Source organism: Lunatibacter salilacus, assembly GCF_009797935.1.
GTDB classification, from domain to species: Bacteria; Bacteroidota; Bacteroidia; order Cytophagales; family Cyclobacteriaceae; genus Lunatibacter; species Lunatibacter salilacus.
The window spans coordinates 1-115,343 of record NZ_VOLC01000015.1; the positions used below are offsets into that span (position 1 = coordinate 1).

General features: G+C 40.4%; 102 protein-coding genes (1 of these 102 running past the window's edge). 60 read left to right on the plus strand and 42 right to left on the minus strand.

The genetic code is table 11. The features are described 5' to 3' along the window. The coding region (locus FQ608_RS27540) for a hypothetical protein (RefSeq protein WP_234364273.1) at positions 1–287 on the minus strand (287 nt) is incomplete at its 3' end. A 703-nt stretch (positions 288–990) separates the two neighbouring features. Between FQ608_RS27540 and FQ608_RS18685 the strand changes: the two genes are divergently transcribed. The 38 genes from FQ608_RS18685 (at position 991) to FQ608_RS18870 (ending at position 41,213) form a co-directional block, all read left to right on the plus strand. Continuing rightward, positions 991–2,136, plus strand: a complete 1,146-nt coding sequence (locus FQ608_RS18685) for a sensor histidine kinase (protein WP_158860015.1) — start codon at positions 991–993, stop codon at positions 2,134–2,136. Positions 2,137–3,116: 980 nt separating this feature from the next. Beyond that, positions 3,117–3,743, plus strand: coding sequence for a Uma2 family endonuclease (locus FQ608_RS18690; RefSeq protein WP_158860016.1), 627 nt, complete (start codon positions 3,117–3,119; stop codon positions 3,741–3,743). A 907-nt stretch (positions 3,744–4,650) separates the two neighbouring features. Beyond that, positions 4,651–5,379 (plus strand): polysaccharide biosynthesis/export family protein, encoded by a 729-nt coding sequence (locus tag FQ608_RS18695; protein WP_158860157.1) that lies wholly within the window; start codon positions 4,651–4,653, stop codon positions 5,377–5,379. A gap of 9 nt (positions 5,380–5,388) precedes the next feature. Beyond that, complete coding sequence (locus FQ608_RS18700) at positions 5,389–7,785, plus strand: GumC family protein (RefSeq protein ID WP_158860017.1); 2,397 nt, start codon at positions 5,389–5,391, stop codon at positions 7,783–7,785. A gap of 148 nt (positions 7,786–7,933) precedes the next feature. Then, entirely contained in the window at positions 7,934–8,962 is a 1,029-nt protein-coding gene (locus tag FQ608_RS18705) for an SDR family oxidoreductase (protein ID WP_158860018.1), read from the plus strand. Positions 8,963–9,085: 123 nt separating this feature from the next. Next, a complete protein-coding gene (locus tag FQ608_RS18710) occupies positions 9,086–10,813 on the plus strand; it encodes an ABC transporter ATP-binding protein (protein WP_158860019.1) in 1,728 nt (575 codons plus the stop codon). Positions 10,814–10,856: 43 nt separating this feature from the next. Further along, entirely contained in the window at positions 10,857–11,891 is a 1,035-nt protein-coding gene (gene pseB, locus FQ608_RS18715; protein ID WP_158860020.1) for a UDP-N-acetylglucosamine 4,6-dehydratase (inverting), read from the plus strand. Next, positions 11,866–13,080 carry a UDP-4-amino-4,6-dideoxy-N-acetyl-beta-L-altrosamine transaminase gene (gene pseC, locus FQ608_RS18720; RefSeq protein WP_199856411.1) on the plus strand — a complete coding sequence of 405 codons (1,215 nt, stop codon included), beginning with the start codon at positions 11,866–11,868 and terminating at the stop codon, positions 13,078–13,080. Before pseB ends, pseC begins: the two co-directional genes overlap by 26 nt. Further along, complete coding sequence (pseF, locus tag FQ608_RS18725; RefSeq protein WP_158860021.1) at positions 13,073–13,768, plus strand: pseudaminic acid cytidylyltransferase; 696 nt, start codon at positions 13,073–13,075, stop codon at positions 13,766–13,768. The genes pseC and pseF overlap by 8 nt, the downstream gene beginning before the upstream one ends. Beyond that, entirely contained in the window at positions 13,743–14,297 is a 555-nt protein-coding gene (locus FQ608_RS18730; protein WP_158860022.1) for a GNAT family N-acetyltransferase, read from the plus strand. The genes pseF and FQ608_RS18730 overlap by 26 nt, the downstream gene beginning before the upstream one ends. Further along, positions 14,298–14,762, plus strand: a complete 465-nt coding sequence (locus tag FQ608_RS18735; protein ID WP_158860023.1) for a GNAT family N-acetyltransferase — start codon at positions 14,298–14,300, stop codon at positions 14,760–14,762. Beyond that, positions 14,746–15,783: a pseudaminic acid synthase gene (gene pseI, locus FQ608_RS18740; RefSeq protein WP_199856412.1), complete on the plus strand. Its 1,038-nt coding sequence runs from the start codon at positions 14,746–14,748 to the stop codon at positions 15,781–15,783. Before FQ608_RS18735 ends, pseI begins: the two co-directional genes overlap by 17 nt. A gap of 2 nt (positions 15,784–15,785) precedes the next feature. Further along, on the plus strand, positions 15,786–16,883 hold the full coding sequence (locus FQ608_RS18745) for a polysaccharide pyruvyl transferase family protein (protein WP_158860024.1): 1,098 nt from the start codon (positions 15,786–15,788) through the stop codon (positions 16,881–16,883). A gap of 161 nt (positions 16,884–17,044) precedes the next feature. Continuing rightward, on the plus strand, positions 17,045–18,241 hold the full coding sequence (locus tag FQ608_RS18750) for a hypothetical protein (RefSeq protein WP_158860025.1): 1,197 nt from the start codon (positions 17,045–17,047) through the stop codon (positions 18,239–18,241). After that, entirely contained in the window at positions 18,242–19,117 is an 876-nt protein-coding gene (locus FQ608_RS18755; protein WP_158860026.1) for a glycosyltransferase, read from the plus strand. Continuing rightward, positions 19,118–20,425: an EpsG family protein gene (locus tag FQ608_RS18760; RefSeq protein WP_158860027.1), complete on the plus strand. Its 1,308-nt coding sequence runs from the start codon at positions 19,118–19,120 to the stop codon at positions 20,423–20,425. A 78-nt stretch (positions 20,426–20,503) separates the two neighbouring features. Then, on the plus strand, positions 20,504–21,961 hold the full coding sequence (locus tag FQ608_RS18765; protein WP_158860028.1) for an MBOAT family O-acyltransferase: 1,458 nt from the start codon (positions 20,504–20,506) through the stop codon (positions 21,959–21,961). Between the two features lie 155 nt (positions 21,962–22,116). Further along, entirely contained in the window at positions 22,117–22,920 is an 804-nt protein-coding gene (locus tag FQ608_RS18770) for a hypothetical protein (RefSeq protein WP_158860029.1), read from the plus strand. 168 nt (positions 22,921–23,088) lie between these two features. After that, positions 23,089–24,240, plus strand: coding sequence for a glycosyltransferase (locus tag FQ608_RS18775; RefSeq protein WP_158860030.1), 1,152 nt, complete (start codon positions 23,089–23,091; stop codon positions 24,238–24,240). Next, positions 24,237–25,355 carry a hypothetical protein gene (locus FQ608_RS18780; protein ID WP_158860031.1) on the plus strand — a complete coding sequence of 373 codons (1,119 nt, stop codon included), beginning with the start codon at positions 24,237–24,239 and terminating at the stop codon, positions 25,353–25,355. The genes FQ608_RS18775 and FQ608_RS18780 overlap by 4 nt, the downstream gene beginning before the upstream one ends. 2 nt (positions 25,356–25,357) lie before the next feature. Next, positions 25,358–27,247, plus strand: a complete 1,890-nt coding sequence (gene asnB, locus FQ608_RS18785) for an asparagine synthase (glutamine-hydrolyzing) (protein ID WP_158860032.1) — start codon at positions 25,358–25,360, stop codon at positions 27,245–27,247. Further along, on the plus strand, positions 27,238–28,335 hold the full coding sequence (locus FQ608_RS18790) for a glycosyltransferase family 4 protein (RefSeq protein WP_158860033.1): 1,098 nt from the start codon (positions 27,238–27,240) through the stop codon (positions 28,333–28,335). Before asnB ends, FQ608_RS18790 begins: the two co-directional genes overlap by 10 nt. Continuing rightward, a complete protein-coding gene (locus tag FQ608_RS18795; RefSeq protein ID WP_158860034.1) occupies positions 28,316–29,524 on the plus strand; it encodes a glycosyltransferase in 1,209 nt (402 codons plus the stop codon). The genes FQ608_RS18790 and FQ608_RS18795 overlap by 20 nt, the downstream gene beginning before the upstream one ends. 25 nt (positions 29,525–29,549) lie before the next feature. Continuing rightward, on the plus strand, positions 29,550–30,692 hold the full coding sequence (locus FQ608_RS18800; RefSeq protein WP_158860035.1) for a polysaccharide (de)acetylase: 1,143 nt from the start codon (positions 29,550–29,552) through the stop codon (positions 30,690–30,692). A 91-nt stretch (positions 30,693–30,783) separates the two neighbouring features. Then, positions 30,784–31,902 carry a glycosyltransferase family 4 protein gene (locus FQ608_RS18805; RefSeq protein ID WP_158860036.1) on the plus strand — a complete coding sequence of 373 codons (1,119 nt, stop codon included), beginning with the start codon at positions 30,784–30,786 and terminating at the stop codon, positions 31,900–31,902. Positions 31,903–32,095: 193 nt separating this feature from the next. Continuing rightward, the gene (locus FQ608_RS18810) at positions 32,096–32,683 is read left to right on the plus strand and encodes a sugar transferase (RefSeq protein ID WP_199856413.1); all 588 of its coding nucleotides are present in this window, start codon (positions 32,096–32,098) and stop codon (positions 32,681–32,683) included. Positions 32,684–32,685: 2 nt separating this feature from the next. Continuing rightward, a complete protein-coding gene (locus tag FQ608_RS18815) occupies positions 32,686–33,381 on the plus strand; it encodes a WbqC family protein (RefSeq protein WP_158860037.1) in 696 nt (231 codons plus the stop codon). Further along, on the plus strand, positions 33,368–34,333 hold the full coding sequence (locus tag FQ608_RS18820; protein WP_158860038.1) for a hypothetical protein: 966 nt from the start codon (positions 33,368–33,370) through the stop codon (positions 34,331–34,333). The genes FQ608_RS18815 and FQ608_RS18820 overlap by 14 nt, the downstream gene beginning before the upstream one ends. A gap of 265 nt (positions 34,334–34,598) precedes the next feature. After that, positions 34,599–34,814: a GNAT family N-acetyltransferase gene (locus tag FQ608_RS28100; RefSeq protein ID WP_394351674.1), complete on the plus strand. Its 216-nt coding sequence runs from the start codon at positions 34,599–34,601 to the stop codon at positions 34,812–34,814. Further along, complete coding sequence (locus FQ608_RS18830) at positions 34,811–35,479, plus strand: PIG-L deacetylase family protein (protein ID WP_158860040.1); 669 nt, start codon at positions 34,811–34,813, stop codon at positions 35,477–35,479. The genes FQ608_RS28100 and FQ608_RS18830 overlap by 4 nt, the downstream gene beginning before the upstream one ends. A 229-nt stretch (positions 35,480–35,708) precedes the next feature. Then, positions 35,709–35,936, plus strand: a complete 228-nt coding sequence (locus FQ608_RS18835) for an acyl carrier protein (RefSeq protein WP_158860041.1) — start codon at positions 35,709–35,711, stop codon at positions 35,934–35,936. A gap of 2 nt (positions 35,937–35,938) precedes the next feature. Continuing rightward, the gene (locus FQ608_RS18840) at positions 35,939–36,997 is read left to right on the plus strand and encodes a 3-oxoacyl-ACP synthase III family protein (RefSeq protein WP_158860042.1); all 1,059 of its coding nucleotides are present in this window, start codon (positions 35,939–35,941) and stop codon (positions 36,995–36,997) included. Between the two features lie 59 nt (positions 36,998–37,056). Next, on the plus strand, positions 37,057–37,311 hold the full coding sequence (locus FQ608_RS18845; protein ID WP_234364275.1) for a four helix bundle protein: 255 nt from the start codon (positions 37,057–37,059) through the stop codon (positions 37,309–37,311). A gap of 262 nt (positions 37,312–37,573) precedes the next feature. Next, a complete protein-coding gene (locus FQ608_RS18850) occupies positions 37,574–38,341 on the plus strand; it encodes an SDR family NAD(P)-dependent oxidoreductase (protein WP_158860043.1) in 768 nt (255 codons plus the stop codon). A gap of 40 nt (positions 38,342–38,381) precedes the next feature. Beyond that, on the plus strand, positions 38,382–39,044 hold the full coding sequence (locus tag FQ608_RS18855; protein WP_158860044.1) for an acetyltransferase: 663 nt from the start codon (positions 38,382–38,384) through the stop codon (positions 39,042–39,044). After that, the gene (locus FQ608_RS18860) at positions 39,041–39,400 is read left to right on the plus strand and encodes a holo-ACP synthase (protein ID WP_158860045.1); all 360 of its coding nucleotides are present in this window, start codon (positions 39,041–39,043) and stop codon (positions 39,398–39,400) included. The genes FQ608_RS18855 and FQ608_RS18860 overlap by 4 nt, the downstream gene beginning before the upstream one ends. Positions 39,401–39,959: 559 nt before the next feature. Further along, positions 39,960–40,688: a YdcF family protein gene (locus tag FQ608_RS18865; protein ID WP_158860046.1), complete on the plus strand. Its 729-nt coding sequence runs from the start codon at positions 39,960–39,962 to the stop codon at positions 40,686–40,688. A 159-nt stretch (positions 40,689–40,847) separates the two neighbouring features. Next, on the plus strand, positions 40,848–41,213 hold the full coding sequence (locus FQ608_RS18870) for a hypothetical protein (protein ID WP_158860047.1): 366 nt from the start codon (positions 40,848–40,850) through the stop codon (positions 41,211–41,213). 319 nt (positions 41,214–41,532) lie between these two features. On the opposite strand, the gene FQ608_RS18875 is transcribed toward FQ608_RS18870, so the two are convergent. Continuing rightward, positions 41,533–41,727, minus strand: a complete 195-nt coding sequence (locus FQ608_RS18875) for a hypothetical protein (RefSeq protein WP_158860048.1) — start codon at positions 41,725–41,727, stop codon at positions 41,533–41,535. A 186-nt stretch (positions 41,728–41,913) separates the two neighbouring features. Between FQ608_RS18875 and FQ608_RS18880 the strand changes: the two genes are divergently transcribed. Genes FQ608_RS18880 through FQ608_RS18890 form a run of 3 tightly spaced genes read left to right on the plus strand, consistent with a single transcriptional unit; the run spans position 41,914 to position 42,826 of the window. After that, positions 41,914–42,246: a hypothetical protein gene (locus FQ608_RS18880; protein ID WP_158860049.1), complete on the plus strand. Its 333-nt coding sequence runs from the start codon at positions 41,914–41,916 to the stop codon at positions 42,244–42,246. Next, complete coding sequence (locus FQ608_RS18885) at positions 42,246–42,494, plus strand: hypothetical protein (protein WP_158860050.1); 249 nt, start codon at positions 42,246–42,248, stop codon at positions 42,492–42,494. Before FQ608_RS18880 ends, FQ608_RS18885 begins: the two co-directional genes overlap by 1 nt. Next, positions 42,491–42,826 (plus strand): type II toxin-antitoxin system PemK/MazF family toxin, encoded by a 336-nt coding sequence (locus FQ608_RS18890; protein ID WP_158860051.1) that lies wholly within the window; start codon positions 42,491–42,493, stop codon positions 42,824–42,826. The genes FQ608_RS18885 and FQ608_RS18890 overlap by 4 nt, the downstream gene beginning before the upstream one ends. A gap of 676 nt (positions 42,827–43,502) precedes the next feature. On the opposite strand, the gene FQ608_RS18895 is transcribed toward FQ608_RS18890, so the two are convergent. Further along, entirely contained in the window at positions 43,503–43,691 is a 189-nt protein-coding gene (locus tag FQ608_RS18895; RefSeq protein ID WP_158860052.1) for a hypothetical protein, read from the minus strand. 118 nt (positions 43,692–43,809) lie between these two features. On the opposite strand from FQ608_RS18895, the gene FQ608_RS18900 reads away from it, so the two are divergent. Then, positions 43,810–44,025 (plus strand): hypothetical protein, encoded by a 216-nt coding sequence (locus FQ608_RS18900; protein ID WP_158860053.1) that lies wholly within the window; start codon positions 43,810–43,812, stop codon positions 44,023–44,025. Between the two features lie 15 nt (positions 44,026–44,040). On the opposite strand, the gene FQ608_RS18905 is transcribed toward FQ608_RS18900, so the two are convergent. Continuing rightward, positions 44,041–45,984, minus strand: coding sequence for a polysaccharide biosynthesis protein (locus FQ608_RS18905; RefSeq protein ID WP_234364276.1), 1,944 nt, complete (start codon positions 45,982–45,984; stop codon positions 44,041–44,043). Between the two features lie 1,390 nt (positions 45,985–47,374). Here FQ608_RS18905 and FQ608_RS18910 point away from each other — a divergent pair. The 5 genes from FQ608_RS18910 to FQ608_RS18930 all read left to right on the plus strand — a co-directional run bounded on the left by FQ608_RS18910 (position 47,375) and on the right by FQ608_RS18930 (position 52,633). Continuing rightward, positions 47,375–48,463 carry a hypothetical protein gene (locus FQ608_RS18910; protein ID WP_158860055.1) on the plus strand — a complete coding sequence of 363 codons (1,089 nt, stop codon included), beginning with the start codon at positions 47,375–47,377 and terminating at the stop codon, positions 48,461–48,463. A gap of 20 nt (positions 48,464–48,483) precedes the next feature. Beyond that, entirely contained in the window at positions 48,484–49,173 is a 690-nt protein-coding gene (locus FQ608_RS18915) for an outer membrane beta-barrel protein (RefSeq protein WP_158860056.1), read from the plus strand. A gap of 64 nt (positions 49,174–49,237) precedes the next feature. Beyond that, the gene (locus FQ608_RS18920; protein ID WP_158860057.1) at positions 49,238–50,080 is read left to right on the plus strand and encodes a hypothetical protein; all 843 of its coding nucleotides are present in this window, start codon (positions 49,238–49,240) and stop codon (positions 50,078–50,080) included. Then, positions 50,070–51,185 carry a YjbH domain-containing protein gene (locus FQ608_RS18925; RefSeq protein WP_158860058.1) on the plus strand — a complete coding sequence of 372 codons (1,116 nt, stop codon included), beginning with the start codon at positions 50,070–50,072 and terminating at the stop codon, positions 51,183–51,185. Before FQ608_RS18920 ends, FQ608_RS18925 begins: the two co-directional genes overlap by 11 nt. 344 nt (positions 51,186–51,529) lie before the next feature. Then, positions 51,530–52,633 (plus strand): hypothetical protein, encoded by a 1,104-nt coding sequence (locus FQ608_RS18930; protein ID WP_158860059.1) that lies wholly within the window; start codon positions 51,530–51,532, stop codon positions 52,631–52,633. Positions 52,634–53,006: 373 nt separating this feature from the next. On the opposite strand, the gene FQ608_RS18935 is transcribed toward FQ608_RS18930, so the two are convergent. The 9 genes from FQ608_RS18935 to proB form a co-directional block, all read right to left on the minus strand. Further along, complete coding sequence (locus FQ608_RS18935; protein WP_158860060.1) at positions 53,007–53,384, minus strand: VOC family protein; 378 nt, start codon at positions 53,382–53,384, stop codon at positions 53,007–53,009. A 146-nt stretch (positions 53,385–53,530) separates the two neighbouring features. Continuing rightward, the gene (locus FQ608_RS18940; protein ID WP_199856414.1) at positions 53,531–53,701 is read right to left on the minus strand and encodes a PD40 domain-containing protein; all 171 of its coding nucleotides are present in this window, start codon (positions 53,699–53,701) and stop codon (positions 53,531–53,533) included. Between the two features lie 16 nt (positions 53,702–53,717). Beyond that, the gene (locus FQ608_RS18945; protein ID WP_158860162.1) at positions 53,718–53,918 is read right to left on the minus strand and encodes a DUF2911 domain-containing protein; all 201 of its coding nucleotides are present in this window, start codon (positions 53,916–53,918) and stop codon (positions 53,718–53,720) included. A 1,431-nt stretch (positions 53,919–55,349) separates the two neighbouring features. Further along, positions 55,350–56,225 (minus strand): SRPBCC domain-containing protein, encoded by an 876-nt coding sequence (locus FQ608_RS27915; protein WP_158860061.1) that lies wholly within the window; start codon positions 56,223–56,225, stop codon positions 55,350–55,352. Positions 56,226–56,528: 303 nt separating this feature from the next. Continuing rightward, on the minus strand, positions 56,529–57,359 hold the full coding sequence (locus FQ608_RS18955) for a sulfurtransferase (protein WP_158860062.1): 831 nt from the start codon (positions 57,357–57,359) through the stop codon (positions 56,529–56,531). Positions 57,360–57,596: 237 nt separating this feature from the next. After that, complete coding sequence (locus FQ608_RS18960) at positions 57,597–57,785, minus strand: hypothetical protein (protein ID WP_158860063.1); 189 nt, start codon at positions 57,783–57,785, stop codon at positions 57,597–57,599. A 258-nt stretch (positions 57,786–58,043) separates the two neighbouring features. Further along, positions 58,044–58,517 (minus strand): DUF1905 domain-containing protein, encoded by a 474-nt coding sequence (locus FQ608_RS18965; protein ID WP_158860064.1) that lies wholly within the window; start codon positions 58,515–58,517, stop codon positions 58,044–58,046. A gap of 46 nt (positions 58,518–58,563) precedes the next feature. Beyond that, the gene (locus tag FQ608_RS18970; RefSeq protein ID WP_158860065.1) at positions 58,564–59,811 is read right to left on the minus strand and encodes a glutamate-5-semialdehyde dehydrogenase; all 1,248 of its coding nucleotides are present in this window, start codon (positions 59,809–59,811) and stop codon (positions 58,564–58,566) included. A gap of 24 nt (positions 59,812–59,835) precedes the next feature. Beyond that, positions 59,836–60,912 (minus strand): glutamate 5-kinase, encoded by a 1,077-nt coding sequence (proB, locus tag FQ608_RS18975; RefSeq protein WP_158860066.1) that lies wholly within the window; start codon positions 60,910–60,912, stop codon positions 59,836–59,838. A gap of 212 nt (positions 60,913–61,124) precedes the next feature. Between proB and FQ608_RS18980 the strand changes: the two genes are divergently transcribed. From FQ608_RS18980 to FQ608_RS19035, 12 genes are all read left to right on the plus strand, one after another. Continuing rightward, positions 61,125–61,316, plus strand: a complete 192-nt coding sequence (locus FQ608_RS18980) for a hypothetical protein (RefSeq protein WP_158860067.1) — start codon at positions 61,125–61,127, stop codon at positions 61,314–61,316. Between the two features lie 435 nt (positions 61,317–61,751). After that, positions 61,752–63,110, plus strand: a complete 1,359-nt coding sequence (locus tag FQ608_RS18985) for an alanine/glycine:cation symporter family protein (protein ID WP_158860068.1) — start codon at positions 61,752–61,754, stop codon at positions 63,108–63,110. Then, positions 63,107–64,201 (plus strand): glycerate kinase family protein, encoded by a 1,095-nt coding sequence (locus FQ608_RS18990; RefSeq protein WP_158860069.1) that lies wholly within the window; start codon positions 63,107–63,109, stop codon positions 64,199–64,201. Before FQ608_RS18985 ends, FQ608_RS18990 begins: the two co-directional genes overlap by 4 nt. A 122-nt stretch (positions 64,202–64,323) precedes the next feature. Beyond that, positions 64,324–66,693 (plus strand): S9 family peptidase, encoded by a 2,370-nt coding sequence (locus tag FQ608_RS18995; RefSeq protein ID WP_158860070.1) that lies wholly within the window; start codon positions 64,324–64,326, stop codon positions 66,691–66,693. 12 nt (positions 66,694–66,705) lie between these two features. Then, positions 66,706–67,284, plus strand: coding sequence for a peptidylprolyl isomerase (locus FQ608_RS19000; protein WP_158860071.1), 579 nt, complete (start codon positions 66,706–66,708; stop codon positions 67,282–67,284). Positions 67,285–67,436: 152 nt separating this feature from the next. Then, complete coding sequence (locus FQ608_RS19005) at positions 67,437–68,012, plus strand: Crp/Fnr family transcriptional regulator (RefSeq protein WP_158860072.1); 576 nt, start codon at positions 67,437–67,439, stop codon at positions 68,010–68,012. A gap of 72 nt (positions 68,013–68,084) precedes the next feature. Beyond that, positions 68,085–69,386, plus strand: coding sequence for a parallel beta-helix domain-containing protein (locus FQ608_RS19010; RefSeq protein ID WP_158860073.1), 1,302 nt, complete (start codon positions 68,085–68,087; stop codon positions 69,384–69,386). A 3-nt stretch (positions 69,387–69,389) separates the two neighbouring features. Further along, complete coding sequence (locus FQ608_RS19015) at positions 69,390–70,544, plus strand: SO2930 family diheme c-type cytochrome (protein ID WP_158860074.1); 1,155 nt, start codon at positions 69,390–69,392, stop codon at positions 70,542–70,544. 337 nt (positions 70,545–70,881) lie between these two features. Further along, positions 70,882–71,442, plus strand: a complete 561-nt coding sequence (locus tag FQ608_RS19020) for a TolB family protein (RefSeq protein WP_158860075.1) — start codon at positions 70,882–70,884, stop codon at positions 71,440–71,442. A gap of 225 nt (positions 71,443–71,667) precedes the next feature. Further along, a complete protein-coding gene (locus FQ608_RS19025) occupies positions 71,668–74,805 on the plus strand; it encodes a sensor histidine kinase (RefSeq protein WP_158860076.1) in 3,138 nt (1,045 codons plus the stop codon). 41 nt (positions 74,806–74,846) lie between these two features. After that, a complete protein-coding gene (locus FQ608_RS19030; RefSeq protein ID WP_158860077.1) occupies positions 74,847–75,491 on the plus strand; it encodes a response regulator transcription factor in 645 nt (214 codons plus the stop codon). Between the two features lie 252 nt (positions 75,492–75,743). Further along, complete coding sequence (locus FQ608_RS19035) at positions 75,744–76,430, plus strand: response regulator transcription factor (protein ID WP_158860078.1); 687 nt, start codon at positions 75,744–75,746, stop codon at positions 76,428–76,430. A gap of 1,112 nt (positions 76,431–77,542) precedes the next feature. Here the strand turns inward: FQ608_RS19035 and FQ608_RS19040 are convergent. The 13 genes from FQ608_RS19040 to FQ608_RS27550 all read right to left on the minus strand — a co-directional run bounded on the left by FQ608_RS19040 (position 77,543) and on the right by FQ608_RS27550 (position 90,783). Continuing rightward, positions 77,543–77,872 carry a transposase gene (locus tag FQ608_RS19040; RefSeq protein ID WP_158860079.1) on the minus strand — a complete coding sequence of 110 codons (330 nt, stop codon included), beginning with the start codon at positions 77,870–77,872 and terminating at the stop codon, positions 77,543–77,545. 798 nt (positions 77,873–78,670) lie between these two features. Beyond that, a complete protein-coding gene (locus FQ608_RS19045) occupies positions 78,671–79,108 on the minus strand; it encodes a hypothetical protein (protein WP_158860080.1) in 438 nt (145 codons plus the stop codon). 67 nt (positions 79,109–79,175) lie between these two features. Beyond that, positions 79,176–79,286, minus strand: a complete 111-nt coding sequence (locus tag FQ608_RS19050; protein WP_158860081.1) for an Ig-like domain-containing protein — start codon at positions 79,284–79,286, stop codon at positions 79,176–79,178. A 182-nt stretch (positions 79,287–79,468) separates the two neighbouring features. Further along, positions 79,469–80,350: a hypothetical protein gene (locus tag FQ608_RS19055; RefSeq protein ID WP_158860082.1), complete on the minus strand. Its 882-nt coding sequence runs from the start codon at positions 80,348–80,350 to the stop codon at positions 79,469–79,471. Positions 80,351–80,638: 288 nt separating this feature from the next. Then, positions 80,639–80,995, minus strand: a complete 357-nt coding sequence (locus FQ608_RS19060) for a hypothetical protein (RefSeq protein WP_158860083.1) — start codon at positions 80,993–80,995, stop codon at positions 80,639–80,641. A 430-nt stretch (positions 80,996–81,425) separates the two neighbouring features. Next, positions 81,426–81,734: a hypothetical protein gene (locus FQ608_RS19065; protein WP_158860084.1), complete on the minus strand. Its 309-nt coding sequence runs from the start codon at positions 81,732–81,734 to the stop codon at positions 81,426–81,428. A gap of 889 nt (positions 81,735–82,623) precedes the next feature. Beyond that, positions 82,624–83,535: a hypothetical protein gene (locus FQ608_RS19070; RefSeq protein WP_158860085.1), complete on the minus strand. Its 912-nt coding sequence runs from the start codon at positions 83,533–83,535 to the stop codon at positions 82,624–82,626. Positions 83,536–84,223: 688 nt separating this feature from the next. Beyond that, on the minus strand, positions 84,224–85,369 hold the full coding sequence (locus tag FQ608_RS19075; protein WP_158860086.1) for a M12 family metallopeptidase: 1,146 nt from the start codon (positions 85,367–85,369) through the stop codon (positions 84,224–84,226). Between the two features lie 660 nt (positions 85,370–86,029). Continuing rightward, complete coding sequence (locus FQ608_RS19080; protein WP_158860087.1) at positions 86,030–86,440, minus strand: hypothetical protein; 411 nt, start codon at positions 86,438–86,440, stop codon at positions 86,030–86,032. A gap of 174 nt (positions 86,441–86,614) precedes the next feature. Further along, positions 86,615–88,447 carry a S8 family peptidase gene (locus FQ608_RS19085; RefSeq protein WP_158860088.1) on the minus strand — a complete coding sequence of 611 codons (1,833 nt, stop codon included), beginning with the start codon at positions 88,445–88,447 and terminating at the stop codon, positions 86,615–86,617. 36 nt (positions 88,448–88,483) lie between these two features. Then, entirely contained in the window at positions 88,484–88,726 is a 243-nt protein-coding gene (locus FQ608_RS19090) for a hypothetical protein (protein ID WP_158860089.1), read from the minus strand. 615 nt (positions 88,727–89,341) lie between these two features. After that, positions 89,342–90,325 carry a phosphodiester glycosidase family protein gene (locus FQ608_RS19095; protein ID WP_158860090.1) on the minus strand — a complete coding sequence of 328 codons (984 nt, stop codon included), beginning with the start codon at positions 90,323–90,325 and terminating at the stop codon, positions 89,342–89,344. A gap of 296 nt (positions 90,326–90,621) precedes the next feature. Then, positions 90,622–90,783: a hypothetical protein gene (locus FQ608_RS27550; RefSeq protein WP_234364277.1), complete on the minus strand. Its 162-nt coding sequence runs from the start codon at positions 90,781–90,783 to the stop codon at positions 90,622–90,624. 321 nt (positions 90,784–91,104) lie between these two features. On the opposite strand from FQ608_RS27550, the gene FQ608_RS19100 reads away from it, so the two are divergent. Beyond that, the gene (locus tag FQ608_RS19100; RefSeq protein WP_158860091.1) at positions 91,105–91,803 is read left to right on the plus strand and encodes a response regulator transcription factor; all 699 of its coding nucleotides are present in this window, start codon (positions 91,105–91,107) and stop codon (positions 91,801–91,803) included. A 152-nt stretch (positions 91,804–91,955) separates the two neighbouring features. Here FQ608_RS19100 and FQ608_RS19105 read toward each other — a convergent pair whose 3' ends face one another. The 16 genes from FQ608_RS19105 to FQ608_RS19180 form a co-directional block, all read right to left on the minus strand. Further along, entirely contained in the window at positions 91,956–93,785 is a 1,830-nt protein-coding gene (locus FQ608_RS19105; RefSeq protein WP_158860092.1) for an eCIS core domain-containing protein, read from the minus strand. 140 nt (positions 93,786–93,925) lie between these two features. Beyond that, positions 93,926–94,537 (minus strand): peptidoglycan DD-metalloendopeptidase family protein, encoded by a 612-nt coding sequence (locus FQ608_RS19110; protein WP_234364278.1) that lies wholly within the window; start codon positions 94,535–94,537, stop codon positions 93,926–93,928. Continuing rightward, positions 94,488–94,868, minus strand: coding sequence for a hypothetical protein (locus FQ608_RS27270; protein WP_199856415.1), 381 nt, complete (start codon positions 94,866–94,868; stop codon positions 94,488–94,490). Before FQ608_RS27270 ends, FQ608_RS19110 begins: the two co-directional genes overlap by 50 nt. Positions 94,869–94,943: 75 nt before the next feature. Further along, the gene (locus FQ608_RS19120; protein ID WP_158860094.1) at positions 94,944–95,273 is read right to left on the minus strand and encodes a hypothetical protein; all 330 of its coding nucleotides are present in this window, start codon (positions 95,271–95,273) and stop codon (positions 94,944–94,946) included. Positions 95,274–95,529: 256 nt separating this feature from the next. Continuing rightward, positions 95,530–99,156: an eCIS core domain-containing protein gene (locus FQ608_RS19125; protein ID WP_158860095.1), complete on the minus strand. Its 3,627-nt coding sequence runs from the start codon at positions 99,154–99,156 to the stop codon at positions 95,530–95,532. 43 nt (positions 99,157–99,199) lie between these two features. Continuing rightward, positions 99,200–102,769, minus strand: a complete 3,570-nt coding sequence (locus tag FQ608_RS19130) for an eCIS core domain-containing protein (protein WP_158860096.1) — start codon at positions 102,767–102,769, stop codon at positions 99,200–99,202. A 189-nt stretch (positions 102,770–102,958) separates the two neighbouring features. Next, entirely contained in the window at positions 102,959–103,135 is a 177-nt protein-coding gene (locus FQ608_RS19135) for a hypothetical protein (RefSeq protein WP_158860097.1), read from the minus strand. A 55-nt stretch (positions 103,136–103,190) separates the two neighbouring features. Continuing rightward, positions 103,191–103,589: a hypothetical protein gene (locus FQ608_RS19140; protein WP_158860098.1), complete on the minus strand. Its 399-nt coding sequence runs from the start codon at positions 103,587–103,589 to the stop codon at positions 103,191–103,193. Positions 103,590–103,606: 17 nt separating this feature from the next. Next, positions 103,607–105,247, minus strand: coding sequence for an eCIS core domain-containing protein (locus FQ608_RS19145; RefSeq protein ID WP_158860099.1), 1,641 nt, complete (start codon positions 105,245–105,247; stop codon positions 103,607–103,609). Positions 105,248–105,429: 182 nt separating this feature from the next. Continuing rightward, entirely contained in the window at positions 105,430–105,990 is a 561-nt protein-coding gene (locus FQ608_RS19150; protein ID WP_158860100.1) for a hypothetical protein, read from the minus strand. An 11-nt stretch (positions 105,991–106,001) separates the two neighbouring features. Further along, entirely contained in the window at positions 106,002–107,162 is a 1,161-nt protein-coding gene (locus tag FQ608_RS19155) for an eCIS core domain-containing protein (protein WP_158860101.1), read from the minus strand. Positions 107,163–107,328: 166 nt separating this feature from the next. Beyond that, positions 107,329–108,627, minus strand: coding sequence for an eCIS core domain-containing protein (locus FQ608_RS19160; protein ID WP_158860102.1), 1,299 nt, complete (start codon positions 108,625–108,627; stop codon positions 107,329–107,331). Between the two features lie 598 nt (positions 108,628–109,225). Continuing rightward, positions 109,226–110,539, minus strand: a complete 1,314-nt coding sequence (locus FQ608_RS19165; protein ID WP_158860103.1) for an ATP-binding protein — start codon at positions 110,537–110,539, stop codon at positions 109,226–109,228. A 200-nt stretch (positions 110,540–110,739) separates the two neighbouring features. Next, complete coding sequence (locus FQ608_RS19170; RefSeq protein WP_158860104.1) at positions 110,740–113,091, minus strand: VWA domain-containing protein; 2,352 nt, start codon at positions 113,089–113,091, stop codon at positions 110,740–110,742. Positions 113,092–113,140: 49 nt separating this feature from the next. Beyond that, entirely contained in the window at positions 113,141–114,775 is a 1,635-nt protein-coding gene (locus FQ608_RS19175) for a contractile injection system tape measure protein (protein WP_158860105.1), read from the minus strand. Then, on the minus strand, positions 114,775–115,343 hold the 3' end of the coding sequence (locus FQ608_RS19180; RefSeq protein ID WP_158860106.1) for a hypothetical protein. 2,791 nt of this gene lie beyond the right edge of the window; 569 of the gene's 3,360 nt are visible here — the last part of the coding sequence; its start codon lies off the right edge, out of view; its stop codon occupies positions 114,775–114,777. The genes FQ608_RS19175 and FQ608_RS19180 overlap by 1 nt, the downstream gene beginning before the upstream one ends.

Sequence of the window (115,343 nt, forward strand, 5' to 3'; positions counted from 1 at the left end):
GTTTTTCGGGATTTGTGCGGATTTTTTTGGTTATGATAATTCCCAGCCCTGTAAGGGTGTAATCTTAGTAGCCTGGGGTATAGCGCAGCGGAGCCCCAGGACAAGGATGAGATGAGTTCGGTTTCGTTTTGGCAGCGGGGATGGGTGTGGTGCCATTCCTCTCCCGCCAAAACCTGATTCTGTCCGGTTCTGCCTTTTCTTTTTCGAAATACCTCATCGCTCCGAGAAAAAGACGGCAGCCCAACCAACAATGGGTTTTGGCGGGAGAGGCAAGGTGAAATTGACATGGTGGCGGCCAAAACTTGGAGACTACGGTTATTCCCAAACCCCGGGCTTCACCCGGGGCTACTAAGATGTCACCCCGCTGGGGCTTTTTGTATCCTGATATTGAGGTAGTTATTTCGATAAAATGGTTGGTTGCAACGGTATAGAACACGGATTAGACAGATCTAGCGGAACTTGTCCCGGTTTTTCGGGAATTAAACGGATTTTTTTTTGGAGTTTAAGCGAAGGGGAATGTTGGTAGGGTTATTGAAGCGTTCGACAGCTTCACTGTCGGTCATTCGATATAAACCTGTTGAGTTGCAAACTACACCTAGCGGGGAAATATTGTAGAAATATAGCCTACTTCCGAGATAATAAGGGAATTTAAATTACTGAGAGGAAATTAGTTGGTGAGACTTGGTGGGAGGGTTTGGCTTTGTGGTTTAGGAAATGGTTTTTTGGTGGATTAGCAAATTAATTTATATGTTATCTGATTTTTGTTTATAATATTATGCGTTTTAATTCCAATTTTAATGCATTCATTATTATATTGCGTCTCATACTGAATAGAAAAATTTGTACTGTGAAATTGGATATTTAATTTAATTATTTGTATAATACCCATTAATTCAAAATTTCAGCTGTATTTAAGAGTTATCTCTGTTTTTGAAATAAATACTATCTTGAGTTAATTTGGAAAATGTGTGAGGGGAAATTGTGAAGAGAATGTGTGAGGAGAACAAACGCCGATTAACGGAAATCAATAACGGGAAAAAAGCGAGCAATTGGAATTTTGGATTAGGAATTGGTGAGACAGTGAATTTCGTGAATAATCAACAGTTTTTTATTTTCAAATGTGATATTTCAGGCAATATATTGTATTTGAATAATTCTTTAGAGCGGCTAATCCCCGAGTCTATACGAAAAGATCGGTTTCCATTCGGGTATTTCCTGGATGAGGAGCAGAAAGGGAAGTTAGTGGAGACCATCCAATCGTGTATCGAGTTTTCGGAGGTGCCAAAAATTGTGAATGTGACCTATACATTACCCAATTCAAGAATAGATACTATGCACTGGGAGGTGCAGCGTGTTAGAAATAAGGAGATGGGCAGTGAAGATGTGTTGGGTGTAGGAGTAAATATCAATACATTTGCCGAAAACATGAGTTTGTTGCGGGCATTAGTACAAGCAATGGGAGACCAATCGACTCAAATTAACAGATTTAATTATATTATTTCACACCATATCCGAAGGCATTCTGTAAATATGTTGGGACTGTTGGATCTGATTTCCCTTTCTCAAGATAGCGCCGCTGACACCGCCGAGTACATTCAGTATCTGAGCTTTTCCGCAACTAAGTTGGACCAGTTAATCAAGGATCTATCGGAGTGTATCAATTTAAAGCTTCCGCAGGCATGCCCCTTGGAAGCCAAGAACCTGAGTAAGTTTGTTGATCGCGTTTTAAAGCTTTTGAACCCAAGTATAGAAAAAGGCGATGTCAATGTTGAGATAGATGTGGATAGGAAACATACAGTTTCGATTTATGCAGAGTACATGTACAACATCCTACTGAATGTGATTGGAAATGCCATTAAATTTGCAGACCAATCCCGCTCTTTGATTCTGCGGATTTCTTCAACACAATCCGGGGAATACGTGGTACTTAGTATATCAGATAACGGGTTGGGAATGGATTTGAAAAAAGTAAGGGAAAAGCTGTTTAGTTTTTATGAGACTTTTCATATCCACCCTGAGGGGCGTGGTATAGGATTGCACCTTTCCAATATCCAGATGGAACAAATGGGAGGCATGATCGAGGTGGATAGTTCGGTAGGAGTGGGATCTGTTTTCAAACTTTATTTTAGAAAGTAAGGATATTTTTGGATTCTTATCGGGGGATATTTGGGGATTGATACTTGTCCTCCTGGATAGTAGATATTTATAGATATTAAAAGATTGGGATATGGTGGATATATAGTTGATATATGTCCTATCGGCCGAAATATGGGGGAATTGATATTAGTGGATATTAGATACTAGTAGATATTGGCTAAAGGGGTGGGGCAGTTACGGAGCGGGGGTGTGAATTACGAATTACGAATTAAAAATTACTGTTGAGTTAGTTATGGGTTATGGGTGATGAGTTATACCTAAAGAATTACGAATTAAAAGTTACGAATTACGTATGGTGTGAATGGTCAAATGTTGAATTCATTATCGAAAATTCCCAGCCCTGTCCGGTTCTGCCATTTCTCGGATGATGACATTCGATTAATTTGTTGGTTCCGACACAGGACTGCAGCCCAACCGTTTAGGGGATTTGGCGGGAGGTTATGGAGGAAATTGACATTTTCTGCGGCCAAAACGGGGCGATGGGATGTTTATTTTTATCCACCGGGTTGAAACCCCTATCGGCCATCCCTACGGGATTTATGATTGTTGGTTATAGTAATATATCCCAGCCCCAAAGGGGTGAAATCAATAACCTAGGGTGTAGCGAAGCGAAGCCCTAGGTTACGTGAAATCATCTCGGTTGAGTTTTGGCAGCGGGAACGGTTGTCGTGCCATTCCCATCCCGCCAAAACCCGGATATGGTTGGTTCTGCCATTTCCTGGGTAACGGCATTCAGACTCAATTATGGGTTATGAATTCGCAATTGATTCCGTCAAGACCACCCCCCAGCCCCCTCCTAAAACAGGAGGGGGAGTTGGACAAATGAGCCAAAAAATTCCCGAACGTCGGGACACGCTCTGCAAAATCGGTCAACTCATCACTCATCACTTTTCAGAATTAACCTGTCGTTCCGAAAAATACCTTCGGTAAATTCAAAAAATAAAGGCTCCGCACCTACAATGGTAAAAAACATAGTGGTTTTTGAATGTGAAAATGGCTATCTTTATAGACATCATACACTGAAGATAATGGGAACTGCGGTAATAAAACGGTTGATCAATGTAGATGAATACTACAAAATGGTAGAGGTTGGGATTTTAAAGCCAGATGACCGTTTGGAACTGATAAATGGTGAAATATTTAAAAAGAGCCCAATTGGATATAAGCATGCGGCAATTGTCGACAGGTTAGCACGAATTTTAAATAACCAGTTTCAAAATAAAGCAGTTACAAGGGTTCAAAACCCGGTTAGATTTGATTTAAATAATGAACCTGAGCCTGATATTTCCATATTGAAATATCAGGCTAATGATTATATTTCCGGATATCCTATCCCAGAAGAAGTGCTGGCCATTATCGAAGTGGCAGGGTCTTCGATTAAGTTTGATAAAGAAGTGAAAGCCCCGCTCTATGCATTGCATAGCATCCCCGAATATTGGATTATAGATCTGGAGAGCAACCGGATTGAAGTCCTATCAAACCCCAATGACGGGACTTACACCAACATTCAAACCTACATGCCGGGTGATGAGGTCATTCTGATGGGCCATAAACTTACCGTAAATGAGTTACTTATTTTAGAATAGACCCATTAACCTATAGACTTATCGAACCATTGACTAGAAATGATATTTGTTGATACTGGATATTAATAAATGAAATATGGTAGAAATATAATATAAATATGGCCTACGGCCGAAATAACTTGTCCCGGCTTTTTTCGGGATTGGATTTCGATAGAACAGACGTTTTAACCCATAGACCATCGACCTATCGACCCATCAACCTATCGACCCATCAACCCATAGACCTATCAACCCATCAACCTATTTTGATATTCGTCTCGTAAAAATAACCACAATGTACATAGAGGCATCACAAAGATCACAGAGTTACTTTTTAAATCGAAAACTTTTAACCCATCAACCCATCAACTCATCAACCTATCAACTTTTCCCTAATCTGCTAGTGGTCAATTTCTTCGGGAGGCCTATATACAGTGAAAATAGGGGCTGGGTTTTGGGTGGGGGGAAGAAAAGGGGGTGAAATGAAAAAAAATCAAATCACAGGTCTTGAACCTAAAAGGATTTTTTATACTTTCGTACTGTTGTTGCTTTACTGTGACTGACGGGGTGAAACTGTGTCCGGCCCGTATTACCGAATTATTATTTAACTGTTTTTTTATTGGGAAATAAAACTCCTAGCCAAATTTTATGGAGATGCATTATAATTTCACAAAAAAAATGTCTTTCCACCATACCTAATTGTATTTCGTCACATATCCCTTAATAATCCTATGCTTTTTGTAACTAATACCATTTTTGGTGAATCGGGATTTCCTTCCCATATTTACGCATTCAATCGAAGAATGTGTTTTTGTATAATTCCGCTTTTCCCCTGTTTCTAAAAATGCCTGCTTTCCGTTTTTTTCTTAGTCTGGGACTTATCGTGGTTCTGGGTGTGTCCTGTGTGTCCAATAAGCGCCTGATTTATATGCAGGAACTTGGCGAGGAGGATCCCCTCTATGAGGAATTACAAACCGTCCCCTATAAAACCGAAAACTACTTTCTCCAATACAACGATGTGGTGGAGATCAATATCCGTACCACCTCACCGGAATTAAATGAACTTTTTGAGGTGAGTGCCTCACAAGGGGGGAATATGGCAGGTCAAGGCTTGATGAACGGAGGCGATATTTTCTTCATGACGGGTTTTACCCTGGATGAGGAAGGCAATGTAGAACTTCCCCTACTGGGAGAAATCAATTTAAAAGGCTTGACGACGCAGGAAGCCAAAGAAGCTATAGAAGACCGGCTGACGGAATACGTAAACCGGGAGGATCTATTTGTACGGGTCCGATTGGGTGGCATACGTTTCTCGGCCCTGGGGGAATTTGGTCGTAACGGTAACTTTACCATCCTACAAAATCAAATTACCATCTTTCAAGCCATCGCCCATGCAGGAGATATGACTACCATTGCCAAGCGGAATCGGGTGATTCTGGTTCGGCAGTATCCTGAAGGTACCAAGACCTACCGGGTCAACCTAAATGATAGGCGCCTTCTCTCTTCCGAGTTTTTCTTTATCCGGCCCAACGATATGCTCTACGCCGAACCCATGAAAATACGTGAGTTTGGAACGGGAGTGACTTTTGTACAGACCTTTCAATTGGCAGTAACCACCCTGTCGGCGGTTCTATTGGTATTAAACGCACTTAATTAACTTTTTAAAATGAATACAGCTCCTCAAAACCCAACAAATAAGCATCAAGAAGATGATGGCTTGGAAATCCGCCAAATTCTTTTTCAGTTACTGCGTATTTGGTACCTGGTGCTGATTTCAATCATCATTGCCCTTGCGGGTGCCTACGTCTATTTGCGGTATACGATCCCTATCTACGAGGTAAAAAGTAAATTTTTTATCAAAGAAAAAGAAACGCCCTTTAGTATTTTTGACGATGCGACGGGGATGAATACCTCGGAGATAGGCTTGGTGAACCAAACGATTATACTTAAATCCCGCCCCATTGCCGCCGCCGCTTTGGCGCAGTTGGATTTTGATGTGGAATATTATTCGCAGGGAGTATTTATCAAAAAGGAACTATATGGAAGTACTCCGATTACGGTAGTGGCGGATTGGGCCAAACCGCAGCTTTGTAACGGGGATATTCGGGTGGTCTGGAGCAATGGAACTTCCTATACGCTGGAATTTATAGAAGAGGCCTATACCCGGGTGGATGGCGGGCAACGGGGACGCATGGAGGCACCGATCCTATCGCCTTCTACCTTTCGCTTTGGAGAACCTGTACGGCTGCCTTACTTAAACCTTACGATCGCACGTACAGGAATGGAAGATTCCGGGGAGATGCTTATTCGATTACGGGATAGAGAGGGCTTAATCAATGAGTACACAGGAAATAATTTGACCATTCAGAGCGTGGAGAAATTATCCTCCATTTTGGAACTCAGTTTGAAAACTCCCACTCCTGAAAAAGGAAGGGAATACTTAAACCGCTTACAACAGGTCTATTTGGAGGATGAACTGTATGAAAAGAATACCATGTCCACCAATACCATCGAGTTTATCGATGCCCAATTGGTGATTTTATCCGATTCCCTGCTTTATGTGGAAAACCGCCTGGAAAACTTCCGCTCCAACAATAAAATCTATAATATTTCCTCCGAGGGATCTGCGGTCTATACGGAATTGGTCACCTTGGAACGTCAATTGGCCCAAGAGCAGTTTAAGCGGGATTATTATGCACAATTGCGGCAATACTTACTGCGTGAGGATTATTCCGAGATTGTAGTTCCTTCGGGATTGGGTATTCAGGACCCAATTCTAAATTCCTTGATTGGAAATCTATTAGAACTTCAAGCTGAAAAATCGATGCATTTGGCGATTCTTACCGAAACGGCACCCATGGTAAGAAATGTAAACCGCAAGATCACCGATATGAACCGCTCCATTCAGGAAGTACTGCAAAATGTGGATGAAAATGCCGGCTTACTGATTCGGGATTTGCAAGATCGGATTCGGGGAATAGAAAGCGATTTTAACCGACTGCCGCAGACAGAACAAAGCCTGCTTCGTATTCAACGGGAATTTGCGTTAAACGAGAATTTATATACATATCTGCTACAAAAGCGGGCAGAGGCCGCAATCACTAGGGCATCCAATACGACAAGTAATAAAATTATCGAAGAAGCCCGAATCGGAGGAGGACCTATTAGCCCGCAGGCATCCCGATTTTATGCTATTGCATTGTCATTGGGTATGTTTTTTCCTGTGGCAGGTGTAGTGGCAAAGGTGTATCTAAACGATAAGCTAAAAGATGGCGCAGAAATCCGCAAAAAATCAGAGGTAACTTTACTAGCACAAATTGGCTTTAGTGAAGACGATGATAATTTATTAGTGTTTAATAGACCCCGTTCCGGGGTATCTGAAGCATTTCGTTCCCTTCGATCCAATATCAATTTTATTTTACCCAAGGATAAGTCTTCCGTGATAATGCTGACCTCCTCCATCTCAGGGGAGGGGAAAACCTTTTGTGGAATAAACTTGGCATCCGTCTATGCCCTAACGGGAAAGAAGACTATTCTTGTAGGCTGTGATATGCGGAAGCCTAAGATTTTCGGGGACTTTGGCTTGGACAATACCAAGGGATTATCCTCCTACCTTAGTGGGATGGAGGAAAAGGCAGCCGTTGTTCAGGCATCTCATTTTGAAAATTTGGATATTATCGCTTCCGGTCCTATTCCCCCCAATCCGGCAGAGCTGTTGGTTTCTGAACGGATGGCTAATCTACTTGCCCAATTGCGAACCGAATATGAGGTAATAATTTTGGATTGTCCGCCGGTAGGATTGGTATCGGAATCATTGGATTTGATGCAGCTTTCGGATCTTTGTCTTTTTATCCTGCGCTACAATTACAGCAAAAAAGCATTTATTGAGCAAATAAACTTGCTTAAGCAACGGCAGCAGCTAAAAAATGCCTATCTGGTTTTTAATGGCTTGGATAAATCAGCTAGTTCCTATGGATATGGATACGGGTACGGGTATGGATACGGGTATGGATATTATGCTGAGGATAAAAAGAACAAAACCTTTTTCTCCTCTAAAAGATAATTAGTAGATTAAAAAAACAAATAGAAATTTTTGATTTTATATGTTATTAAATTTTCTGTTATATTTTTCATTAATTTATTTTTTTACTGCTAGTAATTATTCAGACTCTAAATTTTCCTGATCTGATGGATAGTTTATAATATGTACTATGTTTAACAAAAAACTATACAACACACCTTATCATTCCGTCAATTTATCAAAATATAAATATCTGGTGACGGGTGGTGCGGGTTTTATTGGTTCAAATTTGGTGGAATACCTTTTGCGCTTTGGTGCGGGGCATGTGCGGGTGTTGGATAACCTTTCGAATGGGTATTTTGAGAATATTCAGGAGTTTTTGAATTTGCCGAATTTTGAGTTTATCGAGGGGGATATCCGGGATTTGGACACTTGTAAGCAGGCTGTGGAGGGAATGGATTTTATTTCTCATCAGGCAGCCTTGGGTTCAGTGCCTAGAAGCATTACCGATCCAATTACTTCTAATCAGGTAAATATCAGTGGGTTTTTAAATATGCTGGTAGCGGCTAAAGATTCATTAACATTAATACAAATGGTATATGCTGCAAGTAGCAGTACCTATGGCGATAGTCCTTCTTTACCAAAAGTAGAAGGAAACGAAGGCAATCCACTTTCTCCTTATGCGGTGACAAAGTTAGTGAATGAATTGTATGCCGATGTATTTAGTCGTGTGTATGGATGCCATACCATAGGCTTGCGCTATTTCAACATCTTTGGACCCAAGCAAAACCCCAATAATCCCTATGCGGCTGTGATTCCTATTTTTTGTAAGCATTTTATAGAAGGTACACTGCCCAAGATCCATGGAGATGGAATCACCTCACGAGATTTTACTTTTGTGGAAAATGCTGTACAGGCTAATGTGAAGGCGATGGAGGGAGGTTTGGAAGATCAGCAAACTCCCCAACTGTCCGCTCACCAGGTTTTCAACGTAGCCTGTGGCGACCAAATATCGCTGAATGAGATGGTAGAAATATTGCGGGAAATTAGCGGAAAGGATTTATGCGCTACTTATGGCCCTGAGCGCGCCGGTGATGTAAAGCATTCCAAGGCCAGTATTGCCAAATTGAAAGATTTTTGCGGGTATGTTCCTAAGATTAGGTTTAAGGAAGGGTTGGAAATAACGTATGGATATATTGAGGAAAACCTCCCAATTTAAGTATTACTGATATTAAAATGTGAATACAAATTCAATTTTTCCATTTCTATCCTTTTGATGAAATCACTCTTAAAAAAGTTTCTACCGGATTTATTTTATTTTTATAAGCATCTAGGCTATCGGATGATATTTTTATTGCTGACCAGCATTTTTGTAGGGATATTGGATGGTTTGGGATTGACTATGTTTTTACCCCTCTTGGAATTGGTTGCGGACGAAAATGCTACTGCTTCTTCAGAGAAGTTAGGGCAGTTATCTTTTTTATTGGATGGATTGGAGCTGATTGGGTTTCAGCTTACATTGAATGTTGTACTTCTTACCATGTTTGGTTTTTTTGTTTTTAAAGGTATTGCAACCTTTTTTGAGCGGTATGTACGCGTGGTTTATCAGCAGTATTTTATTGCTAAAATCCGAATGGAAATTATACAAGCTCTGGCCAATTACAATTACAATGCTTTTGTTAGGGCGGATGCCGGGGCTATTCAAAATACGATGAGTGGTGAGGTGGAACGTGTGTTGCAATCTTTTAGAACCTACAGTACGATACTTCAACAGTTTGTAATGATTTTAGCCTATGCCGGTTTAGCCTTTTTGGTGAGTCCAGAGTTTGCTGTACTGATAACAATTGGGGGTGTGTTATCTAATTTTCTGTTTAGCGCACTTTACCGAAAAACTAAAATTCTTTCATCAGAGTTGGTTGGTCGAAACAGTGCGTTTCAAGGTTATCTTATTCAAGTTGTTGCTTTTTTCAAATATTTAAAAGCTACAGCGACCATTCAGAGGTATGTTCGCTTCTTAGAAAAGAAGGTGTTGGATATTGAAGAAACGAACCGAAAAATGGGTGTGCTCAATAGTATAATGATGGGAATGCGGGAGCCCATGATGATAGGGGTTGTAGTAGGTGTTATTTTGATTCAAATTAACGTACTAGGGGGAGGATTGGGAACCATTATTTTAAGTTTACTATTTTTTTATAGAGCCTTAACATCGTTAACTGCTTTGCAGACTTCCTATAATCAGTTTTTGGGATTTTCAGGTTCTCTTGTAAACATGTCAGATTTTGTGAAGGATCTAAAAGCACATCCTACAGTATCCGGGAAAACTCCTTTCCATGGTATTAAAAATGAAATTTCCTTACGCAATATAGGCTTTGGTTACTCTGAAAACAGGCCAATACTGAAGGATATCAACTTGAAAATCGGAAGAAATCAGTCAGTTGCATTTGTTGGAGAAAGTGGTTCGGGAAAAACCACACTAATGAATATCGTTACTGGTTTGATTACTCCCACTTCTGGGGAATGCTGGATAGATGATGTAAAAGTGAGTGATTTGAGTATTCAAAGTCTTCAAAGACGAATAGGGTACATCACCCAAGACCCAGTAATTTTTGATGATTCTGTATTTAATAATGTCACCCTTTGGGAGGAAAAGACCGAAGAGAACCTTGTTCGATTCCATGAAGCTTTGCGCAAAGCCCATATCGACGATTTTGTAAGCGGATTGGAGGGCAAAGAGGATTCCCGGTTAGGCAATAATGGTAATAGCTTGAGTGGAGGGCAAAAACAACGCATCTCCATTGCGAGGGAATTATTTAAAGAAGTTGATTTTTTGTTTATGGATGAGGCCACTTCCGCATTGGATTCGGAAACTGAACGGAGTATTCAACAAAGTATTGATGAATTGAAAGGGCAGTATACGATAATAATTATCGCTCATAGATTGAGCACTATCAAAAATGTGGATCAGGTAGTTTTTATGGACAAAGGGACAATTAAAAATCACGGTACTTTCCAAGACTTAGTCAATAAAGAGATAAAGTTTAAAGAAATGGTAAATCTCCAAGAGGTTTAATTTATTTCAATAATTCAAATATTACATCAATACACAATTTTATATGATGAAAGACAAATCCATTCTCATTACCGGCGGAACGGGTTCGTTGGGTAAAGCGCTCACGTCCCATATTTTTAAGGTATATCCGGATATCAAAAGGTTGGTTATTTTTTCAAGAGATGAACAAAAGCAATTTGAGATGGCTCAAGAATATCCTGAACACAGATTTCCTCAAATTCGCTTTTTCATTGGAGATGTAAGGGATAAAAATCGCCTGATGCGTGCTTTTAAGGGAATTGATTACGTCATCCATGCAGCTGCGATGAAGCATGTGCCAATTGCTGAATACAATCCTGATGAATGCGTAAAGACAAACATCAATGGTGCACAAAATGTTATTGAAGCCTGTTTGGATACACAGGTAGAGAGGGTAGTGGCGCTATCTACGGACAAAGCGGCTGCTCCCATTAACCTTTATGGTGCTACAAAATTGGCATCTGATAAGCTTTTCGTGGCAGCCAATAATATCAAAGGATCAAACCCTATTCGTTTTTCAGTAGTTCGCTATGGAAATGTAATGGGTTCTAATGGGTCGGTTATACCATTCTTTCTTAAAAAACGCAAGGAGGGTGTTTTACCGATTACAGATGTTCAAATGACTAGATTTAATATTTCTTTGCAAGGTGGTGTTGACATGGTCATGCATGCTTTGGAACATGCATGGGGAGGTGAGATATTTGTCCCAAAAATCCCTTCCTATAGAATTACAGATGTGGCGGAAGCAATAGGACCGGAATGTAAAAAGCCGGTAGTAGGCATTCGTCCAGGGGAAAAAGTGCACGAGGACATGATTACTTCTTCCGATTCCTATTATACCTGGGACTTAGGAAAGTATTTTACCATTCTTCCGTCAAGACATAAATGGAAGATTGAGGAGTTTCAGAAGCACTTTAGTGCGGTTAGAGTTCCACAAGGTTTTAAATACAGTTCTGATGAAAATACAGAATGGGAAACATTGGAATCGCTTCGCCGGCATATAAAATTACATGTAGATCCAACTTTTGAAAATCATGAGAACAGTGATTCCTTACGGTAAGCAAGATATTTCAGAGGAGGATATCGCCGCCGTCGTAAAGACACTGCGTTCGGATTTCCTTACTCAAGGTCCTAAAATCAAGGAATTTGAGGAAGCATTTGCTCGGTATGTTGGTGCTCAATACGCCGTTGCCGTTGCAAATGGTACTGCAGCGCTTCATCTAAATGCGTTGGCACTTGGAGTGAAACCCGGAGATAAAGTAATTACCACGCCAATTACTTTTGCAGCTTCTGCAAATTGTGTGAGATATTGTGGAGGGGAGGTTGTTTTTGCAGATATAGATGCTACAACCTATTTGCTGGATATTAATAATGTAAGGGAACTTCTGGAGGCATCGCCAAGAGGAACTTATAAAGGAATAATCCCTGTTGATTTTGCCGGTAGAGCTGTAGATTTGGAAGCCTTTAGAAAGCTAGCAAATGAATACGGTTTATGGATCATAGAAGATTCTTGTCACTCGCCAGGCGGATATTTTATGGATAGTGATGGAAAACAACAGCATTGCGGAAACGGGAATTTGGCAGATTTGGCAATATTTTCTTTTCATCCTGTTAAACATATCGCTTGTGGAGAAGGTGGAATGATTACTACCAATGATGAGAAATTATATGAAAAGCTACTACAGTTAAGGACACACGGTATAGTTAAGGACGAAAATAAATTTATAAACTCCTTGGCATTTGCTAATGGACTGGAAGATTCTCAAATCTCAAATCTCAAATCTCAAATCTACCCTGGCTGGTATATGGAAATGCAGGATTTGGGCTACAATTATAGATTAACAGATTTTCAGGCTGCGTTGGGATTAAGCCAATTGAAAAGGGCAGATGCAGGTTTGGTAAGAAGAAAAGAAATCGCCAAAAGATACCAAGAAGCTTTTCAGGGGATGCCTTTTATCAAAGGACAATCCGGGTTTGTAAAAGGCCATGCCTACCATCTTTATGTGTTGGAAGTGGATAATCGGCTAGGTCTTTACAATCACCTCAGGACAAACAATATTTTTGCTCAGATTCATTACATACCAGTTCATCTGATGCCATATTACAGACAATTTGGATGGAAGGAAGGAGATATGCCAATAGCTGAGGAGTATTATCAAAACTGTATAAGTATGCCGATGTATCCTACATTAACCAATCTAGAACAGGATTTTGTCATAAAAAACATTTATTCTTTTTACAATGTCTGATATCTGTATAATTCTGGCAAGAGGAGGAAGTAAGCGGATTCCCGGGAAAAACATTAAGGACTTCTCTGGAAAACCCATTATTGCGTATAGTATTGAAGCCGCATTGTCTTCTGGAGTATTTGATGAGGTTATGGTGTCTACAGATGCTACTGAAATTGCAAGAATAGCTGAAAATTTTGGTGCAAAGGTACCCTTTTTTCGGACGGATAAAAACGCTGATGATCATGCCACAACCGCTGACGCTATCGAAGAGGTCTTATTAGAATATTGCAAACTTGGAAAGCAGTTTATTAACGCATGCTGCCTTTATCCAACAGCTCCATTTGTTTCCCCTGATTCTTTAAAAGAAGGAAGGAGAATATTGGGAGAGTCAGCTGCAGAGACTGTATTTCCAATCGTAAAGTTCGGTTATCCGGTATGGAGAGGACTTAGCAAGGACCGAGAGGCGGCAGTTGAGATGATTTGGAAGGAACATCTAAACAGCCGATCCCAAGATTTAAAAGAAGTATACCATGATGCCGGTCAATGGTACTGGATCGATGTAAAAAGATTTCTGAAAAGCAAGAAACTTTTTACAGATAATTCCAAGGGAGTTGAGCTTTCGCCGCTTGAAGTTCAGGATATAGATACTTTACATGACTGGCATCTGGCCGAACTGAAATATGGCTACCTACAAAGTCTTAAATAGGCAGGTTTTTTCCTTTGGTAGCTATTCCATTGTCCCCATCAGAACGGAGGATAAATATACCATCATGAAATGGCGTAATGAACAGATTTATCACCTTCGTCAAAATAGACCACTGACAAAAGAGGATCAGGATGGTTATTATGAAAATGTAGTTGCGAAACTTTATTCGCAGGAATACCCCAATCAAATTTTGTTCTCCTACCTAGAAGATAGAAAATGCGTCGGTTACGGAGGACTTGTCCATATCAACTGGATTGATAAGAATGCTGAAATTTCCTTTATAATGGATACAGCTTTAGAAAAAGAATTTTTCGAGTTTCATTGGAAGAATTACCTTAAGCTTATAGAAAAATTAGCGTTTGAGGAATTTAAGTTTCATAAAATATTTACATATGCTTTCGATATTAGGCCAAGGTTATATCGAGCTTTGATTGAATCTGGATTTGATAAAGAGGCAACTTTAAAAGATCATTGCCTATTTGAAGGAAAATATATTGATGTGGTTATTCATTCTAAGATTCACAATTAAATGGAATTAAGAGATGCTACTTCGGATGATTTGAATATTACCTATAAGTGGGCAAATCATCCTGAGACTAGAAAATTTTCTTTTAGGCAAGAATTTATTTCACTTGAAAACCATTCGAAATGGTTCAACGCTAAACTTGCTGATGAAAAATGTATTTATAAGATTTTGGAGATAGATAATTCCCCTGTAGGATCTATTAGACTTGATATCCAAAATGAGGTGGCAACGATCAGTTATTTGGTTTCTCCGGAGTACACAGGAAGAGGCTTCGGTAAAAAAATTATGGAATTGGCTATCATAGCTGTTTTAAAAGAAAATCTGAAGATTGAATCAGTCAGAGGATTGGTTAAAAAAGAGAACGTAGCATCTATCAAGATTTTTGAAAGCTTTCAGTTTGAGAGGAATGAGATGAAAGAAGGTATACTCGAGTTTAAGAAAAAAATAGAACATGCAGATTGGAAATAAAAAAATAAATAACATCTCCCCCGTTTTCATTATCGCAGAACTTTCAGCCAACCATAATGGAAGCTTGGATGTAGCTATTGACACCATCCGAGCGGCAAAGAGGGCAGGAGCTGATTGCATTAAATTGCAAACCTACACAGCAGATACGATTACCATTGATTGCGATAAGGAGGATTTTAAGATTAAAGACACTATATGGGAAGGTAAAAACCTGTATCAACTTTATCAAGATGCATATACGCCCTGGGAATGGCATGAAACACTTTTTAAAGTCGCAAAGGAAGAGGGGCTGGAATGTTTCAGTTCTCCATTTGATAAAACGGCAGTGGATTTATTAGAAAATTTGGACACACCAGCCTATAAAATTGCATCTTTTGAGATCACAGATATTCCCTTGATTGAATACGTAGCTTCCAAAGGAAAACCAGTAATTATATCCACGGGAATTGCTACCCAGGAAGATATTGACTTAGCATTGGATGCTTGCAATCGAATGGGAAACCTCCAAGTAGCCTTGCTCAAATGTACTTCAAGCTATCCCGCACCAATAGAAGAGGCCAATATGGTAATGGTGAAGGATTTAGCCGAAAGGTACGGTTGCATTAGTGGATTATCCGATCATACCATAGGTAATATAGTGCCAATTGTAGCAACTTGCTTTGGAGCCAAAATTATTGAGAAACACTTTATACTTGACCGATCTATAGGGGGACCTGATGCTTCATTTTCGATGAATGAACTGGAATTTACAGATATGGTTAAGGCTATTAGAGAAGCAGAAAAAGCTATAGGGGCTGTGGATTATAGGTTAACAGAAAAGCAGGAAAAAGGGAAGGATTTTTCAAGGTCACTATATGTGGTTAAAGACATCAAAGCAGGAGAAATAATTACGGAGGAAAACGTAAGGAGTATTAGGCCAGGTTTTGGTATGCATCCGAAATTTTTAAAAGGATTGTTAGGTAAACGCGTTATATTAGACTTATTTGCTGGAGATCGTTTAAATATAAATAATTTCGATTAAATATGAAGATAGCAATAATCACAACTTATCCTGAGTCTGGATCAATGAATATTGGAGATAGACTTATTACGGAAGCTACTATTGACTTAATAAAATATTCATTAGGAGACCATAATGTTGAATTTAAAATTATTTGGCGACGTGCTGAATTTAATAGTGTAGAAAATGATTTAAAAAAATGTGATCTTATTGTATTTGCTTGTTTATCTATTAGGAAAAATATGGTAGAGGATATATATCCTTTTTTACCAAATATTCTAGAATTAAATAAAAAAATATTTGTTATAGCTGCTGGTACCCAATTAAATCACTTTCATCATAATAAGGATTGGCTGATTGATATTTCTGATAATTCTCGAATAGCCCTTCTTGAATTAGATAAAAAATCAAGTTTCTTCTCTACAAGAGGACTATTAACTCAGAAATTTTGCAATTTCAATGGCTTGATTAATGCGAAATTTGGCGGGGATATCGCTTTTTTTGATAAAAGATTCCTAAATCGAAAATTTAAATCAATTAATTCAGTAAAAAGAATTGCTATATCGGATCCACATTATTCTAGTTTATTTCTTGAATCCTTACAATATTTAGTCACCTCATTAAATAATCTATTTAGGTCTGCAGAAATTGAAATTCTATTACATGGAAAAAATCAGATTGTTGAAGAATTTAGTTTTAAAAATGGTATAAAATGTAGAAAAATATATTTGGAGCAAGATGGACTAGATGCCTATGATGATTTTGATATACACGTTGGTTACAGAATTCATGGTTGTGTTTCAATGTTAAAAAGAAAGAAAATTTCATATTTGTTGGAACAGGATGGTAGAGGTATTGATTATGGAATCACTTTCCCAATTAAAATTAGTGTCCCTAATACGATCGAATATAGGCCTGGACAAGTCTTCAAAAATTTCATTAAGATAATATCTGGTCGAGATGATATTGGTCAACGTAAAGTAGATCTAAAACCAGTTGATTTATTACTAGCAATTATTGAAAATGATTTAAAAACTAATTTTAGTAGATTTAAACAATTGGATATATTTATAGATACAATTAATTTCACATATATTGAAGCTTTTGGAAGTTTGAACTAAAATAGACTATCTACATTTGATTTTATTAATGGATTTAATTAAGTATTACTTTTTTATTAATAGGTCAAATATATGTATGCGTAAAATTTATTCAGAATCAACAAATGGATATTGTTTTCAATTTAAACATAGGAATTTATTTTAGATAAAACCCTAATTTAGTGAATAATTTATTGCTAATAGCCATTCGTTTAAGTTCAAAAAGGATTCAACCTGCCGTTGATAGGCAGCGTAAAAAAAGACCTATACAAGAAATTTTTTTACAATATTTCCGAATACTTTCCCCCCTTGGAGAGATACCAATAAATGTTAATGAAAGCTTCCAATTTTTCTTAAATGGGTCAATTGTTGCTAACACTAAAACTGGGGACGTTTTTACGGAATTAGTGGAGGCAGGGCATAGTTTGGAATTAATTTGGCACAATGACCTGCATTCTAGAACGCGCTTTATTCATTTTTTTAGAATTTGTTATCGGCTTATTTGGTTTTTTGGGTTGCTCTATAATCAGCGCAAAGCATTCAGAACTTGGGATATAGTTAGTTTACAAATTTTGGTGGGATATGAAGGATATAAAAGTTTTTTTAAGAGACACAATCATCTGATACCGATTATCATCAGTGATGTGAGTCCTACCTTACATATGCAGTGGAGTGGGGCGTTGGCAGTAGGAAACAGGGTTATGTGGTGGCAAGATGATTATCATCATTATAATGGATTTTCGAATGAAAATTATTTGCCTTATCGATGTACTTATGCTGCAGTGCTAAATCAAAAGGGATTGGAAACAATACTTAGTAAAAATTCATTGGCCAAAATATACATAAGAAATCAAATAGAAGTAAAATTTGTTAAATCGATTTCCCAAAATCCCAAAGTTGGTATTGCGACAAATGCTTTTTTTGAAGCAAGAGCTGATCAAATTGAATTGTTAGAAAAAATCAAGAAAAATCTTGGGGTGGAATTTTTGAAATTACGACTTCACCCAAATTCCAGAGTAAAAGCTGGGTCATTTCCTGAAGGAGTTGAAATAGCTGCGATTAATGAAAGTATATCAGATTTTGTGAAAAGTGTTGATTTGGCGGTGGTTGGAAATTCTGCGGTGCAGTTAAAACTATTGTGTGAGGGTATACCAGTAGTGCATATAGCAGGCTTAGATAATTACGGATTCGATCTTTATAAATATTGTCGTAATGGATTTTGTTTTGGAACAAATGATATTGATGGACTTGACTTAACTTTAATTAAAAGATTCTATTCGGAACCGTTAATACTAGAAAAGTTGAAACGCTATGTAAATGTTAAAAGTATAGAACGGTGTCAACCACTTTCCTTATTGAGCCAAATTCATAAAAATTAAATGAGAAGTCTAATAAAACACCTTGTTAAATTAAGAAATTACTCTGTTTTTAAGAAGTATGATTTTTTGGCAAAAATTATAACTAAGAAATTGCCTGTTGATGAAAATGCGAATTTTGTTGTCTCTATAGCCAGTTACCCTAAAAGAGATCATCTTTTACCAGCAGTCTTTCAGGCCCTCACGAAACAGACTGTAGTTCCAAAAAACTGGATTTTGGTTTTATCAAATGAGGATTATCCAAATGGATTACCTACCCATTTAAAAATTCTTCAAAGAAAAGGACTTGAGGTTCTCTGGGTATATGACAACCCTTATGCAGTGAAGAAGTTAATTCCTACAATTGAAAAATATCCCGATCTAGCGGTAATTACATTTGATGATGAATTGATTTATGGTGTTAGGATTATTGAAAAATTAATTGATGCTTCGAGACAAAATAAGGATGCTATCATTGGTCATGTAGGTCAAAAATTTGTGAAAATAAATGGAGTTTTAAATTTCAAGTTCAGATCCAGTAAAGCGGCTGACTTGTCAACACCGAGTGGTCAAGTCTATTTTCTTGGAGGATCAGGCACTTATTATCCCGCATATTCTCTAGATGAAAGAGTTTGTGACATAAAGGCAATACATAGAATAGTACCAGGTAGAGGTTCTGATATCTGGTTTTGGGCTGCAGCAGTTGCAAAGGGAACAAAACAAATTTGCCTAGGAAGTAAGACAAATAGCTCATTGTATTTCCCTATACCAAGTAGTAAGGAAACGAAACCTCTAGATACTCCTGGCGCTGATGTTATGAAATCACGATTTCAATTGGCTATTGATTATTTTGGGATCAGGGAGAAGTTGTTGGAGATTTTACCGGAGAAGGATAAATAAGTGACAGACAGTAAAACTGCCGTTCGTAATTATTTTCTGTTAAGCTTACTTTCACCGGTATTAGGTTTAATAACGTTGTTGCGTAGTGGTAATTCTCGACTTTTATTACCGGTGGGCACTTTTTTAATGACTATCCTCGGAAGTATTTATGTTTATTCACCCGAGTCCGATGGAGAATCGCATCGCAGGACCGTCGAGTCTGCATATTTGGACATGGGAGTTGCTGAATTTTTAACTTCTTTTTTTCAGCTCTTTGTACTGAATAATGAGAATGCGCCAATTGGTATATCAGATCCATATCTTCATTTACTCGGCTTTCTTTCCGGTGGTATTTATGGGATTCCTGAGTTATTGCATGTATTTGCTGCTTTTGTCTATGGTCTTGTATATTTTAGTATTTTAAAAATTTTATTTGAGCGAATTACTTTGCCAAATGGAATTTCTTTAATAGTTGTATTGTTTTCAATTTTTTTTATTTATAGAGGTATCACGGGATTTAATGCAATACGATGGTGGACAGCACTGTGGTTAATGCTTTATGGGTTTTTGGCCTACTGGCATTACGAAAAACGGAAGTACTTAATATTTAGCTTACTGGCTGTATATATTCACTATTCCTTTATTGCTTTTATTTTCCCAGCACTAGTTGCCATTTGGCTTCATAAACGATTAAAGCTGGTTATGGTCATTTGGGTTATAAGTTTTTTTCTAGGAGCTAGTTACGACCTGATCAAGCCCTTCATACCTGCTTTAGAGGTGATAGAGCAAAAACAGCAATACACTTTGGATGAAGAGCAGTTGCAGGGCACCGCGGAAGCGAGAGCCAACGCCCCACAGAAAATCACTAGATTTTACGCAGCATTTGGTGAAGCTAGCTTTCGAGATTATAGCATTCCCCTTTTGATTGTTTTCCTGTTTTGGCTGTTAAGAAGTATCTCGGGTACTAACAGAACTTTGATTATGCAACTATTTACGGCAGGCGTACTATTGTATGCCTTTGGGAACTTTATGGAGTTCTCGCCATCTGTGTCAGGTCGTGCGAAAGCTGGGGCGGCCCCCTTTATTATGTTGGCAGGGTTGTTGAATTTGTCTTCCTTGTACAATAATAATTTCACTTTTTACCGAAGCTATAAGGTGCGAACTGTTATGAATCTATTTTTCATTAGCTCTATACCATTGATTATGTATCACTTATCCTACACGTTGAATATGTTAAGTGCCTTTGCACTGATGTTACCCGGAGCATCGTGGTTTTTGGGGTCTGATGATTTTTCCATTCGGGAATTTTTAGCAATGTTTATCATTTAGAGTATTCACAGGAGTGGTTCCTGGGTTTTAATTTCATACTTAGTTTATTAATTCAAACGTAAACATTAGTATATACAGATGCTTTTTCATACAATAGAATTTCTATATTTCATTGTTGCGTTCTTTGTGCTCTATTGGTTTATCTTTAAAAAGAACCTTAAGGGTCAGAACATTCTAATTCTAATAGCTAGTTATGTCTTTTATGGTTGGTGGGATTGGCGATTTCTATCTCTAATCGCTTTAAGTACGGTTGTTGACTATGTGATCGGGATAAAAATCTCGAAAAGCACTTCGAAACATAACAGTAAAATTCTTTTATGGATAAGTATCATTTTCAATATAGGAATGCTAGGTTTTTTCAAGTATTTCAATTTTTTTATTGAGAATTTTGCTCTCTTACTGGAATCAATAGGATTTGAGGCTCATCAAACCACGCTTAACATAATACTACCTGTAGGGATTAGCTTTTACACTTTTCAAACGTTGAGCTATACCATAGATGTATATCGTGAAAAAATCAAACCAACTTCGGATTTTATTTCATTTGCTGCGTTTGTCAGCTTTTTTCCACAGTTAGTAGCAGGACCTATTGAACGGGCGAGCCATCTGTTACCGCAGTTTTATCGTGAGCGTAAGTTTGATTATTTACTTGCAGTAGATGGAAGTAAACAAATTTTATGGGGCTTATTTAGTAAAGTAGTTATCGCAGATAAAAGCGGTGAAATCGCTAATTTGATTTTTAATAATTCATCGAATTTACATGGGTCTTCATTGATTCTTGGCGCTATTTTTTTCGCATTCCAGATATATGGTGATTTTGCTGGTTACTCGCATATTGCAATAGGTGTTTCCAGACTTCTCGGATTTGATTTAATGCAAAACTTTGCCTTCCCGTATTTCTCAAGAGATATAGCTGAATTCTGGAGGCGCTGGCATATTTCGCTTTCCACCTGGTTTAGAGATTATCTTTATATCCCACTTGGAGGAAGTAAAGGCGGAACTGGACTAAAAGTACGTAATACGTTTGTCATATTTCTGGTTAGCGGATTTTGGCACGGTGCCAATTGGACATTTATTTTTTGGGGGTTTTTAAATGCTTTATACTTTTTACCACTGCTATTAACCAATAAGAATAAAACAAACACAGATACTGTTAGCGCAGAATGGTTTTTCCCAAGTTTTGTTGACTTTAGCAAGATTATCGGTACTTTTTTATTGACCTGCTTTGCGTGGATATTCTTCCGCGCTGAAAATATAGGACATGCATTTCAGTATATCACTGGCATTTTTTATAATACCACTAGTCTTGACCCTTTCTTTAATCCAGGTGTATTAGGAAATATTTATTTTACGCTTGTACTTATTGCATTTTTTTTAATCTCAGAATGGTTTGGTCGCCATGGACAATTTGGTATTCAACGGCTATTTATTGACAACAAAAGAATTGTACGTTGGTCGTATTATTCGGTGCTTGTATTCTTCATCATGATCTACTATCAAATTGATCGTAGTCCATTTATATACTTTCAGTTTTAGGGATGAGACAATATTTTACTACGGTCTTTCAATTTTCCATACTAACCGTGGGGCTTTACATCATTGGAATTTTTATATGGGGATCCATCCCGTATTCTTATATCGGCTCCAACTTTTTATATAGACAGGGATCTTACGGACATTTGAATACCAGGGTGAAAGAGATACTCAAATATGGTGAGGTGGATATTCTTTTCGTTGGAAGTTCAAGGGTTTACAGAGGTTTTGATCCACGTATTTTTGAAAATCATGGGCTTAAAATTTTTGTTTTAGGTTCTAGTGGACAAACACCTTTACAATCCTACGTATTATTAACTCGATATATGGATAATTTAAATCCAAAATTGGTTGTAATAGACCTGCTCCCAAGTTCTTTTGCAATCAAAGGGGTTGAACCAACACTAGATCTTTTAGCAAATGATCGAATAGATAAGTTAAGTTTGGAGATGGCCTTTGAACAAAATGATTTGATGGTGTGGAATACTTTGATTTACGCTTCGATTATGGATGCCATCGGTAAACATGACGACTTTGAGGAATCTATCCATAAACCCTTAAATAACGATACATATATTATGGGTGGGTACGTCCACAAAGATCCCAACTTCCAAAAGGAAGTTGAAATATGTGAGAAAGAAAAGTCGGAAAAATGGCATGAACCGCTTGATGTCCAATTAGCGTATTTCAAAAAGATGATTTCTTTACTAGAGAGAAGCAAAAAGAAATTTGTTTTTATAAATATGCCCATAGCTCATTATAATTGTTTTACCAACAACGATATATTAGAAAGGTATATTCCTGAATCAATTCCTTACTTTGATTTTAATAAACTCTTGGAGTTTAAAGATTCAACAGATTTCTATGATAAATTCCACTTGAATGTAAATGGTGTTCAGAAGCTAGATTCGTTTTTGCTGAATGACTTGTCATTTCTTTCACACATTAAAACTGAAAATTAGACGAGCATGAATATTCTAATCTACATTCATTTTACCTTTCTGGGAATTAAATAAACTTGCATGCTATCAATACAATTTTATGTTTTTTTAAAAATGCCCTTAGAATCCTGGCTATTAGGTGATGATGATTTATTCTAAAGTGATTTCATAACCTATTTTATTTAATATATGAATATAGCACTCGTTTTAGAACAGCCATTTGATGTAAACGGTGGTGGTGTCCAAAAATCTACTTCAAAATTAGCTAAAATTTTCACACAATTTAACCATGATGTAATTATCGTTTCGTTGAGTAAACTTGCAAAAGAAAACAATAGCTTTGAAGGTATGCCGATTTTATATTGCGATAATTTATCAAAAATCAAGCTTGCTTTTAAAAAATATAATACAGAATTGGTAATTAACCAAGCAGGATATTCCTATTCTACCACAAAGATTTTAAGGAAAATTTCGATTAAAATAAAAATAATTAACACCTTACGAATTAATCCTTTAAATTTCTATGACAACCATAAATTTATTCTTTCAAATTTTTTCATAAATAAAGGTTTAAGAATCCTTGATAATATTCTAATTCACAAAATGATATTGTTCTATCACATTTCAAAGCAAAGAATGGAGCTTGGTTATATAATAAAAAATACCGAAGCATTTGTGATGTTATCTGAAAAATTCAGAATAGAGCTTTATCAATTAGCCCCATCAGTAAAAAAATATGATTCAAAAATCTATGGAATAAATAATCCATTTAAAGTTCCGGATTTAATTGTTTCAAAGTTGGAGAAAAAAAATGTGATTCTTCACGTAGGCAGATTGGAAATAGAACAAAAAAGAGTGGATTTATTATTGGAAATCTGGCACAAACTACACCATAAAATATTTGATTGGGAGTTTTGGGTAGTTGGATATGGATCACATGAGGAATACATGAAATCGTACTGCAAGAAACATGGATTAGATAGAGTAAAGTTCTTTGGGAAACAAAATCCAAATGAATATTATAAACAAGCAAAAATATTTCATTTGACGTCCGCATTTGAAGGTTTTGGAAATGTATTAGTTGAAGCTCAATCTTATGGTTGTGTGCCTTTTCTTTTTGATTCTTACGCTGCAGCTTCTGAGATAGTAAATCATAATTCCGATGGTTTTTTGGTTGCAGCCTTTGATATTGAGAATTACGTGAAACAAACGCTGCAATTAATTGGAGATAAAATTAAATTAGACTCCTTAAAGGAACAAGCTCGTAAAAATTCAATGAGATTTTCTTATGAAAAAACATATGAAAAATGGGATATCGTTTTTAATTCTTTATTGGATTGATTCTTTCATCTTTAAAAAATTATACTATAAATTTCTTAGGGAAAAAGATCTCTGAAAAAATTATAGTGATTGAATCTGACGATTGGGGCACTGTCCGAATGTCCTCCATTGAAGCTTTTCAAAATTTAATTAAGAAAGGTTATCATGTAAATCAATGTCCCTACAATACCAACGATGCACTAGAGTGCAATAAAGATTTGGAGACGATGTTTGAATTTTTGGGGAATGTCAAAGGTTGTGATGGTAAACCAGCCATAATAACAGCTAATAACATTGTTGCCAATCCTGATTTTAATAAAATACAAGACTCTGATTTTAAGGAGTATCATTTTGAAACCTTCACAAAAACTTTAAAGCGTTATCCAGAGCATGATCAAGTAATGGATTTATATCGTCAAGGCATAAACAGTGGAGTGGTTATGCCACAATTTCATGGGAGGGAGCACCTGAATGTGACACGTTGGATGAATGCATTAAAAAATAATTCTAAAGCCGAAAAGGATGTTTTTGATTGTAAGGTTTTTAGCCCAAAATTAACTCAATCCAAAGGCTATACAAATGAATACATGGATGCTCTTGATTTTGATAATCAAAATGAGCTTCAATTTCAGAAAAAAGTAATTAAAGAAGGACTTGACTTATTTGAAAAGATATGGGGATTTAGGTCTGAAAGCTTTATTGCACCTTGCTATATTTGGCATACAGAATTAGAAAAGACATTAGCAACTCATGGGGTTAAATACCTTCAAGGCCTTGTTAATCAATTACAGCCCAAAGACGTACAGGGTTTCAAGTATAGGAAAATCTACCACTATCAAGGACAGAAAAATAATCAGGGGCAAAGATACTTTATTAGAAATGCTTTTTTTGAACCTACAATCAAACCTAATTATGACTGGGAAAGTGATTGTATGAAAAGGATTGAGACAGCATTTTTATTCAAAAAACCTGCAATTATCTCTTCTCATCGCTTGAATTACATTGGTTTTTTAAATCCTTCAAATAGAGGAGTTAATTTAAAAAGACTTAAAAATTTACTCCTAGGGATTAAAAAGAAATGGCCTGAGGTACAGTTTATGAGTACTGATCAGCTTGGACGCTTATATGACGCTTAATTATGTGTGGAATTACTGGATTTTTAGATTATAAAAAGGAAACTTCGAGGGAGACGCTTCAAGGTATGGTAGCATCAATGTCTCATAGAGGCCCTGATGATTCAGGAATGGAATTTATCGAGGAAGAAAATTGTCTTCTAGGCTTTGGGCAGGCAAGATTGAGTATTATTGACCTAAGCTCAGCAGGTCATCAGCCCATGCATTTTAAACACTTTACTATAGTTTTTAACGGTGAGATATATAACTATAAAGAAATCCGCATTTTATTAGAGGATAAAGGTCATGTTTTTTCTACTGAAACAGATACAGAAGTTATTTTACAGAGCTTTGAGGAATGGGGAGTAAATTGTGTTGAACGATTTATAGGGATGTTTGCTTTTGTGATCTATGATAGCCTAGTTAAAAAAGTTTATGCGTATAGAGACAGAGCAGGTGTAAAGCCCTTTTATTACTATCAGAAACACGACCTTTTTATATTTGGGTCTGAGTTAAAAGCATTAATGGCTCATCCAAAATTTGATAAGGAAATTGATCTAACTGTTTTACCCAATTACTTCCATTACGGTTATATAGCTGCACCCTATACCATTTTTAAAAATACCCAAAAGATGATGCCAGGTCATTTGTTGGAAGTGGATATCAGTTCCCAAAGACTAAAACAAACAAAATATTGGGATTTAAGAGAATATTATCTTAAACCGAAGTTGACACTCAATTATTCAGATATAAAGCAGGAAGTAAAATCCTTGATGCAGTCCGCATTTGAATATAGAATGGTGGCAGATGTTCCTGTTGGAGTATTTTTAAGCGGAGGATATGACAGTACGACAGTTACGGCAATGTTGCAATCCAAAAGTGGGAGAGCATTGAAAACCTTTACCATCGGCTTTGAAGAAGGGAATAACGAAGTTCCATTTGCCAAGGAAACAGCCAACTATCTCGGGACTGATCATACGGAGTATATCTGTACCACCAAAGAAGCTCAAGAGATTATTCCCACTCTGCCATTTTATTATGATGAGCCATTTGGAGACAGTTCCGCAATCCCCACTATTTTGGTCAGTAAATTGGCAAAAAAGGAAGTAACAGTAGCTTTGTCCGCGGATGGTGGTGATGAAATATTCTGTGGTTATGATTCCTATTTTTTATTGAATAAATATTTAAATCAGATAAATAATTTTCCGACTTTTCTTGGTAAGGCTGCATTGAGTCTCAGTCAATTTGTTAAAGGAAATCAGATACTAAGTGCAAATCCAAAATTCTACCAATTGTCTAGTGCATTAGGAATTTTAGGTAAAGAACACCATCATAAAGCAGCATTATTATTCCAAGCTATGGCAGAGAAACCAGCAGCGTATATTCAGAATATTTTTGCTGCTAAGGTCGATTCCATCCCTTCTTGTTTTATGATAGAAACTTCCGGTTTTCATAATTCTTCGGAAATTGCCATGTGCATTGATTTCAATTCTTATCTGCCAAATGACATCTTAACCAAGGTGGACAGGGCTACAATGTCGGTATCCCTGGAAGGTAGGGAGCCCTTGCTTGACCATCGATTGGCAGCCTATGCTGCACAAATTCCTTTGGAATTTAAAACCGATGGGAATTCTGGTAAAAAGATACTAAAAGATATAGTCCACGATTATATTCCAAAAGAAATGATGGACAGACCAAAAGCCGGCTTTAGCTTGCCTATCTATTCTTGGTTAAGAGGGGATTTAGCTTATTTGATAGAAGAATACTTGTCAAAAGAAGCTTTAGCAGCGTCGGGATTATTTGATGTTGAGTTTTTATTTGGTGAGGTTGAAAAGTTCAAAAAAAGGAAACTTCACTATAGTCCAATGATTTGGTATTTACTCATGTTCCAGATGTGGTATAAAAAATGGATGTAAAAACAATCTGCCTCGTCATTCCCTCCCTTCAATCCGGAGGTATGGAGCGAGTAATGTCGGAGTTGGCAAATTATTTTTGTGGAAAGAGAGAGTACGAGATTCATCTGATCCTTTATGGACTAAAACGAGAAATTTTTTATCAAGTGCCTGAAAATATTCACATTCATATACCAGACTTTGACTTTGATAATAACAAGAGAACTTGGAATACAATTAAAACTCTCTGGTTTTTAAGACAAAAAATTAAAGCAATCCAACCGGATACTGTTTTGAGCTTTGGTGAGCTATGGAATAATTTTGTCTTGTTGGCCAACCTTGGTTTAAAGAATCCTGTATTTGTTTCCGATCGCTGTCAGCCGAATAAAAGCTTAGGAAAATTACATGATGCCTTGCGCAAATGGCTATACCCAAAAGCAGCAGGTGTTATTTGTCAAACTGAATTAGCTAGAGGTATTTACAGCAAGATGTTTAGTCATACTAATTTGGTTGTTATTGGAAATCCAATACGATCGATTGAAAAGAATCCGTTAATTAATAAAGAAAACATTATTCTATCGGTAGGACGCTTAATCAAAAGCAAACATCACGACGAATTAATTCGGATATTTTCTAAAATTGAAGCAGGCGATTGGAAATTAATCATTGTGGGAGATGATGCACTGAAGGAAAAAAATAAAGAAAAATTAGCATCCTTAATTCAAGAGTTAGGACTTAAGGAACGAGTTGAATTAGCGGGTAAACGATTAGACGTTGAGGACTTTTATAACAAAGCAAAAATATTTGCTTTTACGTCCAGCTCCGAAGGTTTTCCAAACGTGGTAGGTGAGGCAATGTCAGCTGGCTTACCCGTGGTGGCTTACGATTGCGTAGCAGGTCCTAGTGATTTGATCGAACATCAAAAAACAGGCTATTTGATAAAGATTAACGAAGTTAATAGTTTTAAAGATGCCTTGGAGAAATTAATAAAAAACGAAAGCTTAAGAGGAACATTTGGCTATGAAGGCAAGATAAAAATACAAGAATTTTCTGTAACCAATATTGCCAAACAGTTTGAAAAAATAATTTTGAATGCGCATACTTCAAATTAATTCCGTGGCCAATAGCGGTTCTACTGGTCGAATTGCAGAAGAAATAGGAAATGTGTTGATGGCACATGGTCATGAAAGCTTTATTGCTTATGGTCGGGGAGATCGACCCAGTCAATCAAATTTAATCAAGATTGGAAATAAGGTTGATACCTATTTCCATGGAATTAAGACCGCTGTGTTTGATCGCCATGGATTTGGATCAAAAGAGGCTACCCACAAGTTGATACTTGAAATAGAAAAAATAAAACCTGATGCGATTGGCTTACATAATCTCCATGGATATTATTTAAATATCGAGATTCTGTTTGATTATTTAAAATCCAGTAAAACTCCTGTTTTATGGACTTTATTTGATTGTTGGGCATTTACAGGTCATTGTACCTATTTTGATAATATTCAATGCGAAAAGTGGAAAGAACATTGCGAAATATGCCCTAAAACGAAATTTTATCCCAGTTCCTATGTCTTGGATAATTCCTTTAAAAATTTTGAGGATAAAAATAGACTTTTTTCATCTCCAGCTAACATGGAATTGTTGGTCCATTCTCAATGGCTAAAGACCTTGGTAGAGCAATCTTTTTTATCCAATAGGAAAATACATTTGACACCAAGTGGAATTGATCTGGAACAATTCAGTCCGTCTTTAAGTCTTTTGAAAGAAAAATATTCTATTTTGGACATAAAAGTTATTTTAGGTTGTGCTAGCATATGGGACAAAAGAAAAGGCCTTGATGATTTTATACAGCTTCATTCCCATTTAACTAATAAATATAAAATTGTGTTGATCGGGCTCAACAAGGATCAAATAGCAAAATTACCTGATGGGATGTTGGGGATTACTAGAACAGAAAGTATCCAGGAATTGGCAGAGTGGTATAGTTTGGCAGATGTCTTTGTCAATCCCACTTATCAGGATAATTTCCCCACGACAAACTTGGAAGCATTGGGCTGTGGTACTCCTGTTATTACTTATAATACAGGAGGCAGTCCAGAAGCCATCGATGAATTTACGGGTTTGGTGGTTCCGAAAGGGGATATTCAAGGTTTGAAAGATGCTGTAGAAAAAATTTCGTCAAAGGGAAAGGCACATTTTCAAAAAGCCTGTAGAATAAGAGCAGAAAAGTATTTTAACAAAAATGACAGGTACTTGGATTATCTGCATTTGTATGAGTCGCTGGTTAATAGATAAAGTGTATGGTTGAGTAGAAATCATTATGTCAATACTTTCTAGGTTAAGGCCTCACCTCAAGAATATCATCGGTAAATCCGTTTCAAAAAAATACTTAATTATTGAGTCAGATGACTGGGGTTCCATCCGTATGCCTTCCAATGGAGCTTTTAATAAGTTAAAATCCGCAAACGTCAGCGTAGGATCTGGTGAAAGCGCAAGGTACAATCTCACAGACACCTTAGCTTCGGCAGACGATTTCGATGCCTTGTTTCATGTTTTGAAAAAATTCAAGGACATTAAAGGTAAACATCCTGTTTTTACGGCAGTTTCGGTAGTCGCTAATCCAGATTTTGAGAAAATAAAATCTGATCGTTTCACTACATATTATTTCGAGTCCTTTACAGAAACCCTGAAAAAGTACAAGAGAGAAAGTGCCATTGGATATTGGGGACAGGGAATTAGCGAAAAATTGTTTATTCCTGAATTCCATGCGCGGGAGCATTTAAATGTACCCGTTTGGATGCGGATGTTGCAAAACGGGGACAAGCATACATTACTAGGTTTTGACGAGGGTTGTTGGGGATTTGGGGCAAATATTCCATATCATATAAGTTTCCAGGCAAGTTTTGATCTGGAAACCAAAAAGGATTTAATTTCGCATCAGGAATCCATTGAGTCAGGGTTAGATTTGTTTAAAGAATTGCATGGGTATCAAGCATCTTTTTTTGTTCCTCCAAACGGGCCTTTCAACAATTCATTGGAAAAAGTTGCTGCCGCAAAAGGAATTAAATATATAGGATCTGCTAAAGTTCAATTGGAACCACAAGGAGAAGGGAAGTTTAAGAAGCGATACCATTGGTTGGGACAGCGGAATAAACATCAGCAAATGTATTTAACCCGAAATGCTTTTTTCGAACCTAATGCACCAGGTAAGGATTGGGTTTCGTCTTGTCTGGAAGACATTCATTATGCCTTTTTATGGAAAAAACCCGCTGTAATCAGTAGTCATCGAACGAATTATATTGGCAGCCTAGACGAAAAAAATAGAAAATTAGGTCTGGAAAAATTGAAGCAGCTTTTATCGAAAGTTTTGAAAAGGTGGCCTGACGTGGAGTTTATTACGTCTACCGAATTGGGAAATGTGATTGCTCTAGGAAAAACTGACGAAATATTTATTGAAGATTAAGCACTTTTTTTATAGCCCGTCCCCTAATTATTATTATCATTCAATCGTTTTTGATTTATTTTAATGTCTCCTTCTTGAATTTAAAAAGTCAATGCGTAAAATTTTAATTGTCAATCAAAATGCCGGGTATTTGACCATCGATGTTGCCAATGTATTTTTTCAGTCTTACGATGAGGTAGTCTTGATGTATGGGAAAATTCGAATAACAGACAGAACCTTAGATCCCCGTATAAAAATACAATCCACCATAGGCTACGATCGCAGCAGTACTTTAAAACGATTATGGACTTGGGGCTTGTGTACCATTCATCTTTTGTTTTTGGTAGTTTTAAAATACCGAAATCATCATATTTTGTATTATAGTAATCCTCCGATATCTCATTTGGTTAGTTTATTTGTAAATAATACCTTTAGTGTGGTGGTATTTGATGTCTTTCCAGATGCTTTAAGACTTGTTCAAATTAAGGAATCAAATTTTTTTTACCGCATATGGGCGGCTGTCAATTCGAGCGTATATCCGAACGCAACGCAAATAATTACTCTGAGTGAAGGGATGAAGAAGCAATTAATGCGATATGTACCAGAAGAAAAAATCAAGGTAGTTTCCATTTGGCCTGCTTCTGAAAATTTCAAACCTATCCCCAAAAGGGAGAATCCTTTTTTAAAAACCCATGGATGGGAACATAAGTTTATTGTACTCTATTCGGGTAATATGGGCATTGGTCATAAGTTGGAGGTCTTGATCGAAGTAGCGGAGGAACTGAAAGAACAAGAAAATATCTTATTTTTGTTTATTGGAGAAGGCGCAAAAAAGAAAACCTTACAAAAGCTTACGATTGAGAAAAGTTTGAAAAATGTATCATTTCTTACTTGGCAGGATTCATCAATTTTACCTTATTCGTTAGCCGCAGGGGATGTATCTGTAGTTTCTTTAGAGCCTAATGCTACTCATGCTGGTGTTCCAAGTAAAACGTTTAATTATTTAGCAGTAGGTTCACCAATAATTGGTATTGGGAACGATGGTTCAGCATTAGACCAACTAATTAAATCAAATGAAGTTGGATTTTATTTAAATGGAAAGAATTTAAATGAGTTAATTGATTGCATAATTCATTTGAAAGATAAAAGAGAAATTTTAAATAATTTGAGTAAGAAATCGTTAGAGGTTTCAAGACTTTATAATTATTCTCTTTCGAGAAATTACATATAAGAAATGATATAAAAGGTATTCCAGTCAAAGAAATGTTTGAGTTAGAAATGTGTTATGTTCATTCCATTGTATTTATTTAAATTTTAAAATAATGTTTCAAACAATATTTAGAATATAAAACGAAAATCGTAATTAATAAAGATAGAAAAAAATTAATTTTATTATGATTTGAATTATTTTAAAAAAATAAAAAATGATTTATAAAAATTTAGGGAAGCCAGTAGGTGATTTTTTAATTGCCCTGATAGCTTTATTAATATTGATACCAATATTTATTCTTGTTGCAATTGCGATAAAATTAGAATCCAAGGGTCCTGTATTTTTTTTACAAAAAAGACTCGGAAGAAACGGGTCTGAATTTATAATATTTAAATTTAGGTCCATGAGAACAGATTTAAATATTGAAGTTTCGGGAGTTTATGAAAATGATCCGAGAATTACAAAGGTAGGGAGATTCATAAGAAAGACTAGTATAGATGAATTACCACAAATAATTAACATTTTACTCGGAGATATGAGCTTTATTGGACCTAGACCTCCTCTTTCACATTACCCAAAAGTGTATGATGAGTACTCGGAATTTGAAAAAAAGCGTTTTTTCGTTAAGCCGGGAATAAGCGGACTTGCCCAAGTTAGATGTAGAGAAGTGCATGATTGGGGCATTAATATACCAATTGATGTTGAATATGTAGAAAATTTTGGATTTAAAACCGATTTTAAATTGTTTTTATCATCCGTATTTATGTTCTTTAAAACAGATAATATCTATAGTAAAAGCTAATTATGGTTATTTCAATTCATCAGCCGAATTATTTTCCCTGGCTAGGGTATTTTTATAAAATTCATGAATCTGACTATTTTGTAATATTAGATGATGTTCAGTTTAATAATGAAGGTTTACAAAATTACCATTATATAAAAACACCTCAAGGAAGTTTGAGACTTAAAGTTCCCGTTAAATACAATCATGGTGACGTAATTAAAGATGTATCTATAAATAATTCCATAGATTGGCGGAAAAAGCATCTTAAAACAATTGAAATGAATTATAAAAAATCGGATTATTTCGATTTAATTTTTAAAGATTACTCAGATATAATTTACTCTGTTGATGACTCAATTGCTGATTTATGCACAGCGTCAATTAAATTCATTTGCGATAAATTTAACTTTAAAACAAAGATTATTTCATCATCTACATTGGGCATTGATTCGGCGAAAACACAGAGGGTTGTTGATATTTGTTTGGCTTTAAAAGGTACTCAATATTTGTCAGGGCATGGTGCTAAAGTATATCAAGATGAATCACTTTTTGAAAGGAGCTCCTTAGGTCTTTCATATTCGAAATTTTCGCCAATTCACTATAAACAATTATGGAATGAAGAATTTCAATCTAATGTTTCAATATTAGACTATTTAATGAACATGGGATATAATTGGGATTTTATAATAGAAAATACGGAAAATGGAAATAGGTAGTTTTCTTGAACTTGATTTGGTTGATTTTGGTGAATATTATAATCAGTCAAATATTGTAAGATTAAATTCAGCAAGAGCTGGAATTTACCATGCAATTGTATCATTTGGACTGGATGAGATACATATTCCTTACTATATGTGTTCATCTGTTTCTAATTTTTTAAACTTTAAAGGAATAAGAGTAAACTATTATAATATTGATAATCAATTGTTACCTCTAGTTGAGAAAAATCAAGAATCATCTTGTTTTTTACTCGTAAACTATTTTGGATTGTTTTCTGATAAAAAACTATTAACTGTCGGAAAAAGATTCAATAATGTTATTGTAGATAACTCACAAGCTTTTTTTACCAAGCCCATTAATAATTCAAATTTTTTAAATGTATATTCAACCCGGAAATTCTTTGGTGTGCCTGACGGGTGCTATGTAATTGGTGAAAATAATATTGATATAAAGTACGAAGAGGATAAATCATCAGAAACATCCCTTTTTTTGTTTAAAAGAATTGAGGTTGGTTCCTCATATTCTTATGAAACTAGGATGTTAAATGAAAAAAGAATTGATAATTCTGACATAATGAGCATGTCAAAACTTACACATAAATTATTGCAATCTATAGATTATAAATCAATTAAAAACAAAAGAAAAAATAATTTCAATCTAGCAAATAATCTTTTTAGTTATTTTAATGAATTTGATTTTTCGGTATTAAAAAGCGATGAGGCTATTCCTATGGTTTATCCTTTGGTTATTCGTGACGAATCTTTAATGGTGAAACTTCAAAATAAAAATATTTATACTGGTCGTTGGTGGAATCATGTATTGAGGCATAATGGTTCTAATGAATTTGAAGGATTTTTATCCCGTTTTATGCTTCCTATTCCAATTGACCAAAGATATGGAAATCACGAATTTGAATATATATTGAAGCAATTGAATGATTTACGCTAATTTAAAACTTTATAAATTTACAGAGTCTAGAAATAATAACTTTTCTATACCTGAAAAGATAGATGACTTTGAAGTTTGTCTTCAAACTTTATCATTTTATGATGTTCTTAGTGAAAAAGATAATAGAATACAAAACCTTTTCCTTACAATTTTTTCTAGATGTCCTTTTTTTATTTTGAAATTTTTTAAAAACTCAAGTTTAGCACATTATTCATACATCTCATACAAAAGCTTTAGGTTCCCTTTTATGGAAACTGAAGATATCATGATCGGCCCTTGTTTTACATTTGACAATTTTCGTAGACAGGGACTTTATTTTGAGGCATTAAGGTTAATTATGAAATTATATTCAAAAAATCAAATATGGATTTTTGCTCATGAAAGTAATCTTCCCTCATTAAAGGTCATTGAGAAAGCTGGTTTTACTTTTGTTTCAGACGTTAAATTAAATAGAATAACTAAATGCTTAACTCTAAAATGAAAAAAATTCTTGTCATAGCGCCCCACCCAGACGATGAAGTTCTTGGTTGCGCTGGAATAATGAAAAAGTTTTCTTTACAGGGACACGAAGTTTACGTTTTGGTGGTCACACGGGGAACTCCCAAGTTATATGCTGACCACAAAATCGATAATGTCAGAAAGGAAGCTAGAGATGCCCATCAGATTCTTGGTGTTAAGGAAACAAAGTTTTTTGATTTTCATGCGCCGGAGCTAGATACGACTTCCAGAGCAGCAATTTCTATTGAGATCAATAAAGTAATAAAGGAATGGCGTATTGAAGAGCTATACCTGCCGCATCGGGGGGATATTCATCATGACCATGGCGTTGTTTTTCATTCCGCATTGGTAGCTGCCCGCCCAGTTGGAGATTATACAGTAAAGAATATCTACACCTACGAGACCCTATCAGAAACAGAATGGGCCGCTCCATTTGGCGATGATGCCTTTATTCCCAATCATTTTGTCGAAATCACAAAAGAGATGGAATTCAAAAAAGAGGCCATGAGCTGTTTTAAAAGTCAAGTCCGTGCTTTCCCAAGCACCCGTTCATTGGAAACCATAGAGTCGCTAGCGAAATTTAGAGGGGCTACTGTTGGGTTTCATCGGGCTGAGGCATTTATGTGTATACGGACGATTTTGGGGTGAATTTGTGGAAAAAGTTGGCAGTGGGCAGTAGGCAGTGTTGCAATCGGATAAATTAAGTAGGCAGTACGCAGTACTGCGGTTGGCAGTATGTCGTAAGAGATAAATTTAGTAGAGTAACGAAATTCCTCCTGCCAACTGCCAACCGGTAACTGCCAACTTAAAACTAGCGAGGAAATTACCCAATCATACATATATTCGTATATTGGTAAAATAATAAACTAAAAAAAACATGGATCAGAAATTTTTAGATTTGATAAAAGAGGCGTTGGAGATTGAAGATCGGGAGCCGCAGATGGAAGATGCTTTTAAGGAGTATAATGAGTGGGATTCGTTGTCGCAATTGACGCTAATCGCTGAGTTGGATGATCAGTTTGGGGTGACGGTAACCTCTGATGAATTAAAGGGAATTATCACCTTGCAGGAACTGCTGGATCAGGTGAAAAAGGCGCAGGGATAGTTATGGCATTGCTGTCTTTTGATCAGGTAGGAATATTGGGAATGGCGGCGGCCGTTCCGGCTCAGACTATCCGAAATCGGGAATATACCGAGTTTTTCGCTGCGGAAGATGTAGCGGAGATCGTGGATAAGACGGGGATTGAGGAAAGACGCTTTGCTCCTGCTGGCATGTGTGCCTCCGACCTGGTATTTGCGGCGGCGGAAAAGTTGATTGCAGACCTAACTATTGATAAAGAGGAGATAGATCTGTTGGTCTTTGTTTCTCAGACGCCCGATTATCGCATGCCGGCTACTTCGGTGCTGTTGCAGGATCGGTTGGGTTTGTCTAAGCAGACCATGGCCTTTGACCTTAGTCTCGGTTGTTCGGCTTTTGTGTATGCCCTTTCTGTGGTCTATTCGTTGGTACATTCCGGTCAGATTAGAAAGGCGTTGTTGTTGGACGGAGAGACTCGTTCAAGGGTCTACCATCCCAAAGATAGAAGGGTTGCCTTTCTTTTTGGAGATGGGGGAGTTGCTGCGTTGATAGAAAAAAATCCCAAGTTTGGAAAATCTTACTTTTCGCTGAATTCCGATGGAAGCAGGGGGGATTTGATTAAGATAAAAGCAGGTGGATATCGATATCCCAGTTCGGCGGAAACGGTGCAGGAACGGGTGGTGGATGAGCATGGGAATATCTCTACGGATGAACATGGAGCCATGAATGGGGCTGATGTGTTTAATTTTGTTATTCAGGAGATACCGTCGGACATTAAGCGAATTCTTACCGCTGCGGAAACTGAAAAAGATGCCATCGATTACTTTGTTTTTCATCAGGCCAACGCCTTTATGAACGGGTATTTGGCGAAGAAGTTGAAGTTGCCTTTGGAAAAAGTTCCTAGTTGCATTCGGGAGTTTGGGAATACTTCTTCGGTGTCGATACCATTGACCATCGTCAGTCAGTTGCAGGGACAGATGGATGGGTCCACGAAAATGCTGCTTTCTGGTTTTGGAGTTGGGATGTCGTGGGCGAGTTGTGTGATGGATTTTGAGGGTTGCTGGATTAGTGATTTGGTGGAAGTATAGAGGAGTTGGCAGTGGGGCAGGTTGCAGTTGGCAGTAGTCGCACGAAAATAATTAGGTAGATGGATTATAGGGATTTGGTGGTTTATAAGAAGTCTTTTGCTTTGGCGATGGATGTTTTTGAACAGACCAAAGGTTTTCCCAAATCTGAATTGTTTGCGCTTACGGATCAGTTAAGGCGGTCTTCGAGGTCGGTTTGTAGGGCGATTGCTGAGGGATATAGAAAGCGTCAATATCCCAATCATTTTTCCAGTAAAATGAGTGACGCAGATATGGAAAATACAGAAACAATCGTTTCATTGGATTTTGCATTGTAACTATATCAATCCAGAAAAACACAAGCAGGTTGTTCAAGATGCCGAAGAAGTTGGGAGGATGTTGGGGCATATGATGAAGAATCCGGGGAAGTTTGTTCCCAGAGGTTAGTACTTAGTTGGAAGTATGCGAAAAAGTTGGCAGTGGGTGAAAAGTTGGCAGTGGGGCAGTTTGCAGTTGGCAGGATTACCTCGAATGGAGCCTGCCAACTGCCAACTGCATATTGCCAACTCCACAACTAACTATAAATAAACAAGGAAATCAATGCATCAAACAAGCCCTTTTTCATTAACAGGAAAGACTATCCTCATTACAGGAGCATCATCGGGAATCGGTCGGGCTTGTGCTGTTGCGTGCGCAAAGCAGGGAGCTAGGGTTCTGGCTTTGGGGAGGGATAGAGAGCGGTTGCAAGAGACCCTTGATCTTTGTGGATCTGATCAGGTTCATGGAGCACTATCGCTGGATTTGGGGGATGGGGAGGCTATTGGGGAGGTTTTGATATTTTTGAAGGAACATGCGCCTATTCATGGGTTTGTCCATGCGGCGGGAGTGTCACCGACTATTCCATTTAAAGTAATGAAACCCAAGCAATGGGAAGAAGCTTTTCAGCTTAATGTTTTTTCAGCGGTGCAAATTATGCAGTTGCTAACTAAAGTTGGAATTAAATCTGCTGATGGAATGAGTATGGTGTTGATTTCTTCAGTGATGAGTGAGGTGGGTGAGAAAGGGAAATCGCTTTACGCAATGACAAAATCAGCCTTGATTGGATTGGTGAAAAGTTTGGCATTGGAGTATGCCGATAAGCAAATCCGCTTTAATGCCATTTCTCCATCCGTAGTCAATTCACCCCTTTCCGAAAAATCCCTGTACCGTAACAATGAGGCTGCATTGCAGCAAGTTTTAGATCAGCATCCATTGGGATTGGGAGAGGGTTCGGATGTTGCCCATGCGGCAGTTTATTTATTATCAAATGCCAGTCGGTGGGTGACAGGGACGAATATGGTCGTGGACGGAGGATATTTGGCGAGGTAAAAGTAGGGTAAAGTTAAATTTGGAAGAAATAAATAGCAGTATGAAAAAATCGATATCGCTAATTATCATCGGTGCCGGAGGGCATGCGGCGGAGTTGGACGATTATATCTATGTTGCCAATCAGTCGGTAAGTGGAGAGGTGAACTATTCCATTTTGGGCTATTTAGATGATGATGCGGAGAGTTATTCCCGCTATGCCTTTTCGGCCCCCTATCTTGGTTCTATTCAGGAACACCAAGTACAATCAGACACCGCTTACCTAATGGGTATAGCCAATCTGAAACATCGGAAAAATATTACATTGGATTTTTTGGCCAGGGGAGGACATTTTTTATCCTTTATCCATCCCTCAGCCAATATCTCACGGACTACGGTCATTGGAGAAGGTGTGGTAATTGCTCCGCATGTAAATTTAGGGCCTAATACATGTATTGGAGATCATACTATCATCAATAGCCGATGTAGCATAGGACATGATACCGTGGTGGGTGCGTTTAACTTTTTGACACCCAATGTATGCCTGTCCGGCTTTACGGTAGTTGGAGATGAAAATCTGTTTGGTATCAATTCCGCTACTATTCCCAATATCCAAGTAGGTTCCCGCAATAAGATTATGGCTGGCATGACACTAGACAAAAATGTAGGGGATGACGAGGTGGTTTTTTACCGGTTTAAGGAAAAAGTTATTGCCACTGTGAAATGAGGTGTCTGGTAGGGACCGATTTAGAAGATGTTGTCCGATTTCGTAGAATTCTGGACCGAAAACCCCGGCTATTGTCGGGGTTATTTTTTGCCCAAGAACTTGATGTCGCAAAAACCGCTCCCCATATAGATCAGACCCTTTCGGGGTATTGGTGTGCCAAGGAAGCTGTTATCAAGGCTTTTGCGCCGGTTTTGGGGTTGGATATATGGAACATTGAAATTACAAAAGATCTACGGGGGTTTCCCAAGGTTGTTATTCATCACCCAGAGGTCGATTTGATTTCCTTTCAGCTTTCAATCAGTATTTCCCACACAAAAAACTATGCGACAGCGACAGCATTATTAACCATATTGTAAATGCGATTTATAGCCCATTGCATGCTTTTAAACCCTGCATTCTGGGTAGTAATGTTTCTAGGAATCATTGTTTACCGGGAATGGCATAAAAGACGTTGGATCAGCTTGGTGGGAACCGGGTTGATCTTTCTTTTTTTTACGGAGCCACCGAAACAGATTATTTACTATTGGAAATGAAATATAGGGGAATTGATATTAATTGATACTGGATATTTGTAGATATTAAAAAGGTGAAATAATATAGAAATATCCTTGAATGTCAAGAATTACTCGATATTAAAAAATTATAGAATTACATCGATCAAAAAATTTTCATTTGAAGATGAGCGTGGGCCTGCCAGAAAACGATGGGGGGCAAGACGTTAAGAAAATGTCCCTAAGGACATTTTTAGTCTTGAGCCAGGCTGCAGGGTAGGTTTGTGGTGTTGGCCTCGTGGGGGGAAGTTTTTTCTGGCTTGATCTTTTGGTACTTTTGGATCAAGCCAAAAGTACGAAAGGTAAAAACAGTCATACAGGTTGATTCTAATTTCTAAGCTAAACACTGCCATAAAAAAACTCTATGCGATTTATAGCCCATAGTATGCTTTTAAACCCTGCATTCTGGGTAGTTTTGTTTTTAGGAATCACAGTATTCCGGGAATGGAAAAAAAGACGTTGGATCAGTTTGGTAGGTGCCGGGCTGATCTTTCTTTTTTTTACGGGTCCTCCGAAACAAATCATCTTCTACTGGGAGCGTGCGTTTCCTTCGCTGGAGGTGGATGATTCTCTGCAGGGTCTCCCTATTTTGGTATTGGGTGCGGGAGGTACGCCGGAGGAAGGGATCCATCCCGTCCATCAGCTTGGAAAAAGTGCGACCTTCCGGGTGTTGGAAGGGATTCGGGTTTGGCAGCGGAGTCCCGGCTCCACCCTGATAATGTCGAGTGCGGGGCGTGACGGGTACCTGTCCCAGGCCGAGGTCTATGTGGCCGCGGCTAGGGAACTGGGTGTTCCCGCCACCCACCTGGATATAGTACCCACGCCTAAGACTACCCATGAGGAGGCGGTGCATTTTAAGGAGAAGTTTCCGCAGTATAGTAAGGTTATTTTGGTGACGTCTGCGATGCATATGCGCCGCGCGAAGCGCCTTTTCGAAGCGCAGGGAATTGAGGTGGTACCCGCGCCATGTAATTTTTTTACTCTACGCCATCCTGATAATTCCTTTAGGATGCCGTGGCCGAGTTCGGAAGGGTTGGTGCTTTGGGGGATGGTTTTTCATGAAGTGGTTGGGATGGTTTTATTGGGGTATTGAATTTTTGGTTAAAGAATACTAGTCTGGATTTAGCAGAGTTAAACGTGGTTTTCAGGTTTTGGTGGTGATAGCTTTTATTAACTTTGTCACTTTTTTTGCTGCAGGCCTGCCCTGACGTAGTCAGTGGTCAAAAAAAGTAACCAAAAAAACCCCGCCGCTGTGCATCTTTTGGCTAAAATTCGGGCCCTTCCCGCGCATAGGCCAACTCCTCGGAGTTTCCAGTGGATATATCAGCCTAAAAACTTCCGCCTGAAACTCCTCGTCAAACATGCCTCTGCTTTTGCCACCGCACCGCCCGGATTTCTTAACGCCAAAATCTGCAAGGCGGAAGATATTGTTACGATACATGTATTCTATCATGAATTATCTCCGGTGACGTCGGCGATGCATATGCGTGGAACAAAGAGGCTCTTCGAGGCACAGGGAAATGAGGTGGTTCCCGCTCCGTGTAATTTTACAGATCTCGTTCATCCGGATGATTCGTTTCGGTTGCAGTGGCCGGGTTCGGAATCTTTAGGGCTTTAGAAGATGGTTTTTCATGAGGTGGTAGGGATGGTTGTTTTTTGGGTTATGAGTGATGAGTTATGGGTTCAACTCTGACCATGCCTAAAAAACGTTGACCGTTTACTACTACTTTTGACCCATCATGTTGCAGAGATTTGGCTTTGTTGTTTTTCGCTGCAGAGCCTGTCCCGAACAGCGTAGCGTATCGGGATCAAAAAAGAGTAACCAAAAAAACCCGCCGCTGTGCATCTTCAAATCCGTGCGCACCCCGCGCATAGGCCAACTCCTCGGAGTTTTAAGTTGATACATCGTACTAAGAATTGCCGTCTGAAACTCCTCGTCAAATTGCCTTTGCCACCGCACCGCCCGGATTTCTTGAATCTGCAAGGCGGAGGATTAATGAATCCGATAGATATTGTTCAAGATAAATTTTTCCGTGACCTACTCGATACGCATCCGTCGTGTGAATTAGCTCTTCGAAGCCCATGGGGTTGTGGTCGTTCCCGCTCCGTGTAATTTTACGGTTCTCGTTCATCCGGATGATTCATTTCGGTTGCCGTGGCAGGGTTCGGAGGGGTTGGTTTATAATGAGATTGACTCGAACAAATCAGCATCATCCACGTTCCATAATGGTCAGTTTGAAAAGGAATTTCCTGCATGATGAAAAAAATTTTGATCTCCGATTTGAATTGCTTTTCTTTGTCTAGAAAGGCTGAATTTCATGGCAAAGAAAAGAGAAATAACCATACATAATCTAAAAAGCAATCAATACAGAGAGGTTTTTTCGGACGGAGCAAGTCTTGGTATAACCCCTAGTGGGTATTTCTATTTGAATTTTTTTGCTCAGAGGAACGCTATTCCGAAAGGAATGGTTTTTGAAGCGGCCGACAACGGTGATTTAGGCGAAATGAAATCCCTTACCCCGGATTCCAAAGTAGGAATTGTAAGAGAATATGAATTTGGATTATATATTGATATTAAAACCTGTGAAAGCCTAAAGGAATTATTGGATCAAAAAATCCAGGAATATCAAAAAATCATGAACAATAAGTAATGGAAAATACAACTGTTATAGCATACACCAAATTAACTTTAGATAAGAGTTATTCCGCTTCATTCCAACAAGGTCAATGGAAACGTTACGCATCTACGTCTACGCAAATTAATGTCGAAAATCCTGAAATGGAATTTGATGGAGATGTTCAATTAACGCAGCATGCCTTACGCCTTGCTGAGCCGTCGTTGGTTGAAGGCTGGGAAAATGAAGATGACACCTATTGGGAATCTTTTTTAAATAAATGACTCTTAGGCAGGGAGACATAGTATTGGTTCCGTTTCCATTTTCCGATGGGATTCAGTCAAAAGTTCGTCCAGCAATCGTAATTTCTTCTGAACTTGTGAACCAAACCCAAGATGTAATTCTTGCCCAGATTTCTTCATCAATTCGGAATGATGAGTTTTCTTTTGGACTGGAATTAGGAATGCTAGACGTTCCGCTACATAAAGATAGTCAGGTCCTATTTCATAAAATTTTTGTTGTGGAGAAAAGATTGGTAGTAAAAGTGATTTCACGACTTCAGGAACACTACCGTAAAGCCCTAATAGATAATATCAAACGCTTATTTGATCAATAATTTTCGAACGTTGTGGAAATATGGGGTGCTTCTGAAGATCGGACGGGAGCGTAGACCCTGAGGAGCGTATTAACCTATTGAAATATGGTGGAAATAAGGCAGAAACCTGCCTGCCGGACAGGCAAGTATGGCCTACGGCCGAAATATGAAAAATGATATTGGTGGATATTAGATATTAGTTGATATTGGATATTTGTGGATATTAAAATAACTCCATGCGATTTATAGCCCATAGTATGCTTTTAAACCCGGCATTCTGGGTGGTTTTGTTTTTAGGAATCACAGTTTTCCGGGAATGGAAAAAAAGACGTTGGATCAGCTTGGTAGGTGCCGGGCTGATCTTTCTTTTTTTTACGGAGCCATCGAAACAAATAATTTTCTACTGGAAATGAAATATAGGGGAATTGATATTAATTGATACTGGATATTTGTAGATATTAAAAAGGTGAAATAATATAGAAATATCCTTGAATGTCAAGAATTACTCGATATTAAAAAATTATAGAATTACATCGATCAAAAAATTTTCATTTGAAGATGAGCGTGGGCCTGCCAGAAAACGATGGGGGGCAAGACGTTAAGAAAATGTCCCTAAGGACATTTTTAGTCTTGAGCCAGGCTGCAGGGTAGGTTTGTGGACGCTGGCCTCGTGGGGGGACGGAGCGGGGACTTCTGACTACGACAAATTCCCTGCGAAACCGGGATCGCAAATGACGACGAACGGGGTTGGTTCCGAGGCAAAGATGGCATCCCAACCATCTATGGGTTTTGGCGGGAATATATGGGGGGATTGACATTCCTGCGGCCAAAACGGGGCAACGGGATGTTTATTTTTATCCACCGGGTTGAAACCCCTATCGGTCATCCCTACGGGATTTATGATTGTTGATTATAGTAATATATCCCAGCCCCAGGGGGGTGTAATCTTAGTAGCCTAGGGTGTAGCGGAGCGAAGCCCTAGGTTAAGTGAAATCATCTCGGTTGTGTTTTGGCCGCTGGAAGTGTTGAAGAAGCCAGTCCTTCCCGCCAAAACCCGTGCACGTATATCTCTGCCTACCTATCGTTTGGCAAAAATCACCTTATTTGACGTCATCGATCGCCCTCCCCTTAAGTTGCATACTACGCCTAGTCGGGGAGTGGAGTGTCTAAGGGATCAGGTTTACTTCCAAGAGTTTGATAAGACCTATCAGCGCATTTGAAATTTAACGGCTATGTTAGGAGAAATTTTTTTCCTTAATTTCTTTATCCAGACTAACGAAACGGGAGGCATTGCTGATAAATTCCGGTACCAGTTTTTTGATACGGCTTACCAAATCCCATTCGGAGCAGTTTTCTATATCTGCCATGCAGTCTTGGATTCCGGCATTGATTTCCGGATAGTAACCGTTTGAAAAATCGGCAATTTTGATTTTCTCATGGTGGGTTGCTTTTACAGTTTCTGTGTTGTTAAGCAATTCTTCAACCATCTTTTCACCTTCCCTTAGGCCGGTAAACTCAATAAAGATTTCCTCGTTCAGCTTTTTCCCGCTTAGCTGAATCATTTTTTTCGCAAGGTCATAGATTTTAACGGGTTGACCCATGTCAAATACGTATATTTCCCCGCCTTTCCCCATGATTCCTGCTTCCAATACCAACTCACAGGCTTCGGGAATAGTCATGAAATAGCGGGTAATGTCTGGGTGGGTGACTGTCACAGGCCCTCCCATTTTAATCTGTTCCTTGAAAAGAGGAATAACAGATCCGTTGGACCCCAGCACATTTCCAAACCTGGTAGTAATGAATAAAGTATGGTTGGAATTACGTAGTTGTTTATCGTGGTATTGGTGAAGCGACTGAATATATTTTTCCGCCAGTCGCTTAGATGCCCCCATTACATTTGTTGGATTTACGGCTTTATCTGTGGAAACAAAAACAAACTTGTTTGCATTATACGTTAACGCTGCATCCGCCATGTTTTTCGTTCCCCACACATTGCACTTCAACGCTTCCTTGGGGTACTTTTCCATCATGGGAACATGCTTATAGGCGGCAGCGTGGAAAACATACTCCGGCCTAAAAGTTTCAAAGATTTCAAAGATCGTCTCTCTCTCTTTTACATCCGCCAAAATCACTTCAGTTGCTACCTTATACCCTAAGTTTCCAAGTTGATTTTCAATATCATACAAAGCGGATTCTGACTTATCCAAAAGCAATAGTTTTGCCGGTTTGGCGCGTGCTATTTGTATAGCAAGTTCACTCCCAATGGATCCTGCAGCACCAGATACCAGTACCACGCTACCCCTCATTTCCTGGTTTACTTTTTCATTCCTGAGTTTGATACTTTTTCTTCCAAGCAGATCCTCAATGTTGACTTCGCGGATTTCATCGGATTTTAATACCCCACTTGCCCATTGGTTAACGGGTGGAATCGTAAATACGTGAAGTTGCTTTTCAATACACGCTTCAATTACCTCTTTCCTACGTTCTTGGCTGATGCTGAAGGTGGAGATAATGAGGTCGGTAGGACTGTTGCGGGCGATAATCGTTTCGATTTTATCCAACGAACCAAAAACCTTTATCCCGTCAATATATTTACCTTTTTTGCTTGGGTCATCATCTAAAAAGCCACATACAATATAATTGATTTGGCTATCTTTCCGAATGGTTTTGTAGGTAAGAACTCCGGCCTCTCCAGCACCAAAAATTATAATGCGTTTTACTATTTTGTCTTTTTGAGAATTGTTAAACCGGTATAACAAATCCTTTACAACTAACCGGTATATAATCAAAATCCCCAAGGATGTGTATGAGGATATGATAATAACAGAAAGGGGCATAATCTCCCGCATTCCTAAATACGATGTCAATATACCGTTGGCCAAATAAATAAAAACGCCCAAAATTAATGTACTGATTATCAGTTTGATTCCGTCTTTCATGGCCGTATACCTGACGATACCCTCATAGGTCTTGGTAAAATACATGACAATCAATCCCAGAAATGAATAGATCAAACTCGCATGCCAAATTTCCTGTCTCTCCAGATAACCAAGGTCAAAGTTGGACGTAATAAAAAACGCAGCTATGCCGGAAACGGCCAGAATTGCGCCATCAATAAAAAAAATAACCCATTTTGGAATTATCTTAATTTTGTTAACTAGTTTACTTGCTGTAGACACCAATAAAAGTTATTTATTTGAGTTTAAACACTATAATTTACACTAAACTAAAAGAATTAGTTTTTCAAAGTTTAGGACCTAGGTTTATGAAGGCTGTTACTTTCATAAAGACTACTATGGGAGCTATGAAATAAATAAAAACACTACGTGAATGACTTTGCGCTTTTACATAACAAGACAAATATAGGGATTAGTTGTGATTTTACTGTTTATGCTATGCAAAAAGTTTTAAAAATACGCTAAAGTAAATTCTTTATATTGTTTTTAATACTCTTGGGTTGGTTATGGGTTGAAAGAATTACGGTTGATTAGTTATGGGTTGACCAAGTCTCTAAATCCCTAGGTATGTTGATAGGTCGATTGGTTTTTAGGTTTTATGATATTTATTGATACTGGATATTCATTGATATTAAAAAGGTGGGTATGTGGCGGCCAAAACTGAGAGCCTGCCTGTCATTTATTAACCGTGGCTAAAGCCACGGGCAATTGAATCTGGCACTTCTGGAATTTTTGTTCCTTGATTATCCCTGGTTTTTTGATTTAAATTGTGTCCCAGCCCCACCGGGGTGTAATCTTGGTTGCCTGTTGATTACAAAAGCTAGGTTTTGTTTTGGCAGCGGGGATGGTTGAAGAAGCCAATCTTTTCCGCCAAAACCCGAATCTGTCCGGTTTTGCCTTTTCTCGGATGACGGAATACTGACTCGATGGATTATAAATTGAAAATAATTAAGAATTGCGAGGCTAGTGAGGGGTGAGCGTAGTCGAACCCCGGATGACGGCATCCATGTAGTTGGTTAAATCCGACACAGGACGGTAGCCCAACCAGCAATTGGTTTTGGCGGGAATTTGTGGACAAGATTAACATGGTGGCGGCCAAAACGGGGCTATGGGATGTTGTTTCTTGACCCTGGTTTGAAACCCTAATCGGCCATCCCTACGGGGTTTGTCTGATATTCAGACGACCAGCATGCAAAATCCCTTTATCCGAAATCGCAGCCGCAAACTACCACGAGCTGCACGAGCTGATTCCCTATTGCCCATTGCCCATTCCCCTTACACCTGCTATAAAATGTACTTCTAACTCAATTAAAAGGTTTTCAACCAATTATTTTTTTTAAAATGTAGGGAAAATTTGGTAATTGTTTCATTTTATTTTTAACTTCGGTATTCAAATACTGTTTTTGACCTAATAGGCTTTTTTTATCATGAGTTTATGGGTTTCAGTGTTTTTACAGACATATTAATAAGAATAGTTCCCGAAAATAGTGTCGTAATTAGCATAAAAAGAGGAGAGCAGGTCGTAGCAGTGGCTTTTTAAATAGTGGAGAGGCGGTGAATTATTTAGCAACACGTCGATAAAAACCATACATTTTATAACGTCTAGCCTGCAATGAAAAAGCTCTACATTTTACCTGCAAAAAAAGGGAATCTTTTGATCTTCTCCCTTTCTCTCCTGCTCCTGATGGTGCGTTGCGCTCCGGAGGAGTTGGACCTTATCCCTCCCTACGATCAGATGATCGACGACTTTGATGAGGTAGGCGATCTTCCTGGCTTGGATGACCCCGACCCGGATATTGACGATCCGGACTACGAACCGATAGACACACCGGCGGTGCTTGGAAATTTGCTTCAGGAAATCATCGCTTTTTCCGACGACGGCAAGCCGATTTCCGAAGCCTCGAAAAAGCAACTGGAGGATTTTAACAATAAATTAAAAGAGAAGGGTTTAGATCCGGATATTTTCTCACTTATTGATATGGATTTTTTAACGAATCTGATGAATCCGGAGAATGCCATTGATCCCCAGTTGGAGGCAATTCTGAACGATATGTTTGAACATCCCGATCTTGAAATGCCGCTCCCAGAAGTACCCGAATACGGAGAGCTGACCACCATCGAAGACATATTGGCCCGCATAGAGTCTTCTAAAAATGGCACGGGTCAGGAAGGGTTACGGCGGATGGACTCGGATCTGTACACCATATGTGCCGATAGGGCGTATAGCGCTTTTCAGGACAGGCTTGCCGAACTTACCCATCAGCTGCGGGAGCAGGAGGATGCAATCAACGCCAACTACCTGCGTAGAGCCTATGAAGCCGAAGAAAGGTTGGTCGAGCGAAATGTACTCGTACATATGCTGCTAATGGAACAGCTGGTCGAGCACCAGGAAATGATCAATAGAATCCTAAATGCGGCAAGACTGGCCGTATTGGCCGGGGATACCGAACTACAGGAAAATCTGTTGACTTTTGCGTTGATTTATGCCACCTATATCCGTAGGCAAATGGCAGGCTGGTATCTAAGCAGCCTTGCATATAACTATGTCTTCTTTGAAATTGAAATACAAAGTATAACCAAATTGAGAGATGACCGAATAGCCGCTGTCAAGCAACATTATGACGAAGCCGTTATGCTGGCGGAAGAAATTCTGGAAAAAGCCATTCAGGTGTACTGCCACAATCAGGGATCCGGTGGTTAACCCGTTGATAGATAATCTGCATGACGAATAAATGTATTTGTTGGGGACTGCTTCTTTTTTTTGGATGCAGTCCCCTTTTTGCTCAATTAGAGATGAATCAGGTAAGTATGGGACTGTCTTACTGGCAACGAACCTACTCGGGAGCAGACGAGCGTGCTTTTCTTTTCAACTATCCGGGCGCGGGCAATTTTCAATATGGCGGGTTGTTGCCTTCTATTTCAGCCGAAGTCAGTATATATAAGGGATTTGCAGTCGATTCCCGGTTGGGTTATTGGCGGGGGAATGTTGAGTCCCACGGCACGCTGGGGGAGAATTTCCGGATTGCAGAGCGAATAGATCAAATTATCATTCCTGTCTATGGCGGGATAGTTTATAATTTCCGGGACCTTATCCCCAAATACCTGAATGGATATGTAGGGGCAGGTATCAGCAGGTATTTCCTGGATAGCCGCTTTACCAGGAAGGTGGAAGACGGGATTGGTAACATAGAAGGAGAACATCTCCGTGGGAACAACTACGGCGGAAACATAAAGGTAGGACTTGAATACCTCTTTCCCGAATACATCAGCATGGCCTTGGAAGCCCGGTATCATGCAGCTTCTTATAGTCAGTCGTGGCAAGCAGTCGGGACAAATACGCCGGTACTACAGAAAATAGATTTAAAGGGGCTTGAAACGGGCCTATTTATACGGTATAACTTCAGTTATTGACGATTATGCTTTTGGGTTTTTGGGTGCGTATTTGAATAGGTACAGGGAATGAACTTACTTTTATATGGCTAGATTCTTTTGGGGTTTACATCTGGTTTTTAAGCCGTGGCAGCCGCCGGGATATTCCGCCTACCTGTTGTTTTTACTGGCCACGATGATTTTTGGCCAGCTTGCTGCCCAGGTAAATGTGCTTGGCAAACCGGGCTACATCATGACCCCGAACGCCCGCTGGGAACAGGAAAATCAATTGGCCCTCAGTTTTTCCTATGTGCCCCAAGCCTATGCCATCAACCATTTTATGGGGGCCTATCATACTGAAAATATCTATGGGGTAGGCGTGGGCCTGACCGATTTTATGGAAGTTTACCTCAATATCACACGGGTGCGCGCAAGGGCCAGTGATATCGGCGTCGGAGACAGGCATCTGGGTTTTCGGTTTCGACTCCTTGCGGAGGAAAAACACGGGGTCAGCGCCGTGCTAATCGTATCCGCCCCCATTGGAACTAACCAACACCTCAACCACGATGCGCTGATTGTCGAGAAAACGGCAGAATTATCTTCCACCCTTCGTCTTCGGGCCACATTGGGCTATGCCCTTCCCGTGATTTTTGTGATACCCACCAAAGAGGGTAACCGGTCATTGTCTCTGTTGCTGAAGTCGAAGAAACAAGAAAATATCCGGTATCTTTCGGGAGTTTTTGGAGGATTTTCCCTGGATTGGAATGAAAAAGTAGGGCTGTCCATGGAGCACGACGGGCATAGCGTTAACGCGGGGGTTTTTGTCCGGCCCCTACCTTGGCTCTTGCTTCAGGGTCATACCTTCGAAGCCAAAGAACTTGGATTTAGCTTTTCCCTGAGTTTTCCCCTATCTGTTCCACCCAAAGAAATGCGTGCGGATGAAAGGTAGCTATTTTTGCCTAGTAGGTGTTTTCTATTTGGGGTTGTCCATGGGGTACGGACAGGTGGCTAAGTTATCACTCGAAAAAGCCGGATTTGAGCAGGTTCATAGGATGCCTGCCGATAGCGGCAAGCTGGTGATTTGGGAGCACCGGAATTTCAGAAATCCCCACCACAGCCTGCTCTGGGCAGACCGTAAGGTAGGGGATAGCAGCGTGACTGGGTTTATACCGCTCTACATGAACCGCCCCATGGGAGTGTATGACCGGCAGACGCTGTCCTTCAGGCCTGTAACCGCAGGGGAAAGGGCTTTTTTTCGAAAGAAAAACCGCCTTCCTACGGGCTACCGATGGAACTTTCGCGTTAGTCCGGACTTTTCCGCCCGGTTTGGGGACCGGAAGACCCCATTCCGCTCCCGCACCAACCTGATCCTCGATACACGGGTGTATCTGTTGCCCGGACTAAGTGTTCAGACGGGGGTATTGGTTCCGATACAGAACAACTTGGGGCTTTGGGGAACCCATTGGCGCCTAGCACCTTCCCACCTACATTATTTCGCCATCCCCTTGCCCCACCATTTTGTGGGAATCACCGCGGGCACCTTCTTTCAGGACCGCTATGGGGTACATTTCCAGTACAGATATGATGATTTTGACAAACGTTGGCGCATGGGGTTGGAGACGGCATATACGGGCTACTATTTTATTCCGGGGCGAAAATTATATACAGATCCGCTGAGTGATGTGATCCTGTTGCTGGATGTGGAATACCGGTTGAACAAAATGGACCTGACGTTTAGGATCAGCGGTGGTCAGTTTATCGGACGGGACCGGGGTGTACGCGGGGATTTGATCCGGCAATTCGGGGGGGTGGATGTAGGACTTTTTTCGGCCATAACGGTTAACGGAACGTCCGGCGGTTTTCAGTTTGCCTTTCCTCTTTTTCCGGGGAAGATCGCCCGGGGCCGACGCTGGGAGCTCCGCACCACGGAGGAGTTCCGTTGGGAGTACAACTATTCCCACGCGGCACCCATTGGCCGCACCTTCCGTATTGGGATGCCGAAGTTATCGGATCAGTTGAGGCAGTATAATTCTTTTTTTATTGGAAATCAGTAGTTTATGTGTATTTACGGATACCCTAGATTATTAATCACGAATTATTAATCACGAATTACGAGTTGCAAACTACGGATTTCTCATAGCCTCAATGGGGTGAAATCAAATAGCTTTGGGTTAAGCGTAGCGGGGATTCGACTACGCTCACCATTGATTACAAAAGCTAGGTTTCGTTTTGGCAGCGGGGGTGGTTGAGGTGAAATAGAAATAAAACCGGAGCGTAGCGCAGATCCCGCGGAAACGTGTAGTTCGGGCAAAAAAACTAATTCAATAATTTTAACCGAAATTTCATATATTTGAAAAATTATTGTTCAAAGGTTTTTTTTTAAATAATTAGTATAACCATGTATAATATTGTTACTTGTATTAGTGTTGATCAGGATAAAACGGGGGGAAAAGTAAAATACCCAAATATTGGGACTGAAAATAAAAACAGAAAACATGTTTACTGGAGATGTGCCTACACATTTTGTGCTGCTTCAGTTAAAGTAAATCCTGAAAAAAAACATATAGTGGTAACCAATGATTTGGAAGAAATAATCATTGACAATATCAATGTTAAGGATGAACTTGCTGGTTTAGGAGTAACTATTATTTATTTAGACTTTGACAGGTTTGATCCAGGTAAGCATTCTATGAGATTTAGAAATGCATTTTACAAATTACAAGTAATTGAAAGACTAGCCCAGGAAACCTTACCTTCTCTACTATTAGACTCTGATATACTTTGGCATAAAAAGGATGTCGTTTTAGATGACATCATGTCAAGCGGAGAATATTTAGTACTGCAAGATACTTACCAAAGAAGTAATAAACCCTTAGAAAAACTCCATAATATTAGTATGAAAGATATGGGAGATCTCTATCGTTTAATAGGTATTCAGGGATATAACCAACCATATCCAATCTGGTATGGGGGGGAACTAATTGGTGGCTCTCCACAGACATTAGGTAAAGTAGCCAAAAATATTTTAGAATTATTGAATTATTGTAAAGAAGAAGATAATAAAGGAAACAAATTTTTGTTTCCTAATGGAAATTCAATATTTGATGGTGATGAGTTTATTTCTTCCTATGTTTACAACTCTATGGATGTTAAAATTTATGACTCATACAATCGTCATATCAAGAGATTGTGGACAGCTGAGGTTTACAATAATGTGTCGGAAGGCGATGAAAATATCCCAATATGGCATCTTATTAGTGAAAAGGGGACTGGTTTGAAACAGCTATTTTATGAATCTGTAAATCCCGACTCAGAATTCTGGAACTGCACAGATTTCACTGAGTATCTAGGTAAATATGTAGGTATTCCCAAGCGAAACTTCAAGGATAAAAGCTCAACAGTTAAATCCGGAGACCTAATTTATGACCAATTGCGATTTTTAAATTCGCGTAGAAAGCGATTAAAATGGTGGTATTATATGCGGTTTAAGAAAAGAAGATAAAACTGGAGAGGCATAGGGACGCAGGGACTTGGGGACGGGAGACGGGAGACGAAGGGACGGAGAGAATGAAGGGACATAGAGACGGAAGAGACTAAGAGATGGGGGACGGAGGGACAGACTCATCGACCTATCGACATATCAACAATGACTCAGCTCGTAATTCTCAATTCGTAATTCATACCCCATCAACTTACCTCGAGACGGAGAGACTTAGAGACGGAGGGACGGAGTCTATCAACTTATCAACCTATCTTGAGACTGAGAGATATAGGACATTGGAAATCTATACATATGTGGATGGATATATTGCTGATGTAGGGGAAGACCCACTTTCAGGAAACGACGCCCTTGAGCTTGACTTCACGCCTTGGGATCAATGCCTTGAATGCAGCGCGATTCTATTTCCTTCAGAATCCACAAATAAACCCATAAACCCAACATCCTCTGAGATAAGTGTTTTTGCCTGAAGAATCTTTCCCCCTTCTTCCAGCACTTTTTTAAGCTGGGTAGAAATATCCGTTGAGGAAAAATAGATCAACACCCCTTTTTCTTCACTGGGGGAATAGGCTTTGTTTTTTATCAACGAACCTGCTGCCCCCGGTTTACTCTCGGAAAAGGGAAACCATCCCATCTCTGTTCCGTGAAAATCCTGTACTTGGATTTCGATATCAAAAACAATTTCGTAAAATTTCTTAGCCCGATTCATGTCAATTACAGGGATCTCAAACCAGCCGATCATATTTTGTTCCATGGTGAGTTATTTGGTTAATAGGTTATTAAGTTATTGGGTTACGCGGTTTGGGTAGGGTGGGGTGCTGGGTTTTGCGGGGGGATTTTCGTCCAGATGTTTTAGGATAACTTCGATAGCTTTTTCCAACTGTGGATCTTTCCCCTGAATTACCTCTGCAGGCCATTGAATGCAATCAATTTCCCGTCCGGTGAGAAGACAGGATTGGATTCTATGCCATAATCCATGGTCAACCTCCGTGGATGGCTTCCGTCCTTTTCAGCTATCCAGAGGTCTTCGGCATAGATAGAGGCGATGTGGTTTTGACTGATTGCAGGCAACGGTTAGGGTATACAGTTATTGCAGGGCTATCGGTACGGTAAATAGGATTTCGTCCCAGCTAAAGGTAATCGTAGCACCGGTGTTTGAGGAGTTAATATTAATGGTAAATGTCTCTTGTATTGAAGCGGTTTGTTGAACCGGTGCCTGAACGGTCACTACATCCAATTCATGATCCGGTTCAAAAACGTTAATATAGTGGAAATATTGTGGAAATATGGCCTACGGCCGAAATATTAAGGAATTGATATTAGATATTGATTGATATTAGGAAGGAACTGAAATATGGTTGAAATATAGTTGAAATCGGAGGGTATCGGTTCAGGGAATAGTTGTGATATGGCCTGTTGGCCGAAATATTGGGAAAGTGATATTTGTAGATATTAGATATTGATTGATATTAAAAAGGTTAATATAGTGGAAATATTGTGGAAATATGGCCTACGGCCGAAATATTGGGGAATTGAAATTATTTTAGATTTCAAAAATCGGTATGCTAAAATGGGATATATGTAAATGATTTTTCTCTCAATAGCCAGGGCTTCAGCCCTTGGACAAGGAGAAACTAGTAGGTTATGTTTTGGCAGGGGGGATGGTTATTATGGCCATTATTTCCCGCCAAAACCCGAATCTGTCAATTCTAGCTTTTTTTCGAAAAAATCGTCCCTCCGAATCAAAGATACCAGCCCAACCGTCTACGGGTTTTGGCGATATAGGAATGGCGGAATTGATAGTTTTGGCGGCCAAAACGGGGAAAACAGGGTTGTCTTTTTGACCCTGGGTTGAAACCCAGGGCTATTAAATCGGCCATCCCTACGGGATTTTTAGCGATTCCCCCGACTGGGTGTAGTTTCCACTACACCCTAATATCTCCGGTTTTATTCAAAAAGGGCAATCTTCATAAAGCCATTTGCAATGGCTTAACGAGGACATGTCTTGGAAAACTTCAAAATAAAGTTGCGGATCAGGTCCTCGTAAAACCGAATATGTCAAATCCTATCAATTTCTTTCACAAATCTCCTTTAGTTTCGCCAACGCCTCCCCCGACTGGGTGTAGTTTCCACTACACCCTAATATCTCCGGTTTTCTTCAAAAAGGGCAATCTTCATAAGGCCATTTGCAATGGCCATACGAGGCAATGTCTTGGAAAACTTCAAAATAAATTTGCGGATCAGGTCCCCGACTGGGTGTAGTTTCCACTACACCCTAATATCTTGGGTTTTCTTCAAAAAGGGCAATCTTCATAAGGCCATTTGCAATGGCCATACGAGGCAATGTCTTGGAAAACTTCAAAATAAATTTGCGGATCAGGTCCCCGACTGGGTGTAGTTTCCACTACACCCTAATATCTTGGGTTTTCTTCAAAAAGGGCAATCTTCATAAGGCCATTTGCAATGGCCATACGAGGCAATGTCTTGGAAAACTTCAAAATAAATTTGCGGATCAGGTCCTCGTAAAACCGAATATGTCAAATCCTATCAATTTCCCCGACTGGGTGTAGTTTCCACTACACCCTAATATCTCCGGTTTTCTTCAAAAAGGGCAATCTTCATAAGGCCATTTGCAATGGCCATACGAGGCAATGTCTTGGAAAACTTCAAAATAAATTTGCGGATCAGGTCCTCGTAAAACCGAATATGTCAAATCCTATCAATTTCTTTCACAAATCTCCTTTAATTTCACCAACGCTTCCGGGTATGTTTTGTTGAAATAATCAACGTACGAATCAGTAGTGTCCTGGGTGACGGTTACCAGGGTTCCCTGCTCTGTTTCCTTAAACGAATAATTTTCCAGCGCACCTTTCCAAACTTCTGCCGCAGGCCCTTCTGTCAACTCTTTTCCGTTCTCTACTACACCGACATGTTGTATGGAGATTAATTTTCCAGGTAGGTGCTCTTTGATTTGGCTAACCATGCCCACTAAGGAACCCTTTTCATCTTTGGTTAGAAAACGGATTGCCGCACCCTTTTCCCAACTTCCTACATAATATGAATTCGGTGAAAACACAGCCGTCCATTCACTGAACTTTTCCAGCATGGCTGAATAAACCGTATTTACCGGAGCGTTGATCAAAATTGTAAAATACAGGAGAGAAAAGTGTGATTGTGATTCGGTGTATTTTTTAAAATTATCCAATATAGCCTGCCATCCCTTTTGTTGCATTTCATGAGGGAATTCTCCCTCCGCTTCAAAACGCTCCTCCACGTAGGTGCCATCAGGTCTACTTTCAAAAGTAACCGTGGTCTCCCGTCCATCTCCAAGCGTGTATCGGATAAGTTTATACGGAATTATTTCATCATATTTCCCCTCAAAATCAAACCCTTGGCTGCCGTCCTTCGCTTCCATGCGATAAGAAAACGTGCTACCTTCTATAAGTGGATTGGTAGCAGCGGGCGAATGCCAGTCATCGGAGGCGAAATTCCAGTTAACAATATGCAAAGGGTCAGTCCAGCATTCCCATACTTTGTTGATAGCCGCATCTACAGTAGCAGACACACTGATGATTGTTTTTTCTTCCTTGGACATAGTCGGTTAAATTTGGTTTGTCCAGCAAAATTACAAACCATCATCTTAATACACCTCACCAATATCCGACAAAAATAGGGGGGATTGCGACTACTTAAATTATGAATTACGAATTAAAAATTACGAAATGGGCAACTACGAGTTACGAATGAAAAATTACGAAGAATTAATTGCTTTCCACTTTTCACTTATCCCTTACGCCTGATTACTTACCCCTTATCTTCCAAACCTGACCCACGTAATTTGTCATTCGTAATTTGTAATTAAAAATGACCCGTAATTCGTCATTTGTAATTAGTTTTTTCAAGCTATGGTTTTCCCATTCCTCGACCATTCACTCCAAGAACCAACGTATAATTTCGGGATTTCCATCCCGGCATGGGCTAAGGCGAGTAATGTATGGCAGGCAGTGACGCCAGAACCACAATGCACGATGATGTTTTCTGATGAAGTGTCACCAAAAGCCTTTTGATATTTTTCTTTTAGCTCATCAGGGGATTTGAACTGCCCGTCCGTCTCAAGGTTTTCAGAAAAGGGGATATTGATCGCTCCGGGAATGTGTCCCGCTATTAAATCAATAGGCTCTACCTTTCCCAAATAACGGTCTGTTTCCCTAACATCCACGACGATATGACTTTCTTTTTGGGATAGGGCTTCCACTTCGGCTATGTTGGAAAGCGGTAGTTTCCATCCCTCAATGGGGTAAGGAGAAGCGGGAGTTGGGTTAACGGATTCATTACTTGTCTGAAACCCTGCGGCGATTGCCGCATTCAAGCCTCCATTTATCACCTGAATTTTCTTATGACCTATGGCCTTCATCATCCACCAAAACCGAGCGGCCGACATGCCGCCGTTTTTGTTGTCATAGACAATAACATGGCTATCAGGGGTTATGCCTAAATCTCCCAATCGTTCGGAAAACTGCTGTGGGGTGGGTAAGGGATGCCTGCCGCCGTCTGCCGCATCTGATTTGATATCGGAAAGCTGCGTGTTTAAATCCACATAGACGGCTCCCTTCAAATGCTTTTCCTCATAATTGGCTTTGCCAAAGGAGGTATCAACAAGGATATAGGAGGAAGGGTTCAAGCCAATTAATTCTTCGGCTTGTATCAGTGGAGTTAGTGGTTGGTCCATTTAGTTGGAGTCTTTTTTGATTTTAAAATAATAAATTTAGTTAGCGAAATTACAAACCATTTACTTGTTTTCCTACCCTGCTATTACCTTCCAAAAGCTCAAACCACCAAGAATTAGGGTGATTAACCAAATTAAAAAGGCAATAGAATTTTGACCGGGGCCATTTACCTCAGAATTCATCAGGTCCTTCCTATCATAAAAAGCAGGATGTAGTTCTTTTGGCCCCTTTAAGAAAGATTAATCCGCAAGGGTTTGGTTCAGTTTGTTGGGATATTCCACATGCATGCAGCTAAGTGGAAGTTCGGCTAAGCGGTTGGCTTCAGAGAGCGTAAGCCGAATGGGTTCTTCATGAATTTCGTTCGTTGGAGAATTACATCCCCAAAACAATAAAATTAATAGGAAAATTGTTGGTGAATTTTTAGTCATAACAAAGTACAGGTCTAAAAATAAAAGTATGAAATTTACTTATATTCCTCAAAACAGCAATGTAGTTGCTACGAATTTGGCATTATTGGACTGTGAACGAGCAATTCTTTTTATTTTTCACCTCACTTTGAATAAAGTACGGCATCAAACTTTTTTCGTAGCAACTAAAATGGCCCCGTCTGCTCAGTAGAGCTAGTTTTGCGGAACTTTAGTTAACAGGGAAATATAAAAAAACGCAGGGTGCTTAAATATTCTTTGTCATTTGTTGAGCGCAAGTTTGTTAATTAAATCTACAATGAGGTCTGCCTGCTTTTCCGGTTTTTTGGCATCCATTATCCGGTCTATATCTAGTCGCTGTTCCCAGGCAGGGAGCTGCTGGAACTGATGGAGTGCCCCCGGAGCGTCATTTAGGCATTCCAATATCACCTCAGGGATACCTTCACTTTGCTCCTCTTCATACAATAAGACCGACACCCATTCCCCGGCTTCTTTTTTGAGTTGCTTGCGGAGCGAAGCGTTAACTGGAAGGAAAAGGATTCCTTTCCCAAATGGCATAAGCTTGCATTTTTCCAGCTTGATTTCATCGATCGATCCATATACCCGCATCCAGCCAAAGGGAAAGCGCTTGGCGGGAGGTATTTCAGGCAGGAGCACATAGGTCCAGCCTCCCTTGCCGGGAAATTTTTCCAGCAGATATTTTTTGTTTACTAGCGGATTTTTCTTCGAGTCCATTTGATTGCAAGAAGAAAGGTGTCAGTTCTTTAATCGTTTTCAAGTTTTAATCCCTGATGTGACCGTTTCCCCGCACCACCCATTTGTAAGAGGTAAGTTCCTCCAACGCCATTGGGCCTCTGGCATGCAATTTCTGCGTACTTATACCGATTTCAGCTCCCATTCCAAATTGGGCACCGTCGGTAAAAGCTGTGGAGGCATTCGCATAGACAGCGGCGGAATCCACCGCACGCAGAAAATAATCTATGGTATCGGCATCTTCCGCAATAATGGCCTCACTGTGCTTGGAACTGTATTGGGCAATATGGTCTATCGCTTCACTTAGGTTCGAAACAGTTTTAATCGACATTGTGAGAGAAAGAAACTCCGTCCCAAAATGTTCCTCCTCGGCTTTGGCCAACAGTTTATCCGGATAAGTTCCCTTTAAGACGGCATAGGAAGGTTCGTCCGCAAAGATTTTAACCTGTTTCGCTGCCAATCCTACTCCAATCGCAGGTAGATCATCCAATCGGTCTGCATGGATTACCAAGCAATCCAGGGCATTGCAAACACTGACCCTCCGGGTTTTTGCGTTAAGGATGATGGCCTTTCCTTTTTCCAGATCGGCAGAGATGTCGTAATAGGTATGTACAATTCCTGCACCTGTTTCAATGACAGGTACCTTCGAATTTTCCCGCACAAAATTGATCAAACCCTGGCTTCCACGTGGGATAATGACATCTATATACCCGACGGCCTGTAGCATTTCTTGGGTTGCCGCCCGGTCCGCAGGGAGCAAGGTGACGATATCAGTTGTCACGTCGTTTTTCCTCAGTACCCCATGGATGATTTCCAAGATCGCTGTATTGGAATCATGTGCGTCAGAGCCTCCCTTGAGTACCAGTGCATTGCCTGTCTTCAGGCAAAGGCTAAACACATCGAAGGTGACATTTGGGCGGGATTCATAGATAATGCCGATTACACCTAGCGGCACCCGGACCTTTTGCAAGTCTAGGCCGTTGGGTAGAACCTTTGCCTGCAACACTTCTCCCAAAGGACCTTTAAGTAATGCCACGTTTCGAATGTCCGCAGCGATTCCTTTTATCCGGTCTTTGGTAAGTTTCAAGCGGTCATATTTGGGATCTTGGGGATCCATCCGGGAAAGATCAGACGCATTGGCAGATAAAATTTCTGGTATTCGGTTAATGGCTGCCTCCGCAAGGTCTGTTAGTATATGGTTTATCTTTTCTTCCGATAACAGGGATAATTGTCGGCTTGCAGCCTGAACCCGCTTAAAGGTTTCTTCTAATGCCATGATAGGTTGATTCGTTCGTTGCGTTTAATTGTGTTCGTAAAGGTACAGGTAATCGTAGTGGATAATGGGGCGTTGGTTGGTGACTCCGATTTTTTCTGAAGCCGCTTTAGCACCGTACTCGGCTTTCCCAAGACCAAGTTTATGACCCTGTTCATCCAAGATACGGATGATATCACCCTTTAGAAATTCACCTTTGACTTCCAGCACCCCAATGGGTAGTAGACTGCTTATGTTCTGCGAACTTAAAGCCCTTTTTGCACCCTCGTTGATGATGACTTCCCCTTTGGAGTAGTTCTCGCTGTGGGCAATCCATTTTTTCTGGTTGTGTTTGGACTTGCCGGGTTGAAAGTAAGTACATACCAATTCTTTCCGGTAGTATTCCTTCAAGACATCTTCCCTTTTTCCGTTGGCAATCAACACCTCAATGCCCAGGTCGGCGGACTTTTTGGCCATGCTCATTTTGGTAAGCATCCCCCCACGGCCAAAGGAAGACTTGCTTGAGGATACATACTGAGTTAGATCCGGCATATCCTGACCCACATTAAGAATCAATTCCGACGTAGGGTCGGCTGGATGCCCTTTGTAAATGCCGTCTACGTTGGTCAATAGAATAAGGGTATTCGCATCTATCATGGCAGCCACCAAACCAGCCAATTCATCATTGTCCGTAAACATCAATTCCGTTACGGCAACAGCGTCATTTTCGTTGATCACCGGGATAACTTGGTTTTTCAAAAGGCCATCCAGGCAGTTTTTCATATTGAGGTAATGCACCCGGTCCCGGAAATCTTCTTTCGTTACCATCAACTGGGCGATTTGATGGCCTTTTTCCAGAAAGAGGTTTTTGTACGAGCGGATCAGTTCGATTTGTCCGATGGAGGCCCAAACCTGTTTTTTAGTGACTGCGTCGGTTTTGGCGTTTAGGGTTAAGGCCTTTCGGCCAAAAGCTACCGCTCCTGAGGTCACCAACACCACCTGCAATCCATTTTCTTTTAGAAAAACCATTTGGTTAACCAAGGAAGCCATCCGGTTATGGTCGGGAGTACCATCGTCCTGCGTCAATACATTTGATCCTATTTTGATGACAACCGTTTTGGCCATTGGGAGGTGGTTTCTAAATGTGTAACCTGTTTTGATTTGCGAACAAAAATAGGAAGCTTTGGGGAATAAGGCTATTTTTTAAGAAAGGAAGGCGCATTATGGCCAATTTTTTTGTGGAGCTACTTAAAAACGCGACGGAAAAAAAGAGAACCACGAAGAACACAAAGGTAGCACGGAGGACACAGAGAATTATTAAAAAAAAACCGCTCGTCGTGGTTTGTAACCACGACGGACAGATAGGAGGAATTTGCAATTCCGGTAAGGAGGGAATGTCATTACTCGGAGGGGTGAGCGGAGTCGAACCCCCGCACCGAAACTGTCCCACCCAAACCTTTCCCGCCAAAACCCGATTCTGCTATATCTTGGATGACGGAATTCAGGTATTGGTTAGTTCCGACACATGACGGCAGCCCAACCATTCACTTGTTTTGGCGGAAATGGGTACGGGGAATTGACACATCCGCGGCCAAAACTGGGACGCTGCGTGTCATTTTTAACCCGTGGTTGAAACCACGGGCTACTATATCGGTCATCCCTCTGGGATTTTTGTCCTTTGATTCACACTGTATTTCTACAGAATTTTATTTCAACTAATTAATATCCAGTATCCAATACCTACCAATATCAATTTTTATATTTCGGCCGTAGGCCATATTTCTACCATATTTCAGCCGTAGGCTATACCCTGAACCGCTACGCTTCTCAGGGTCTCCGCTTCGCTCCGATTTCCACAACATTTCTATCCATAATATCCATGAATATCAAATATCCATGAATATCTTTTCAATAAAACCCTTACTTTGTAAACCGAATAAAATCAATAACCAAAACCAACAACCGTGGGAGACTTGATCATCGACTTTAGCAACTGGATATGGGGCACGCCGCTGCTCGTGTTATTGATTGGCGGCGGATTTTATATGTTCGTCTATTCTGGTTTTATTCCCTTTGTCGGTTTTCGGCATGCGATGAAAGTGGTAGGTGGGAAATACGATGACCCCAACGCAGCCGGGGACATTACTTCCTTGCAGGCACTTTCTTCCGCTGTAGCCGCTACTGTTGGACTTGGAAATATTTCCGGAGTGGCATTGGCCATCGGGATGGGTGGTCCGGGGGCTATTTTCTGGATGTGGGTGTCCGCATTTGTAGGGATGGCTACCAAATTTTTTACCTGTACCCTAGCCATAATGTATCGGGGCAAGGATTCCTCCGGGCATGTTCAGGGTGGTCCCATGTATGTGATCGAAGAGGGCATGGGCAAAAAATGGAAATTCTTGTCCGTGATCTTTTGTGTCGCCGGGATTTTGGGGCTCCTTGTCATCTTTCAGGCCAATCAGTTGACGGCAGTTTTGCGGGAGGTCATGCTGGCACCCAACGGGCTGGACTACGGAATGCCCACCCGATGGGCAATTGGAATTGTGCTTATGCTTTTAGTGGCATTGGTAATTTTGGGGGGAATTCAACGGATAGCCAAAGTGGCTTCGAGACTAGTACCTTTTATGGTGACGGTGTATTTTATCAGTGTGTTAATTATTATTTCCAAATATTTTGGCGATGTCCCGGAAATGGTCTGGTTGATTCTCTCCGATGCCTTTACCGGAGATGCAGTTCTGGGAGGAGCTGTAGGACAAATTATTATTATTGGGGCCCGTCGTGCGGCATTTTCTAACGAGGCAGGCATTGGTACGGCACCCATGGTACACGGTGCTTCCAAAACCAGCGAGCCGGTGCGGGAAGGCTTGATTGCCATGTTGGGGCCATTTATCGATACCATTGTAGTTTGTACGTTAACGGCTTTGGCAATTCTCCTAACCGGTGTTTGGAAGTCTGGAGAGCAGGACGGGGTATTGCTTACCCTTTCTGCCTTTGAACAGGGGTTACCGGGGATTGGGAAATACTTACTTATGATATCCGTTTTGGTATTTGCCCTTTCCACCATGTTTACCTATTCCTATTACGGCCATAAATGCTTCAACTACCTCTTTGGTGCCGACAAGGCCAACTATTACAATTACTTTTATTTGGCAACTCTTGTAGGAGGGGCAGTAACCTCCCTGAGCGTGGTGATGAGTTTTGTGGATGCGATGTATGCAATTATGGCATTTCCGACCATGATTTCCGCGATCTATCTGTCGCCGAAAGTGAAGGCCGCAATGAAGGATTATTTTAAACGCATGGAACAATTGGATAAGCTATGAAGTGGTTAGTAGCTCCCAATGCATTTAAAGGAACTATCGAGGCGGATCGAGCGGCTGAACTGATCAAAAGTGCGATCATTGCATCCAATCCAATCCACGAAGTTTCTGTCTGTCCGATAGCGGATGGTGGGGATGGAACCTGCCATTTGCTCAGTGAAATCCTTGCGCTGGAAAAAATCAGTGCCATGGCTTGCGGCCCTTTAGGCAGCCCCATGGAAGGTTTCTTCAGCCTTGATGCAACTACCAATACAGCATTTTTGGATGTATCCACGGTTTCAGGAATCAAATGGCTGAAGGAATTTCAAAAAGACCCATGGACATGCAGCTCGTATGGTACAGGAGAACTGGTGGTCAAAGCCATTGAGTTGGGGGCGAAGGAAATTGTAATGGGACTGGGTGGGAGTGCTACGGTAGATATGGGTACCGGTATTCTGCGGGCCTTGGGGTTTTTGTTTTTGGATAAAAATGGTAGGGAAATACCTGTGTTTTCACCCGGGTTTATAACTCAGGTAGCCCATATTCAACAGACAAAAAAAATCAGTGATATAAAATTCATCATTCTTTGTGATGTGGAAAACACCTATTTTGGGGATAGGGGAGCCATTCCTGTATTTGGACCCCAGAAAGGGTTGAAGGAGACTGATTTTGGAAAATTCGAACAGGCCTCCCAAAATGTCTTTGAATTACTTCAGAAAAAAAGCAAGTTAAATTTGACTGACAAAAAGGGCTTTGGTGCTGCGGGTGGAATAGCGTTGGGGTTGAGTGCTTTTTTTGAAACCCGCTTGGTCTCTGGGGCACAATACTTCTTTGAAAAAGTAAAAATAGCTGATCGAATCCGGGGTGCAGACATCGTAATTACAGGTGAGGGTAAATATGACAAGCAGTCTGACGAGGGAAAAGGAAGTCATGAACTGCTGAAGTTGTCCCATTCATTAGGTAAGGAAATCTGGTTGATCACTTCGGGAAAGGATGCCAGAGGCAGTGACTTCGACCGGGTTTTGGAGCTTCCGGATTTGGATTTTGGATCGCCGGATCTGATATCGCTGGCAGAAAATAGTTTGGTAGGAACGGTTAGAGAAGCACTTGACTAAAATTGTCACTATGTTTTAATAACGTGTATGAGGCCAGATGGGAAATGTTAAAACAATACTACTCACATTCCAATAGCGTTTAGCCAGTATAAAATTTATATTAGAAAGCGAAAAAAAATCTTATGAGTACAAGTTATACCAAAGCCATTTTCAAGATGGCACTTTTCCTGTTCCTGTTATCGTTTCAATCCACAGCCCAAGAAAGCCCCTTATCCGTGGAATCCATTATGCAGGATCCCAAATGGATGGGTACTTTTCCTTCCCAAGTAAGATGGGATGAACATGGCGAATATATTTATTTCAACTACAATAAAGATAAAGATCCGGAGGACTCCCTGTACCGAATAGCAATAAAATCAAAGAATTTGGAGAAAGTTTCATGGAGCGATGAACGGGATCTTCCTTCCTTTTCCGGCGTCTACAATGTGGATAAAAGTCGAAAGGCCTATGTTAAAGACAATGTATTAACCGTCTATGATATTTCTGCAAAAGAACAACATAAACTTTTGGAGTTGGACGGCAGAATTAGCGATCTGCATTTTTTGGGAAAAGGGGATAGACTGGCTTTCCGGTATGGAAATGACGCATATACGCTGGACTTGGAGAATAAAAATTTAAAACGACTTACCCAGATCAAATCCGGCGAGAAAGAAAAGGAGGAAGAACCTACCAAGCAAAACGAATGGCTGGAAGCAGACAATTTGGATCTTCTTCAGGTAGTCAGGGAACGCAAAATAAAAAAAGATAGTACGGAATCAATAGCAAAACTGAAAAAAGGCGGTGAACCCTTCACTTTTTATATGGGGAAACGGCAGGTGTCCGGTATACAGGTCGCTGCGGATGGGGATTTCGTTGCTCTTTTGCTACATACACCCGCAAAACCTACCGCTACCAAGGTTCCGGATTTCATTGCGGCAGAAGGATACACTTCGGATTTGAATACCCGACCAAAAGTTGGTACGGAAACCGCAAAATCGGAATTGGCGATTTTTGACATAAAAAAAGACACTGTCTACTTGGTAAATGCTGAAAACCTACCTGGCATCAAAGACCTTCCTGACTACGTATCCGATTATCCCGAGAGAGAATGGGAGGAAAAGGTACGGGAGGTTGTGTTTTCCCAGGTAGTATTTTCCCACGATGGAAAACAGGCGGTAACCCAAATCCGCTCCAAGGACAACAAGGACCGATGGATTGTGCTGGTGGATTTGAGTGACGGAGAACTGAAGGTATTGGACCGACAGCGGGACGAGGCATGGGTGGCCGGACCGGGGATTGGATGGGCGTCTGGAGGGGGTACGCTGGGCTGGCTTCCCGATGATTCGCGGATTTATTTTCAGTCGGAGGAAAGCGGCTATTCACATCTCTATTTGCTTCGGATCTCGGATGGTTCTAAGCAGGAGTTAACGAAGGGCGAATTCGAGGTGTTCGATCCTTTTATTTCCAAGGATAAAAAATCATGGTATTTAACCACGTCGGAAGTTCATCCTGGCGAACGGCATTTTTACCGTATGCCGCTGTTAGGAGGCAAAATGGAGCAGTTGACTAGTATGGAAGGCAATAACGAAGTGAAGCTGTCGCCGGATGAGAAATGGTTGGCCATACGTCATTCCTACAGCAATACACCTTGGGAGCTTTATCTCCAAGCAAACAATGCCAAATCCGAAGCAGTTGTCCTAACCTCAGGTCAGTCGGAGGAGTTTCAGGCCTATTCGTGGAGGGATCCGGAATTAATCAGTTTTAAAGCAACCGATGGAATTTCGGTTCCTGCCAGACTCTACTTGCCCAAGCCGGAAGCCAAGAATGGTGCGGCCATAGTATTTGTACACGGTGCCGGCTACCTTCAAAATGTGCATAAATGGTGGTCTTCCTATTTTCGGGAATATATGTTTCACAACCTGCTGACAGACCTGGGATACACTGTTCTGGATATCGATTACCGGGGAAGTGCTGGCTATGGTAGGGATTGGCGGACTGGAATCTATCGGCATATGGGGGGAAAGGATCTGTCAGACCAGGTGGATGGCGTCAGGTATTTGGTAGAAAATCACGGGGTTGATGCTGGAAGAATCGGGATATATGGGGGAAGTTATGGAGGTTTTATGACGTTGATGGCGCTGTTTAATGAGGGAGATACTTTTAAAAGCGGTGCGGCATTGCGTTCCGTGACCGACTGGGCCCACTACAACCATCCCTACACAGCCAATATACTAAACGAACCAGCGGATGATCCCCTAGCTTATCGGCGTTCTTCGCCGATCTATTTTGCGGAGGGATTCAAGGGACACCTACTGATGGCCCATGGCATGGTGGATGTAAATGTGCATTTTCAGGATGTAGTGCGGCTTTCCCAACGGCTGATTGAGCTGGGGAAAGATAACTGGGAGCTAGCCGTTTACCCCGCAGAAGACCATGGATTCGTAGAGCCCAGCAGTTGGACGGACGAATACAAGCGGATATTGAAGTTGTTTAATCAAACACTACTAGATTAATAAGTTGGTCATATGAACAAATCTAAAATCCTTTTCCTACCCTTTCTTGTCTGCCTGTTTTCCTGCCAGGAGGAAACCATACATTGTCTGATATCCACTGAGCTTGGAGAAATCGCGGTGGAATTGTATCCGGAAAGGGCGCCTATCACGGTGGAGAACTTTCTGGCCTATGTGGAACATGGTGCCTATACCGGTTCCAGTTTCTTTCGTGTTTGTACTCCGGAGAATGAAGCTGACAGGGAAATCAAAATCGAGGTGATTCAGGGAGGAAATATTCCGGAGGAATTTGAACTACCGCCCATTACCCTTGAGACTACCGAAATGACTGGATTGAGCCATACAGACGGAGTACTTTCCATGGCGCGTGCGGAGCCAAATTCCGCGCAGAGTAATTTTTTTATTTGCATAGGCGACCAGCCTGAGTTGGATTTCGGTGGAAAACGTAATCCGGATGGGCAGGGTTTTGCGGCATTCGGAAAGGTGACTTCCGGGATGGAGGTCGTTCGGGATATTCAGCGGCAGAAGGAGGTGGGGCAATATTTGGTGGATTCGGTAAGGATAGGGAGGATTGTAGTGAGGGGTGAGGATTGAGGGGTGAGGATTGAGGGGTGAGGGGTGAGGATTGAGGGGTATATTATATATTAATCTCTGAACGAATAGTATTAAACAATTAAGTTTAAATTGAAATAGAAAATGGGGCGTGGTAGATTGAAACTTTAAAACATTAACTCAAGTCTTGGTGCATGCGAAAGGATCTCAATATGTTAGTGAAGATTTTCGTTAAGTTTGATGGACTCGATGAAGATTCAATCGACCAGTTTTTGGATATAGCCATTTTGAAGGATTTCAAAAAAGGAGAATTGTTGGTCAGGGAAGGGGAAGTTTGTGATAAGTTGTTTTTTGTCGAGCAAGGCCTAGTACGAAGCTTCTATCACAAGGAAGTGAAGGATGTTACCATTAGTTTTAGTCTGGCAGGTGAATTTATTACCTCCATGTCGGGTTTTATCACGCAAAAACCCACCTATGAAAATATTGAAGCTTTGGAGGATTGTGTGGTATTGGAGTTTGGCAAGGAAAAACTCAACGAACTTTTTGTCAGAGAGCCAAATTGGGTAAATATTTATAGGCAGATACTGGAAGAGTATTATGTCAAATTGGAGGAACATCTGATATTTTCGAAATTCAAAACCGCCAAAGAGCGTTATTACGAGCTAATAAACAAAAAGCCCCAGATTATTAAAACGGCTTCTATTGGCCAAATTGCTTCATACTTGGGAATCAACATTGAAACGTTAAGCAGGATTAGGGCTGGGCGGTGAATTTTTTGACATTTGTCAAATGACTTTTATCAGGTTTTCAGGTAAATTTGAAATAATCAATTACCCCTTCCGATGAAAAGCGTCTATACTTCTGTAATTCTTCTGGGATTGTTTGTTCTGGGCAGTTTTCTATATAGCTGTCAAAGTTCCAGTTCCGAGGTTTCTTTTGATTCCAGTAAGCTGCCCCGAGCTAGCCAAGATGAAGTAGAAAGAGTCATTGAGTCTTTTATCCTTGCCGAGGATGGAGATATCGTAGAGATACCTGCCGGCTTTTATAATATAAAGACCCAATTGATTCTGGACAACAAAAAAGACGTCACTATAAGAGGGGCGGGTATGGCAGAGACTGTTCTGTCTTTCAGGGAGCTGAAATCAGGAGGAGAGGGAGTTAAACTTGTAGGCCAAAATATAAAAATTGAGGACCTTAGTATAGAAGACGCACCTGGGGACGGCATCAAAAGCCAGCATTGCGACGGAATCACATTTAGAAGGATTAACGTCACATGGACAAACGGTGACAAGTCAAAAAACGGAACCTATGCCATCTACCCCGTTCAGTGTAAAAATGTGATGATTGATGAATGTATCGCCTCCCATTCAAAAGATGCGGGAATATATGTGGGTCAATCGGAGAATATCATTGTGAAAAACTCACTGGCGTTTGGCAATGTGGCAGGCATCGAAATTGAAAACTCCGACAACGCCGAAGTATTTGGCAACACGGCAAGGGATAATACCGGGGGTATTCTGGTATTCAACCTTCCCGGATTACCCAAGGCCGAGGGTAGGGGAACCAAAATTTACGACAATGATATTATTTCCAACAACCATATAAACTTCGCCACAGCACTGAATGAAGAACCCAATGGCAATACCGTAACCCTGATTCCACCAGGGTCTGGTTTGATTCTGCTGGCAGCAAAGGATGTGGAAATCTTCAATAACCGCATCCACGACAACAAGACCGTGGGTATTGCCATTTCGAATTACCAGATCACAGGATTTCCAGCCGAAGCTCCAAATTGGTCACCCTTCACCTCCAATATTTTTATACATGACAATGAATACAAAAGGTCACTTAAGCTGCCAGATTTAAGCAAAGAATTTGGTCAGTTGATCTCGGTTTACAATGCCCATGGGAAAGGAAAGACCCAGGATATCATCTATGATGGTTTTTGGGATAAGAGTCTTAGTCAAGACATCAAAACCAACCCGATGAACGTATGTATACAAGAAGAGAACATGGCAGATCTTCACTTCACCTTGTTCGATCTTTGGGAGGGTGAAGAAAACATCAAATCCTACAAGGATTATTCGCCATTCGAATGTCAGACCAACATCAAATCAGATGTAAGTGCAAGCTTAAATAGGTAGACCATGAATATTTGTTGGGTTCATAGCTTTATTGCAGCCATTGTAATATTCTTTGCTTGTAATTCTCCCAATCAAAAAGAAGAATCGATACAGCTTACCGTTTACGGAGATTGGGAGGCACCCGATGTAGAGACAAGTGCTGTCAGTTTTGATCAGATTCCATTTAAAAACCTTTCCGAATATGGGTTTTTCAGGGGTAAAATGAGGGAGTTCAACGCTGGGAATGGAGTGCTCCTGTATGAACCCGCATCCTCTCTGTTTACCGATTACGCCTTGAAATCCAGGTATGTCTGGATGCCCGAAGGAGTTAGTGCCACCATTCATGATGATGTTGAGGGAACATTCGAATTTCCCGATCAGACTATACTTATTAAAAATTTCTTTTATCCGGCCGATTTTAGAGAGCCTGCCGAAAATATCCGGGTTATTGAGACCAGATTGATGGTTAAGAGAAACGGGGTTTGGGATGCATTTCCCTATATCTGGAATGAAGACCAAACGGATGCTTCTTACAAAGTAGTGGGGGCCGAAATTCCGGTAAATTGGATTGATGATCAAGGCGAGGCCCAATTGGCAAACTACATCGTCCCCAACAAAGCCCAATGTAAAAGCTGCCACAATAAGGATGAAATTATGGTTCCGCTTGGAGTGAAAGCAAAACACCTTAATCATGAGCTGCAGGAAAAGGATGGATCGAAAAACCAATTGATAAGGTGGGAGGAAGTTGGATATATTCATGGGTTGAGAGCGTTAGAGAATTACCCTAGAATGGTCAGTTACAATGACACTTCATCCTCGTTGGATCTCAGGGCAAAGGCTTACTTGGATATAAACTGCGCCCATTGTCACAGTGCCGAAGGTCCGGCAAGCACTTCGGGACTGTTTTTGAACTATGAAGAAACCGAACCGGCGAAACTGGGCGTATTCAAAACACCGGTAGCGGCGGGGTTCGGCGCCGGGTCTTTTAAATATTCCATTTGGCCGGGCAAATCCGATGAATCCATTATGACCTTTAGGATGGGTACTAATCAGGTAGGTGCAGCTATGCCCGAGATCGGTAGGGTTACTGTGCATAAAGAAGGCTTGGAACTGATCAAGGTTTGGATTGATGGGATGTCGGAGGAGTCTTTGGCAGGTTTAGGAGAGGTTCAGAATTAATATTGATTGCTTGAATATTCCGAATCCAAGTTCTTTTCTGAATTTGTTTCAATATGTCGAATTGACTAAAATCAACCACAAAGTGCCGTCAGGCACGGCCGATATAATTTCAATTGGGCGGTCCAGAAAGCCTTTACCAAAAAGTCCCGTAGGGACGGCCGATATAATAGCCCCCGGTTTCAACCGGGGGATCCAGAAACGCCCCCATCAAAAAGTCCCATATAGTTATGATATCAAGTAAAATGTCAAATCGGAAAGTATTGCGAATACAATTAAATTTTGGGGCTTATTAGTCCTTTACTGCTTGCCATTTTATTAATGATGGGAGCCTGCAGCGATGATGAAGAAACCTCGCAACCGCAATCTCCCAACCCTGGGAACCCAAGCATTAAATCAAATCACAAATGACCCTGACCTAACCTTTATAGGTCCCAGTTGGAACACTGACGGTACTAAAATAGTAGTAACAATACAAGATTCATCTGGAGAGAACACTGTAAGCATTTGGGAGATGAATGTAGATGGCTCCGAACTGGTTCAAATTCTGGGAGATGATGATTATTGGTTGTCAAATGCCCGATTGTCACCTAAGGATGATGAAAGAATTGTTTTTGTATCAAATTCTCGCGTCGAAGTTCCGAGTCAAAATGAAATTCATTTGGTAGACAGGGATTTAAGCTCCCGAACAAATATTTCCGCTTTAGTTGACGAACCAGTAAGGGGTAACTCCGCTCCTCAATGGTCTTCCGATGCCAATCATATTTTGTTTCTCTCCCAATTTCAACTACACAATTACCAGGTTTTCTCGTACGATATTGAAAGAGAAGAGATTACCCAACTTACCTCCGAAGAGGCAATGCACCATAACGCTATTTTTAGTCCCGTGATGCGGCCTTAAATGTATGTTTACTATTCAGTGGTCCAAACTCAAAACGGGTTTGGATCACGTTTTAGTAAAATTTCTCTCCCTACAAATAAAATGGTATAATATTGGGATTAAATAATCTTATTACAAACAAAAACAATTAATTCCCTCACTTAACCTAGTATTTAAACGGCTTTTACTTGCATATTAAATAATATATTTTATATTTGAAATAAGATAAATTATTTTGTCCATCAAATGATGAGAGTTCTAGCTATTCTTTTTTATCTGTTTGCAATGTTGACTTTGCCCCTAGTTGCACAGCAAAGGGATTTTGTGTTTAGAAATGTTACTATCCATCAGGGCCTCTCACAAAACAGCGTGGTAGATATAGAAGAGGATCCCGCCGGATTTATGTGGTTTGCCACGCAGGATGGCCTTAATCGCTTTGACGGCAGAGAATTTCAATCTTTCCCCAAATATTTTGATGATATTACCACTAGTAAACAATTACAGTTGGGGAAAATTGCAGCATCAGGCCATGATCTTTGGTTTGTGTCAAAAGGTGGAATACTGGAAGTGTTGGATTTACTTTCCAATACGTTCAGAAAGGTTACACATCTCGGTGAGGAACAAGTACCAATTCCATTTGTAAGTGATTTGTTTTTTGACAAAGAGGGTAATTTGTGGATTGGGACATTGAATGATGGCGTTTTTTACTATGATAGGAAAGCGAATACAGTTTCCCGTTTTGGTACCAATGACGTTGATAATGCTGGACTTTCTAGTAATCAGATACGATCGATATACCAAGATCGCCAGGAAAATATTTGGATATTGACTCCATCAGGCTTGAATAGAATCGAAAATGGACGGATAAAGCAATATTTGGAAGAAACAGATACGAATGTTGCAACCGAAGACAATACGGGTAGGTTGTGGGTAGGCACGTTGAGGAGTGGACTGTTTTTTAAAGAGGCTGGAGCTAACGAATTTAGACAGTTCGAGGGGTTTGAGAATTATCCAATTGCAAAGGATCTGATTGTGGAAGCAATTCACGCCGATCAGGAGAATAACCTTTGGGTTGGCACCTACGGTAAGGGGCTCTACGTCATTCAACTGAATTATACTTCTTTTGTTAACCTGATGCCTGACATTCGTAATCCCTACTCAATCGGTTTTCAGGATATTCTCACCATCCATGAGGATTCAAACGGAGGGATTTGGGTAGGAACAGATGGAGGTGGAGTTAGTTATTACAGAAAGCAATTCAATAATTTCCGTAGGATAACCGATCAGAATGTCTCAAGTGGCATTTCGATCGAACAGATTCGTGCCATTACTACGGACGCAGATGGACAAGTTTGGATTGGTACTTCAGGTCAAGGGTTGACTTTGTATCAGCCGGCTTCGAGAACCTTTGAAACTGTCCGTTTTCCACCGCTTCATTCCAATATTGGTAATCCCGATAGGGTAGTTTCCTTGTTAACAGACAAAGATGGAGATTTATGGGTTGGAACTCAGGAGAATGGTTTGGTAATCCGCAATCGGGTTACCAAGGAAATTGCCAGGTGGTTTTCTTTGGAATCGCCACGTAAGCAGGACCGAATTCCAGATAACACTATTTGGTGTATGATGGAGAACGAAGCCGGGCAGATTTGGGTGGGAACTAGAAATGCCGGGCTACTTCTGTTGGATAAAGATAAGGGGTTATTAAAGAGTTATATGCCGTCCCTGAATCAGCCCATGCAAGATGAAAACAGTATACGCAGCATCCTACAGATAAATGACAGTACCCTTGCGATAGGGTTTGAAAAAGTGCACGGAGTTCAAATGTTTCACATCGGGACGGGTGAATTTTCCCCGTTGAAGTTTTCTTCTTCGGAGGAGATGATCCCTGATGGGGCCGGAATCAAAGATTTGTATTATGAAGACGGCTGGTTATGGATCGCAACTGCCGGAAACGGATTGGTCTGCGTGCAATTAGACGGAAATGGTGCAATTTCTCTTAAGGAGGAAAATGGATTGCCAAATAATACAGTTTACGGAATATTGCCGGAAAATGACAGTACTATTTGGGCAAGTGGCAACCGGGGTCTTTTTAGATTGACATATACCCTTGGGGAAGAAAATATTGAAATTTCACAAATCTCAATTTATTCAATAGCCGACGGATTGCAAAGTACGGAATTCAACACAGGGGCATTCCATATGTCAAAAACCGGTACCATGTACTTTGGAGGGATTAGTGGTTTAAATTATTTCGACCCGAAAGAGTTGGTTTTTTCAGATGACTCGTTGAACGTAGTGCTGACTGGGGTTATGGTAGGGAACAGACCCGTGGAGAGTGATACCATAATTACATACAATAATCACCTTTCACTGAATTATTTTGAAAATTCACTCTCCTTTAACTATACGGGGTTGGACTTTGTAGCACCTGACAAGAGAAGGTTTTTTTATCAATTAAAGGGGTATGATAGAGATTGGGTTGATGCCGGGAGCAGGAGATACACCGCATATACCAACCTGTTACCCGGAGACTATGAGTTTATGGTAAAATCATCAATGAGTCCGGATGAGAACGCTCCAATAACCTCCCTGTCTGTTTCCATTGCTTTTCCTTTTTGGTTAGAATGGTGGTTTACCTCCACATTAATCGTGGTCATTATTTTATTCATCTACGGAGTGTACAGGTACAGGATAAATCAACTGCTGTATGTTCAGCAGGTCAAAAACAATATATCTGCGGATCTTCATGATGAGATAGGTTCCAGATTGACCAGCATTCAGCTTATTGCGGCCATTTTCAAAAACAATATGAATGGAAAGCAGCCCAAAGTGTACCTTGAAAAAATAGAAAATGAAGTACAAATGTCCGCCGAAGCGCTGGACGAAATTGTGTGGAACATCAATATCACGGACGAAAGCCTGGCCGAGATTGTCGCCCGGATGAGACGTTACGCCAGTGAAGTTTTGGAGAGTGATGAAATATCCTATAAGGTGGAAATTTCAGCGGATTTTGCAAAAAAGAAAATGTCTATGCAAAAGCGACGAGAACTGTTTTTGATTTTTAAAGAGTTGCTCAATAATATCCGAAAGCATGCTCAAGCCAAACAGGTCCACATCCAAATTTACACAAAGGATCAAGGGTTATGTTTAGCTGTAACTGACCATGGAGTTGGGTTTGATCCTTCGGAAGAGTCAGATAGAAACGGACTACGGAATATCCGGTATAGATTGGGAAAATGGGGCGGGAAAATGGACATCAGTTCAGAAATCAACAAAGGAACCACGGTCTGTGTTTGGGTGCCTTTTGAGCGAAGCAGTATTACACGCTTTTTAAATTATAAAAAGACCTTTTCAAGGAAAGGCTTCGGTAGGAACTCACCCTAAAAGGGGATTGATTGTAAAAATAATCTTGATTAAATTTAGCAATGGCAATTAGGCTGGTGATATTTGAGGATAATGAGATTTTGAGGAGTTCACTTTGTACCTTGTTGGGTAGTAGTGGCGACTACCAAATTGTTGGAATGTACGGTGACGTTATGGAGGCAGAGCAAATCATTCGATCTACCAGACCTGATGTAGTTGTCTTGGATATAGATATGCCAGTGCGGGATGGTATATCCGCTATACCAATAATTAAGCAGGTGGACAACGCTATTTCCGTTGTGATGTATACCCAGTTTGAAGATGACGACAGGCTATTTAGGAGTCTGTGTGCGGGTGCCGATGGGTATGTGTTAAAGAAGACTACCCCCTTAAAACTTTTTGAGGCAATAGCCGAAGTTCATAAAGGAGGAGTTCCCATGTCCCCCGCAATTGCCCAAAAAGTGTTGAATTCTTTTAGGGAAAAAGCCAAGCCAAAACAGGAAGAATATTTTTTGACGGTTAGGGAAACAGAAGTTTTAAAGCTGTTGGTAAAGGGCTATACGGTGAAATATATAGCGGCTGATCTTCATATGGCCTATGAAACCTGCAGGTCCCATTTGAGGAATATCTACAAAAAACTTCATGTGCGATGTGGAAAGGAAGCAATAGCCAAGATTCTTAAGGATCGGATCAACTTAAACAGGTAAAATATCACCCTTAAAGGGGATTGACAGGAAGATGTATAGATATTAATTTTATGAAAGAACAGAAAATTTCTGTTTGACTATTTGATGAGGTTGTATTTTGGCAATTAACAGGCTATTCTTTGAAAGATATCAACCAGATAACGTTAGGTAATAGTTTTTAATAAAGGCTGATTCAACTCATTTAACGAATAGGCTATTCGATTAGAGGGGAGGGGAGATTAAATTATTCTTTAATTATAACCGATATAGATTATGGAAACGCTGGCCTCCATGCTAAACCGGCAACAGCAATTGATAAACTACGAACGGATGATGCTGGAAGGGGAGGAATCCCTGGAAGATGTGGGAGGAATGAGTTCGGAGATTTTGCAGTTTAGTGACAAAGATTTTCGCTTTCTTTACCTCAATTCCGAAGGCAGAAAATGGTTTGGGGTGGACCCCGAGAAATTGAGTGCGATAAAGAACGGGAGTTTGGATGCTTTTTTTCATCCAGATACGCTGGAATATGAGCTTCCCAAATTAAAACGCTACTATAAAGTAGGTAATAGCGACAAGATTTATTCCAACTACCAACAGTTGTACCATTCCAGGAATCAATGCTATACCATTTGTATGGTGCTTACCAAGAAAATCCGGAAAGGCTTTTTATCCTTTATTTTCCCGTTGGAAAAAATGATGGGTAATTCTGCCAAGATAAAAAGAATAATTAGAGAGGAAATCTTTAAAAGGAACCATAAGAGGCAATATGAATCCCTTACTAGTAGGGAAATGGAAGTGCTGAGGCTGTTGGCTACTGGGGTGAACAATCCCTGCATTGCGGAAGAGCTCTTTATCAGCCGCCGTACCGTTGAGGAACACCGAAAGAACATCAACCGAAAACTGGAAATCCGCAGCTTAAGGGATATTTTGGAATATGCGTATGCCTTTGATTTGGTGTAGGGGCGAATTTGAAATTACGAATTACGAATTACGGATGGGGCAATCAAAAGTTATGGATAAATTGCTGGTGGGTTTCACCCATGGTTATTGAGGAGTTTGACCCTTTCAGGGTCGGTTTGGCCCATGGGTGTCTTGTCTTGAATTTAACCAGTGATGGTTTGGCGTTTGATCGGTGGTTAGAACGGTGTTTATTTCGGGATTATCCATTCGTTTAATCGACAGTGAAGCTGTCAAACTCCTCAATAGCCCCAGGTGCAACCTGGGGATTTTAAATAGCGCCAACGGTGCGTTGAGCAATAGCCTAGCCTGCAAGGGCTAGGGAATCATTATGTCCCAATGTTCACGAGGACCGAAGGTGCGAACTAATCTCTATTGATTTTACGCCATTGGCCCTAATCAACTTCTATTTCTAGGTTTTTGATGACGCGCCGTTGGTGCTTTGGGGTTTATCGTATAATTAATACCTAGGGCTTCACCCTAGGCTAGTGATTTTGCGCCTTTGGCGCTGATCTTTGAAATAGCGCCAACGGTGCGTTGAGCAATAGCCTAGCCTGCAAGGGCTAGGGAAACATGTGGCCAAAAGTTTACTAGCACCGAAGGTGTGAAATTAATCTCCGTTGGTGCTCGGATTATTGGTATTTTATAATGGTTTGCGGTATTCCCCAGGTTTTTGATGACGCGCCGTTGGTGCTTTGGGGTTTATCGTATAATTAATACCTAGGGCTTCACCCTAGGCTAGTGATTTTGCGCCTTTGGCGCTGGTCTTTGAAATAGCGCCAAAGGTGCGTTAATCAATAGCCTAGCCTGCAAGGGCTAGGGAGTCATTTGACCAAACGTTTACGAGCACCGAAAGTGTGAAATTAACCTACGCAGGTGCTCGGATTATTGGTATTTTATAATGGTTTGCGGTATTCCCCAGGTTTTTGATGACGCACCGTTGGTGCTTGGGATTTATCGTATAATTAATACCTAGGGCTTCACCCTAGGCTAGTGATTTTGCGCCTTTGGCGCTGGTCTTTGAAATAGCGCCAAAGGTGCGTTAATCAATAGCCTAGCCTGCAAGGGCTAGGGAGTCATTTGACCGAGCGATCACGAGCACCGAAGGTGCGAAATTAATCCCACAAATATCGCTCATCATATTCTATCTTGTATTTTTTTAAAAATGCAAGATACTCCTCCTGAAACGTTTTGGATTTGTGGTGTTCTGCCTGATTTTCAATATACTTCTCTACAATATCAATTTCTGTAGGATTGACGGAGAAACTGCCATATCCCCTTTGCCAATAAAATTTTTGATATTTCGCTCCTTTGGTCTTTATCCAAATTGATGAATGAGATTTGACTTCTTCAATAAATTTCATCAATGCAACTTTCCGCGACAATACACAAAGAATGTGTATGTGGTCTTTGTAACCCCCAATTTTTACAGGTTTAAAATCCATATTTTACAAATACCCCCGATATATTGAAATAGCTCATCTTGAACACTTTCATCAATAAATGGGTACCGGTCTTTCGTACTAAAAATAATGTGGCTGTAATTATAAGCTATGGACTGTGGCATATTTTTAGATTAAAACATATTTTAAAATAACACCGTTCTGCCCCAAAGTTCGTAAATGTGATCATTTACTACCGAGTTGGTGATGTTCAAATCGACGATCTCCAATTTTATCATTTAGATACCGATTTAGCTTTCGTTTTCCGAGAGTTGCGTATTTTTTTCAACTGCTGTAAATCTGCATCATATTTTACGTTTATCAAGGCATTATAATCTGACTTTCCTTTTTTAAAGATAAAACTTTCTTTTTCCAGAAAAATACCTAAATCCTAGTATTTTCTATCCGCTCCTTTGATAGGTTTATAATTTGTATGGTTAGCCTACTATTGTTTTGTTTGCCATCGGAATTTTGATGGCGCACCGTTGGTGCTTGGGGATTATCGTATAATTTAATACCTAGGGCTTCACCCTAGGCTAATGATTTTGCGCCTTTGGCGCTGATCTTTGAAATAGCACCAACGGTGTGTTGAGCAATCGCCTAGTCTGGTAGGGCTGGGGAACTATGGGTTTTAAACCATGGATTTGGAACCAAACCAACTACATTGAGGAAGGGCCGATACATACGGAAATCTTTGAGGCTCAGGGTCGCCGATTAAAATAAAGCTTTTTTGAAGATCTTTTGCCCTTACAACAGAACGTAAAAGTTGTCGGACAATTCGAAATGGTTGAAAGTTTGGGCTCACAAACCTGTTTCTCCTGTTTCATTATTCTTTTCAGTCGGGTTTGGAATTGGTCCTGACCATAGGAAGTAGTCAAATTCGGGCTCCATAAAATCCTTGGGTTCGCCCCAGTGGAGGGTAGTGAGCATGGAACCCATCAGATTTTTTGCTAGTCCCATCAAGACCCTGTCGTTAAATAGATCATCCAAAAACTCCATAGTTTCAGTGGTCACCGACTGATCTATCTTTTCCTGATCATCCTTGGGATTGAAATAAACGTGGTCATGGGTTACATTTTCGATGACATAGGTGAGGTATTCGATGTCCTCGTAGATCATCAAGCTACCCACCTTTTCGTGTTTGGCGGGAAAAAGAGCAATGAATTCAGTAGGTTCACCAATCGTAAAGGTGTCACCGTATTTGACTTTTAGTGCTTGGAGCAGGTGTTCACGGATCATGTTTTTGGTGGTTATGAGTAGTAATATATGCTTAATGGTCTACCGTTGGGAAATACATAACTCCCTTTTAGAAGAAATTCATTACTGTGGCACTGATAGTGGCTTCTCCATCCTTCAAGCCAATGACCAGGATTTCCTCGTCCACCTTGGCTACCGCCTCATCCGAACTACTCCACACGGCGGTACTGCTTTCAAACTACTAAATATTAACTCAAAGTTGATTTCTCAATATATTTCAAAAATTCTAATTTCTCAAATAGACAAAGAAATAAAATGATGGAATTTTAGAGCTATAATTTTAGAAATATCCATACATGAGCTCCTTTATCAATCTTTTATTAATTGAAATTTGATGTTTTATCATTTAAATTGGATTAAAATCTTTTCTGTTTCTGGGTTCGCTATAATTTGAATATCATTTTGTCCAGGATAAGAAAACTTTAAATTCTGACTTTTTTGTATTAATACGGAGAATTCCCCTTCATTAGTTGTCGTCATAGGCGTCAGTCTGTTCTGTACAAAAATTTCAACACCACCAAGCCCAATACCCCGGCTGTCTAGAACTATACCCTCTAAGATAAACCAGGGATCACCAATAACTAAAGGTTCAAGCCAACGTTGATCACGTGGTTTACATTCGCCATCTTCACAATACCAACCTAATGGACAAGTTTTTGGAAAACAGGCATCAGTGTCATCAGGCTTTTCATCTATATCAAAATTATAACAAATACCATTGTAACAGTATTCACCCTCCTGGCATTCTATGCCAGCACATGGATTATGCTCAGTTCTCAGTTCGAAGCATTCACCCTGAAAACAAAGAGATCCTTCTGGACATTCGATATCGTTACAAATCGGGTATCGAGAACAAACACCTTCGTAACAGGCCATGCCTTCCGGACAAGTAATATCGGTACATGGATCTTCAGCACATAGGCCACTTTCTGCATAACAAATCGTTCCGGCAGGACAGCCATCTTCTTCACAATCAAAATAAAAAAAGCAAGATCCATAATAGCAAACCTGTCCTTCGTGACATTGGATCCCTTCGCATGGTTCTTCCCATGGATCAACACAGAAATTTTCATAACAGGTAAGTCCTTCGGGACATTCATCCCAAAATTCACAAGAGATTTTCTCAATCGATGGTTCGACACAAGAAAAGTGGACCGAAATCAAACTAATAATGATTAAAATATTTAAAAAAGAAATCCGATGATAGTGAGATAGTTTTTTCATAATGTTAATTTTATATTATAAAAAGAATGACAATTTCAAAAATTATAAAATTGATAAGTTATTTTTAAATTAAAATACCTTATTATATGATTTCTGATTAAAATTTTGTAAGGGTAATAGTGCTGCATTATTATAGAGGAGGAAAACCTAAGGATAGGGATTATTTATAAGGCTCCGTATCCATATATGTAGCATATTTATTAAATAAATACTAAATATGCGAGGAGTTGACTTTTTAATTAACTTGGATTGGAAACACCCAAGGTATAACCCTTATCGTTATTGGATTTACAATATACCTTCCTGCTCACCCACAGGTTCTTTTTCTGATGTCGCAAGGTATCCAGACCCTTGTGTAGAGGCCCCGTTACCTCTGTTTACGCTAATGTAAAGAATTAGCGGTTTTTCGTACCTGACTGTATTTATGACAGATTCAAAACGGCTCATGGGCATGTGCAGGACAATATATTCGCCGAATGGATTCGGATGCCATAAATAATCTTTCGTTAAGGTCGTTCCTTCAGGAAAAAAATCAATTCTTCCCACAAATGAATTGTCAATATAACATGATAATAAAGCCACACGACCATCATTTCCTCCTGAAATTTTTACCACATATTTGTTAAAAATTTTTGTTGTAGGCATCGTTATGTTATTTTATGGTTGTTATTTAATAATATTTTAAAAGCTTACCTAATTTCATTAAAACAGAAAATATCTTCCTCATATTCTTTAGTTTTATGGTTATCAGGCCCATGTATTGTTAGTACAGCTTCGCTCCTTCACCCCATATTGGCAACTAACATACTTTCAAGCAAGTTACTTCCCATGACATATCCATACAATACCAAAGCTTTGGTATATTAGTGTATAAGAAAAAGAAATTTGAGATTGTGAAATTGAGATTGGAGTTGTGGAATATTAAAAAAATAATCCAATTTGTTATTTAAAAAAGAGGCTTGTAAGAAAATTTCAATCCCAACTCTATAACGAAAAGGTCCGAAATCATGCTTTTAGTGTGGGGATTTCAAATCCCCAATATCTGGGTTCGCCATTGCAAATGTCGACAAGCTTTCTAAAAAAAGCCAAACGTAACTTGACTCCGATAAAAACTGGCGATTTTTGGATAAAGGGTGAACCGACTAATTTGCGCATTAAGCCATCGTAATAGTCCGCGTTTCTTCTTATCACCAAACCAATTATTCAACACCTTTGATTCATCTTTGGTAACAGGATTTGTTAGGTCTGTTTCAAGTCCTTTCAAGATGGCAGCTACCCTTTTGGTTATGGCGTTTTCGAGGGGTTTTTGATTGCGTAATGGATCATCATCATTAGTGGATGGATGATTTAGTTTAAAGTGCATAAAATCCTGATGGGACGTCATTTTATGTATTCTTTTGTTTTGATCCTTATTAAAGGTAATTCCGAATCGCTTACCAGGAAGATCCTGTGATCACGTCAATCACCACGTCATGATCTGGCGTGTTCGGATAGGCTGGATCATTAGCATTAGCCACCTTATTGGCATCTTTACGATTCTGCCATAGTTTCAGGGTTTTGAAGAGATAATCCAATACCCCGCTGTGTAGGCTCCCACGGTCACGGCACTGCCAGACATAGGCCCAGGTGGAATTTATTGGTGGAATCACTCATGGTTTTTTATTGAAGTGGAAATATATTTTAATTTTTTTCACTGTTAAAGTCTCCTTTTGAAATTCTGTATTTAATTTCGGAAGGACATTTTTTCGAAATTCCCTATCCATTCAAAATGAAACATTTATAATTAGATTGGGAAAAAGGAGAATTGTTACCATGGACAGTTAAGCGAAAGCCGATTTATTTTTTTGATTTGTAGGTCTGTGGTATTTTAACTCTCATACTTCATAAGTAAAAGACAGGATACCTCTATCCGAATTTAATTTCAGAAATAGATATTCTGTGAAGAGAAGGTCCACATCAAAAATTGGCATAACTTTGTTTGAAAGAAGTTGTTTGATGGAAACCATGAATTTAAAAAATGCTTGAATAGAAAATAAATTCAACTGACTTTCAAGGTTCTAAATACCCGCACTTTATCCCCCCAACTTCCAATACTCTTGTCCTCAATTAAAAGGCATTTCTACTACTAGGCTTTCATCATTATGAATTATTTGTACAATTAGTCGAAACATTATCTAGAGAGCTTTAATCAAACAAATAATAAAGTCATCTCCAGCATTGAAAATAAGCATGCCGGACTAGTGTTGTGCGAAATTATGATCTATTCTCCTGCTTTATGTTGATTCATTAATATAAAATGCATATTCTCTATACCTAGAGTTAGTCCACCAATGGTTGTTCATATATTTATCATTAGTACTTCCTGCGTGGCTTTGGAGTGGCCTGGTAATCGTTCCGTTTACTTTAATTGCTCCATAATTTGAGAATTCAGGTGTAACAACAGTTATATGTCCTGATCGATTTTCATTATCTCGTTGGCCTATAATTAATCCAATATTCCCATTATTCGCAGTATTTTGTAGTTGATCTAAACTAAAAATTCTTTTCCAACCAAATGTTTCCCCCCATTCTCTTAGCCAAACAAATATACTATTTACATTCAACTCTCTTAGTGTTTCCCCATACCTTGGTATGACATTATTGCCTCTGGAAAGGTTTATTAGTGCATTTTCCATCCACCAGACCCTAGGCAAATAAACATTTGCTAAGTAGCAAAAATCGTGTGCATATATATTGCAGAAGGTTTTGTTATCAAAAGGCAAATATCTTACACTATTTTCAACATCTAGCCAATCAATTATTTTTATCAATGCTGATTTTTTGTTTTCTAAACTTTCTGATTTTATTCTAAAAGGCATATTTTCTTCTTTAAGTGGGTATGCTCGACCGCCGTTAAAATTCCTTCTTGAAATAGTTCTCCTATTAGGTTGTAGGTGAACCGATTCTATTTTTTTAATTCTTTCAGGTTCTTCAAAATCAACCTCTGGGATCAGATATCTTATATTTAAATATCCTGTTAAACTTAAATTGTTTATGCTGGTTTTAGCCCTAGCCCAATTTTCTCTCACCTGTGTGCCTTCCAATTCCACTAGATGGCCATATGTTAAAATTGCCATTTTTGTATTAGCCCTTGCATAGGGCGCTGATCTTAGATGAAGTGCATTAACTGTTACACGATGTTTCATGTTTTAATTTTCTAATTGATTGAATATATTAATTATGTATTTAGATTTAGGAATCATAATCTATTATAGTTAGGAATCATCTCATAAACTGTTAAAGAAGCGATTGGATTTGTAATCCTGAGCTAAGTCTTACCGGTTTTCAAGTAGAAGATAATGAAGATGCTGAATATCAATCAAATTTTTCTAAATCGGGGGAAGTAGAAGTAGACGAATCCTTTGTGGGCGAGCAAGATTACTTGATCAGACGAAGTCTAAAATAAAATCAAGATGGTAGACATAGAAAACGGTGCAAAAGGTGTTTCTTCTGTAATGGTAAAATAGTGGAAACCACCTCCAATGCCAATTTTGATATGTTTATCAAAAATTACATCAACAGCGATGCTTGAGCCAAAAATGAATTTTTAACCGCATGGAGGCCATAATTCAAAAAAGACTCGTTAAAAGTCGGGAGAAAATTGTGAATATCTCAAATAGATGTGCCAACCGACCACGATGTTCAAAGTATGACTTAGTGGTAACCACCCTTTGGTCATGAACCTACAATTTTTCAACGAATGAGACTGTACGTTCAAATGCTACAAAATGAAAGAAGCAATCTTTGAAAATTTGAGGATAATGATAACCACTGGACCACCTGACCCTTATAGAAATTATTATTATTAGGTGCCTAATTCAAATAAAACACTTCTCACCACATCATGACAGCGGTCTCACCAGCACTGTCTTCAAAATACATCCTAATCCTCAAGACATATTTCCTGTCTTTCCTAAGTCTGCATCTAATTTTGGCGTTCTCGTCCATTCCGCTGTCATCACTGCCTTCAAGGAATAACAATTCGCCATTGGCTTCTTCAAAAAGGACCATTACCGTATCCGAATTACCAAAAGTCCTTATATTATACCTTCTAGATGCATTGGGTTTAATAGCAAAATTTTGTTGCTCGCCTGGAAATAAAACCAATTTCGCCGATTCAAATGCTTTCAATTCTGGGTATGATTCTTCCAAAGGAGGATAAAAAGTCCGTACCCAAATTTTATCCCTTTCAGATAATCCCCCACTGGGGGTAATCCCATTTATATTATATTCCGAAGGCTCCAAAATTAAACCAGGGTGAAAAGGATAATGCATTACAGATTCAGGATCCCAACTAGATCCTTGAATAGAATCAGGATCGATTTTTCGGATAATATTATGATAGGTTTTTTCTCTGTTCCAATTATTGGGAGGATTCGATAGTGCCCTGTAAACTGCTTCTTCATCCCAGATGATTCCGGAATTCGGATTCTGGTGTTCATGAGGAAATCCAAGCGTATGGCCAATTTCGTGAATTGCAGTATCTAATCCATTTGTATTTCGGGTAAGGTCCCATCCAAAGTTCATGGTGCGTTCATCTCTTCCTATCCCAATATCAATTATATCCCGTCCCAAGTAGGACCAAGATCCATCCCCACGCATAAACCCGATTCTTATTTCAGCCTCCTCCCTGGTATCCACTTCTTTGAAATCAATACCGATACTTTGATTTTTCCAAGTATCAAAAGCATTTCTAACTATTTCTTTCTCCCTTTCATTAGTGGTCCATGTTATCCATTCACTACTTCCGTTTGACAACCTTCGTTCTCTTCCATCAGAATCTTTATCAAAGAAATAATAATGTAATATTGTGCCATTTACCCATTTTTTGTCAAGAATTAGGATTAATTGGATTCTATGTGGATCCATGTTGGGATTAAGCGTCCTTTCAGGTACGTCTGGTAAATCGCAAAAATTACTTGAAGAAGTTTCACTTTTTGAAGTAATTTTTTCTTTTATAGAGGTTTGTATTATTGACATTGTTTTATATAATTTTATAATTAGAAAATATTCGGATCAATCAATTACTTTTTTTTTGATAAGAATTATCAGGTAAAACATGTTTTATTATTACCAATCAATCCCTAGCTTGTAAAATCGGAATAATCAGATAATTTAAAGTTTAATTTATAAAGTGTATAGATCATTGACAATACCAAAACTTTGGTATTTTGGGTTAAAAAGGGAAAAAGTGATGATTGAAAAACGAAGTCAACTGCAGGGGATAGGATAAACATGTATCCCTTTTTAAGCACCTGGCCAATGTCCAACATTTCATCGGACTACTTTTGAAGTGTTAGTTGGCCATTGCCCTTACCGAAAAAATGGCTTTACCGGCGCTCAGAAAACTTTCTTGGAGGGGACACAGCCAACGGTACCTCCTCAGGATCACACAGCGCGTTGAGCTGGCCCCTAAAAAATAACCTGTGTCAATTTCTAGGTTCCTGTTAACAGGAGCTCGAATGGCCTTCCCAATGCAGTACTTCTACATTGGTAGTGATTAAAAAGAGAAACCAAAATTGCTACTTTGATACACTTGAAAATGTTATATCCAACTTAGAGGTAAAATTGCAATAGCGGAGTTGGCAAGCCTTTCATAGACAAGGTTTGTCAACTCCTAATTGCGTTTTTCCTCCCTTCCTACCCTTCGGTACTTGGCGAACTGCCAGCGTCCGTGTCCATACCATCACCGTCGGTACTGGGTTGCGATTCTGTTCCACCGACAGCTTCTAAAAGCCATCCAGCTGGGGCGCCGCCATCTGTTTCTTCACTCTCTGTTGATTCGAGTCGTGCCTCTGCAATGGCTTTGACAAGTGTTTCTGCCGGTGCGCCAACATCGGCGGTCTCGACATTGTCGGATGCCATTGGCTCGTAATTGGTTTGTACTACACTTGTTTGTTCTGTTGTTTCGATAATAATACGCATTTTTACCTCCTTTAGTTTAATACAACATACCGTCCTTCTATATTTACCGGATCCGATGTAAGGTTCTTGACAATAATCCAGTATGTGAAGTGGGTGCTCGAGGCCCGTTCCACTTGGACGTTCCACTCGATCTGCGGGGCACCCCTTTGCGGTGAAGTAGGTACGACATACCACATCACATGCCATGCTTCCGGCCAACTGTGCGTAAAATAGCGTCTCGATGCTCCAGCGGGGATTGATCTTGAAAATTGGACTCCGACTCTCATAATATCTTTTTAGTTTAGTTTATAAAATGTTTAGTTACCAGCCTAGTACGGCGTAGCGTCCTTCAATATTTACGGGAATTTGCGTAAGGTTAGTGATACTGATAAAGTAGGTGATGTGTTGATCGGATGCACGCTCCACTTGGACGTTCCACTCTATCTGGGGTGCCCCCCGCTGTGGGCTAGTTGGTACGACTGTCCACACCACATGCCAATGCGCCGGCCAACTGTGCGTAAAATACCGGCGTGTTGTTCCGGCAGGGATTGATCTTGAGAATTGGACTCCTACCCAAGTCCGCGTCTCTAATGCTCTGGAAATCAGTTGCCGTAAATTGGGGCGGTTGCCGATGCGTTGGGTGCGTGGCCTAGCAGGATGGTTCTGTGGGTATCCGGTACCTGCCATATCAGGGATGAATGTGAACGCTGGGCCGTCCTGCTGTGGGGAACCAGTGGACCGAAGCAACTGGATGGCTCTGGCAGGACTCAGTGGAATTCGCCTTTGGGCTCGCAAGACTCCCTGCACGCAGGCCAACGCACCAACGATGATGGGAGAGGCGCTGGAAGTGCCGCTGAATTGGTCGGTGTACCATTCGTTTCGATCCGACCCGCCTTGGAGATCCCCGTAGCCGGTCGTGGTAACCTCCCATCCCCAGCCCTGCGCGTCAATTCTGGCACCATAGTTGGAAAAATAGCATCGCCCTCTGTCTGCGTACACGTCTCCCCAGCCTGGTTGACGATTTCTTCCATGGGTACCTGCGGGAGGCATGCCTGCTCCAACGACAACAGCGCCGGAACTGGGATTGGCAGGATTGAAAGGGTTTTTCCAACTAGCCGGAAACGTTCCCATTCTAGGATGATTAATAGGTCTGGTGTCGTACACACCGTCATCGAAATTCTGACCGCCATTGCCGGCTGCCTCTACAACGATGACCCCTTTACTGATCGCGTAACGTATTGCGTCGAAGTCGTCGGGCCACCATTCTATGGCAATAAAGCCAAATCTGGTCCTGTCACCGGGGTTAAATTGAGGACCTCCTCGATGCACTTCTAGTAGGATGATATCACCCCGCTTCAACCGGTCAGCTGCTATTCGGATAGCTTGGGAAGTGTTATTCCCAACTAGGGACACTGCCATTGCATTAGAATCCGGACTAATTCCCGCCACGCCAAAGGAATTGCGATCACCACTGTACTCACCAAGTACTGCAGTACCATGGTTGTCATCGGTACTATTGGTTCCGGAAACTACCCCTCCCTGGTTATGCAGCAAGTCTTCATGATTAAAGTTCCAACCCCACTCAATGTCAATGATATTGAACCCCGCTCCCCTTCCCCCCGGCACTGTCCATGCATACCGTGCATCAATTCCGATTGGGGCCGCGTTCAGGTATTCCTGACGAGCTGTGAAATCGGGCGTATGAGTTGGTGGTTCATCTGTCCTGGGAGCAATATCATTGAGTTTCATCTGTGCTGGTTCCGCGGGGGGCTTCACGTACGCCGCTTCGATCCCCTCCATCTGTTGTAGGCGGTTCGCCAGGTCGTCCAGAAGCTCATCTGGGGCTTCAACATGGTAGTAGACGGACAGGTCAGGAACCTCTGCACCTGTCTCCAAGGCCAACGTAGCTGCTTGTGCTTGGAGTCGTTCCTCGCTGACACCGAAGAGAGGCTCCAACGTCACTTCTTCTGAGGCCAGTAGGTCATTTAGTGGCTTGACGTTGGCTCCGGTGACAGAGGAAACAGCTTCCTTTTTTGCACGGAGCCCAAGGTCACGCTTCCCTATGACGATTAGCTGGCGTTTTGCCGGGAAGTTCTCTTCGCCCTGTGGATCTTCTGATGATTGATTTTTTTTTGATTTTGATTGTTTTGCCATAATACTAATCTTTATAAGTCATTTGAAAATAAAAATTTAAGGTAATTCATCAGGGGGCTTAATGTAGGCCCCCTCAATTGCTTCGGACTGTAGGAGACGGTCGATCACCTGTTGTGCAGTTTCACGGTCCGGCACCTCCACTATGAAATAGCGCTGGAGGTTTGGATCATCTGTATTTTTGTGCATTGACTCCAGTGTGAGGCCAAATGACTCGATCATCTTTAACAGCCCTTCCGATTCGGCAGTGGGGGCCTCTTTTTGGTGGAGTGGGCGTGCCACATCTGCTAAAACTTGAACTGTAATTTGCATTTTATAATCTCCTTTTGTTTATCTGTGAGTTCTGTAATAGCCGGTAGTTGCGTTGAGCTTCTATTGCAGGATGCAGAAGCAAAGACTACCATAAAAGAGAAAAACCCATGAACTACTTTTTTCATTTCTTTTCTCTCGGGACATGGTATTAAGTTAATTTATTGTATTATCCATCAGTGGTTTAACTTTTTTTTTATTCAGTTTTTGCTTGTATTCTCTCTTTATATATACGAATTGCTTGACCAACTTTAATTAAGCTGTCCACAGCTTTGCCCCCTCGCTCCCATTTATGGAAACTAATATATTGTTAGCAAGGTACCCCCCATACCAAAGCCATACAATACCGAAGCTTTGGTATATTAGGGTAAAAAGGAAATGAAATTTGAGGTTGTGAAGTGAGAGTGAGGTTGTGGGAAGTTAAAAAAATAACCCACATTGATATTTAAAAGAGAAGCTGGAAAGTAAATTTCATTCCCACCTCTATTACGAAAAGGTCCGAAATCATGCTTTTAGTGTGGGGATTACAAATCCCCATTATCTGGGTTCGACATTGCAAATGCCGAACAGCTTACTAAAAAAAATAGTCTAATGTAACTTGACGCCAATAAAAACCGGTGATTTCTGGATAAAGGGTGATCTGAACTTTCTCATAAAATAATCATCAATTCTTTTACCCAGGGAAAATGAATTGTTGAAAGCGGCAAAGGTCATCTTGAAATCGGGATGGTCAATCTTGTACTGCAGCGCTTTGCCTCCGTCAAATAAAGCGGCGGTATCCACTCCGTAAACTTTGGCGATTATAGAGATTTCCTTTATGGATAGAAAACCCCTTTGGTTGGATAAGATAAATACGATGTTGCCATTCTTTTTTCTGCCCACCAGGTTGCGGTAGGTTTTTTTCTTCCACAAGGGTTTGGATGGACTTTTCTCCGATAATATATAGGAGAAAATCTGACCATCGTTCATAACGGAGGGAAAGGCCTGGCAGGAGTATTGGATTTCCCCCGGTATAGAATTGATATAGGAGCGGGGGCCTACATGTGGAATGTTTTCGATGACCCTGAAAAATCCGCTGTTGCTGGTTTCTTTTTTGTATTTCCGGCCGTCCAGTATCAATTCCCCCATTATCTGATTTTTTGTTCCATAAAAATTGGCGTTTAGTACAAAGTTGGCCGGGGAGTTTTTAAGGGCTTCCCCAGTATTCATTGATTGAAACCCTGTATGGGGATTAGAAACAATCATGAAATCATTTTCTGGCGATATTTCTACGATCTTTATTTTACCCGGGAATATTTTTAAAAACTGTCGTTGAAAAAAGTCCGGATGGTTCCGCCTAAAAGTCAGCTCTTTGACGGTAAATGCACTGGAGTGGAATTCTGTTTTGGTAGCATAGCTTTTCTGATTGGTTTGTAAAATTCTCCAGCCGTTTTCATTTACCATCACCGCCCCCTCAGGAGGAAACAGCAGAAAAAGATTTGAGGATAGGTTAAGACAATAGTTGAGGATTACAATAAATAAAATGGCAAGTATGAATAGTAATCTTTTCTTTCCCATCTTAAAAAATCTCATAATATAGCTTAATGATGATTTTAAAGCGTTTTAGGTCCCCAGCAGAAATTCTAATGCATATTCCGGGTTAAACACCCATCAAAGCTAAATAGAATCCTTTTCCCGAACAACATCATCTTGAAAATCGGAATGAAATGAGTTTCTACTCCTCCCGTTTGACTAAAGCTTTTCTTACAGCATATATTTTTGTGTTAGACTAGTCTTTTTAGGATTTCTCATCCTGTTAAAAAAATGTTCACTTAAAGCGTAACAAATAAGACAGGTTTCTGATATACCATTGTAACCGGTTCACTTAGTTACTCAAAGGGGTTTTTACTTTGGATTACGGGAACCAAGTTTACAATGGAGGATTTAACGACACTGGCTAAGAAGAGACTGCTGGCCCTATCCAGAGGTAATAAAATTGGATGTATAAGATAGGGAAAACAGATATTCGGAGTAAGGACTTTGATACGCATTAATAGTTAGTTTATATCTTTAATTAACAGAAAATGAATAATTCTATTAAAAAAATTGCATTTGTCAGACATTATTTTGAAATTTATAATATGCGCTTTCCGATAAGTAATTGCAAAAGGGTCCTGTTTCAGGTAGAATTTAAAATTTTGTTTCGCGGAACGAGAGCTTTAAAAATTTTCGACGTTTTAAAGGCCTCTAATAATACTAAACCAATAATTAATTAAGTATTATTTTCAATTCTTGGATATCCAGTGATACCCATAGATAATAGGGATATAAATTTCTTTTAAGATTATTACTTGTACTTAATTATTTTAGCTATGGAAACGTTAACCTCCGTTTTGAACCAGCAGTATGAAAATTTAAAAGTTTATGAGGATTTGCTGCAAACCAACCAACTAACTTTTGAGCAGGTGGGTGAATTGAGCGGGGAAGTCTTGTTTTATACCGATGAAGATTTTAATCTTAGGTATCTGAATAGGGAAGGGCGGGACTGGATTGGGCTGTCTTCAGGAAATTCAAAAAATATAGAGCTCGATTTCAACGAAAAATTTTATCATCCTGACACGCTGCAATATGAGTTGCCTAAAGTCAGGAATTTCTTTGAAAATCAACAGCTGGGTTCCATCTACTCTAACTACCAACAAGTGTTCAATTCAAAGATCAATGCCTATTGTATTTGTTTGGTAATTTTCAAGAAATTAAAATCTGTGTGTTATGGCTATCTTACCATGACCATCCCAATTTCGAAATTCGTCGGTTTAAATAAGAAAATGTTACGGATTATTTCTGAAGAGATGTTCCGAGACAGTCACCGATGTCAATTTAATCAATTGACCGAGAGGGAGTCAGAAATTCTGAAATTGCTGGCAGTAGGAAGAAACAACCCGGAAATTTCTGATGATCTATTTATTAGCAGGCATACGGTGGAAAAACACCGGAAAAACATCAATAGAAAGCTTGGCATACATGGTTTCAAGGATATTTTGGACTATGCCTATGCATTTGATTTGGTTTAGAGGTTTTTTGCGCTGCTGTATTTTCATTTATCCATTTGCGGCTCCCATGGATACAACCATCTTAAATTTCATCAGTCACTTCTCCTATTTTAACCTTAAGTTCAACGCTCACAATTTCATTTGAAATAATTAAAAAAGCTTTGAATTAGTTCTTAATTTCCGACACTTTCCCGATCCGGCACGGCGTCTGTTCCTGCCGCCGGAACAGGTGCAGGGGTATGATATGGTGCAGTCATGTCAAAATGATGGATATCTCCATTTGCTCTTCTACTAAATTCACAGGCTCCCCAGCGCAAATTGCCCTGATCCATCATTGCCACAACAAAATGTTCTGGCATGTGTAAAAAACCAAGGGCAGGATTCCTTGTATCGGATGGCTGGGTACTAGGTGACCCTCTAAGCATTGGCTTTCGTACTACCTCATAATCTCTAAGAATCCTGAAAAATTGCTCACGGGCAGATAACGGATAAGATGGGTGTTCACGTATCCAGCCAGGATCAGCCATGAAAGTAGTAATATCTGCAACAGCAGAAGCTTCATCTTTACGTTCCGTTGTTGGAATTGAAAGTAATACTGTTTCAGAAGCCGTTTCAGGATTTACAATTGGCCGACGTGTCACTCTCTCATAATTTGTATGAAATACCAAACCAAAATAGACCCGCAAAGCCTCAGATACAGTATGAAACCGCCGATAAGCCTCGGTGGCAGTTTCGCCTGTCCTCCTATTTCCCACATCCGCCATACTTAAAGCGGTCGGTTGAATTCGAACAAAGTTCATCGCTCTGTCATAGACCTCAACTGCTGGCTGACGAAATCCTGTAATTGTTCTTACCCGGGAGCGTTCTGCTCTTATTTCGGCATCTGTTGCAGTATCAGGCAATTTTCTTTCCGCCCGCTCACCTCCATATGTGGTTCTGCCGCCTTCCGTAGTTCTGGTTGCAATGTAGGGTTGATTATAGTAGTTTACATCCACAGCATTTCCGGTACCGTGGGATCCCGATCTGTCCTGCCAGCCACTAATCGTGGATAATCCGGCGTATTCTTGAAGCGATGCAGGCCTTCCCTGAACGGGCAGCGCGTTATATTGTCTTTGAAGTTCACCTTGCACAAGATTTAATCGGGTAACCATTCTTCGGTCAACCCCACCGGACACACCGACTCCAAGGAATGTGTGAGGAACCACATTACTTGGCGCCAATTGGATAAACAGTTCATTGGTTTGCTTTCTCTGTAGAAACTGAGTGATATTAGGCCCAATTTTTTGTCTGCTTAATTGACCGGCACATTCGGGGCAGCCACAACCCCGATCATGGCCTTTTCTTTGTAGCATGAAAGGTCGATCAGGTTCTTTGCTTTTCAACAGGGAGGTCTTTCCCGTGCAGGTCGAACACCCACAATCTTGTTCATGTCCCTTTTTTTGGACATTGGCCGGTATTTTAGTTGAAGTTGGAGTCACTTCTTTCGACTGAAGGGTCTTACCTCTTATTTCGTCCGCATCTTTTTTCAAGTTGATCGCATGGCCCTGCTGCACGACATGCGTCAACTCATGACCAAGCAACCGCTGCCCCTCCATTCTCCCCGGGTTGTACTTCCCCGAATTAAAATAAATATTGCTTCCATGCGTAAACGCCTGCGCCCCCAATTCCTGGTTCATCCTTACCGCACCGCTATTGGTATGCACCCGTACCCCGCTGAAATCAGAGCCGAAGGCCGATTCCATCGAAGTACGGGTTTTTTCGGGCAGGGGCGATCCGCCGCCTCGGGAGGAATTCAGGCGGCTTTCCAAGTCTGAAGATGCCTGAATGTTAGGAATATCGCTTTTGGGCTGCACAGCATTTCCTCTTCTGGCAGAAAAAAACGGCGGGCTGCCCCTTTTAAAAGTGCTGTCCGCTTTTTCCGCCTGGAAAAAGAGCTGCTGTTTCTCACCTTTGGCTTGAATGGTATGGAATGCGGCAGCTGTTTTGATCTCAGAAACTTTCATATATGGTAAACAAATAAATTCTTCAAAGAATCCGATAAAAATGTTTATCCAACTCGTTGAATAGCTCTTGGTCAGGAATACTTCGTTTTTACCTCCGAAACTACCTTCCTATCTCATAAAAGACCAAGTCAAATATAATTTTACATGGCGCAGGGATTACAATTTTCAGCTTCGGAAAAATTGATATTCGTTATAGCGAAAGGATTGAAAGCAGCCCTCACCATGTTTGGAGTGGCGAACGTCCCTGCAGGATCAATAGCCCTGTTATTTTGCTGAACCTCTAAATGCAGATGTGGTCGATCTGCCACCGCATTCCCAGTTACCCCCGTTTGACCAATCGTAGACCCTGCACTATACTGGCCGGCCGGTTGGCGGGCGGATAAATGCGCATATCGATATCTACGGGCACCTGCAGTTAGGAATATAACCGCTTGATTTTCAGGTTGAACGGGTGCTGTGGCACTGTTGGGACAACGCGGAGAACTGCGATTATTTCCGAAGACAGGTAAGCTTCTATTGAGATCTACCAATTGACGATTGCAACGACGATCATATGAAGTTACTCCGCTTAAATGATCCTCAATGGCACCCCGGTTCAATCTCGGTATGATCAAAGTGTGAAAGGCCAATTCTGTATTGGCAGGCCCGGTGCCGTTCCGGAGTTCATTGACCAAACCGTCGACCATTTCATAGCCCGGTTGCTCATCGCCGTGAAAACCTCCTATGATCAAGGCTTTTTGGTCCATTGCCATCTTCCTCCTGTGCGCATTCTGAGCACATACTCTGTACAATAGAGAGAGGACCATCTGCAGCCTGTTTTTGAACTACCTGGTCCGGCATAGCATCCGCCTCCCGCTCGTACTTATCCCCCGGCTGGCCAATGGTTAGTTTTGTCTGTATAAAAGGCTTGGTGAAAAATGGCTTGGACTGCACCGCATTTCCGCTGGTGGAAGAAAAGAAGCCCGGGCTGCCTCCTTCAAAAATATTGCCCGCTCTTTCTGCCTGGAAAAAGCGCTGCTGTCCCTCGACCTTTACCTGTATGGCTTGGGAGATGGTATCGGTTTTGGGTTTGGCGGATTTCACTTTTGGCTTTCGTTTCTAAATGAAAAAGTATGGAAACTCCCTTTATAAGGGAGTCGTTTATTTGCCATTATAAGCTTATAAGACTACCCAAAGTAATGGTCTAAAAGTATATATCCATGATGCCCCCAGTAACGCAAATGGATCGGGGCCAAACCCCAATCCTGTCCGGATGCGAAATTCCCCAATATCCGTAGGAGGATTCGTGACATTTTCGGGACGGGAGACCACTTCGTCAGCCTGTGATTCACGGATCTGTTGCATTCCGATGAGCTGTACCGGAAGTCTCAAAATCCTGCGCACAAAACCTGAGTATCCACCTGCAAGAGGCACATCTGAAAGACTTATCACCCTAGAACCGCTCTCTGCCTGAGTGATGGTAAGCTGTAAACCGGGGTCAGGTATCATTATGCCGATTGTCTCCTGATCCCGGGTTGCAGTAATATTATTAGCCGAAAAACTCTCAGTCCCGAATAGAATTTGAGCATCGAAAAATTTAAACCGGCTTGAAGTGACAGCGCAAATTTTAATCCTGAGATTTGGGCATTTAAAAGGCAAACCCGAATTTTTCGAATTAATTGAAGATTTAATCTTCCATATTCTATTGAAAAGTTTTGTTCAAAACCCCAGTTCTATATGCAACTACCCTCTACTTAGCCGCATCTTATTTGTCATACCTCCAAATTAATTGCTTGAAGATTGCCTCTTCTCCCTCAACAAACAGTTGAAAACCATCAACTAACGTAATAATAATCAATGGAATGTTTGTCGGCGTAGCCAATAACTCAGAAAATTGTACATTTTTCAAAGCCACATTTTGTATTCGGTAGGCATGTACGCCGTGTACATATAAATCTATTGAAATTATCGCGGGAGTCTGCCGTTGCAACACAATTTCCTCGTATAGTTCATAAGGCAGTTTGGGTCTTACGAATTTGGGATAGGATTGAAATTTCCCGGATTGAATCGGATAATCAGCAGCATTTAAAACCTTGTACGTAGGCGAAGACGGTTTTTCCTCCGGTGTTTTTTCTTTTTCAGCTGCTTTCTCTTTTTCTGCTATTTTATTTTCATACTGCCTGAGAGCCTCCTTATAAATCGCGTCTTTTTTAAGGTTGTTTCGTTGGTAAAACCGTACAACTGATTCTTCTCCCAACATTCCGTCGGGTTTCAGGCCCAAGGCTATTTGCATGTCATAAACGGCTTCGGCAAATTCAGTTGAGTCAGCCTTAATGCCAGGTTTTTTTATAAATTGAAGTGGATCCCATCCAATGAGTTGTTGAAAAACAACATTGTTGCGCACGGCTTTTTCAAGATCAATTTTCCGCTCTTTGTCTATTGCTTCGGGAACCATCCCACTCTTTACCGTTGCGGAAGCTAGATCCAGGTTAAGTTTGCCTGAAGCCGGATTCCTGGCACTCATCAGCATTTCCTTTATCTCTGCAGGTGTTTTGCCACTTGCGTTCATTGATTCTACCAACTTCAATAGGTCCTCCTGTGTAACTTTTTTCCCCTTGCCTTTTTCAAAAACCGCCTGGAGGTCTCGCAGAATTTCTCCCTGATACTCCTGCTCCCATTCCGCACGGGCCTTCACGTTCTTTGGGTCGTTCGGATCAAGCTTATCGATGTTGCCACCAATTGTTTGATTACCTAATGATGAATTACGTCTTGCGCAGGTCTTAGCCTCCAGCACAAACGGCTGTAAGGGGGTACTCTCAAGTACATCGATGAGAAAATTATGCAGCGAATCACCAACAACGGCGTCAAGTAAGCTTCTTGCCGCAGGTTTGGCTATCTCTTCCTCAAAATAGTCTGTACGTGCCAATAGGCTCAAACCCGAAGAAATACCCAACTGGGCAACCAGTCCCCATAGGCATCCGAGTGCGGGGGGAGTGCCGCACGATACTATCTGAACGCCTATCCTGACGGAAGCTTCCACGACGTCAAGAATCTTCCTCCACTCCCGAATAGTTTCGACCGTTTCAGTGAAAGAAGCCATTAGTTTATCATGTTTTTCAAACTCTCTTTCCAGATTGCCTTTGAACTCCATTATTTCACAGCATACCGGTTCGATTTTTTCTAGGGCTTCATCTTTGGACTCGTCAATTACAGCGGTTAAACGGCTACTAATTGCGTTGATAATACCATTTATACAATCAATGAATCCTTTAAAGGCAAGAACGACCATGTCTTTGAAGATTGCCACGCCTAACCTAATAATTGCTTTAGTTGCAACTTTTTTCCATCCATCGAATATGCCGTTCTTTTCGTTAAGTTTGGTCGAGTTGGCATGGTGTTTCTTGAATTTCTCCTTGATTTTTTCAAAGAGTTCTTCTACTTTGTCGAAAGCACTCCCAAAGCGGAAACGTAATGCGCCGAGAAAACGCCCTTTTAGGCTACTCCAAAAACGTATTTGACCTACTGATTTTATTTGTTGCCTAATAAGTGAATCACTTGAAGTCACACCAAGCTTTTCATCAATTTTATTTTTTTTCACCACCCCTCGTGCCTGCTGCTTTAAAAAATCCTTAGGCTTTTCAGTACTTGTCCCAGTACCTTTCACCCAATTTTTACGTTCAACCTCCCAGGTTTTAGCCAGTTCATTCCAATTTTCACCTTTGGCCTGAATAGATGGATTTGGCAGGGTCAGCAAACCAGAATTCTTTTTGGGTTTTGCCCCCGTTGCATTCGGATAACCCTCGTCCCGTTTAAGTCCCAGTGTATTGTTCATGGCAGGACGTTTCTTCCGCAACCGATCAATTAATGGGTTAAGTTTTTTAAGCTGGTCCTCCAGGTGCTTAGGGAATGCATCCGATGTATAGGGATGCGGTAACAGAAAATAAACATAGATACCGTCTTTGAATTTCAATATCCAAATACGTTCATGATGCGCCTTATCTCTTTTATAAATCCCATCCGCACCACCCTTGAGTCGTTCCTGTTCAAATTTTCTATAATTAATAGCATCAGGAATATTGGTGTCAGGTATGTTTATTGGTCTGCCGGTAATGGTGGCCGGCAATTGTGGTTCTTGGGGATTATCAGTGTGTACCCGTTTTGCAAACTCTTGAAAACCCTCAATATAATTACCCACTTGGAGACGACCAAGTCCATGATAAGCAAGAGATTGCCGAAATTCCGTGGGAAATAGTGGCTTTATTTCGCCGATATGAAAGTTGCCAGGGAAGTTGCCGGCGAACTTCCTGGTTCTTTTGTGAATGGTTGGACCAAAATTTATCCCCGATTTAGACTTGGCTCTATTCTTAAAATTGGAAGCCATATTTACGAATTTGAAAAACTTGGATCCTTCGGGCAAATCTTTGGATTCTTGGGGTTCCTGGCCGCTAATCCCTGAAACAGTTTGATTTTCTGCCTTGTAAAGATCTGCAAAACCAACAGTGTTAATGGCTTTGATATCTCTCGTGCCGCCGGGAATAGGTGCTTCAGTGATGAGTTTTGCATCCTTTTCACGTAAGCGTTGTTGGATCTGCGCATGGGCCCAGTTACCTATTTTGGGCTCAAAACTGCGTTGTAGGCTCGGTTGAAATTCACGACCACCAGTTTGCTGAACTACATGTGTGAGTTCGTGAGCCAACAAATGTTGCCCCTGTTTGGAGCCCGGATTGAAATTTCCGGAGTTAAAAAAAATGTTGTTTTGATATGTGAAAGCTTTTGCCTGAATTTGCCTGTTGAGAGAGGTAGCATCTGAACCAACATGAATGCGGACGTGACTAAAATCCTGACCAAAACTACTCTCCATAATGTTTCGTGTTGCTTCGGCAAGCGGTACACCGGAGTTTTGTGAGCGTTGCAACGTATTCTGAAAATTAGCCGGAATGTCCATGGTTCCCGAATTTCCGTTCAAATTTTCTGATTTAGGACTAATTGATTGATCGGCGGTTTCCTCTTCCTCTTCTTCTTCTATTTCGCTTGGTTCAGGTGGCTGTATTGAACATTCGTCGCAAGTGCGTTGCAGTTTCGGTGGCTGCAGGTCATATTCCATTTCGATATACCCCTGTTTTCTTTGTAAATGCTCTTGCTCATCCTCACAATTTGCACACTTTCCTTGTACGAGTGAAATTGACGGTTTAAAAAAAGGCTGATGCATAATATGATTATCAGGCATCTGCATCACTTTGTCCGCCATGGCATCCGCTTCCTGTTCATAACTATCATTGGGTTGATTTAGGGTGAGTTTGGGTTGAATTTTTTGGGCAAAAAACGATCCCTGCTCATTGTGGGAAGCTATTTTATGAGAATGATTCCGATGCTGTTTCCTCGCCTCCAACATGTGATCCTTTCTTAAAATCCGTTGATATAGTTTTCAGGATTTTTCATTCTGTCCCCGGCTGTCCTGAGTTATTTGCCGGGTTCGCATTGGCTGCATTATTATTTAAAATCCTGTTCCTATCAATATATTCTTTAAAATCCCTTGGCGTTTCCGGATGATAACCAACAAACAAATTATTTTCACCAGTCATGCTGCCCACATAACGTTCTCTTAATGTCAACCCTTTAATAGGTGTACCCCCGAAGCTTCCTGATGTATCAAAAGTTATTACTTTGTTTTCATCTGGTAATACAAATGCAACGGTTGCCTGGTGTTTCCAAACTAACCATTGTTTTAGTAATTTACGATCTGGTTTATCATCAAAATTCAGAGGGCAGCTTTTTTCTCCATCCGGACAATCACCGACATTCGGACTAGGTCTTACACGCATTACACTTCCAAAATTTAATGTCTTTTGATTATTACCTCTGCCAACTTGTCGCGTTACTCTTGTATCATTGATTGAATACGTCCAGCCGTTATGTTTAAGTCCATCTGATATTTCAAATTTTTCTTCTTTATAAGTAGCAATATCCTGTCCGCCGGCTTTTACTTCGTAAAAGGTTGTTTCGGTGTCAAAATACTGTAGTTCTTTTTCGGGAAATGCTGGTGCTATATTTGATATATCGGGCAAAAATCTCTTATCATACTGTTTTAGATCAAATAAAGCCATGCCTGCTCTTTCCTCAAGTATTCTCTTTCTCAGTGCATTTTGTTCAGCAAGTGCTTTTTCAACTTTTGGTAATTTTTTGTTAGGATCTTTTTCAAGTAATTTTTTTCTTTCATCGGAAAGTCTTTTTATTTTATCCAATACAGGCTTTTCCTTTACTTTATAAAATGATCCGTATTTTCTTGTTGTTTCCACATTAGACCAGCCTGTCCAGAATATACTGGCTCCACATGGAAAATCTTCAATCTTTTTTGGCCGTTTGAAGAAAGGTATCCCGGGGTCTTCCGGGCAAAGCGATTTTTTATCTCTGGGCATTGATGTCACGGCAGTTTCTCTACCTTTTGATATGTCATAATAGAACATCGCATTATTACGCAATCCCCCCGGACCGCCATACGGATTTGTTTTGCCGAAATTTATTCCCCTGCTGTGTTGTGTAACGCTACCTATCTGGTCGCAAACAAGTGAAGTCATCACAGCTTCTGACAGTGTTTTTTGATTTTGATCGCGCCACGCAGTGCCTGAACTATGCCATGCTTTCAAAACGCCCTTCCATTTTGTGAATTCCGCTAATGCATCAGCATCTGCCTCAACCGTAACATTCTTTAAACCTCTCGCATCTCTCTCAACAAGATTAGCGGGATCTGTTATTTCTAATTTGAGTTCTGTAAAGCTGGTTATTTCTTTCCATGCATAATCGGGAATCTGGCCTTTATCGCGCATTTGTTTTAAAATAGCAAGGGCTCTTGGTCTGTTGATTTTTAAAAGTTTTGCTTTTGCTTTTCTTCTGTAAATACCCATCAATTTATCTGTTTCCGCTTTGCGTGTAGCAACAAGCAATTTCCAACCCTTCGCGGAAAATTCAGATTGCAAAGTTTCAATATCGGTTTCTGATGAAGCAATGTTTGCTATGATTTCCTTATAAAAATTTGAATCTTTTTGAGCACCAGCCAGTTTTGCATAAGCCTGCATTAATACTTCATGCAAAGGCTCAAATTTTTCAAATACAAGTTTATCATTTTTTGATAGTTTTCTCTTTAACCCAGGCCATAAACCTTTTACCGACGTTTTTTCTTTTGCTGTAAGGTCCACCATGGCTTCACTTTGCCATCCCTTGCGCGTATCTTCATCCGCCGTATTGATTTCTTCGTCTTTCAAACTTGAAAGCAAACTCTGCGGACTTTTATCCCAGGTTCCATGCGCATTAGCATAACGCATCCCTGAAAAATGTACAACAGTATATAAGAGCCATCTTGGAAAATATCCGCTCGCAGCATTACGTTCAAAAGCATCCACAACATCTTTCAACAATGCATCATGGCCCATTTTATTTAAGGCTTCGCGATATTTTTTCAGTCGCCAATTTGTTATAGTTCCTGTATCCTCCTTTATTATGCCCGATTGCAGTTTGGAGATCATTTGATTGATTATCCTAATATCACCGTTAACCTCGCTTATTAATCTGGTTAATTTTCTTATGCGTGCTTTATCCTGTTTGATTTTCTGTTCTTTTTCAAGAATATATTTTTTAAGAGATTCAAATTGTTTTTCAGCGGGTGCAATCAATTGTTCATACTGTTCATTTACCGGTGCCAGTTCTTCTTCCAGCCTTTTCGTTTCAGTTAAAGCAGCATTACGTCTACCTTCATGGTATGCTTTTTTCCTTTCATAACCTGTCTGACTAAAATTTCTTTTAGTTAATTCTAAGGAATTAAGTTTTTTCTGTTCAGATTCGGTGTTTTTTACCAGACGCCGAATACGTTGTTGCATGCTTGTTCTTGCAGCGGATATTTTTCTTTCAGGATCTTTTCTTATTAATGATAAATAATCTTTTTGTGCCTGTGTTTTTTGGAATCGCATTTTATTCAGTTCTTTCTGGTCACCAGGTAAAGTTGCCTGCAACTTGTCCTTTTTATCGGTATTTGCCCTCATGCACTCTTCTTTCAATTTTTTGTCTATTTCAAGAATCGAAACAAGATCATCGTTTGAAGTTTTATCAGGATTTTGCAGGTATCCTTTTAATTCAAATTTTTTTACCAATTCCAGGAAAACTCTCAGGCTTTGTTCCCGTTCAGGATAAATAATTTTCCTCAAAGCTTCATTCTTCCATTGAAATTCCGCATTGGCAGGCGGATTCCAATCTTCCACTGCATCAGGTGCCGGAATCTCAATTGCAGTAGGCTTTCTTTGTATTCTTTTAGTTTGATTTATAGCGCTGTTTTGCTGCACTACATGCGTTAACTCATGCGCCAATAACTTTTTCCCCTCATAATTATGCGGTTGATATTGCCCCGAATTAAAAACGATAGCATTACCATGTGTAAAAGCAAGTGCCTTTACATTTTTTGCTGATTGATTTGCTCTACTATCATTATAAATTTTTACACCAGAAAAATCATAACCCATTCTTGATTCGAAGAAATTCTTGTCACCTGGATTCAATGGTTTGCCACCTGATAAATTACGGAAAAAACTCTCGTTTTTTGATGAAGTAGTTGATGGTTGATCCTTGTTTCCCTTAAGGTTCCACTTTTCTTCTTCACCAAAATGACCACATTTTTTTTGTATGTCAAATTCTTTAGCAGGTTTCAATTGCAGGGTTACTTCCTCTTCTTCCCTATGCTGCAATTTTTCTTCCAGCTCACAGACCATGCATTTTCTTTGTACAGGAGCAAACGGCCTAGGTTTTGGCTGGAAAAATAAAGGTGCTTTTTCGGATGGAGCCGGCATATACAATACCTTACCAACTACAGCATATGCTTCCTGTTCATCCCGAAAGCTATCTGGATCATTGGGCTGGTTAATTGTGAGTTTTGCTTGAATAATGGGTTTAAAAAAAGCAGGTTGCTGGTCCTGAACTAAGCGAGGGGAGGATTTTTGAATAGACGATTCTTTAGATATCAAGGTAGTATCTGCAAAATTTACCGTTTAGGGAAATACTATTGCGACAAAAGGAAGCCACCGGACCTAAAATTCTCCCCGAATCATTTATGCCTGACCTGAAGGTGTTGGGAACTGCCGGTGGTTTTGGAAAGGACTGATTTCAATGGACTAATGACTATATCGCAAAACATTCAACAATACCTTTCTAAATTAACCCCTTGGCCACCTTATCAATACAGAAAACATAGGATTCGAATTGACTTCCAGAAAATGATAATTTCCATTTTCAGCAGACTTTTTGAAATCGGCGGTGCCCCAGTCCAGTCCGAGAATGTCCATCATTTTTTCAAGCTTGTCCGAGACCCCGGATGGTATCTCGGGCATCATTTTTATTGAGTAGTTTTACGTCATTCTGTAATCGATTGCCATGGCAGTCAATAAACTACCTTATTACTCCATCAGGTGAGATTCGATAATTATGCAGTTCTCGATTTTCTTTAAGTATATTCAGGTTCCATTTTACAACTTTGTCCTTTGAAATTCTCTCAAAGACTCTTCTTTTGCCATTACCAATGTCAACAAAATGATTATTATCGAAACTGGCGAGTTTAGCCCAGTTCCCAAATGGAGGCAAGTAGTAAAGTGTGTTTTTTTCGAATTTTGCCTTTAATTTGTAAAAATCATCTTCCGATTTCCATATACCGGGATGCATGGTCACCAACCTGAGAGTAACCGTTCCATCTTTGTATAAAAAAGTGAAATGTTCATTGAGTTGCATATCTTTTTCACCATCAAAATCTTCCTGATAAGCAAATTGCCATATACCTTCTTTCGTTTCCATGTCAATGCTTTATGAAATTAAAGTACTCCGTTACCGGGATATCTTGCGTCTATTGCCGCTCTGTGGCCCGCTGTTAACCTCCTTATAGGCCCGCCACCAGGGATTCTATAGCGTATTACGGACTCGGTCCCTGCTGTAATATTATACGTATAATGGGCTCTCCATCTTACATGATATACAGGCGTTGTTCCATTTGCTACAGCGTAAGAATCAAAATTAAAAACGGCGGTAACGGTTGTGGGTGCGGGAGCCAATGAAGCCGCAAAAGCTTGGCCCTGTGGTAAAAATCCTTGGGGTTGATCTGCAACAACAATCGAACGCCCCGGCGTTCTCACATTGATATGGGCCGGATCATAAAACGGAACTGCTGCATCACAGGAGTCTACATTCCAATTTGGGGCGGCAAGCGTTGACCAGGTATGATTATTGCCACAAACATTTACAGTACCTGTTCTATTTGTTGGCGCAGCATTGCCGGGTTGCGTAGCACTCATGTGAATGCTGGTAAACTGAAGCCATCTTACATTATCTGCATTTCTTCCAGTATAATCTAGAGAAATGGCCCTAGTAGCAAGTGGGCTCATCCCAGTTTCATTTCCTCCGATTCTTACACTTATTATACCCTCAGGATTTGCGTCGGGTCCTGTAAAACCCTGATGTACTAAAGTTCCGCTCCTGACTCTGACCATTGATCGCAAAGTGAATCTCCTTGCCAACCTCCTTAATGGTGTCCCTACCGGAGGATCTCCCATGAAATCCGCTTCAGCAGTTATTTCCCGCGCCAATCTGCCGGAGGTTCTTGGTCCCAATATCCCATCAGATCCCAAGCCAAAACTACCTTGGTAGCGCACTACTGCGTTTACGAATTCTTCATCTACTACTGCAGGCTGCTTCGAAATCCCTAAAATATCTCTTACTATTTCTATTTCGGTTGCATCCGTAAACATAACAGTGTCAAGACGTATTGCGTCCTGCATTTGCCTACGTGTCAATACAACTTCCGGTGGGTTTTCAACAGTAGGCTCTATCGCTAAATCTCTTTGAATTACTTTTGGTTGAACAGAATGAATTGCACGCTGCTGCACTACATGCGTCAACTCATGCCCCAACAATCTTTTGCCACTTTCTGTATCGGGTGCATACTGGCCATTATTGAATACTACGTTATTACCATTAGTATATGCCAGTGCATTGATTGATTGGGCGGACTTTGCAGCAACAGTATCAGTATGCACTCTAACCTGGCTGAAGTCATATCCAAAGCGGGGTTCATAAAAATCACGTACTTCATCCGACAAAGCCTGGCCTCCGTTATTTAGGTGGCCCACATAGCTTTCCAAAGAATGATTTGTTGTAGTCTCTTTTCCATCCACTTCTTTGCGATGCGCCATCTTTTCTTCCTCTTCACAGTCGGTACACATACGCTGTAGAGAGGTAATACTGGGCTTAAAAAAGGGCTGCTCCGTGTTTTCTTGATCGGGCATACGCATCACCCTGTCGGCCATTGCATCCGCCTCCTGTTCGTACAAATCATTGGGCTGGTTGATGGTGAGCTTCGGTTGGAAAAAATACGGTGAAGGATCTTTTTTTCGGAAAAAGGTTTCCTGGTTTGGCAGGATGGTTTTTGATTGGTTTACGGGTTGGATCAAGCGTTCCATATCAAGTTAATTTAACGGGTTAAGGGGAATCTAAGTTGCACACTGCTCTTTATCCGGGGTGTTGGGTTTTTCGCATTGCTTTTAAAAAAATGAGGGCTCCATAATAATCAATGCAAACTTCCCGGAATGGCAAACCGCATTGATTGCGTAAATTACCCTATATGCTGGAATTTCCAAATCTATCACCAGTTGTTTAATTTATAGATGCCAAAGACTCTAAACGGGGCATGTTCAGGAATTCTTTCGTCCGAATAGGTCTTGAACTTTATAGCCGCATCCCTTGAAGTGAACAAATGGTATTCGTTAATCTGACTGGCCCAATCCATCTTTTCTTCTGATTCGGTATAGCCGCAATTCATTAGCCCACTTGTCAGGGCGTCATCAGCAACATCATAGCCCAGAAAATCAGTAGATAGATTTTGCATGTTTTCCGGATTAGTTAATACTGATTCTATCAGGGGTTCTCTGCTTTGGTTTCGATCTGATAATATGGTGACAGCTGTACGCAAAAAATCAAAATCAATTTTTTGCGTTTTCATATTCAGCAGCGCCAGATCTTTCCACAAACCATAGATATTTGGATTTTCTACTTCAATTGCATTTTCCCATACGCTGTTATCAACGGAAAGAGGTTTTCTGATTTTGTCACTCAGAAGATATAATTTCCTTCTCTGTAGATCCCAGGTTTCGAGAAAGTCTTTTTCCATTTCTCCACATTTAAATCCGATTAGTTTTTCAGTCATAGCTTTTAATTTTAACAGGGGGCTCCCGGAATGCCGCAGCATCCTCCAAATAACCTACCCGAAAGAAAACACTCGCAAGTAGTTGGGTTTTGGTTGTAAACTCGGTAGTGCCAATGAGAACCAGGACAAGGCCAGTGTGGTGTGGATGGGGGAACAATATCAATTTCGGGCGCAGGATTAGTAGGGCAGGGGGGACAGGTTCGTGTAGTAGCAGTTGCTATTATAACTCCCGCAGCAACCAGTCCTACCGCCAATATGCCTAATGCCACCAAATCTCCGGGACCAGGAAGTGGTGAATCAAGCTGAGAGACAATGCCAGCAGCTACCGCAAATGGTGTATAGACTTCCGCAAATGTTTGCCGTTGAATTGTTGGGGCTTCCCCACCTGAATTCTGTCCATAAATGTCCTCCTGCAGGGGTAAAAAACCGTGTTCCTTTGATTTTTGAATCAAATTCTCATAGCCAATACTTTCCAATACATCTGCTCCAATCGTTTCATAATCGCTATAATGAGCTATGATCTCTGAATGGGGATTTTCCTCAAAACCATCTTCATCTACCTTTCGATAAAGCATTTTTTTTGCTGCTTGTTGCTGTACAACATGTGTCAGCTCATGTGCCAGCAATTTTTTCCCACTATCTGTACCAGGCGAATATTGATTGTTGTTAAAAACAATATGATTACCCGAAGTATATGCCAGTGAATTGATAGATTGTGCAGACTTGGCCGCAACGTTATCGGTATGTATTTTTACGTCGCTGAAGTCATAGGCAAACCGAGGCTCATAAAAATTTCTTACCTCATTGGACAACGGCTTCCCACCGCTGTTTAGTTGGCTTACATAACTATCCAATCCATTATTTTGGGGAGTTTTCTCATTATTCACTTCTTTTCGCTGAAGATTATTTTCTTCCTCTTCACAATGGGCACACTTTCGCTGTAGAGAGGATACACGGGGTCTGAAAAAGGGTTGGCTCATGTTTTCATGGTCAGTCATCCGCATCACTTTGTCCGCCATGGAATCTGCCTCCTGCTCGTAAATGTCATTGGGCTGGTTAATGGTGAGTTTGGGTTGAATAAAGAAAGGCGCAGGATCCTTTTTCCGAAAAAAGCTTCCCTGTTTTGGTGGATTGGTTTTTGACAGGACTGCATGTTTGGTCAAATATTCCATAAAATTAACGTGATCATTTATGTCAATGTGTTTATAACAAGTAACTATATGTATACTTACAGTTGCCCTACACTTTGCTATGAATACCTAAAAATAAATGCAGGATAAATCTTACCATCTGCAGGAATCCGGATAGCTTTGGGAGTAGGTTATTGCTCAAACCATTTCAAAGGTCGTTCCCTGTACTTGGCGCAACAGTACTGTTAAACAAACTAAGAGGAACTGTCGCCTCTCCTTTCATCCAGTAATCTTTTGCTACGCCGCCAGCCTTCAATTCCACCAATGCCGCATGAACACAATTTGTTTCCCGCGCCACGTCATCTGGAAAGGCTGTATATAACCCTGGGTAAACAGGATGCCATTCGTATCGGTCCTGAAACCAGGCATGCAATGTGCCCGCAGTAAAATCTGCTTCGAAATCAAGTCGGTCAATCGCCCCAAAAGCATAACGGAAATCCTGATCCCGGTAGTGGAATTGCTCGACTTTAACATGGCCCCTAAATCTCCCTCCCACAGGAGCACTGGTCGGTATACGCCCAGAAAGGAAAGTCTGGATCCCGGCATCAGTTCTAAGCATTCTGTCAAGATATCCATCCTCCACAAAATCTGCACCCGCACCGGTTGAAAGATACCAGTTAAGATGTTCCAGTGCTATTGGTTTATCTGAGAACTCCCGTGATATTGCAATTCCTACTACAGTATTGGGTGAAAACCTTGAACAAACCTGGCTTATTAAAAAACCGCTGTTGGGATTAGCCTGAACATCTGACCATCTGCCGCTCGGGGTATGGCCGTGGTTAACTCCTGGATGATAAATAGTGGTCGAAGCTGGTGCAGGCACTGCTACTGAGCTCTGCATTTGCACTATATTCTTTTGTTTTGGCATTACCATTTGCTGCGCTACATGCGTCAATTCATGGCCAAGCAATCTCTTTCCACTATCCGTACCAGGCGAATATTGATTGTTGTTAAAAACAATATGATTACCCGAAGTATATGCCAGTGAATTGATAGATTGTGCAGACTTGGCCGCAACGTTATCGGTATGTATTTTTACGTCGCTGAAGTCATAGGCAAACCGAGGCTCATAAAAATTTCTTACCTCATTGGACAACGGCTTCCCACCGCTGTTTAGTTGGCTTACATAACTATCCAATCCATTATTTTGGGGAGTTTTCTCATTATTCACTTCTTTTCGCTGAAGATTATTTTCTTCCTCTTCACAATGGGCACACTTTCGCTGTAGAGAGGATACACGGGGTCTGAAAAAGGGTTGGCTCATGTTTTCATGGTCAGTCATCCGCATCACTTTGTCCGCCATGGAATCTGCCTCCTGCTCGTAAATGTCATTGGGCTGGTTGATGCTGAGTTTGGGTTGCAGTTTCCGGCCAAAAAACAATCTCTGCACATTTTGGTGAGCGATTTTATTAGATTGATGTGTATGCTGTTTACTTATCCCCAACATGTAAAAGTTTTTTAAAATGCATCAATATACTATCTATGATGTTTATTCTTTTTTCCTTAAGTATCAAACGTTACTACGTTATTTTCATCTGTTTATAATTTGATTTTTAACGGTCAGATGGAATCTCGCAACGATAATCATCCCACTGTGTGACGTTTTCGTCATGCTCGATTTCATGTGTCTATAATTTTTTTTCAGCGGTCACATGGAATCTCGCATGGTTGATAGTCATCCCAGTGTGTGACGGCTACGTCATGCTCGATTTCATGTGTTTATAATTTTTTTTTAATGGCCACATGGAATCTCGCAATTATAATCATCCCTCCGTGCGTCGCCTGCGTCATGCTCGATTTCATCTGTTTATTTTTTGTTTTTTAATGGTCAGATAGCCTGTCCCGAATTTATTCGGGAGAATCTCGCTATGATAATCAACCCACTGTGTGACGGTCTCGTCATGCTCGATTTCATTTGTAATTTCTAAAGCAACGTTTGCGCGTGTTTCCAAATCAACTATTGTATTTAAAGACGAAGCTGATTAATGGTAATTTCGAAATCTTTACTTTTATTTCAAAAAGGTTTAAGAATCCAACTGATTGCCTCATTTACCCTCTTTTTCCAACTCCCGTTTTATTCCTTTTAGCATCAGTTCTTTGGATATTACAAAATTTCTGCTTTCCAAGGAAACTAGGGAGATATACTGTACAATGTTCATGATATGAGAACCCGTCAGTTCATATTGACCCGATATTTCTTTCAATTTGACATCCTTTCCTAATTGGATTTGATCCGGCAAAGATTTTTCCCAAAGCAGTAATCTGTCTTCCGCTTTGGGAAGTGGGAAATACACAATGGAATTGAACCTTCGAATGAAAGCAGCATCAATGTTATTTCTGAAATTGGAGGCCAAAATCACCAATCCATTATAAGCCTCAATTCTTTGAAGAAGGTAGGAAACCTCCTGGTTTGCATATTTATCATGGGCATCTCTTACCCCAGTACGTTTTCCGAAAATAGCGTCTGCTTCATCAAAGAACAGTATCCAATCTTTATTTTCTGCTTTGTCAAAAAGATTGGCCAGGTTTTTTTCTGTCTCTCCGATGTATTTCGACACCACCATAGAAAGGTCAATCCTAAAGACATCCTTTCCGGTATATTTCCCAAGTAGGGTTGCGGTAACCGTTTTTCCCGTACCTGGCGGACCATAAAAAAGGGCCCTGTACCCCGGTTTCAATTTTCTTCCAATGGCCCATTCCTCCATTAGCGTTTTTTTATGCCTTAACCAGATTTGCAGCTCTTTAATGCTATTCCAAACCTGCTCCGACAAAACCAAATCCTCCCAAACCAATTCCGATAAAAGATGTTCTGCGGGAAAATCGATGCTTAAAGTAGGAAGGATCACTTGCCCGGTTGTAAACACTTCCACATATTCTGGATTTAAAATCAATTTTCCGCTCATTTTGGGCTCTCCGCTTTTAACGGATTCCAAACTCAAAATCTTGAATTTAAATAGGGGAGAAGCCTGGTCAAAAAGACCAAGAAAATACAACCGCTCTTTAATATTATTACCAGCCAAAATGAATAATACGGTTTCTCCGGTAGGAAGCGTACCTCTGTGATTAAGCCCTTTTACGCCTCCAAATTCCGGAAAATCACCACCTTGGGGCAAAAAATTTTGAAGGATTTGGTCAAAAAAACCCGGTACCACATGGGATACCATAGCGCAGGAAAATAAAATAATGTCTTCATCCCTCAATGCATAATGGCTTAGAAAAATTAAAAATGGAGATAATTCCTGTTCCACATTAATATGGAAAGTATTTTCCGGAATGGTTTTATGGTGAAAAAAGTTTTCCAACCTGGACTCAATTCTTTCCTTTAGAAAACCAAATAACTCTTCAAATTGATTATTCATGCCACTTTTGATCAAATTTAAAACTCACCTTGGAAGTAATTGGTTAAAATGTTGCATTTGGGATGAAAAAAAAATTCCTTTCATTCCATACTAGGAATGAAAGGAATTTTCTGTAACTATTTTAATTGACATGTTAATTTATCAACAGATTTACCACTTTATTTGAATCTTAAAATTTCCCACCTGTCCGGATTATTTTTTTAACTTTCAGAAAACCGTCTCCACAGAAAGTACAGAATGAGAATTATCAACAACATGATAATCCAAATGGTCCAGGCTGGAAGTCCTAATCCCCATAACCAGCATTCAATTTTCTTGAAAAAAGAAGCGTTGGCCGCATAACAGGAAAGCTGGTTTAAATTCCCTTCAAAGACGGGCAAATCGCTAACATATATGCTTCCAGGACCGCTTAGATTGCCATCAATGGCCAACACATAACTTCCATCCAGATTTTCTTGTATGGATCGGATATTGGCCCCGGATGCAGTAAGGTGAAAGTTCAGACCAAGACCCAATCTTCGTCCCCTTTTGTCGGTAGGTGTAATGGAAAGAAGAAGCTGATTGTCCACTTCATTCACCTCTAAATTGGATTGATTTAGATCCATATCGTCAGGCCGTACCAACAGGGAAAGCCGCTTCTGACGGCGGATGGTATCCCCATCCGCAATATGCTCAATCAAAAATATTAGATTGTGGACACCTGATAGGGTTAGTTCATCTTGGAATTCGCCTGAGTAGGTTCCATCGTTCCCAGCTTCGGAAAGTGAGATTGTATTTGTGGGATTATTGTCGGTGAATTTATCCAGGTAGTCTGGGTTGCTTTGCAATAACTTGCCTAATTTTTGGGTATAAAGTGAACCGGCATCCGGATCTTGGGATGGTTCGAAGGCTTTAATTTCTTCAAGGGCGATAATATCGGCGACATCGTCAGTGGGTCCTATTAGCTGGGCAGTTATTTTTGCACCCGAAAGGGCCTTTCCGAACTTGGTGATTTTTACGGAAGGTTGTACCTTATCGCCGGGTTTAAATTTGTCAGCACCGGAATTAAATTGCATGTCGAGTGAATGGTCATCCGCTGTGGCACTGAAGGTATAGTTGTTCTGAAGGTCGGAGATCTGAATGTTGGAGAGAGGATCCTGATGTATTCCCCTTAGTTCCCAAGTCCCAGGAATTTTAAGACCCGTTCTGTCCAGATTATCCTGGTCAAAGATATAGATAGCCGCTGAACCCAGCATTCTGATTTTCTTGGCAAACTGTGTAACGTCCTGCCCGTCATGCCAGACCGAAAATCTATAAAGCCTGCCTATTTCCCGATCAAACTGAACCTCAAGATAAATTTTTTTGATGTCGTTGTTTATGGTTACCTTTTCGCTGAATCCCTTGGCTGCATTGCCATGGCGCTCCGTTACATTTTGAGGGGAGTTATGGGAAAAAACCTCATTAACAAATCCGGTACTGATAAAGGTGCCAAAAGTTCCGTCATTCCCCGTTGTAGTGGAAAAATAGTTGGTGAGGGGATTGGATGCCATGTTGAGCAATAAGGTATTATAGGCATACGGTAGCGTACCAAATCCAACTGTAAAGATATTTATGGTATAGGGATCTGTTCCGTTGTTAAGAAAGAACGGACCCCCATCTTCCACATATTTCCCAAGGTCTGGATTAAAATCACGCACATTGGGAGGGCGGTTTTGCTCCCCGTCTGTAAATAACATAATTACCCTTAATTTGTTATCATCTACCGGCAATCTGTTGACAGCATCCTTCATAGATGTTCCTATCGCAGTTCCATTTCTCCCCAGGGGCTGCACCTGGTCATCCATAAGTGCCGAAACCTTGGCTTCAAATGCCGCATCCGTGGATGCGACAAATCCGGTTAACATGGCTGCGTCTACCCCGACAGAAGCGGAGGTTTTTATAGCGCCGTCAAAAAGCACTATGGATAATCTGTCACCTGGAATGGCTTCCTCAACCATTTTGGTAGCGACCAAATTAATAGCCGTTTTTAATTTTGACCAGCGGCTGTCGTTGAAGTTTGCGGCTATGCAGGCGGCCCAGTTGTAATCTCCCGGGGGACATTCCATACTTCCAGACCGGTCAAGAACCATGACAAGATCCAATGGCTTCCGAGCAATTGGCAATGAATAAATGGTTTGGCAAATATCTCCGCCAGATTGGGCCTGGATAGTGAATTGCAAATTGTCCATCTCCGGAGCGGGAGTTCCACTTACCGTTACTGTGCTTCCGGAGGCATTGATGTTTATGCCTAAAACTGTTTCATTACTACTGCAGCTGGAGCAAAATTCAAATTCCACACCATTGGCAGTATAGGTAATATTTTCAATGGTCATGGTAGGAGATGCCCCTGTTGCCGTGATATTGATGTTTCCCATTACCGCTTCTTTTAATATTGCGGGGAATTCATGGTTTGCTATTCCACCAACACAGGAAGGGAAATTAAAATCCTGAGCCTGAACCGGACTTTTAACCAGAAGGACCAATAGAATCAATCCATACAGGCCTTTCTCTTGCATAAATGAGAATGTTCGCATCTTTTTTGAATTTAATTTTTACCAATTGTTAACGATTTGTTTTATTTTATTAAGTCCAATCCACGAATATGGCTTTCCTGTTTAACCAAGGTAGACTGACCATTGAAATGCCCCAGGGCAATTTATTTAAAAGAATGTCCTGGGCTTTTTTTTCAACGGCTAGTTTCCAGCCTTCTTTCCTGTAGGTGATTTTCCCTTCCCTGTGAAAAAAACCTTCCCGAAGCCCATCTATGGAGGTATTTCCTAAAATTTCCCAGTGGCGGATTATGGATTCCAACAATTCTCTGGCACTATCCAAAACCGAATCCTTCAAAACAAGTGATTCAAGAGGGTGGTAAATTGGCATCCCACATAGAATTTTTGGAAGTACCATGTCATACTCGGGAATTTGTGCATTGCCGAAGCCCAACCATGTCAATAGGTGAACAGCTTCATCCTGTGAAGTATTACTTTTCCATTGCTCTTCCTCCCAAAATCCAGCCGACTTGAATAATTCCTTTAAAAAGGGATGGACAATCACCAAACCCGCATCCCTGCAAAAAATTGGTTCAGATCCTGCAAAAAGTTCAGGGTCTTCGGTTTTTTTACCGGGTATGCCATTTTCTTTTAGGTAAAAATCAGATAGAAAACTATTTTTATCCAAATCCATTTTTTGATCACTGTTTTCCGTGTTTTTGGAAAAAGTAATTTCGGATGGTTTGGTCCGGGGATGCTTTTTTTCGGGAATATTTGAATCTTTCCAATCGAGGCCACCAAGTTCTTTTGAACCTCGGTTACTCTGCCTGACAGCATAGACCTTCCAAGATTTCTTTAGAATATTTTCCAGCATTCCCACAGCTTTCCGGTCTTTGCCAATTTTGAGGATTTTGTCCATAGACAATACTCCCGATTTGCTTTCTGGCCTGATTGTTTCCCTGAGGGGGCGACTAAATAGTATTAATCTAGACAGTTCGTCGACCAGCCTTGATTCATATTCACCGCGGCTATGGCCCACTGCTAGTGAAATCCAAAATCCCCAATATATTTTATGAAGGTTCCTAAATCCAACGCCTGCTTCAACTGCGGTTTTTTCCAGGATATCCCAAAAAACCTGAATGTCCTTGGAGCCCAATGGGTAGAAATTGGCAATGAATCCGGTCAAAAAATGTTTGTCAAACCAATTGGTTAACCTTGGAATGGCATGTGCATGACTGGAAATCAGTTCAGCAATAAACCCAACTTCCTTTTCGCTTAATTCATTCACCCATTCCCCCTTTAATTTGTTGTTTTGATTTTCTGCCCACCAAGGCAATTGGCCATGGATCAGGTAATGGGCAAATAGGTAACATGTGGTATTTAAGAAAGCTGCGGGTTTTTCTGATTTTTCCGATACATAGGTCTCATATTTGTTTTTGAGACTTGTCATTTGAACCTGCTCTTTCTCCTTTTTCAGTCTTTCACCCAACAAAGCCTTAATTTTTGACTTTATTGCCTCATTACTGAGTCCGTTGATAACTCCCAGGTCAAGTTCAATTTGGTCATACATGTACACTTGGTCCTGACCGGAAGCGTTGTCAAAACATTCCTCTATACAAGGATTGATTACATTATTAAGTAAAGGTTCTATCTTCCCTTCCCAGTGTTGCAAAGAGCTTTGGTCCGGTATGGATAAGTCAAAAATTTCCCTCTGAATAATATGCCGCATCAATGGTCGGTATAGTATTCAAGGTACAATGCGTTTACAATAAGAATAAGCATCTCTTTGGCATCCTCTAATAATGATTGGTCCACCGCATCTGTCATATAAAGATTTAGGAAGTTAAAGTAAGCCTGTTCAAAATTTTCCAGTGATGGGTCTTCACCTGTGGTATTGGATCCGGAAATGCTCCTGTCCACCCAGAGAATTCGGGGAAGGATGTTGGCTGGACAATACCTGCGCAACTGCAATTCGGCATAATGCCTAAATTCTCCATTGCGATAGCGAACGGGTTGATCGGCTATGCGCTCACCATTTTCAATTTCAAAATCTCTTGCATAGCCGGATGGAAGAATTACAGTTAACTGAAATGAGTATGGATCAGCAACATTGGGGATTGTAAATATGGAGTTGCTATTCGATTCGGAATAAAGAAGGTTGTTTTCAAGAAGGAATAAACCCTCTCCACTCAGTTCTCTGTAAATGAAATCCTTTGTCTGTTGAACCCCCTCAACTGCATCAATTACAGAGGTAAATTCCTCCAGGGATCTTGCAAGAATATTTCCATCTGGAAGCA

Bases quoted from the DNA above. Each gene is read 5' to 3' on its own strand.
- FQ608_RS18685 (WP_158860015.1), top strand. From the start codon at position 991: ATGTGTGAGGAGAACAAACGCCGATTAACGGAAATCAATAACGGGAAA.
- FQ608_RS18690 (WP_158860016.1), top strand. From the start codon at position 3,117: ATGGTAAAAAACATAGTGGTTTTTGAATGTGAAAATGGCTATCTTTAT.
- FQ608_RS18695 (WP_158860157.1), top strand. From the start codon at position 4,651: ATGCAGGAACTTGGCGAGGAGGATCCCCTCTATGAGGAATTACAAACC.
- FQ608_RS18700 (WP_158860017.1), top strand. From the start codon at position 5,389: ATGAATACAGCTCCTCAAAACCCAACAAATAAGCATCAAGAAGATGAT.
- FQ608_RS18705 (WP_158860018.1), top strand. From the start codon at position 7,934: ATGTTTAACAAAAAACTATACAACACACCTTATCATTCCGTCAATTTA.
- FQ608_RS18710 (WP_158860019.1), top strand. From the start codon at position 9,086: ATGATATTTTTATTGCTGACCAGCATTTTTGTAGGGATATTGGATGGT.
- pseB (WP_158860020.1), top strand. From the start codon at position 10,857: ATGATGAAAGACAAATCCATTCTCATTACCGGCGGAACGGGTTCGTTG.
- pseC (WP_199856411.1), top strand. From the start codon at position 11,866: ATGAGAACAGTGATTCCTTACGGTAAGCAAGATATTTCAGAGGAGGAT.
- pseF (WP_158860021.1), top strand. From the start codon at position 13,073: ATGTCTGATATCTGTATAATTCTGGCAAGAGGAGGAAGTAAGCGGATT.
- FQ608_RS18730 (WP_158860022.1), top strand. From the start codon at position 13,743: ATGGCTACCTACAAAGTCTTAAATAGGCAGGTTTTTTCCTTTGGTAGC.
- FQ608_RS18735 (WP_158860023.1), top strand. From the start codon at position 14,298: ATGGAATTAAGAGATGCTACTTCGGATGATTTGAATATTACCTATAAG.
- pseI (WP_199856412.1), top strand. From the start codon at position 14,746: ATGCAGATTGGAAATAAAAAAATAAATAACATCTCCCCCGTTTTCATT.
- FQ608_RS18745 (WP_158860024.1), top strand. From the start codon at position 15,786: ATGAAGATAGCAATAATCACAACTTATCCTGAGTCTGGATCAATGAAT.
- FQ608_RS18755 (WP_158860026.1), top strand. From the start codon at position 18,242: ATGAGAAGTCTAATAAAACACCTTGTTAAATTAAGAAATTACTCTGTT.
- FQ608_RS18765 (WP_158860028.1), top strand. From the start codon at position 20,504: ATGCTTTTTCATACAATAGAATTTCTATATTTCATTGTTGCGTTCTTT.
- FQ608_RS18775 (WP_158860030.1), top strand. From the start codon at position 23,089: ATGAATATAGCACTCGTTTTAGAACAGCCATTTGATGTAAACGGTGGT.
- asnB (WP_158860032.1), top strand. From the start codon at position 25,358: ATGTGTGGAATTACTGGATTTTTAGATTATAAAAAGGAAACTTCGAGG.
- FQ608_RS18790 (WP_158860033.1), top strand. From the start codon at position 27,238: ATGGATGTAAAAACAATCTGCCTCGTCATTCCCTCCCTTCAATCCGGA.
- FQ608_RS18795 (WP_158860034.1), top strand. From the start codon at position 28,316: ATGCGCATACTTCAAATTAATTCCGTGGCCAATAGCGGTTCTACTGGT.
- FQ608_RS18800 (WP_158860035.1), top strand. From the start codon at position 29,550: ATGTCAATACTTTCTAGGTTAAGGCCTCACCTCAAGAATATCATCGGT.
- FQ608_RS18805 (WP_158860036.1), top strand. From the start codon at position 30,784: ATGCGTAAAATTTTAATTGTCAATCAAAATGCCGGGTATTTGACCATC.
- FQ608_RS18810 (WP_199856413.1), top strand. From the start codon at position 32,096: ATGATTTATAAAAATTTAGGGAAGCCAGTAGGTGATTTTTTAATTGCC.
- FQ608_RS18815 (WP_158860037.1), top strand. From the start codon at position 32,686: ATGGTTATTTCAATTCATCAGCCGAATTATTTTCCCTGGCTAGGGTAT.
- FQ608_RS18820 (WP_158860038.1), top strand. From the start codon at position 33,368: ATGGAAATAGGTAGTTTTCTTGAACTTGATTTGGTTGATTTTGGTGAA.
- FQ608_RS28100 (WP_394351674.1), top strand. From the start codon at position 34,599: ATGATCGGCCCTTGTTTTACATTTGACAATTTTCGTAGACAGGGACTT.
- FQ608_RS18830 (WP_158860040.1), top strand. From the start codon at position 34,811: ATGAAAAAAATTCTTGTCATAGCGCCCCACCCAGACGATGAAGTTCTT.
- FQ608_RS18835 (WP_158860041.1), top strand. From the start codon at position 35,709: ATGGATCAGAAATTTTTAGATTTGATAAAAGAGGCGTTGGAGATTGAA.
- FQ608_RS18840 (WP_158860042.1), top strand. From the start codon at position 35,939: ATGGCATTGCTGTCTTTTGATCAGGTAGGAATATTGGGAATGGCGGCG.
- FQ608_RS18845 (WP_234364275.1), top strand. From the start codon at position 37,057: ATGGATTATAGGGATTTGGTGGTTTATAAGAAGTCTTTTGCTTTGGCG.
- FQ608_RS18850 (WP_158860043.1), top strand. From the start codon at position 37,574: ATGCATCAAACAAGCCCTTTTTCATTAACAGGAAAGACTATCCTCATT.
- FQ608_RS18855 (WP_158860044.1), top strand. From the start codon at position 38,382: ATGAAAAAATCGATATCGCTAATTATCATCGGTGCCGGAGGGCATGCG.
- FQ608_RS18860 (WP_158860045.1), top strand. From the start codon at position 39,041: ATGAGGTGTCTGGTAGGGACCGATTTAGAAGATGTTGTCCGATTTCGT.
- FQ608_RS18865 (WP_158860046.1), top strand. From the start codon at position 39,960: ATGCGATTTATAGCCCATAGTATGCTTTTAAACCCTGCATTCTGGGTA.
- FQ608_RS18875 (WP_158860048.1), bottom strand. From the start codon at position 41,727: ATGAACGAGAACCGTAAAATTACACGGAGCGGGAACGACCACAACCCC.
- FQ608_RS18880 (WP_158860049.1), top strand. From the start codon at position 41,914: ATGGCAAAGAAAAGAGAAATAACCATACATAATCTAAAAAGCAATCAA.
- FQ608_RS18885 (WP_158860050.1), top strand. From the start codon at position 42,246: ATGGAAAATACAACTGTTATAGCATACACCAAATTAACTTTAGATAAG.
- FQ608_RS18890 (WP_158860051.1), top strand. From the start codon at position 42,491: ATGACTCTTAGGCAGGGAGACATAGTATTGGTTCCGTTTCCATTTTCC.
- FQ608_RS18895 (WP_158860052.1), bottom strand. From the start codon at position 43,691: ATGACCGATAGGGGTTTCAACCCGGTGGATAAAAATAAACATCCCGTT.
- FQ608_RS18910 (WP_158860055.1), top strand. From the start codon at position 47,375: ATGAAAAAGCTCTACATTTTACCTGCAAAAAAAGGGAATCTTTTGATC.
- FQ608_RS18915 (WP_158860056.1), top strand. From the start codon at position 48,484: ATGACGAATAAATGTATTTGTTGGGGACTGCTTCTTTTTTTTGGATGC.
- FQ608_RS18920 (WP_158860057.1), top strand. From the start codon at position 49,238: ATGGCTAGATTCTTTTGGGGTTTACATCTGGTTTTTAAGCCGTGGCAG.
- FQ608_RS18925 (WP_158860058.1), top strand. From the start codon at position 50,070: ATGAAAGGTAGCTATTTTTGCCTAGTAGGTGTTTTCTATTTGGGGTTG.
- FQ608_RS18930 (WP_158860059.1), top strand. From the start codon at position 51,530: ATGTATAATATTGTTACTTGTATTAGTGTTGATCAGGATAAAACGGGG.
- FQ608_RS18935 (WP_158860060.1), bottom strand. From the start codon at position 53,384: ATGGAACAAAATATGATCGGCTGGTTTGAGATCCCTGTAATTGACATG.
- FQ608_RS27915 (WP_158860061.1), bottom strand. From the start codon at position 56,225: ATGTCCAAGGAAGAAAAAACAATCATCAGTGTGTCTGCTACTGTAGAT.
- FQ608_RS18955 (WP_158860062.1), bottom strand. From the start codon at position 57,359: ATGGACCAACCACTAACTCCACTGATACAAGCCGAAGAATTAATTGGC.
- FQ608_RS18960 (WP_158860063.1), bottom strand. From the start codon at position 57,785: ATGACTAAAAATTCACCAACAATTTTCCTATTAATTTTATTGTTTTGG.
- FQ608_RS18965 (WP_158860064.1), bottom strand. From the start codon at position 58,517: ATGGACTCGAAGAAAAATCCGCTAGTAAACAAAAAATATCTGCTGGAA.
- FQ608_RS18970 (WP_158860065.1), bottom strand. From the start codon at position 59,811: ATGGCATTAGAAGAAACCTTTAAGCGGGTTCAGGCTGCAAGCCGACAA.
- proB (WP_158860066.1), bottom strand. From the start codon at position 60,912: ATGGCCAAAACGGTTGTCATCAAAATAGGATCAAATGTATTGACGCAG.
- FQ608_RS18990 (WP_158860069.1), top strand. From the start codon at position 63,107: ATGAAGTGGTTAGTAGCTCCCAATGCATTTAAAGGAACTATCGAGGCG.
- FQ608_RS18995 (WP_158860070.1), top strand. From the start codon at position 64,324: ATGAGTACAAGTTATACCAAAGCCATTTTCAAGATGGCACTTTTCCTG.
- FQ608_RS19000 (WP_158860071.1), top strand. From the start codon at position 66,706: ATGAACAAATCTAAAATCCTTTTCCTACCCTTTCTTGTCTGCCTGTTT.
- FQ608_RS19005 (WP_158860072.1), top strand. From the start codon at position 67,437: ATGCGAAAGGATCTCAATATGTTAGTGAAGATTTTCGTTAAGTTTGAT.
- FQ608_RS19010 (WP_158860073.1), top strand. From the start codon at position 68,085: ATGAAAAGCGTCTATACTTCTGTAATTCTTCTGGGATTGTTTGTTCTG.
- FQ608_RS19015 (WP_158860074.1), top strand. From the start codon at position 69,390: ATGAATATTTGTTGGGTTCATAGCTTTATTGCAGCCATTGTAATATTC.
- FQ608_RS19020 (WP_158860075.1), top strand. From the start codon at position 70,882: ATGATGAAGAAACCTCGCAACCGCAATCTCCCAACCCTGGGAACCCAA.
- FQ608_RS19025 (WP_158860076.1), top strand. From the start codon at position 71,668: ATGATGAGAGTTCTAGCTATTCTTTTTTATCTGTTTGCAATGTTGACT.
- FQ608_RS19030 (WP_158860077.1), top strand. From the start codon at position 74,847: ATGGCAATTAGGCTGGTGATATTTGAGGATAATGAGATTTTGAGGAGT.
- FQ608_RS19035 (WP_158860078.1), top strand. From the start codon at position 75,744: ATGGAAACGCTGGCCTCCATGCTAAACCGGCAACAGCAATTGATAAAC.
- FQ608_RS19040 (WP_158860079.1), bottom strand. From the start codon at position 77,872: ATGGATTTTAAACCTGTAAAAATTGGGGGTTACAAAGACCACATACAC.
- FQ608_RS19045 (WP_158860080.1), bottom strand. From the start codon at position 79,108: ATGATCCGTGAACACCTGCTCCAAGCACTAAAAGTCAAATACGGTGAC.
- FQ608_RS19055 (WP_158860082.1), bottom strand. From the start codon at position 80,350: ATGAAAAAACTATCTCACTATCATCGGATTTCTTTTTTAAATATTTTA.
- FQ608_RS19060 (WP_158860083.1), bottom strand. From the start codon at position 80,995: ATGCCTACAACAAAAATTTTTAACAAATATGTGGTAAAAATTTCAGGA.
- FQ608_RS19065 (WP_158860084.1), bottom strand. From the start codon at position 81,734: ATGACGTCCCATCAGGATTTTATGCACTTTAAACTAAATCATCCATCC.
- FQ608_RS19070 (WP_158860085.1), bottom strand. From the start codon at position 83,535: ATGAAACATCGTGTAACAGTTAATGCACTTCATCTAAGATCAGCGCCC.
- FQ608_RS19075 (WP_158860086.1), bottom strand. From the start codon at position 85,369: ATGTCAATAATACAAACCTCTATAAAAGAAAAAATTACTTCAAAAAGT.
- FQ608_RS19085 (WP_158860088.1), bottom strand. From the start codon at position 88,447: ATGGCAAAACAATCAAAATCAAAAAAAAATCAATCATCAGAAGATCCA.
- FQ608_RS19095 (WP_158860090.1), bottom strand. From the start codon at position 90,325: ATGAGATTTTTTAAGATGGGAAAGAAAAGATTACTATTCATACTTGCC.
- FQ608_RS27550 (WP_234364277.1), bottom strand. From the start codon at position 90,783: ATGCGTATCAAAGTCCTTACTCCGAATATCTGTTTTCCCTATCTTATA.
- FQ608_RS19100 (WP_158860091.1), top strand. From the start codon at position 91,105: ATGGAAACGTTAACCTCCGTTTTGAACCAGCAGTATGAAAATTTAAAA.
- FQ608_RS19105 (WP_158860092.1), bottom strand. From the start codon at position 93,785: ATGAAAGTTTCTGAGATCAAAACAGCTGCCGCATTCCATACCATTCAA.
- FQ608_RS19110 (WP_234364278.1), bottom strand. From the start codon at position 94,537: ATGGCAATGGACCAAAAAGCCTTGATCATAGGAGGTTTTCACGGCGAT.
- FQ608_RS19120 (WP_158860094.1), bottom strand. From the start codon at position 95,273: ATGATACCTGACCCCGGTTTACAGCTTACCATCACTCAGGCAGAGAGC.
- FQ608_RS19125 (WP_158860095.1), bottom strand. From the start codon at position 99,156: ATGTTGGAGGCGAGGAAACAGCATCGGAATCATTCTCATAAAATAGCT.
- FQ608_RS19135 (WP_158860097.1), bottom strand. From the start codon at position 103,135: ATGATGCCCGAGATACCATCCGGGGTCTCGGACAAGCTTGAAAAAATG.
- FQ608_RS19140 (WP_158860098.1), bottom strand. From the start codon at position 103,589: ATGGAAACGAAAGAAGGTATATGGCAATTTGCTTATCAGGAAGATTTT.
- FQ608_RS19145 (WP_158860099.1), bottom strand. From the start codon at position 105,247: ATGGAACGCTTGATCCAACCCGTAAACCAATCAAAAACCATCCTGCCA.
- FQ608_RS19150 (WP_158860100.1), bottom strand. From the start codon at position 105,990: ATGACTGAAAAACTAATCGGATTTAAATGTGGAGAAATGGAAAAAGAC.
- FQ608_RS19155 (WP_158860101.1), bottom strand. From the start codon at position 107,162: ATGGAATATTTGACCAAACATGCAGTCCTGTCAAAAACCAATCCACCA.
- FQ608_RS19160 (WP_158860102.1), bottom strand. From the start codon at position 108,627: ATGTTGGGGATAAGTAAACAGCATACACATCAATCTAATAAAATCGCT.
- FQ608_RS19165 (WP_158860103.1), bottom strand. From the start codon at position 110,539: ATGAATAATCAATTTGAAGAGTTATTTGGTTTTCTAAAGGAAAGAATT.
- FQ608_RS19170 (WP_158860104.1), bottom strand. From the start codon at position 113,091: ATGCGAACATTCTCATTTATGCAAGAGAAAGGCCTGTATGGATTGATT.
- FQ608_RS19175 (WP_158860105.1), bottom strand. From the start codon at position 114,775: ATGCGGCATATTATTCAGAGGGAAATTTTTGACTTATCCATACCGGAC.